Annotated in this window: 96 protein-coding genes and 1 pseudogene (2 of these 97 cut by a window edge); 56 read left to right on the top strand and 41 right to left on the bottom strand. The window is 37.9% G+C overall.

Annotated elements, in window-relative coordinates:
* From rpsF to ppsA, 8 genes are all read right to left on the bottom strand, one after another.
* A protein-coding gene (rpsF, locus tag MKL35_RS11530) for a 30S ribosomal protein S6 (RefSeq protein ID WP_002049107.1) crosses the window boundary here: on the bottom strand, positions 1–340 show its 5' portion. 44 nt of this gene lie to the left of the window's left edge; only the first 340 of its 384 coding nucleotides appear in the window; it begins with the start codon at positions 338–340; the stop codon falls past the left edge of the window.
* Positions 341–521: 181 nt separating this feature from the next.
* Entirely contained in the window at positions 522–1,400 is an 879-nt protein-coding gene (gene cyoE, locus MKL35_RS11525; protein WP_002049287.1) for a heme o synthase, read from the bottom strand.
* A gap of 10 nt (positions 1,401–1,410) precedes the next feature.
* A complete protein-coding gene (locus tag MKL35_RS11520; protein WP_000094534.1) occupies positions 1,411–1,740 on the bottom strand; it encodes a cytochrome o ubiquinol oxidase subunit IV in 330 nt (109 codons plus the stop codon).
* Positions 1,740–2,360 (bottom strand): cytochrome o ubiquinol oxidase subunit III, encoded by a 621-nt coding sequence (gene cyoC, locus MKL35_RS11515; protein WP_002049203.1) that lies wholly within the window; start codon positions 2,358–2,360, stop codon positions 1,740–1,742. The genes MKL35_RS11520 and cyoC overlap by 1 nt, the downstream gene beginning before the upstream one ends.
* Before the next feature lie 4 nt (positions 2,361–2,364).
* Positions 2,365–4,356 (bottom strand): cytochrome o ubiquinol oxidase subunit I, encoded by a 1,992-nt coding sequence (gene cyoB, locus MKL35_RS11510; protein ID WP_270913676.1) that lies wholly within the window; start codon positions 4,354–4,356, stop codon positions 2,365–2,367.
* Positions 4,357–4,359: 3 nt separating this feature from the next.
* Positions 4,360–5,412, bottom strand: coding sequence for a ubiquinol oxidase subunit II (gene cyoA, locus MKL35_RS11505; RefSeq protein WP_002049341.1), 1,053 nt, complete (start codon positions 5,410–5,412; stop codon positions 4,360–4,362).
* 315 nt (positions 5,413–5,727) lie between these two features.
* Positions 5,728–6,483 (bottom strand): RDD family protein, encoded by a 756-nt coding sequence (locus MKL35_RS11500; protein ID WP_032010699.1) that lies wholly within the window; start codon positions 6,481–6,483, stop codon positions 5,728–5,730.
* A 64-nt stretch (positions 6,484–6,547) separates the two neighbouring features.
* A complete protein-coding gene (gene ppsA, locus MKL35_RS11495) occupies positions 6,548–8,935 on the bottom strand; it encodes a phosphoenolpyruvate synthase (protein WP_170318176.1) in 2,388 nt (795 codons plus the stop codon).
* 147 nt (positions 8,936–9,082) lie between these two features.
* Between ppsA and ppsR the strand changes: the two genes are divergently transcribed.
* The 5 genes and pseudogenes from ppsR to pgaD all read left to right on the top strand — a co-directional run bounded on the left by ppsR (position 9,083) and on the right by pgaD (position 16,283).
* The gene (gene ppsR / locus MKL35_RS11490) at positions 9,083–9,919 is read left to right on the top strand and encodes a posphoenolpyruvate synthetase regulatory kinase/phosphorylase PpsR (RefSeq protein ID WP_000004354.1); all 837 of its coding nucleotides are present in this window, start codon (positions 9,083–9,085) and stop codon (positions 9,917–9,919) included.
* A gap of 389 nt (positions 9,920–10,308) precedes the next feature.
* A pseudogene (gene pgaA / locus MKL35_RS11485) lies at positions 10,309–12,746 on the top strand (poly-beta-1,6 N-acetyl-D-glucosamine export porin PgaA).
* The gene (gene pgaB / locus MKL35_RS11480; RefSeq protein ID WP_032010702.1) at positions 12,746–14,575 is read left to right on the top strand and encodes a poly-beta-1,6-N-acetyl-D-glucosamine N-deacetylase PgaB; all 1,830 of its coding nucleotides are present in this window, start codon (positions 12,746–12,748) and stop codon (positions 14,573–14,575) included. The pseudogene pgaA and the gene pgaB overlap by 1 nt, the downstream one beginning before the upstream one ends.
* Positions 14,575–15,822, top strand: coding sequence for a poly-beta-1,6-N-acetyl-D-glucosamine synthase (gene pgaC / locus MKL35_RS11475; RefSeq protein WP_032010704.1), 1,248 nt, complete (start codon positions 14,575–14,577; stop codon positions 15,820–15,822). The genes pgaB and pgaC overlap by 1 nt, the downstream gene beginning before the upstream one ends.
* Positions 15,819–16,283 (top strand): poly-beta-1,6-N-acetyl-D-glucosamine biosynthesis protein PgaD, encoded by a 465-nt coding sequence (gene pgaD, locus MKL35_RS11470; protein WP_032010705.1) that lies wholly within the window; start codon positions 15,819–15,821, stop codon positions 16,281–16,283. Before pgaC ends, pgaD begins: the two co-directional genes overlap by 4 nt.
* 42 nt (positions 16,284–16,325) lie before the next feature.
* Here the strand turns inward: pgaD and MKL35_RS11465 are convergent, their stop codons facing one another.
* The 5 genes from MKL35_RS11465 to MKL35_RS11445 form a co-directional block, all read right to left on the bottom strand.
* Entirely contained in the window at positions 16,326–16,889 is a 564-nt protein-coding gene (locus tag MKL35_RS11465; protein WP_032010707.1) for a hypothetical protein, read from the bottom strand.
* A gap of 149 nt (positions 16,890–17,038) precedes the next feature.
* Positions 17,039–18,043 (bottom strand): LLM class flavin-dependent oxidoreductase, encoded by a 1,005-nt coding sequence (locus tag MKL35_RS11460; protein WP_031983409.1) that lies wholly within the window; start codon positions 18,041–18,043, stop codon positions 17,039–17,041.
* A gap of 134 nt (positions 18,044–18,177) precedes the next feature.
* Positions 18,178–18,675 carry a hypothetical protein gene (locus MKL35_RS11455; protein WP_004708061.1) on the bottom strand — a complete coding sequence of 166 codons (498 nt, stop codon included), beginning with the start codon at positions 18,673–18,675 and terminating at the stop codon, positions 18,178–18,180.
* Between the two features lie 235 nt (positions 18,676–18,910).
* Positions 18,911–19,330, bottom strand: a complete 420-nt coding sequence (locus MKL35_RS11450; protein WP_004708063.1) for a hypothetical protein — start codon at positions 19,328–19,330, stop codon at positions 18,911–18,913.
* Positions 19,331–19,517: 187 nt separating this feature from the next.
* The gene (locus MKL35_RS11445; protein ID WP_016804204.1) at positions 19,518–20,429 is read right to left on the bottom strand and encodes a LysR family transcriptional regulator; all 912 of its coding nucleotides are present in this window, start codon (positions 20,427–20,429) and stop codon (positions 19,518–19,520) included.
* 119 nt (positions 20,430–20,548) lie between these two features.
* On the opposite strand from MKL35_RS11445, the gene MKL35_RS11440 reads away from it, so the two are divergent.
* The 3 genes from MKL35_RS11440 (at position 20,549) to prmC (ending at position 23,577) form a co-directional block, all read left to right on the top strand.
* A complete protein-coding gene (locus MKL35_RS11440; RefSeq protein ID WP_031946895.1) occupies positions 20,549–21,388 on the top strand; it encodes a type 1 glutamine amidotransferase domain-containing protein in 840 nt (279 codons plus the stop codon).
* A gap of 285 nt (positions 21,389–21,673) precedes the next feature.
* Positions 21,674–22,762 (top strand): peptide chain release factor 1, encoded by a 1,089-nt coding sequence (prfA, locus tag MKL35_RS11435; RefSeq protein ID WP_002049300.1) that lies wholly within the window; start codon positions 21,674–21,676, stop codon positions 22,760–22,762.
* Positions 22,762–23,577 carry a peptide chain release factor N(5)-glutamine methyltransferase gene (prmC, locus tag MKL35_RS11430; RefSeq protein ID WP_032010708.1) on the top strand — a complete coding sequence of 272 codons (816 nt, stop codon included), beginning with the start codon at positions 22,762–22,764 and terminating at the stop codon, positions 23,575–23,577. The genes prfA and prmC overlap by 1 nt, the downstream gene beginning before the upstream one ends.
* Before the next feature lie 2 nt (positions 23,578–23,579).
* On the opposite strand, the gene MKL35_RS11425 is transcribed toward prmC, so the two are convergent.
* From MKL35_RS11425 to MKL35_RS11415, 3 genes are all read right to left on the bottom strand, one after another.
* The gene (locus MKL35_RS11425) at positions 23,580–24,419 is read right to left on the bottom strand and encodes an ABC transporter permease (protein WP_016804201.1); all 840 of its coding nucleotides are present in this window, start codon (positions 24,417–24,419) and stop codon (positions 23,580–23,582) included.
* Positions 24,420–24,422: 3 nt separating this feature from the next.
* On the bottom strand, positions 24,423–25,397 hold the full coding sequence (locus MKL35_RS11420; protein WP_016804200.1) for an aliphatic sulfonate ABC transporter substrate-binding protein: 975 nt from the start codon (positions 25,395–25,397) through the stop codon (positions 24,423–24,425).
* Positions 25,398–25,639: 242 nt separating this feature from the next.
* Entirely contained in the window at positions 25,640–26,665 is a 1,026-nt protein-coding gene (locus MKL35_RS11415) for an AraC family transcriptional regulator (RefSeq protein WP_002049325.1), read from the bottom strand.
* A 166-nt stretch (positions 26,666–26,831) separates the two neighbouring features.
* Here MKL35_RS11415 and MKL35_RS11410 point away from each other — a divergent pair, with 166 nt between their 5' ends.
* From MKL35_RS11410 to MKL35_RS11400, 3 genes are all read left to right on the top strand, one after another.
* Complete coding sequence (locus tag MKL35_RS11410; RefSeq protein ID WP_004708075.1) at positions 26,832–27,602, top strand: 3-hydroxyacyl-CoA dehydrogenase; 771 nt, start codon at positions 26,832–26,834, stop codon at positions 27,600–27,602.
* A gap of 18 nt (positions 27,603–27,620) precedes the next feature.
* Positions 27,621–28,757, top strand: a complete 1,137-nt coding sequence (locus MKL35_RS11405) for an acyl-CoA dehydrogenase family protein (RefSeq protein WP_004708077.1) — start codon at positions 27,621–27,623, stop codon at positions 28,755–28,757.
* A 220-nt stretch (positions 28,758–28,977) separates the two neighbouring features.
* Positions 28,978–30,621 (top strand): AMP-binding protein, encoded by a 1,644-nt coding sequence (locus MKL35_RS11400; protein ID WP_032010710.1) that lies wholly within the window; start codon positions 28,978–28,980, stop codon positions 30,619–30,621.
* Positions 30,622–30,666: 45 nt separating this feature from the next.
* Here MKL35_RS11400 and MKL35_RS11395 read toward each other — a convergent pair whose 3' ends face one another.
* A complete protein-coding gene (locus tag MKL35_RS11395) occupies positions 30,667–31,245 on the bottom strand; it encodes a flavin reductase family protein (RefSeq protein WP_032010712.1) in 579 nt (192 codons plus the stop codon).
* A 169-nt stretch (positions 31,246–31,414) separates the two neighbouring features.
* Here MKL35_RS11395 and MKL35_RS11390 point away from each other — a divergent pair, with 169 nt between their 5' ends.
* The 9 genes from MKL35_RS11390 to MKL35_RS11350 all read left to right on the top strand — a co-directional run bounded on the left by MKL35_RS11390 (position 31,415) and on the right by MKL35_RS11350 (position 42,394).
* Positions 31,415–32,191, top strand: coding sequence for a HesA/MoeB/ThiF family protein (locus MKL35_RS11390; RefSeq protein WP_032010714.1), 777 nt, complete (start codon positions 31,415–31,417; stop codon positions 32,189–32,191).
* A 58-nt stretch (positions 32,192–32,249) separates the two neighbouring features.
* Positions 32,250–33,548: an ABC1 kinase family protein gene (locus MKL35_RS11385; RefSeq protein ID WP_016804195.1), complete on the top strand. Its 1,299-nt coding sequence runs from the start codon at positions 32,250–32,252 to the stop codon at positions 33,546–33,548.
* A gap of 15 nt (positions 33,549–33,563) precedes the next feature.
* On the top strand, positions 33,564–33,944 hold the full coding sequence (gene folB / locus MKL35_RS11380; RefSeq protein WP_000338781.1) for a dihydroneopterin aldolase: 381 nt from the start codon (positions 33,564–33,566) through the stop codon (positions 33,942–33,944).
* A complete protein-coding gene (locus MKL35_RS11375; protein WP_032010717.1) occupies positions 33,901–34,338 on the top strand; it encodes a 2-amino-4-hydroxy-6-hydroxymethyldihydropteridine diphosphokinase in 438 nt (145 codons plus the stop codon). Before folB ends, MKL35_RS11375 begins: the two co-directional genes overlap by 44 nt.
* 258 nt (positions 34,339–34,596) lie before the next feature.
* Complete coding sequence (gene kdpA / locus MKL35_RS11370; protein WP_106479509.1) at positions 34,597–36,306, top strand: potassium-transporting ATPase subunit KdpA; 1,710 nt, start codon at positions 34,597–34,599, stop codon at positions 36,304–36,306.
* Between the two features lie 8 nt (positions 36,307–36,314).
* Positions 36,315–38,354 carry a potassium-transporting ATPase subunit KdpB gene (kdpB, locus tag MKL35_RS11365; protein WP_081404416.1) on the top strand — a complete coding sequence of 680 codons (2,040 nt, stop codon included), beginning with the start codon at positions 36,315–36,317 and terminating at the stop codon, positions 38,352–38,354.
* Between the two features lie 13 nt (positions 38,355–38,367).
* The gene (gene kdpC, locus MKL35_RS11360) at positions 38,368–38,973 is read left to right on the top strand and encodes a potassium-transporting ATPase subunit KdpC (RefSeq protein WP_032010723.1); all 606 of its coding nucleotides are present in this window, start codon (positions 38,368–38,370) and stop codon (positions 38,971–38,973) included.
* 38 nt (positions 38,974–39,011) lie between these two features.
* Complete coding sequence (locus tag MKL35_RS11355) at positions 39,012–41,666, top strand: sensor histidine kinase (protein ID WP_032010725.1); 2,655 nt, start codon at positions 39,012–39,014, stop codon at positions 41,664–41,666.
* Between the two features lie 11 nt (positions 41,667–41,677).
* Complete coding sequence (locus MKL35_RS11350; protein WP_000625753.1) at positions 41,678–42,394, top strand: response regulator; 717 nt, start codon at positions 41,678–41,680, stop codon at positions 42,392–42,394.
* 77 nt (positions 42,395–42,471) lie between these two features.
* On the opposite strand, the gene MKL35_RS11345 is transcribed toward MKL35_RS11350, so the two are convergent.
* The gene (locus MKL35_RS11345) at positions 42,472–43,896 is read right to left on the bottom strand and encodes a glutamine synthetase family protein (protein ID WP_270913665.1); all 1,425 of its coding nucleotides are present in this window, start codon (positions 43,894–43,896) and stop codon (positions 42,472–42,474) included.
* A gap of 398 nt (positions 43,897–44,294) precedes the next feature.
* On the opposite strand from MKL35_RS11345, the gene MKL35_RS11340 reads away from it, so the two are divergent.
* Positions 44,295–44,843: a DUF2799 domain-containing protein gene (locus MKL35_RS11340; protein WP_032010729.1), complete on the top strand. Its 549-nt coding sequence runs from the start codon at positions 44,295–44,297 to the stop codon at positions 44,841–44,843.
* A 44-nt stretch (positions 44,844–44,887) separates the two neighbouring features.
* Here MKL35_RS11340 and coq7 read toward each other — a convergent pair whose 3' ends face one another.
* Positions 44,888–45,523 (bottom strand): 2-polyprenyl-3-methyl-6-methoxy-1,4-benzoquinone monooxygenase, encoded by a 636-nt coding sequence (gene coq7 / locus MKL35_RS11335; protein ID WP_004708107.1) that lies wholly within the window; start codon positions 45,521–45,523, stop codon positions 44,888–44,890.
* Positions 45,524–45,526: 3 nt separating this feature from the next.
* Complete coding sequence (locus tag MKL35_RS11330) at positions 45,527–46,849, bottom strand: MFS transporter (protein ID WP_081404417.1); 1,323 nt, start codon at positions 46,847–46,849, stop codon at positions 45,527–45,529.
* A gap of 165 nt (positions 46,850–47,014) precedes the next feature.
* Here MKL35_RS11330 and MKL35_RS11325 point away from each other — a divergent pair, with 165 nt between their 5' ends.
* From MKL35_RS11325 to MKL35_RS11295, 7 genes are all read left to right on the top strand, one after another.
* Entirely contained in the window at positions 47,015–49,741 is a 2,727-nt protein-coding gene (locus MKL35_RS11325; protein ID WP_270913660.1) for an autotransporter assembly complex protein TamA, read from the top strand.
* A 26-nt stretch (positions 49,742–49,767) separates the two neighbouring features.
* On the top strand, positions 49,768–54,273 hold the full coding sequence (locus tag MKL35_RS11320; protein ID WP_032010731.1) for a translocation/assembly module TamB domain-containing protein: 4,506 nt from the start codon (positions 49,768–49,770) through the stop codon (positions 54,271–54,273).
* A gap of 256 nt (positions 54,274–54,529) precedes the next feature.
* Positions 54,530–55,765: a lactonase family protein gene (locus tag MKL35_RS11315; RefSeq protein WP_032010732.1), complete on the top strand. Its 1,236-nt coding sequence runs from the start codon at positions 54,530–54,532 to the stop codon at positions 55,763–55,765.
* A gap of 133 nt (positions 55,766–55,898) precedes the next feature.
* Complete coding sequence (locus tag MKL35_RS11310) at positions 55,899–56,261, top strand: hypothetical protein (protein WP_002048992.1); 363 nt, start codon at positions 55,899–55,901, stop codon at positions 56,259–56,261.
* 257 nt (positions 56,262–56,518) lie between these two features.
* Entirely contained in the window at positions 56,519–59,158 is a 2,640-nt protein-coding gene (locus tag MKL35_RS11305) for a bifunctional aconitate hydratase 2/2-methylisocitrate dehydratase (RefSeq protein ID WP_002049011.1), read from the top strand.
* 228 nt (positions 59,159–59,386) lie between these two features.
* Positions 59,387–59,821, top strand: coding sequence for a hypothetical protein (locus MKL35_RS11300; protein WP_002049000.1), 435 nt, complete (start codon positions 59,387–59,389; stop codon positions 59,819–59,821).
* 138 nt (positions 59,822–59,959) lie between these two features.
* On the top strand, positions 59,960–60,943 hold the full coding sequence (locus tag MKL35_RS11295; protein ID WP_004886542.1) for an ion transporter: 984 nt from the start codon (positions 59,960–59,962) through the stop codon (positions 60,941–60,943).
* 28 nt (positions 60,944–60,971) lie between these two features.
* Here MKL35_RS11295 and MKL35_RS11290 read toward each other — a convergent pair whose 3' ends face one another.
* Complete coding sequence (locus MKL35_RS11290; protein ID WP_106479510.1) at positions 60,972–62,171, bottom strand: MFS transporter; 1,200 nt, start codon at positions 62,169–62,171, stop codon at positions 60,972–60,974.
* A gap of 229 nt (positions 62,172–62,400) precedes the next feature.
* Between MKL35_RS11290 and MKL35_RS11285 the strand changes: the two genes are divergently transcribed.
* Positions 62,401–62,829, top strand: coding sequence for a hypothetical protein (locus MKL35_RS11285; RefSeq protein ID WP_004708124.1), 429 nt, complete (start codon positions 62,401–62,403; stop codon positions 62,827–62,829).
* A gap of 271 nt (positions 62,830–63,100) precedes the next feature.
* Positions 63,101–64,021, top strand: coding sequence for a LysR family transcriptional regulator (locus MKL35_RS11280; protein WP_002048985.1), 921 nt, complete (start codon positions 63,101–63,103; stop codon positions 64,019–64,021).
* A gap of 62 nt (positions 64,022–64,083) precedes the next feature.
* On the opposite strand, the gene MKL35_RS11275 is transcribed toward MKL35_RS11280, so the two are convergent.
* A complete protein-coding gene (locus MKL35_RS11275; protein ID WP_002049035.1) occupies positions 64,084–64,536 on the bottom strand; it encodes a DUF441 domain-containing protein in 453 nt (150 codons plus the stop codon).
* A gap of 256 nt (positions 64,537–64,792) precedes the next feature.
* Between MKL35_RS11275 and MKL35_RS11270 the strand changes: the two genes are divergently transcribed.
* Together MKL35_RS11270 and MKL35_RS11265 are read left to right on the top strand one after the other, a co-directional pair.
* Complete coding sequence (locus MKL35_RS11270; protein WP_002049030.1) at positions 64,793–65,011, top strand: hypothetical protein; 219 nt, start codon at positions 64,793–64,795, stop codon at positions 65,009–65,011.
* A gap of 102 nt (positions 65,012–65,113) precedes the next feature.
* Entirely contained in the window at positions 65,114–65,818 is a 705-nt protein-coding gene (locus MKL35_RS11265; protein WP_031952777.1) for a pseudouridine synthase, read from the top strand.
* On the opposite strand, the gene MKL35_RS11260 is transcribed toward MKL35_RS11265, so the two are convergent.
* The 3 genes from MKL35_RS11260 to MKL35_RS11250 form a co-directional block, all read right to left on the bottom strand.
* Positions 65,811–66,254 carry a GNAT family N-acetyltransferase gene (locus tag MKL35_RS11260; protein ID WP_270913650.1) on the bottom strand — a complete coding sequence of 148 codons (444 nt, stop codon included), beginning with the start codon at positions 66,252–66,254 and terminating at the stop codon, positions 65,811–65,813. The genes MKL35_RS11265 and MKL35_RS11260 overlap by 8 nt on opposite strands.
* 97 nt (positions 66,255–66,351) lie before the next feature.
* Positions 66,352–66,660 carry a type II toxin-antitoxin system RelB/DinJ family antitoxin gene (locus MKL35_RS11255; protein WP_002049033.1) on the bottom strand — a complete coding sequence of 103 codons (309 nt, stop codon included), beginning with the start codon at positions 66,658–66,660 and terminating at the stop codon, positions 66,352–66,354.
* A 111-nt stretch (positions 66,661–66,771) separates the two neighbouring features.
* The gene (locus tag MKL35_RS11250; protein ID WP_032010738.1) at positions 66,772–67,680 is read right to left on the bottom strand and encodes a pseudouridine synthase; all 909 of its coding nucleotides are present in this window, start codon (positions 67,678–67,680) and stop codon (positions 66,772–66,774) included.
* A gap of 119 nt (positions 67,681–67,799) precedes the next feature.
* Between MKL35_RS11250 and tsaE the strand changes: the two genes are divergently transcribed.
* From tsaE to MKL35_RS11225, 5 genes are all read left to right on the top strand, one after another.
* The gene (gene tsaE / locus MKL35_RS11245; RefSeq protein WP_032010741.1) at positions 67,800–68,273 is read left to right on the top strand and encodes a tRNA (adenosine(37)-N6)-threonylcarbamoyltransferase complex ATPase subunit type 1 TsaE; all 474 of its coding nucleotides are present in this window, start codon (positions 67,800–67,802) and stop codon (positions 68,271–68,273) included.
* Positions 68,266–70,221 (top strand): DNA mismatch repair endonuclease MutL, encoded by a 1,956-nt coding sequence (gene mutL, locus MKL35_RS11240; protein ID WP_032010742.1) that lies wholly within the window; start codon positions 68,266–68,268, stop codon positions 70,219–70,221. Before tsaE ends, mutL begins: the two co-directional genes overlap by 8 nt.
* Before the next feature lie 6 nt (positions 70,222–70,227).
* On the top strand, positions 70,228–71,172 hold the full coding sequence (gene miaA, locus MKL35_RS11235; protein ID WP_032010744.1) for a tRNA (adenosine(37)-N6)-dimethylallyltransferase MiaA: 945 nt from the start codon (positions 70,228–70,230) through the stop codon (positions 71,170–71,172).
* Positions 71,173–71,266: 94 nt separating this feature from the next.
* The gene (gene hfq, locus MKL35_RS11230) at positions 71,267–71,773 is read left to right on the top strand and encodes an RNA chaperone Hfq (protein ID WP_000033651.1); all 507 of its coding nucleotides are present in this window, start codon (positions 71,267–71,269) and stop codon (positions 71,771–71,773) included.
* A 129-nt stretch (positions 71,774–71,902) separates the two neighbouring features.
* On the top strand, positions 71,903–72,760 hold the full coding sequence (locus MKL35_RS11225; protein WP_032010747.1) for a DMT family transporter: 858 nt from the start codon (positions 71,903–71,905) through the stop codon (positions 72,758–72,760).
* Between the two features lie 36 nt (positions 72,761–72,796).
* Here the strand turns inward: MKL35_RS11225 and nfsB are convergent, their stop codons facing one another.
* Positions 72,797–73,450: an oxygen-insensitive NAD(P)H nitroreductase gene (nfsB, locus tag MKL35_RS11220; protein ID WP_032010749.1), complete on the bottom strand. Its 654-nt coding sequence runs from the start codon at positions 73,448–73,450 to the stop codon at positions 72,797–72,799.
* 138 nt (positions 73,451–73,588) lie between these two features.
* Between nfsB and MKL35_RS11215 the strand changes: the two genes are divergently transcribed.
* Positions 73,589–73,807: a hypothetical protein gene (locus MKL35_RS11215; RefSeq protein WP_022575521.1), complete on the top strand. Its 219-nt coding sequence runs from the start codon at positions 73,589–73,591 to the stop codon at positions 73,805–73,807.
* A 3-nt stretch (positions 73,808–73,810) separates the two neighbouring features.
* Here MKL35_RS11215 and MKL35_RS11210 read toward each other — a convergent pair whose 3' ends face one another.
* Both MKL35_RS11210 and MKL35_RS11205 read right to left on the bottom strand, forming a co-directional pair.
* Positions 73,811–74,530 (bottom strand): UDP-2,3-diacylglucosamine diphosphatase, encoded by a 720-nt coding sequence (locus MKL35_RS11210; RefSeq protein ID WP_031982596.1) that lies wholly within the window; start codon positions 74,528–74,530, stop codon positions 73,811–73,813.
* Between the two features lie 15 nt (positions 74,531–74,545).
* Positions 74,546–75,055 (bottom strand): peptidylprolyl isomerase, encoded by a 510-nt coding sequence (locus MKL35_RS11205; protein WP_002049022.1) that lies wholly within the window; start codon positions 75,053–75,055, stop codon positions 74,546–74,548.
* 167 nt (positions 75,056–75,222) lie between these two features.
* On the opposite strand from MKL35_RS11205, the gene MKL35_RS11200 reads away from it, so the two are divergent.
* Positions 75,223–76,950, top strand: coding sequence for a glutamine--tRNA ligase/YqeY domain fusion protein (locus tag MKL35_RS11200; protein ID WP_032010753.1), 1,728 nt, complete (start codon positions 75,223–75,225; stop codon positions 76,948–76,950).
* Positions 76,951–77,496: 546 nt separating this feature from the next.
* Here the strand turns inward: MKL35_RS11200 and MKL35_RS11195 are convergent.
* The 5 genes from MKL35_RS11195 to exaC all read right to left on the bottom strand — a co-directional run bounded on the left by MKL35_RS11195 (position 77,497) and on the right by exaC (position 83,777).
* Positions 77,497–78,219 (bottom strand): glutamine amidotransferase, encoded by a 723-nt coding sequence (locus tag MKL35_RS11195; RefSeq protein WP_002048996.1) that lies wholly within the window; start codon positions 78,217–78,219, stop codon positions 77,497–77,499.
* A 164-nt stretch (positions 78,220–78,383) separates the two neighbouring features.
* On the bottom strand, positions 78,384–79,199 hold the full coding sequence (gene eutC / locus MKL35_RS11190) for an ethanolamine ammonia-lyase subunit EutC (protein ID WP_032010755.1): 816 nt from the start codon (positions 79,197–79,199) through the stop codon (positions 78,384–78,386).
* A 9-nt stretch (positions 79,200–79,208) separates the two neighbouring features.
* Positions 79,209–80,594, bottom strand: coding sequence for an ethanolamine ammonia-lyase subunit EutB (locus MKL35_RS11185; protein WP_002049003.1), 1,386 nt, complete (start codon positions 80,592–80,594; stop codon positions 79,209–79,211).
* A 14-nt stretch (positions 80,595–80,608) separates the two neighbouring features.
* Positions 80,609–82,045 carry an ethanolamine permease gene (eat, locus tag MKL35_RS11180; protein ID WP_032010757.1) on the bottom strand — a complete coding sequence of 479 codons (1,437 nt, stop codon included), beginning with the start codon at positions 82,043–82,045 and terminating at the stop codon, positions 80,609–80,611.
* A gap of 220 nt (positions 82,046–82,265) precedes the next feature.
* On the bottom strand, positions 82,266–83,777 hold the full coding sequence (gene exaC / locus MKL35_RS11175; RefSeq protein WP_032010759.1) for an acetaldehyde dehydrogenase ExaC: 1,512 nt from the start codon (positions 83,775–83,777) through the stop codon (positions 82,266–82,268).
* Between the two features lie 142 nt (positions 83,778–83,919).
* Between exaC and MKL35_RS11170 the strand changes: the two genes are divergently transcribed.
* Positions 83,920–85,110 (top strand): helix-turn-helix domain-containing protein, encoded by a 1,191-nt coding sequence (locus MKL35_RS11170; protein ID WP_016804419.1) that lies wholly within the window; start codon positions 83,920–83,922, stop codon positions 85,108–85,110.
* Here the strand turns inward: MKL35_RS11170 and MKL35_RS11165 are convergent.
* Positions 85,107–86,075 carry an alpha/beta hydrolase gene (locus MKL35_RS11165; protein WP_002049001.1) on the bottom strand — a complete coding sequence of 323 codons (969 nt, stop codon included), beginning with the start codon at positions 86,073–86,075 and terminating at the stop codon, positions 85,107–85,109. The genes MKL35_RS11170 and MKL35_RS11165 overlap by 4 nt on opposite strands.
* A 193-nt stretch (positions 86,076–86,268) precedes the next feature.
* The gene (mdh, locus tag MKL35_RS11160) at positions 86,269–87,441 is read right to left on the bottom strand and encodes an iron-dependent methanol dehydrogenase (protein ID WP_002049024.1); all 1,173 of its coding nucleotides are present in this window, start codon (positions 87,439–87,441) and stop codon (positions 86,269–86,271) included.
* A gap of 230 nt (positions 87,442–87,671) precedes the next feature.
* Between mdh and MKL35_RS11155 the strand changes: the two genes are divergently transcribed.
* The 3 genes from MKL35_RS11155 to MKL35_RS11145 all read left to right on the top strand — a co-directional run bounded on the left by MKL35_RS11155 (position 87,672) and on the right by MKL35_RS11145 (position 90,720).
* Positions 87,672–89,384 carry an AAA family ATPase gene (locus MKL35_RS11155; RefSeq protein WP_032010766.1) on the top strand — a complete coding sequence of 571 codons (1,713 nt, stop codon included), beginning with the start codon at positions 87,672–87,674 and terminating at the stop codon, positions 89,382–89,384.
* Positions 89,385–89,427: 43 nt separating this feature from the next.
* Positions 89,428–89,787, top strand: coding sequence for a 5-carboxymethyl-2-hydroxymuconate Delta-isomerase (locus MKL35_RS11150; protein WP_032010768.1), 360 nt, complete (start codon positions 89,428–89,430; stop codon positions 89,785–89,787).
* 81 nt (positions 89,788–89,868) lie between these two features.
* The gene (locus MKL35_RS11145) at positions 89,869–90,720 is read left to right on the top strand and encodes an AraC family transcriptional regulator (RefSeq protein WP_032010771.1); all 852 of its coding nucleotides are present in this window, start codon (positions 89,869–89,871) and stop codon (positions 90,718–90,720) included.
* 28 nt (positions 90,721–90,748) lie between these two features.
* Here the strand turns inward: MKL35_RS11145 and thiM are convergent, their stop codons facing one another.
* From thiM to MKL35_RS11130, 3 genes are all read right to left on the bottom strand, one after another.
* Entirely contained in the window at positions 90,749–91,576 is an 828-nt protein-coding gene (gene thiM, locus MKL35_RS11140) for a hydroxyethylthiazole kinase (RefSeq protein ID WP_032010772.1), read from the bottom strand.
* Between the two features lie 33 nt (positions 91,577–91,609).
* Complete coding sequence (locus MKL35_RS11135) at positions 91,610–92,767, bottom strand: hypothetical protein (protein WP_031952753.1); 1,158 nt, start codon at positions 92,765–92,767, stop codon at positions 91,610–91,612.
* 151 nt (positions 92,768–92,918) lie between these two features.
* Complete coding sequence (locus MKL35_RS11130) at positions 92,919–93,176, bottom strand: hypothetical protein (protein WP_002049016.1); 258 nt, start codon at positions 93,174–93,176, stop codon at positions 92,919–92,921.
* Between the two features lie 319 nt (positions 93,177–93,495).
* Between MKL35_RS11130 and pepN the strand changes: the two genes are divergently transcribed.
* From pepN to MKL35_RS11080, 10 genes are all read left to right on the top strand, one after another.
* Positions 93,496–96,102 (top strand): aminopeptidase N, encoded by a 2,607-nt coding sequence (gene pepN, locus MKL35_RS11125; RefSeq protein ID WP_106479512.1) that lies wholly within the window; start codon positions 93,496–93,498, stop codon positions 96,100–96,102.
* Between the two features lie 506 nt (positions 96,103–96,608).
* Entirely contained in the window at positions 96,609–97,139 is a 531-nt protein-coding gene (locus MKL35_RS11120; RefSeq protein ID WP_004700976.1) for a Csu type fimbrial protein, read from the top strand.
* A 91-nt stretch (positions 97,140–97,230) separates the two neighbouring features.
* Positions 97,231–97,935 carry a fimbrial biogenesis chaperone gene (locus tag MKL35_RS11115; RefSeq protein WP_032010777.1) on the top strand — a complete coding sequence of 235 codons (705 nt, stop codon included), beginning with the start codon at positions 97,231–97,233 and terminating at the stop codon, positions 97,933–97,935.
* 9 nt (positions 97,936–97,944) lie between these two features.
* On the top strand, positions 97,945–100,404 hold the full coding sequence (locus MKL35_RS11110; protein ID WP_106479789.1) for a fimbria/pilus outer membrane usher protein: 2,460 nt from the start codon (positions 97,945–97,947) through the stop codon (positions 100,402–100,404).
* Positions 100,395–101,414: a Csu type fimbrial protein gene (locus MKL35_RS11105; RefSeq protein ID WP_032011809.1), complete on the top strand. Its 1,020-nt coding sequence runs from the start codon at positions 100,395–100,397 to the stop codon at positions 101,412–101,414. Before MKL35_RS11110 ends, MKL35_RS11105 begins: the two co-directional genes overlap by 10 nt.
* Before the next feature lie 161 nt (positions 101,415–101,575).
* Positions 101,576–102,349 carry a DUF4882 family protein gene (locus MKL35_RS11100; RefSeq protein ID WP_032011808.1) on the top strand — a complete coding sequence of 258 codons (774 nt, stop codon included), beginning with the start codon at positions 101,576–101,578 and terminating at the stop codon, positions 102,347–102,349.
* A 249-nt stretch (positions 102,350–102,598) separates the two neighbouring features.
* Positions 102,599–103,285, top strand: coding sequence for a glutathione S-transferase (locus tag MKL35_RS11095; protein WP_106479788.1), 687 nt, complete (start codon positions 102,599–102,601; stop codon positions 103,283–103,285).
* A 7-nt stretch (positions 103,286–103,292) separates the two neighbouring features.
* Positions 103,293–104,054 carry an SDR family NAD(P)-dependent oxidoreductase gene (locus tag MKL35_RS11090; RefSeq protein WP_032011806.1) on the top strand — a complete coding sequence of 254 codons (762 nt, stop codon included), beginning with the start codon at positions 103,293–103,295 and terminating at the stop codon, positions 104,052–104,054.
* A gap of 9 nt (positions 104,055–104,063) precedes the next feature.
* The gene (locus MKL35_RS11085) at positions 104,064–104,747 is read left to right on the top strand and encodes an SDR family NAD(P)-dependent oxidoreductase (RefSeq protein ID WP_032011805.1); all 684 of its coding nucleotides are present in this window, start codon (positions 104,064–104,066) and stop codon (positions 104,745–104,747) included.
* Positions 104,748–104,825: 78 nt separating this feature from the next.
* On the top strand, positions 104,826–105,383 hold the full coding sequence (locus MKL35_RS11080) for a chorismate mutase (protein ID WP_032011804.1): 558 nt from the start codon (positions 104,826–104,828) through the stop codon (positions 105,381–105,383).
* Between the two features lie 28 nt (positions 105,384–105,411).
* Here the strand turns inward: MKL35_RS11080 and MKL35_RS11075 are convergent, their stop codons facing one another.
* Entirely contained in the window at positions 105,412–105,897 is a 486-nt protein-coding gene (locus MKL35_RS11075) for an Lrp/AsnC family transcriptional regulator (protein WP_031944456.1), read from the bottom strand.
* 654 nt (positions 105,898–106,551) lie between these two features.
* Between MKL35_RS11075 and MKL35_RS11070 the strand changes: the two genes are divergently transcribed.
* The 3 genes from MKL35_RS11070 to MKL35_RS11060 all read left to right on the top strand — a co-directional run bounded on the left by MKL35_RS11070 (position 106,552) and on the right by MKL35_RS11060 (position 112,458).
* Positions 106,552–106,890, top strand: coding sequence for a hypothetical protein (locus MKL35_RS11070; protein ID WP_032011802.1), 339 nt, complete (start codon positions 106,552–106,554; stop codon positions 106,888–106,890).
* A 332-nt stretch (positions 106,891–107,222) separates the two neighbouring features.
* On the top strand, positions 107,223–111,281 hold the full coding sequence (locus MKL35_RS11065; RefSeq protein ID WP_032011801.1) for an NACHT domain-containing protein: 4,059 nt from the start codon (positions 107,223–107,225) through the stop codon (positions 111,279–111,281).
* Positions 111,282–111,903: 622 nt separating this feature from the next.
* A complete protein-coding gene (locus MKL35_RS11060) occupies positions 111,904–112,458 on the top strand; it encodes a TetR/AcrR family transcriptional regulator (protein WP_032011800.1) in 555 nt (184 codons plus the stop codon).
* 64 nt (positions 112,459–112,522) lie between these two features.
* On the opposite strand, the gene MKL35_RS11055 is transcribed toward MKL35_RS11060, so the two are convergent.
* Together MKL35_RS11055 and MKL35_RS11050 are read right to left on the bottom strand one after the other, a co-directional pair.
* A complete protein-coding gene (locus MKL35_RS11055) occupies positions 112,523–114,757 on the bottom strand; it encodes a TonB-dependent receptor (RefSeq protein ID WP_032011799.1) in 2,235 nt (744 codons plus the stop codon).
* A 152-nt stretch (positions 114,758–114,909) separates the two neighbouring features.
* Positions 114,910–115,343 carry the 3' portion of an HpcH/HpaI aldolase family protein gene (locus MKL35_RS11050; protein ID WP_032011798.1) on the bottom strand. The gene runs 340 nt beyond the window's last position, so 434 of the gene's 774 nt are visible here — the last part of the coding sequence; its start codon lies off the right edge, out of view; its stop codon occupies positions 114,910–114,912.

Below are 115,343 nucleotides of genomic sequence, written 5' to 3'. Positions count from 1 at the left end.
CTTTACGCGCACGCTTTTCTTCAGCACTCTTAGCAAGCAATGACTCTTCAGTGATTGCGTGTTCACGACGGATGATAAGGTTACGAATGATCGCGTCGTTATAACGGAATAATTCTTCTAACTCATCAAGCGTAGTTTGACCACATTCAACATTCATAAGAATGTAGTGCGCTTTGTGAATTTTGTTAATTGGGTAAGCCAATTGACGACGGCCCCAATCTTCTAAACGGTGAATTTGACCATCAGCTTCTTTGATCTGAGAGATATAGCGTTCAACCATACCTACAACTTGATCGCTTTGGTCTGGATGTACCAAAAGTACGATTTCGTAATGACGCATTGTCAGCTCCTTACGGTTTAAACAGCCCCTAAAAAATTAGAAGCAAGGAGTCATAGCTAAAATATAAATAGCTACGTCGCAAAAAATGCGAAGGCTGAATTATAGGTAAAAATTAGACTAAAAACAAATCTTTTGATAAGAAATATGAAAAGTTGTTTTTGAGGAGGAAATCCTCCCTTAATTAAAAGAGAGGAAGATTTGGAGCAGGGGATTGATAGGTAAAGCTAAAGCTCAAACTTAACAGGGTAATTAATATGACCGAGTAGAGGAAAAAACGTTTAGCCCAAAGTTGATCGTTTTCGGCTTTGAATCCAATAATCGATAAATAGAACCAGTATGCAGTTAAAGCATTGAAGGTAATTAAAAAGAATACATTGGTATAACCAAAACAATATAATCCATTCAAAACAGCTGCAAATAACAGGATATATATTACACATTCAATTTTCGTACGATAAATAGAACGTGCTACAGGCAAAATTGGAATTCCTGCATTTTTGTAATCATCAAAACGATAAATTGCAATTGCCCAAGAGTGAGGCATTTGCCATAAACCGTATGCTAAAAACAAAAGCAAGGCTGCCACATCAAATTGATGAGTTACCGCTGTATAACCAATAACAGGAGGACTCGCTCCGGAGATACTACCAATAACGGTTTGATGGATTGAGGTACGTTTGGTCCACAAGCTATAAAAACCGACATAGACAACAAAACCAATTACTGCAAACAAAAATGCGTAACCATTTACACCAAACCACAAAATGCTAAAACCAATTACCCCAAGTACAAACGCATATATAAGCGCAACAGTAGGAGAGATGGTTTTTTTAACAAGTGCGCGGTTTTGAGTGCGCTGCATCTTTGTATCAATATCTTGATCAATAACATTATTGACGACACAACCTGAGGCAACGACTAACGTTGTTCCAATGAGAGTGAGCAATAATAATAAGATGTCTATAGAGCCTTGGGCGGCTAAGAAGAAGCCGCCCAAAGTGGTAACGAAATTACCGAAGAGAATTCCTGGTTTAGTCAGGAATAAATACTTTTTCAACATGACAATCAGTTTAGATCATCATATTGTAGTGAAGATAATTCATAATCCACACAGAACCGATTAACAGTACAGCGATACATAGGATCGTGTAGATAAATGCAATCATATTCCAGCGTTGTTCAGATGATGTATTCATGTGTAAGAAGTACACAAGTTGTACAAGAACCTGAGCAACGGCAGTAATTGCAATCACTGTAACTAAAAGACCACGGCTGAAACCACCTGCCATCACCATCCCGAATGGGATGATGGTAAGGATAACAGATAGAATAAAACCTACAGTGTATTGCTTAAAGTTACCGTGTGACGCACCAGCAGCATTATGCTCATGACTACTCATTAGAGAACTCCCAGTAAGTAAACGACGCTGAATACACAGATCCAAACGATGTCAAGGAAGTGCCAGAACAAGCTTAAGCAAGCAAGACGACGTGTATTCGGTAAAGTCAAACCTTTAGTTTTGATTTGATACATCAATACCAACATCCACACTAAACCAGAAGTTACGTGGATACCGTGCGTACCAACCAAAGTAAAGAACGATGACAAGAATGCACTATGAGTTGGACCATGACCTTCCTCTACAAGGTGATGGAATTCATAGAGCTCCATACCGATGAAGGTTGCACCAAAAAGGAATGTAATGAATAACCATGTGATTACTTGATTTACATTCTTTTTATAAGAGGCAAGTACAGCAAAACCGAAAGTTACCGATGAAATCAATAAGGCAAATGTTTCAGTTAACACGTAACCTAATGAATTATGGAACAGGTCATATGCACTTGGAGTCCCTGCTGGAACATGACTGCTTAATACAGCGAACGCAATGAAGAGTGATCCGAAAAGAATCAAGTCACTCATCAAGTATGTCCAGAAACCAAAGACCGTTAAATCTGTATCATCATGTTCATGATGACCATCGTGGCCATGGTTGTCGTGATGAAGTACTTCAGCCATTTCCTTAGTCCTTCTTCAAGTGTTTTTCAAGTAAAGCATAGCGTTCGTTTTCAATACGCTCAACTTCAGCAGCTGGAACATAGTAATCAACATTCTTAGTGAATGAGCTTACGATCAAGCTAATAACAGCTGAAACGAATGAAACAACAACGAGCCACCAAATATGCCAGATAAGTGCAAAGCCAAGAAGTGTAATGAACATTGCAATGACAAAACCAGCAGCACGATCAGTCGGCATGTGGATGTCTTCATATTTAGTATTACGTGCGTATGCTACACCGTTTTCTTTGTCAGTCCAGAAACGGTCAATACCGCTAACATCTGGTTCATGCGCAAAGTTGTAGAATGGAGCAGGGGAAGAAGTAGCCCATTCAAGTGTACGAGCATCCCATGGATCGCCTGTGTGGTCCATGTTTTGGTGACGTTGTAAGAAACCAACGATGATTTGCATTAAGAAGCATGCAATACCAATCGCAACAAGAACAGCACCAAATAATGCAATCGCAAGGTATGGATCCCATTCAGGGTTGTCATATGTATTCAAACGACGAGTCATACCCATGAAACCAAGGATATAAAGTGGCATGAATGCAAAATAGAAACCAAAGAACCAGAACCAGAATGCAGCTTTACCCCATGCTTCATTGAGCTTCCAACCAAACATTTTTGGCCAGTAGTAAATGATGCCGGCAAACATACCAAACACCACACCACCAATAATTACGTTATGGAAGTGAGCGATCAAGAATAATGAGTTGTGTACCAAGAAGTCCGCAGGCGGAACAGCCATAAGTACACCAGTTAAACCACCGATACCGAATGTTACAAGGAAGCCGAGCGTCCATAACATTGGAGTAGTAAAGGTGATGCGACCTTTATACATGGTGAATAACCAAGAGAAGATTTTCACACCAGTAGGAATCGCAATAACCATGGTCATGATACCGAAGAACGCGTTAACGTTCGCACCAGCACCCATGGTAAAGAAGTGGTGAAGCCATACAACGAATGCTAATACAGTAATTGCAATTGTTGCATACACCATAGACTTGTAACCGAACAACGCTTTACGAGAGAAGGTTGCAACGATTTCTGAGTATAAACCAAATGCTGGTAATACCAAGATATATACTTCAGGGTGACCCCATGTCCAGATCAAGTTCACATAAAGCATTGGGCTACCGCCAAGCTCATTTGTGAAGAAATGGAAGCCAAAGTAACGGTCTAATGTAAGCATTGCAAGCGTACCTGTTAATACAGGGAATGATGCAATGATTAATACTGCCGTACAAAGTGAAGTCCACGTGAAAATAGGCATGTCCATTAATTTCATGCCAGGTGCACGCATCTTAATGATGGTAACGAAGAAGTTAACACCGGATAAAAGCGTACCTAGGCCAGAAACCTGAAGTGCCCAGATATAGTAGTCAACACCTACACCAGGAGAATATTGAATACCAGACAGAGGAGGGTAAGCCATCCAACCAGTCGCAGCAAATTCACCTAATACAAGTGAAAGCATCATTAAACCAGCAGCACCAGCGAATAACCAGAAGCTTAAAGAGTTCAATAATGGGAAAGCAACGTCACGAGCACCAATCTGTAAAGGAACAGAGATGTTCATCATACCTACAACGAGACCCATTGCTACGAAGAAGATCATGATTACACCGTGTGCGGTGAAGATCTGGTCGTAATGGTCAGGATGTAAATAACCTTCACCACCGCCTTTAGCGAGGAAAAGTTGTAAACGCATCATGATCGCATCGGCGAAACCACGCAAAAGCATGACGACAGATACGATGATATACATGATACCAATTTTTTTATGGTCTACAGTTGTAAACCATTCTTTCCACAAATATCCCCATTTTTTGAAATAGGTGATACCGCCAAGCACAGCAATTGCACCAAGTGCCATAAAGACCATGGTGACAAGTACGATTGGCTCTGTCGGGATAGAGTCCCAACCCAATTTACCAAAAATCATATCCATGTCTTATTCCCCTTGAGCAGCGTGTTCAGCTGCAGCATGAGTTTCTGCTGTTGCATGCCCAGCAGAGTGGTCAGCACCATGATAGTTACTCATATAATGGTTGATAACTGTTTCAAACAGTTTTGGTTCAACTGAAGAGTAATAAGTCACAGGGTGTGGCTTAGTCGGGAACGGTTTCATCGCTTCTGCTTTAGCAAGCGCTTCTTGATCACCAGCAGCTTTAGCACGATTGACTAAATGCTCGATTTGGTGCTTAGAACGATCGCCATCACGTAAGGTTGCCAATTCAGCTTGGTCAAGCGTAGCTTTTTGCACTGCTTCTGGATTAATAGTTGAACCATTACCAGCTTTAACTGCTGCTACCCATTCGTTGAATTGTTGCTCTGTAACGCTATGCGCTTTGAAACGCATTTGAGAGAAACCATAGCCTGAGTAGTTAGAAGAGAAACCACGATATACACCAGTTTCATTTGCTAACAAATGAAGGTGAGTTTGCATACCTGCCATTGCGTAAATCTGGCCACCTAACTGCGGAATGAAGAATGAGTTCATTGTGAAGTTAGACGTGATTTTGAAACTTAACGGAGTTTTTTCTGGGAAACGTACTTCGTTAACAGTCGCAATGTTTTGTTCAGGATAAATAAAAATCCACTTGAACTGTTCAGCAATAACCTGAATAGTTAAAGGTGCTTTATCTGATTCTAAAGGACGGTATGGGTCATACTTGTGGGAACCCCACCAAGTTAACCAAGCTAAAATACCAATAATAATGACAGGGATACCCCATACTACAACTTCAATTGCAGTTGAGTGTGCCCATGTAGGTTTATAGTCTGCATCTTTATTTGACGCACGATATTTCCAACCAAACCATAATGCCATGATGATTGAAGGAATCACCACGAGTAACATTAAATAGATCGCAGTCATCATAAGGTCACTTTGACCTTGACCAACTGGACCTTTAGAGTTTAGAAGTACCATATCACCACCACACCCAGTCAAAAGTGCGGCAAGCGTTGATAAAGACAATACAGCTAAAATCGTTTGTCTCATTTTACAACCTCGGTGAAGAGTCCCATTCCCTAATTAAATATGGGATAGCGATTAAAGTGTCGCATGATTGAGAACGCTAGTCTTAAAATTTAGACTTCTCAATGATGCGACACCGCTACGTTGTAGGGCATTATGCCTCATATCGACAAACTAAGCTACATGTAAAGCAGCTTGAAATAATTGTTTTAAAACCCGATTTTTTTTGTAGGGTATCGAATTATGATGGAGCTTTTATTTAAATATCAACTCTCTATAGAAAAAAGGAGGCGGGGCGCCTCCTTTTTTTTAGACATTAAATGAATCAGTCATTCACTGTCATTTGATCACTTTTGTTCTTGCAATTTTGTCATGTAAAGCCTGTCGCTTTTGTCCTAATGCAAAAGCATAGTCAATAATTGTACTAATTGGCATAAATAGTAAGTTTAATATAATGAAAACGATACTTCTGAGTAAGAAGATACGTGTTAGATTAACTTTACCATTAGTTTCAGCATCGACAATTTTAATTCCGACAATTTTTTTACCAATACTTTGCCCAAACTTGGTCAACAAAAATGCTTGAATAGCGAGCATTATTACTACATAAAGTAACATTGTATGCCACGCTTCCACTGGAATTAGTGTAAAAAGCTGCTGCTGAAGTTCAGCTGCTTTGGTTGATGCAACTTCAGCAGACTGCATCTGTTTTTGTAACTCAAAAAGTTGTTTATATTGAGCTTCGTTAAAGAAAAAAGACGGAATGGCTGCAATAGGTAGCCAAAGTAATAAGTCAATAATTTTTGCAAGCGCACGAGATGAAATTGAAGCAAGTTCATGTGTCTTAGTCTCGACTCGAATTTGCTGGATAGTCTCGTTATAAGGCGTATTTGTATTTGCTGAAAAAGCGGAATAACCCATAGGTTGATATACAAGTTTACCTTGGGTTAATTCTCCTAAAGCTTTCCATTCTGTCATGCCTTCATGCCAAGCTAAATCAGTAAGTAAAACTTGTTGGCTTGCCAACATCTGATTTAGTTGCTCTAAGGTATAAGGCCCAGCTTGTTGATTATTACGTGCCAAGTAAATTTGCATAAGTAAAAATTCTCTATTCTAAAGATGAAAAAAGACCCACGGATGGGTCTTTTTCTATAACAAATTAGATTTGCTTGATTTTTTCTTCAGCAAGGAAGAACCATGTATCTAAAACTGAGTCAGGGTTTAAAGACACTGATTCAATACCTTGTTCCATTAGCCATTTTGCAAGGTCAGGGTGGTCAGATGGTCCTTGACCGCAAATACCGACATATTTACCGGCTTTACGACAAGCATGAATTGCCATAGAAAGAAGAGCTTTTACAGCAGCATCGCGCTCATCGAATAAGTGAGAAACAATACCAGAGTCACGATCAAGACCAAGTGTTAATTGAGTTAAATCGTTAGAGCCGATAGAGAAACCATCGAAGTGTTCAAGAAATTGTTCAGCTAATAATGCGTTAGTTGGTAATTCACACATCATGATGACTTTTAAGCCATTCTCGCCGCGCTTCAAGCCATTTTGAGCCAACAACTCAATCACGCGTTTTGCTTCAGATACTGTACGCACAAATGGAATCATGATTTGGATATTGGTTAAACCCATTTCATCACGAACTTTTTTAAGCGCGCGGCATTCAAGTTCGAAACAATCACGGAAGTTGTCCGAAACATAACGGCTTGCACCGCGGAAACCAAGCATTGGGTTTTCTTCTTCTGGCTCGTATAACTTACCGCCAATAAGATTCGCATATTCGTTTGACTTAAAGTCAGACATACGAACAATGACTGGTTTGTCAGCAAAAGCAGCTGCAAGTGTTGCAATGCCTTCAACTAGTTTTTCAACATAGAATTCTACAGGTGATGCATAGCCAGCTGTACGTGTCATTACAGCAGCACGAGTTTCACGAGGTAAGCTTTCAATGTTAAGAAGGGCTTTAGGATGGACCCCAATCATTCGGTTAATAATGAACTCTAAACGAGCAAGACCAATACCTTCGTTTGGAATTTGAGCAAAGTCAAAGGCACGGTCAGGGTTACCTACGTTCATCATGATTTTGAATGAAAGTTTAGGCATAGATTCAATAGAGTTACGCTGAACTTCAAAATCTAATGCACCTTCATAGATGAAACCAGTGTCACCTTCAGCACAAGAAACAGTAACTTCTTGACCATCAGTTAATACTTCAGTTGCGTTACCACAACCTACAATTGCTGGTACACCAAGTTCACGAGCAATAATTGCAGCATGACACGTACGACCACCACGGTTAGTGATGATAGCCGCAGCACGTTTCATTACAGGTTCCCAATCTGGGTCAGTCATGTCTGATACAAGTACGTCACCGTCTTGTACTTTGTCCATTTCTTTAATTGAGTTAACAATACGGACTTTACCAGAACCGATACGCTGCCCAATTGAACGGCCTTCACAAAGTACAGTACCTTTTTGCTTGAGTAGGTAACGTTCCATTGTGCCAACATTTTGGCGGCTTTTTACGGTTTCAGGACGAGCTTGAACAATATAGATTTGACCATCGTCACCATCTTTTGCCCATTCAATATCCATCGGAGCGCCATAATGTTGCTCAATAATAAGCGCTTGTTTAGCTAACTCTTGTAATTCATGATCATTTAATGCGAACTGTTGACGTTCTTGTTTTTCAACGTCGACAACAACAACAGACTTACCTGCTGAGCCTTCTTCACCATAAATCATTTTCTGGTGCTTTGAGCCAAGATTACGGCGTAATACCGCATGTTTTCCAGCATTTAATAATGGTTTAGAAAGGTAGAATTCATCAGGGTTAACCGCACCTTGCACAACCATTTCACCTAAACCGTAAGATGCAGTAATGAATACGACATCACGGAAACCAGACTCGGTATCTAGGGTAAACATTACACCCGCAGCGCCAGTTTCAGAACGGACCATACGTTGAACACCCGCAGATAATGCGACAACATCATGATCGAAGCCTTGGTGTACACGATAAGAAATAGCACGGTCATTATATAAAGAAGCAAATACTTCTTTGATGGCGATAAGTACGTTATCAATACCGCGAATATTCAAGAAAGTTTCTTGTTGACCCGCGAAAGATGCATCTGGTAAATCTTCAGCAGTTGCAGATGAACGAACGGCAACCGCGATATCAGGGTTGCCGTTAGAAAGTTCTGTAAAAGCGGCGCGAATTTCTTGTTCTAAGGTTGCAGTGAGTGGAGTCTCTACAATCCATTGACGAATTTTAGCGCCTGTTTCTGCAAGTGCATTTACGTCATCAACGTTAAGCTGTGCAAGTTCTGCTTGAATTCGAGCGTTAAGACCGCTTTGGTCTAAGAACTCACGATAGGCCTGTGCAGTTGTTGCAAAACCACCAGGTACCGATACACCAGCATTTGATAAATGGCTGATCATTTCACCCAAAGATGAGTTTTTCCCACCTACGAGTTCGACATCGTGTTTCCCTAATTTTTCTAGACCGATTACGCGCGCTTCCAAAGTTTTCACTCCACTTTTGCAGTATTAATGTCTATCTTGGCATGAAATTAAAAAAATAAAGTGCTTAGTTGAGAATTTTACTAAGCGACAGTCATGTAAGATCAGTTTACTATAAAGATTATATAGCACTAAGACAAATGTTTAAGGAGAATTTTAATGTCAGAAAGTAAACAATTTAAGCGGAGTGTTTTTTTTATTTCTGATGGAACTGCGATTACTGCCGAGACCCTTGGACATTCGTTATTAGCCCAATTTCCTAATGTAGATTTTGATATTCACATCATGCCTTATATTACAACTGAAGAGGCAGCAATGGCAGTTGTGGTTGAGATTAATAAATGTCAAACCAGAGATGGATGTTTACCATTAGTATTTGATACTTTAGTTGATCCGCATGTACGAGAAATTATTAATACGGCTAAAGCAGTTAATCTGGATGTGTTTGAAGGATTAATTAGTAAGCTAGAGCAGGAGCTCGGTACACCACCAACCACACTGGTTGGGCAAACACATGCGGTAACTGACTCTGAATATTATAAAGCCCGTATTGATGCTGTTCACTTTGCACTTGATAACGATGATGGGGCACGCACCCGACACTATGACAAAGCTGATTTAATTTTAATTGGTGTGTCTCGTTCCGGAAAAACTCCGACTTCTATTTATCTATCTTTACAGTTTGGTATTCGTGTTGCTAACTATCCTTTAACCGAAGAAGATTTAGATGATAACCGTTTACCAGCAGTATTAAGAGAACACCGTAGTAAGCTCTTTGGTTTAATGATTGATGCAGAACGTTTAGTGGCGATTCGAAGTGAGCGTAAAGCGAATAGTCGATACGCAAGTTTTAGCCAGTGCCAAATGGAATTAAGAGCGATTGAAGGTATTTATATTTCAGAAGGTATTAAATATTTAAATGTAACTGAAATGTCAATTGAAGAAATTTCTACTCGTATTTTACAAATGACTGGTTTAAAACGACGTATCGGTTAATTAAATCAAATATTTATTTAAACCATTCAATTTGAATAATATTAATATATATTGGAATTGAATGGTTTTTATTTTCAATACATATTGAAAATAAAAGTTTTAAATATAAAACGCTAAGTTAATAAATAGTTTCTGATTAGTTATCAGCGTGTAAATTTTTTATAGGGAGTTTGTGAGATAAAATAAGCTTTTTGAAAAGAAATGTATATAAAACAATAATCTATATTTTAATAAATAGTTGTTTTTAATTATTTTTTAAATAAACAAATACTTTTTTTCTACACATTTTCCATTTGTTAACTCTATCGCTTGTTATTTAGTTATTGTGATGCATTTCACATTTTTAACTATAATTTCCCATCTCGATATGGGACTATCCGATTATCAAAATGCTAAAAAAATGTGTTTTTTCATTGGTATATCTCTTACCAATTCATTTATACGCAGCTCAAGTTGATGTACTGCGTGAGCAAGCTGTTCAAAATTATAGAGCAGGCCAAACTCAACAAGCTGTTTCTCAACTCGATCAATTGTTAAAACATTATCCGTATGATCAAAAATTGCTTGCTGATTATTTAATTGTTATGTCAAGTGAAAAAAAGGATCTGACGAATTTTTCCAATTTTTTAGAAAATATTAATTATGTGAATTTTCCTGAATATGCAAAGTTACCTTTAATTCGAAATTTTCGTGATTTTAAACATTTTAAACAGCAATTGATTGGTCAAATAAACTTAATATTCAAAAATCAGTCGATGGGCGTACCTTACTATCGGTTTTATATGGTGAAGCTCAGGACTCAACGAATGCTAAAACTCAGTTATCAAATATCAACATTAAAGGTTTAAATACTGATCAGTTGGTACAGGTTGCATATGCTTACCGTTTAATAAATTTGCCCGTAGAGGCCTTAGCTACAATTGAACAAGCTTATCAGCAAAATTCTAAGTCTTTAGCTGTTTTGCAAGAGTATGTTTATGACTTGGCTGCTATTGGGGCATATAAAAAAGCTCAGCAATTACTTCAAGTTAACGAAAAAAATCAGCAAACTGAGCAGTTACAGCAAACTTTACAAGTCAGTGAGTTTTCTCAGCATGTCAATAATGCAATTGCCCGCTATAAATATTTAAATCGCCAAGGCTTATCAGATGCAGAAAGCTATGCTGAATTAGATGCTGTGTTAGAACAAGGGCAAAAAATACAACAGCAAATGTCACCAAACAACCCTAACTATTTAAGGTTTCACTACGATTATTTGTATGCGCTAGATTTTAGAGGGCGTTCAAAAGCGGTTATAGAGAATTTCACCCAGTTGAATATTCCACTCGAAAAATTACCGGCATATGTACGTCATGCAATTGCTGATAGTTATTTGGCGGAGCAGAAGCCGAAGCAAGCTGAACTTGCTTATAAGACTCTTCTAAACGAAAAAAATTATCCGGATATGATCCTCTATACCGGATTGTATTATTCCTATATTGAACAGGAAAAATATAAGGAAGCTGAACAGCTTTTGGCAAAAGTTGATCATCTTATTCCGACTTATAAATATAGTCAGGCGAAGGGTGTAGATAAAACAAGCCATCCTGATCGTGATGATTATATTGCTTTAAAAGGGATGCATTTAGCCTACGCTAATCACCTGGATCAAGCTGAACAGCACTTTCAAAAAACAGTCGAGCAAGCACCTGCGAATGAGAGCCTGATTAATAATCTTGCGCGTGTAGAACGGTGGAGAGAAAAACCGCTAGAGGCAAAAAAAACAATTTCCCGGTTAAATGGTATAGATCCGATTGCTAAAGACACTCGCATTAATGAAATGCAGAATGCTCAAGCTTTAGGTGATATTCCGACATGGCGGAAAACCACTCAAAACTTAGTGCAATATTATCCTGATGATAGTGGTGTCATAAAAAGCCGCAAAGAGTTGGATGATCGTAATAGAGCCACAATTTCACACTCAACTACTTGGGGCCAAAGTAAGGCCGACAATAGTGATACTGTAAGTAGGCAGAATGGTTTAAAAGACCGTGAAATGGAAACACGTCTTAATAGCCCTTGGATTAAGGATAATTATCGTTTATTTGCTTGGCATCAAGATCGTTATGGTGAATACAATTTTGGTGACGTGCATAACCAGCGCTATGGTGTCGGGGCCGAATGGCAAGCTAATCGTAAGGCATTGTCTGCGATCTTGTCGCAAAGTACAGATGGCGGACAAGCAGGTGTTCGTCTTGATTGGTCTCAGTGGTTAAACGATCACTGGCAGTATCAATTGCAATATAACAGCCAGGCTGACATCCCTCTGCAGGCAATTGATGCGGGAGAAGATGGCCAATCTTACCGAGCTGCTTTGACATGGCAAAAAGATGAATCACGTCAAATTGGCGCAAGTTACGGTCTGACTGATATCAGTGATGGTAATAAACAACAAGAATTTTCAACTTTTTGGCGTGAAAGACTATTTGCGGCGCCGCATCACATTACTTATGGCACTGTTCGTGGTTTTTACGGCAGTAATAGCCAAGATCAAACTACTTATTTTAGCCCAAGTTCGCATTACAGCGCGGAGTTGAACTTAAGCCATGACTGGGTGACTTGGCGTGAATATGAGCGTTCATTTAAACAGCATTTCGAAGCTGGAGTGGGGCTTTATAAACAAGCCGATTATTCCACTAAGCCAACCTATTCTTTGCAATATCAACATCAATGGCAGCTATCACGTACATGGCAACTCAATTATGGAATTGGTTGGCAATACCATCCTTACGATGGACATGATGAACAGCATACCTATGGTATTTTCGGATTTGAAGGGCGTTTTTAATGAATAATTTATTTTCGAAAATGTTGAGCTGTGCTTTAGCTTCAACATTGTTACCTCTGCAATTTACATATGCCCAAATAGAAAAAGATTTACCAAAAAATCATACAGTTTCTTTAACTTTTCATGATGTCAGAGATGATGTTTTAAAAGAGGGCGATCGGGATATTTATGCAATTCAAACTAAAAATTTAGCGCAATTCTTTGACTGGTTGAGTCAATCTGACTGGAAGCCAATTCGCCTGAAAGATATTGAAGAGGCTCGTAAGCAAGGTAAAGAACTACCTCATAATGCTATTTTGTTAACCTTTGATGATGGTGCTTTAAGTAGCTACAGTCGTATATTTCCATTGCTCAAGCAATATCGGATTCCGGCAGTTTTTGCACTCCCAACCAGTTGGCTTAACGGTAATACAAAAGCTGGCTATGAAGCCTATGGACAAGGGAACTTAGTCAATTGGAAGCAAGTACGAGAAATGCAGGCTTCTGGCTTAGCTGAGTTTGCGAGTCATAGTGATGATTTGCATCATGGTGTGCTTGCTAACCCTCAAGGGAATGAACAACCCGCAGCAACTTCTTATATGTATTTAAAATCACAAGCGCGTTATGAAACGGATGTGGAATATCAGCAACGTATTTTAAAAGATTTAAAAAAATCTCATGATGTTTTAAAAAAGGAATTGGGTGTAGAGCCGAAAGCAATTGTATGGCCGTATGGTGCGGTCAATCAGCAGTTAGAAAAACTAGCTCAACAGGCAAGTTTCACTTTTTCTTTTAGTTTAGGACGTGATGGGGTAAATCAGATTAATGACGTTACCTTTAAACGTAGTCTTATGGTGGATAACTCTACAGCTGAACAATTGTCTGAGACCTTACTCAATATCTTGAACTCGGCAGAGAAAGATTTATATAAGCAGCCAAAACATTTTGTGAGTATGGATTTAAAGCAATTAGCTGCTTCAACCAATACTCAGTCAGATGAAAAATTAGGGGCATTGTTATCCAAACTTTATAGCTTAAAAAACAATACGCTGATATTGAAGCCTTTAGATGATCAAGATGGAGATGGGCAATATGACGTTGCTTATTTCCCAACAACTCAAATGCCGGTTAAACAAGATATCTTAAACCGTACTCTATGGCAGGCACAGACTCGTGCAGGACAAGCGGTCATTTTAGAGTTACCTGTATATCCTCAAAAAAATAAACCGTTTTTGGTGGCAGATTTAGCTAAAGATATAGCACGTTTTAATAGCAATTTAAGTGGTATTCAACTTAATGCCGGAACTGCTTTAAATTGTGCTATGCAAAGTGCAACGATAAAAGAAAGTAACTGTGTTGAACAAGTAAAGCAATTATCACAACTGAGTCAACTGACTCAAAAAGCTGCAAGGCCTTATTTGAATATGAGTAATCAGGCCCAGTTTAGTCTGCTGCTTACGCCTGACTTAGAGCATATCGATCAATTGCCAGCGCTTTTAAAATCACTATTAACCCAACATGATTTAGTGAATCTAAAATTTAATGTTGTGGGTAAGCAGAAACAATTTAAACATGTCTTAGAACTTTTAAATACACTTGATGCGAAATACAAGCAACGAATTATGCTGACATTAACATTGCCAGAAAATGACCAGAGAAATGCTTGGCAAGAAGTACAACAAGGCCTTTTTGATATTCAGCGCATAGGTATTCAGAAATTTGGGGTTGACGGTTATACCTTTGAAAATTCAAAAAATGTTCATGAGTATTTATATAACCCAATGAGCTTGAATTCGAGTTCGGTCATGTATCAACCCTTCGCTGGTTTAGCAACTGAGGGGAAAAAGTAATGAGAGTATTACTCGATATTCTATTTGCTTTTGCCTTTTTATATCCTCTGCTTATGGCGTGGACATGGATGGTAGGTGGCCTCTGGTTTTTCTTTAAAAGAGAATACCATGAACAGCAGTTACCTGAGCCTTCAAATGAAGGGTGCAGCATTATTATTCCTTGTTTTAACGAAGAAGCTCAGGTAAGGCAAACTATTCGTTATGCCTTACAAACAAAATATCCAAATTTTGAAGTGATTGCTGTCAATGATGGTAGCAGTGATAGAACTGCAGAAATTCTTGATGAGTTGGCAGCTCAGGATACTCGATTAAGGGTCGTGCACCTAGCGGAAAACCAAGGTAAGGCAGTGGCTTTAAGATCGGGAGTTTTAGTAAGTAAATACGAATATTTAGTTTGTATTGATGGAGATGCTTTACTACATCCTCATGCTGTACTTTGGCTTATGCAGCCATTTCTAAAATTTCCTCGTATTGGAGCCGTCACTGGAAATCCTAGAATTCTCAACCGTTCAAGTATATTAGGGAAATTACAGGTTGGTGAGTTTTCTTCAATTATTGGATTGATTAAGCGGGCGCAGCGTACGTATGGTCGTATTTTTACAGTATCGGGTGTAATTGTTGCATTTAGAAAAACTGCTTTAGTCCGTGTTGGATTTTGGTCTGATGACAAAATTACTGAAGATATTGATATCTCTTGGAAGCTTCAGATGGACCATTGGGATATTCAATATATTCCTCAAGCACTTTGTTATATCTATATGCCTGAAACTTTTAAAGGCCTTTGGAAGCAGCGTTTACGCTGGGCACAAGGTGGGGTAGAAGTCTTATTGGAATATATTCCAAAAATGTTCAAAATCCGTTTACGCCGTATGTGGCCAGTTATGCTTGAAGCTTTAGTCAGTATTGTCTGGTCGTATGTAATGATATTTATTTTCTTGCTTTTCTTAATCGGATTTTTTATTGATTTACCTCAGCAGTGGCAGATTAATTCACTCATGCCCCAATGGTATGGCGTGATATTGGGTGGAACATGCCTCATCCAATTTTTAGTAAGTTTATGGATAGATCATCGTTATGACCGTGGACGTCTTTTTAGAAATTATTTTTGGGTAATTTGGTATCCATTATTTTTCTGGCTACTGACGTTATTTACTAGTGTAGTTGCAGTCCCTAAAACTATATTTAATACCAAAAAGCGTGCTCGTTGGGTAAGTCCTGATCGAGGCTTTCGAGGAGATAACTCATGAAAAATAAACAAAATAATGACATAGAAGTTTTAGATATCCCAGAATATATTGATCAGCCTAAATATGTGAAAAATAAAACCGCAAACTATACTTTGCAAACAGTAGGTTGGTTTTGTTTAATGTGGCTGTTTTTCCCACTGGTTTCATTATTTTTATGGTTTTATGAAGGGCATCTCATCTATGACTATGTATGGGTAGATCATATTTCTGAGGTCAATACAGTCCTCCATTTACTTCTTTTAATATCCGTAAGTGCTTTGGTCTTGATTTTATGGGCGAGTTATAACTGGCTTAGATTTCATGGTGATGATCGCCGCAGCAAAGCTCCGAATAGTCCTGTTGAGTTATTGGCTTCACAATTTATGGTCAGTACCGAGTCATTATCAGAGTTACAAAAGTCTCAGCGCATCATCTTACATTATGATGATCAGGGGTATTTAACTCGATATGATTTGAAATGAGTAAATAAAGCATGGTCTATCAACCATGCTTTTTTTTTATTTTTAAGGTGTAGTTCTAATAATGATATCTACAGGGCGTTGAGTACCATCCATACTATAAATGGCTGTAGCGGTAACTTTTACAATTGGCCAAGCTTGTAGTTTGCAATTTGGTCTTTGTAGCGCAGCATAGTAGCTATCAGATTTAAAAAATATTTTATTGGCTTTTGCAGTATTAGGTGTCAAAAGACGTTTGAGCCATGTTTCATTGACTTGGGTTTCAAGAAAACGTAGAGCTAAGATACTTTTTACACGATTGTTAAATAACCTCCTATTTTTAGCAATAAGCGGGTGGGTAATGAGACGGTGTATGCCGATTTGACTATGAGGCAAAATAAAATGCGGAGTAATTTGAAATACAGTTACAAATTTTGCTTGTTGGCAGATTTTTTCTAAGTGCGTTACCGTTTCCTGATCTGTTCCAATAATCGCTACATTTAAATTTGAAAAATCATTTTCTTTAATTGTATTTGATAAAAGAATTTGACCAGTAAAGGCGTCAAAATCCTGAACTGCATTTTGAAAAGTAGTTGATTTGGCAACATTATTTTTAAGTTTAATACTCATTTTCCAAAAGTCCTTTTGGTTTTCATTTATGATGATTTTTTATCGTTTTAATATAAATAACCAAGCAAGAGGGCTGGGTAAAGTATTTTCAGATAGGTGGTTATCTCATGCCTGCTATAGACTCAAGCATGAGATATTCAGAGTATGTTCTAGTTGGCTGATTTTAGTTGCATTAATCGAGTAAAGCTCTCTAAACGTTTATTAGTATCATAGACATCACAAGTAAAAATAAACTCATCGACTTCATAAGTAGCTAAAAGCTTTTCTAAGCCTGAGCGTACTGTTTCAGTTGAGCCGATTTGGGCCATCGTATAGAAATTTTCAACAGAAAGCTGTTCTGCTGTGTTCCATAGACCCTGCATCGATGTAACTGGCGGTTTAAGTTTTAAACTTTCACCACGGATTAATCCTAATACACGTTGATAGGCACTTGTTGCCAAGAACTGAGCTTCTTCATCTGTATTGGCAACCACAACAGGTACACCCATGGAAACATAAGGCTTGTCCAAATATTCAGAAGGTTCGAAATTTTCACGATAAAGTTCGATCGCTTGACCAAGCATACGTGGGGCAAAATGAGAGGCAAATGAGTAGGGCAATCCTAGTCTCGCAGCCAACTGGGCACTAAATAAGCTTGAACCTAATAACCAGACTGGTACATGAGTATTTTGTCCAGGAGTTGCAACAATTCTTTGGCCGGGTTGAGGCGCTTTAAAATATTGCAAAATCTCAACAACATCTCTAGGAAATTGATCTTCCGTTTCCTGATGCCCGCGACGTAAGGCACGCATAGTGACTTGATCTGTACCTGGTGCACGACCTAAACCTAACTCAATACGATTTGGATATAAGGTTGCTAACGTACCGAATTGTTCTGCTACTACTAAGGGTGCATGGTTTGGTAGCATGATACCACCTGAACCTAAACGAATGCGCTGGGTATGAGCCGCGATAAAACCAAGTAAAACAGCTGTTGCTGAACTCGCAATTCCATCCATATTATGATGTTCTGCAAGCCAAAAACGGTCATAACCTAATTTTTCTGCATGTTGGGCGAGCTCTAATGCATGACGTAATGAAAACTCGATTGTTTTATCATCACGTATGGGAGCAAGTTCCAAAATTGAAAATTTGGTGTCTTGAAGTGATCGCATGCGATATTCTCAAAAAACGTTATATCGAAATAATACGATATAAATGGGGTGATGTATATCGGTTTTTTTCGATATAAATTTCACTCCCAAATAAAAAAGCACCGCTAGGGTGCTTTTTAATATCTGTGTACCAATTAGTGGTGTTTATACCAACCACGGTGTAAGCCATTATCATGACGATAGTAAGCGCGATCATTGTAATAGCGGCGGTCATCACGATCATAACGACGATCGTATCGACGGTCATAACGTTCATCATAGTTACGATCTTGGCCAACTTTACGACCTAAAGCAGAACCACCAGCTGCACCCACTGCTGCACCGATGTATCCACCATTTGTACCACCCATGTTTTTACCAACGGTATAACCAGCGCCGCCACCTAAAGCACCACCAATTGCCGCTTCTGTACGGTTACGACGGTCACTTGCAGCCGCCGCACCACCAGCACCACCTAAAGCAGCACCAATTGTTGCGCCAGATGTACCACCGATACTTTTACCGATTGCAGTACCTACTACACTACCTAGAGCAGAAGTTGCCGCTACACGGGTACCATTATCTGCATGTGCAACTGACACCATAGAGGTTGTTGCGATTAATGCACTTGCTAACCAAATATTCATTTTCATTTTGGAACTCCATGCTCATTTTGCTAAAGAGCAATCTTTATATCTTGAGCTAAATGTAATTAAAAATTTCGTGAAAATTATGGAGAAGGCTCATGCTGATACAATAGTTTTGTGTCTGCTTTGTATTGTTTCTATTAAGATGTGAATAAATCATGAGCACGACATATGTATTTGACAAAAGGGTAATCATAAAAAAACACCCGAAGGTGTTTTTAAATTAATTACATCACTAAAATTAGTGGTGATGACGGTGTTTTTTCTTCCAGTGTTTAGAAGATCGATCATAATCACGGTCTTTAGCAATTTTATTACCTAAAGCACCACCACCTGCAGCACCTAAAGCAGCACCGATATAACCGCCATTTGTACCACCCATGCTTTTACCAACAGTATAGCCAGCACCACCGCCTAAACCACCGCCAATTGCAGATTCTGTACGGTGACGACGATCACTTGCAACTGCTGCACCACCAGCACCACCTAAAGCAGCACCAATTGTTGCACCAGATGTACCACCCATGCTTTTACCAATAGCAGTACCAGCAACACTACCTAAAGCAGAAGCAGCTGCTACATGAGTTGTATTGTCTGCATGTGCTACAGTCATCATAGAAGTAGCCAAAACAGCACTACATAATAAAGCATTTAATTTCATCATTTACTCCATGTCCCAAGTTACAGGACCTTATATCTTTCGTTACAGCAAATGTAACAAAACACTTCTCTTTAAATGTGGAGAACCATCATCCTATTATTAGAGTTTAGTGTCTTCTTTGTATGTTTTCTATTAAAATAGAATATCTAATATCCACATAGAAAAAAGTGATTCTCATTTCATATTCTTAAGTATATTTACAATGAGTTGAACATAAAAAATCAATAAAAGCTCTTGTGGCAGAAGACATATGTTTATGTTGTGCATACAGTAAAGAAAAGGGACGGGTATGACCTGCGTATGTTTCAAGTAGAGGTTGTAATTTTCCTTGTTGAATTTTTTCATTAACGATAAATTCGTAACTCTGGCATATTCCTAAACCATTTTCAGCAAGAGATACTACTCCTAGAATATCTTCTTTTACTAAAATTCGATTTGTCGGTATCCACTGAATTTCTTGATTTATATCTTTAAAGAACCACGGAGTGACCTTTCCATTACTCGGTAACTCAAAGGCAATGCATTGATGATGATTTAATTCATCCAAATTTTTTGGAATACCCATGCGTTTCAAATAAGAAGGTGAGGCAACAAGTTTTAAAGGTGCGTGCTCTAAAGGCCTAGCAATAAGGGTGCTGTTAGGTAGTTGTCCTTGACGAATAGCTAAATCAAAACCTTCAGCAATTAAATCAACGTTACGATTAGAAATACTGACTTCAATTTGAATATCAGGATATTGCAGAAGAAATTTTTCTAATAAGGGTGGTAGACGATAATGCCCATAAGTGGTAGGAACACTTATTTTAATTTTTCCAGAAATTTGTAGTTGTTCACCTTGAACCACGCGTTCTGCATGGTCAATTAACTGAAAAGCATGTTGCATTTTTTCATAGTAAAGCTGACCAGCTTCAGTCAGGCTTAAATGGCGTGTGGTTCTTCTAAAAAGCTGTATACCGAGTTTTTTCTCGAGTCTTGTAATTGTTCTACTAACCACCGAAGGTGTGGTAGATAAATCAATTGCAGCAGCACTAATTGAAAGCTTCTCAGCCACAATTAAAAAGATTTCGACATCGGCAAGATGATCAAATTGACGAGACATTTTGTCCTCAAACGCAAAAAAGATTTGCAAACTTAGTTGTTTTTCTACCTTTGGGGTAAAAATAGAATATATACATCCTAGTTATAAATCCAGCAAATGCTTGGAATGAAGGTTAAATAATGAAGATGTTGAATCAAATAATGTTTGCAGTGATTACAGCTTCTGCAGCATTAAGTGCAAATGCAGCTCATGTACTCATTGTATTGTCAGATGAAGATCAGCTAGAGCTAAAAAATAATCATGTTTTTAAAACGGGTTTTTATCTTAACGAATTGATGCAGCCTACAAAAATGCTTTTAGATGCGGGGCACACCGTAACGTTTGCCACCCCAAAAGGGAAAGCTCCAACGTTAGATGAATCTTCAAATAGTGCAATGTACTTTAACCAAGATGAAAAAGTATTAAAGAAGTATGCTGGTTTATTACATGATCTAAAGTTAACTTCACCTAAAGACTCTCCAGTTGTAAGTCTGGCGCGTATTGAGCAAATTGGTATAGATCAATTTGATGCCATATATATTCCGGGTGGGCATGCGCCTATGCAAGACCTGTTAAAAGATAAACAGCTTGGTAAAGTTCTTAACGCTTTTCATAATGCAGGAAAGCCTACAGCCTTGGTTTGTCATGGGCCTATTGCTCTGATGTCAACTTTACCTCATGCTGCGGAAGCTATTAAGCAACTTGAACAAGGTAGAACAGTCAAAACTGGAGAATGGATTTATAAAAAGTACCGGATGACGGTAATTAGCAATCAAGAAGAAGAGCAAGCGAAGAGCTTGTTAAAGGGCGGTGAGATGAAGTTCTATCCGCAAACTGCTTTAGAGTCACTTGGAGCAAAATATCAAAGCAATACGAAAGCTTGGTCGCCAAATGTAGTGGTGGATCGTGAGCTTATTACTGGACAAAATCCAGCTTCGGCTGTTCTTGTCGGTAAAACTTTATTAGAAAAATTAAAATAACTATAGAACATAAAGAGGCTTTATAAATAAAGTCTCTTTTATTATATGGATTTAAAAAAGCGAGTTATTTGTTTTCAATAAGAGAAAATCTTAGATTGATGAATAAATCTCATCTGGAATCATTAGATTTATACATCCTTATGGCTTTGGAAAGTTAACGATTTAAAGGATTACATATGTCATTTAATCGGCATAAACTGTAAACTATGCGCTATTTTTATGATTTGGCTTATCTTCTTATATTTATCTAGATAAGTTTTTTGGACTTTTGAGATATTTCCTCTTATGAAAGCGTCACTCCGTTTACGTCTTGATCAACTCTGTGATCGTCATGAAGAACTTACCGCATTGCTTGCAGATGCAGAAGTGATTTCCGATAACAAACGTTTCCGTAAACTGTCTCGTGAACATAGTGATTTAACTGAAATTACCGAAGTTTGGGGCAAATACCGTCAAGCAGAAGAAGATATTGAAACTGCTGAAATGATGAAGTCGGACCCCGACTTTAAAGATATGGCAGAAGAAGAAATTCAAGCAAATAAAGCATTGCTTGAAGAATTAGAAAGCCAGCTCAATATTTTGATGATTCCAAAAGATCCAAATGACTCTAATGCTGCGTATTTAGAAATTCGTGCAGGGACGGGCGGTGATGAAGCTGCAATTTTCTCAGGCGATTTGTTCCGCATGTACAGCAAGTATGCCGAGACACAAGGTTGGCGTATTGAAGTCCTTTCTGAAAATGAAGGTGAGCATGGCGGCTTTAAGGAAGTCATTTGCCGTGTAGATGGTGATGGCGTATATGGACGTTTGAAGTTTGAAAGTGGCGCACATCGTGTACAACGTGTGCCAGCAACTGAATCACAGGGTCGTGTACATACATCGGCTTGTACAGTGGCAATTCTGCCTGAAATTGATGTTGATACTAACGTTGAAATTAACCCAGCAGATTTGCGTATTGATACTTACCGTGCGTCAGGTGCGGGTGGTCAGCACATTAACAAAACCGATTCGGCAGTGCGTATTACTCACATTCCAACGGGTACAGTCGTTGAGTGCCAAGAAGAACGTTCACAGCATAAGAACAAAGCTAAAGCGATGGCATTGTTAGTATCGCGTTTAGAAAATGCAAAACGCGCAGCAGCTGATGCAGCGACTTCTGAAATGCGCCGTGATTTGGTCGGTTCTGGCGACCGTTCTGAACGTATCCGTACTTATAACTACCCACAAGGGCGTATGACGGATCACCGTATTAACCTAACTTTATATAAGTTAGATGCCATTATGGAAGGTGATTTAACTGAATTGCTCGATAGCTTACATCGTGAATATCAGGCAGATCAGCTTGCGATGCTTGCACAGGAAAATGGCGGCTAATGAATATTGCTCAAGCGCTTGCAATTCGTGGTGAGCCTGACAGTTATGAACGACAGGAAAATGCTTGGTTGCTTGAGCATTTTCTAAAAATCAATTCACTCGAATTAAAGTTTCGACTTGAGCAAGAGTTAACACCTCAGCAAGAGCAAGACTACTTGGCTGGTCTTGAGCGTATTCAAAATGGTGAACCTTTAGCCTATGTGACAGGTTCGCAGCCATTTTGGACGCTCGATTTAAAAGTAACGTCAGATACTTTAGTGCCACGACCAGATACTGAGGTTTTGGTTGAAACTGTTTTAAATCTAAATTTGCCAAAGAATGCAAATATTGTGGATTTGGGAACGGGGACAGGTGCAATTGCGCTTGCATTGGCAAGTGAACGTCCGAACTGGCAGGTAACAGCAACAGATATTTATGCGCCTACGTTAGAAGTTGCAAAAGAAAATGCACAAACACATGGCTTGCAACATGTGAAGTTTGCTTGCGGTGCTTGGTTTGAAGCATTAGAGCTACAACAATTTGATTTAATTGTTTCTAATCCGCCCTACATTGACCCGGAAGATGAGCACATGCAAGCTTTGGCAACAGAACCGCGCCGTGCGTTGGTTGCAGACCATCAGGGATTGGCTGATATTGAAATTATTATTGCTCAAGGGAAAAACTGGTTAAAACCTCAAGGGTGGATTGTACTTGAACATGGTTATGATCAGGGGCAAGCTGTTCGAGGCATTTTCACAGAGCATGGTTTTAGTGAGATAAAAACCATTCAAGATTATGGCCAAAATGATCGAGTCACTTTGGCACGCTGGATTTAAAGTTATTTTTGTAGCGTATCACGCCAACGTAATAACCAGTTTTCTGTAAGTTTCATTAAGCTATCGGTTATTTTACCCAATAGTGCCAATAAAATAATTGCAATGATAACAATATCAGGTCGAGACGTTTCTCGGCCATCACTGAGTAAATAGCCAATCCCTTGTGTGGCTGCAATCAGTTCAGCTGCAATCATAAACATCCAAGACAAGCTTAAGCTGTTACGTAAACCCGTTAAAATGCCCGGAGATGCTGCCGGTAAAATAATAGATAAAACACGTTGAAAAGCATTGAGCCGATAAACTTTTCCAACTTCAATGAGCTTTTTATCTACATTATGAATAGCTGCAACTGTATTGGTATAGGTTGGAAAAAAAGCTCCGATTGCAATAAGCGTAATTTTAGAACCTTCATCAATTCCTAACCAAAGCAATAACAGTGGAATCCAAGCAAGACTTGGGATCGATTTAATTGCTGAAAAGGTCGGTTCTAAATATGCTTCTGCCTCTTTACTTAATCCAACCCAAATCGCAAAAATTAAACCTAAACCACTTCCTATGATAAAGCCGAATAGAACACGCCATGTACTAATATAAATATGGGCAAATAGGTCGCTATGAGCTAAATCTAAAAAAGATTGCCATAAACTCGAAGGTGCAGGGAGCAGATAAGCATTGATATAGCCATTTCTGACTAAAAACTCACAACCCACTAAAAAAATGAGTGGAATGAGTAGCGCTTTAAACCACCGTGTAAATTTGTTGTTTAGATGCTTTTTCTGAGATTTTAAAGCCTGCTGAGCTAGGAAATGATTTAGCTCAGCTTTGTTAAGTGAATCACTCATATACTATTTCACGACTTTTTGAGCAAAACGTGGATCTAATAACTGATCAACCACTTGATTGACATTGGTTCCTTTTCTGACTAAGTCTTCTTCAGTCAAAATTTTCCCAGAACGTTTTAGTGCTTGTGCTTGAGTTGCTGATGGGATGCTTTGATCAAAGTTGGTCCGGCTCAGTTGTAGTTTAGCCACAGGTAGAGGGAGTTTGGACTCTTGTGCTAAAAGTGCTGCTACTTTATCTGGATTGGCTTTTGCCCATTTTCTAGCTTGTTCATAGGCTTTAATCACAGCTTCTACCGCTTCAGGGCTTTGCTTTGCAAAGTCTTCTTTAACGCTCAATACACTATAGCTATTAAATCCAACATTACGATAAAGTAATTTCGCGCCCGATTGAATTTGAGCTGAAGCCATTAATGGATCAAGTCCAGCCCAAGCATCTACTTGACCACGCTCTAATGCAGTTTTACCGTCTGGGTGTTGTAAATGAACCAATTGTACATCGCGTTTACTTAAGCCTACGGTTTCTAATGCTTGTAGTGTAAATAAGAAAGGATCTGTTCCTTTAGTAGCTGCAATTTTCTTACCTTTTAAATCTTTTAGGCTTTTAATTGGTGAGTTTTTTGCGACAACAAGGGCGGTCCATTCCGGTTGGCTTTGTACATAAACAGTTTTAATTGGACTACCATTCGCTCGGCTTAATACCGCAGCCAATCCAGCAGTAGAAGCAAAATCGATACTATTACTGTTGAGATATTCTAATGAACGATTACTACCTTGACTAAAAACCCATTTAATTTGGGTATTGGGTAGTGCTTTTTCGAGAAGTTTTTGATCTTTGACCACTAAACTAGTTGGTGCGTAGTAAGCGTAATCAAGTTTAAGTGTAGTCGGAATTGCTGCAAAAGTAGATGAAGCAAATACAAACCCCAATGTTGATGCCAACAAAGTCTTTGGTAGAGAAAATTTTGATTTTAAAGACATGATAAAAATAGAACCGAAATAAAATAATGGATCATCCTTTCACGTGTTGAGTGGTCTATAAACTTAGTTATTTTGATTTGTAAATCAGTTTGAAAGATAAAAGTTTGAATAAAATTATAAATCTCTGTTTTTATGAATATTATTAAGCTTTAAATGATGCATTTATCTGAAATATTGAATTTAAAATACATAAATATCATAAGCTTAAGTCTAGAGTTCAAGCTTCGTTAAGTCCATTTTTATTACTTGTGTGTAGTTAAATTATCTCGATAAGCACCGGGGCTAACACCTGTCCATTTTTTAAATGCACGGTGAAAAGCACTCGGGTCATGGAAATTTAAGTCTTCACTAATGTCTTGTATTGAATCATTGCTTTTGCTTAAACGTTCAATCGCAATATCACAGCGAATTTCATTTTTAATTTGTTGATAACTCACCCCTTCATGTTTGAGGCGACGTTGAACAGTAGCTTCTGAAATATTGAGTTGCTGTGCTACATCTTTGAGTTCGGGCCATTGAGCAGGGTGAAGCTTTAATAAATGACGACGAATAAGAACGCTCAAGGCATTTTCATTTTTAAAGCGAACTAAAAGATTTTGCGGAGTTTGTTCTAAAAAATCATAAAGCGCTTTTTTATCTTTTTTAATTTTAATATCTAAATAGTGGGCATCAAATTCAATCTGATTTGTCTCGGCATTAAATTGTATATCTTCACAAAAGCGTACCAAATAATCTTGAATATCGTTCGGTTTTGGACAACGTACCGTAATACGGTTTAAGCCAATTCGTTGATCTACCAGCCAACACATAAGCCCATGTACTAACATTAAAAAGGTTGCGTAAGTAAACATACGTTTAGGTTGTTCACGATCACGAATGACCAAATAAGCTTTTTCTTGTTCTCGAATTAACTCTCCACGAATATCATCAAGCACAAAATTAAAAAAATTCAAAATATCGTAGAGAGCCTTTTCTAAAGTTTCAGCCGTACTGACGAGTTTTGTAAGTAATTTATAGCTGCCACGGCGCATAGGGTGGCTATCCATACCAAAAAACTCGTCGTTCATGGCATTGGCAAGTTCTATCCATAATTGTGCATACGTTGCTACTGGAACACGCGCTTTGGATGTCATGAGTAATTCAGTAGGAATACCAGCTTTATTCAAAATAATTTGAGTATTTAGCCCTTTGGCATAAGCCGCACTTAATGCTTCATGTACCAGTGCAATCGAAATTGTTCCTTTACTTAAAGAAGATTGGACAACCATGTCAAAGACTCATTTTTTTACGTATTTCAAGTGAAATATTTCATATTCAAAATTTGGATTGATCAAAAGCTGCAAGCATTTTGAGGTTTTTTGAAATTGTATCGGAAAAAAACAACTTTTACTCTCACTACTAAGGTTAAAGAACATTTCTATAGGACGTTACATAATGAAAATTCAAGGAAAACATTTTGTGATTACAGGTGGCGGCTCTGGTTTAGGCGCTGCAACTGCTGAGTATTTGGTAAAGCAAGGTGCCTCAGTCACGTTGGTTGACATGAATGTAGAAGCAGGTGAGCAGCAGGCGAAACAATTAGGACCAGAAGCTGACTTTGTAAAACTTGATGTAACCGATGAAGTTGCTGCTGAACAGTTCTTTAAAGATGTATTGGTTAAACATGGTCATTTGCATGGTTTGGTGAACTGTGCAGGTATTGGCCCTTCTGCAAAAGTAGTTGGTCGTGAGGGTGTTCATGACTTGGGATTATTTGCAAAGACTTTAAATATTAATGTCACAGGTACATTTAACATGCTGCGTTTTGCAGCAGATGCCATGAGCAAAAACACAGTTGGAGAAGGTGAAGAGGACCGTGGTGTCATTGTTAACACTGCTTCTGTTGCGGCATTTGACGGTCAAATTGGACAAGCAGCTTATTCTGCATCAAAAGGCGCTATTGTGGCGATGACTTTGCCGATTGCTCGCGAGCTTGCGCGACATGCCATTCGTATTATGACCATTGCACCGGGAATTATGGAAACTCCAATGCTTAAGGGTATGCCACAAAATGTACAAGATGCTTTGGGGCAAATGGTTCCGTATCCATCTCGTTTAGGAAAACCAGAAGAGTTTGCTCGTTTGGTTGCCCATATTGCCGAAAACTCATATTTAAATGGTGAAGTCATTCGTTTAGATGGTGCAATTCGTATGGCAGCAAAATAATAAAATAAGGATGTTGAAATGATTCTAAATGCTGAACAAAGCATGGTTCAGGAGATGATGCGTAACTATGCGCAAAATCAGTTAAAACCAACTGCTGCACATCGTGATAAGACCCATGAATTTCCGGCTCAGGAATTAAAAGACTTAGGTGCGCTAGGCGCAATGGGGATGACTGTGCCCGATGAATGGGGCGGTGCTGGAATGGATTATGTATCTTTGGTACTCGCAATTGAAGAAATTGCTGCAGGTGATGGTGCTATTTCGACAATCGTAAGTGTTCAAAATTCATTGGTTTGCGGTATTACACTGGCATACGGTTCAGATCAGCAAAAACAAATCTATTTGCCAAAATTTGCCTCTGGTGAATGGCTAGGATGCTTTTGTTTAACTGAGCCACATGTCGGTTCCGATGCAAGCGCGATTTTATGTAAAGCCGAGCGAGATGGCGACCATTGGGTACTCAATGGCGTAAAGCAATTTATTACCAGTGGTAAAAATGCTCAAGTGGCTTTGGTGTTTGCGGTTACAGATAAACAGGCTGGCAAAAAAGGCATTTCGTGTTTTCTTGTACCTACGAATATACAAGGTTACTTGGTCACTCGTATTGAAGACAAAATGGGGCAACATGCTTCGGACACCGCAACCATTACGCTTGAAGACTGCCGGATTCCTTTAGAAAATTTGGTGGGACAAGAAGGTGAAGGTTATAAAATTGCGCTATCTAATTTAGCGGCTGGTCGTATTGGTATTGCGGCTCAATCTGTTGGTATGGCAAGAGCAGCTTTTGATGCTGCTGTGCAATACGCGAATGAGCGTAAGGCCTTCGGTGTAGAGCTGGTTCAGCATCAGGCGGTTGGTTTTCGCTTAGCCGATATGGCAACCCAAATTGAAGCTGCACATCAGCTGGTTTTACATGCGGCAACTTTAAAAGATGCTGGGCTACCTTGTTTAAAAGAAGCCTCAATGGCAAAACTCTTTGCATCAACTATGGCTGAGCGAGTATGTTCGGATGCAATCCAGATCCATGGCGGTTATGGATACGTCAGTGATTTTCCTGTTGAGAGAATTTATCGGGATGTCCGCGTAAGCCAGATTTATGAAGGTGCTTCAGATATTCAACGTTTGGTGATTGCTCGCGAAGTGGCTCAAGTTTAGGTCATAAAGTATTGAGTTTTTAAACTTAAAACTGCAAGAAGCCGCACATCAAGTGCGGTTTCTTGCAATTGAAATGATGCATTTTTGCTATTAGTTTTATTTGAAATAGATGGAAAAGTTGAAGAAATATTCTTCGAGCTTTAGCTAAAACAATAACAGTCAGGACAAATTTTGTGGTCTTACACAAAATCAATCATCCAACGGAATGAAGGTGAGCATCATGAAAACTTTGGCAGAAGCTTATCAGCAATTTGATCTTGCAAAACTCATTGAAGAGCAACTTGTTGGGCATTCCCAAGCAATAAATGCTTATGTTGAGTGCTGTGAGCGTTATGTAGGAAAAAATAAAACAGCGCTTATTTGGGAAGGAAAAAACGGACAGACAGAGCACTATACGTTCGAACAACTTGCTGAGCTTTCTGGAAAACTTGCTAACTTCTTTAAAGCACAAGGAATTCAAGCTGGAGATTGTATTGCAGGACTTCTACCAAGAACGCCTGAGTTATTAATTACAATTTTGGCAACGTGGCGCATAGGCGCTATTTATCAGCCTTTATTTACTGCCTTTGAAGCAAAATCGATTGATCACCGTATTACGACTGCTCAAACTAAATTGATTGTGACCAATGATGAACAGCGCCCTAAACTGAATACCTTGAATGTTCCGGTTATTGTCACTGTTCATCAGACTGGTCCTTTGTCTGAGTATGACTTCGATTTTTGGCAATCTTTACAGCGCTATTCTGAGCAATGTGAGCCAGTAAATCGTAGCTTTGAAGATGACTTTTTAATGATGTTTACCTCAGGCACAACTGGACTTGCTAAGTCTGTACCCGTTCCACTAAAAGCAATTTTGGCATTTAAAGGTTATATGACTCATGCTGTCGATTTGCGTGAAGAGGATATGTTCTGGAATTTGGCAGATCCGGGCTGGGCGTATGGTTTGTATTATGGCATTACAGGCCCTTTAAGCTTGGGGCATAGCATTATTATGGATGAGCGTTCATTTAATGTAGATCAGGCAATAGAGTTAATAAAAAAATATAAAGTAAGTAATTTAACTGGTTCGCCAACAGCATTTCGCATGTTCTTTGGGTTTAAGGAAAAATTTGACCCTTCAATTAAACAATATTTACGCGTAGTGAGTAGTGCAGGTGAGCCATTAACTCCTGAGGTTGTGAACTGGTTTAAGCAGGATTTAGAGGTTAATATTTTTGATCAATATGGCCAAACTGAGCTAGGGATGGTGATTGCAAATCATCATGCGCTTGAGCACCCATTAAAAGTAGGTTCAGCTGGTTTTGCAATTCCTGGGCATCGTTTTGCGGTGTTAGACCAAAATTATCAAGAATTACCAACAGGTGGTGTTGGTATTTTGGCGATGGACTCGGAGCAATCGCCATTAATGTGGTTTAAAGGCTATGGTGGCAATAATCGCAAAGCCTTTGTCGGCAAATATTATTTAACAGGTGACACGGTCACTTTAAATGAACATGGCGGTATTGATTTTGTTGGACGTGCTGACGATGTCATTACAACATCGGGCTATAGAGTTGGACCATTCGATGTTGAAAGTACTTTATTAGAGTGTGAGGCGGTATTAGAGTCAGCAGTAATTGGTAAGCCAGATCCGGAACGAACCGAAATAGTCAAAGCCTTTGTGGTACTTAAGCCTGCTTATCAAGCGTGTGAAACATTAAAAGATAAGTTACAGCAATATGTTCGTAACCGTTTATCTCGTCATGCTTATCCAAAAGAAATTGAGTTTGTGGATAGTTTACCGAAAACCACGAGCGGAAAAATTCAAAGAGGATTGTTGAAGCAGCAAGAAATTGCAAAAATGCAGCAAGCCTACGCGAGCTAAATTGAACAAAGGGAAATATTTAAATATTTCCCTTTATTTTTTATATTAGAGGTCGGCTTTCACTTCTTCACCAATCAAGTAAAACGCTCCACCAGCAATATAGTGCAGGCTACGAAGTTCTTTTGGTGCATCCTGAAAATGCCAGTGTCCATCTCTAAAAACGCGACTATCTGCCCATGCACCTACAACAGAACCAATAAATAAATCATGAGCTGACTGATTATGTGGTTCAGGAATAAGTTTACAAACCAGCCATGCGATACAACCTGATACAAGTGGACTGGTCTGCTCTTCTTGATAAAACAGTTCAACTCCGCAGTGCTCAAGTTTTTGTGGGTCATCCAACTTACTAATAGTACCAAGTTGTTTGGTCATATTGAGCTGTGCATAACAAGGAACTTGTAGTGTGAAATAGCCACTTTGCTCGACAAGCTGTCGGGTTTTGGTGCTTTTATCTAAAACTACAGACACTTTGGCAGGTTTAAACTCTAATGCACATGCCCATGCGGCAGCCATTACATTGCGGTCGTCACCATGTTGTGCAGAAACCAGCACAGTTGGACCATGATTTAATAAACGATAAGCTTTTTCTAACTCTACTGGTGCAATATATGATTGGGACATATTTAGCCTAAGTAATACAGAAAATGGATTGTTCTATTGTTGCAGAAAGCGTGTGAGAAGTAATGTAATGGGGAGTTAACTGAATAAAAAAGTTGTTTCCATTTTATAGCTTTCCTAATGACGAACTTAGTCATAAAATCATTTAGCTTCTAAGTGAAAGGATTAACGTGTGACCGAGCTTCAAGATATCGATTTTGTAGAGTTAAGTGATGAAGAAATGCATCTCTATAGCCGTCAGATTTTACTTGATGGATGGGATATTGAAGCTCAGGAAAAACTCAAACTTGCCAATGTACTGATTGTGGGTGCTGGTGGCATAGGCTGTAGCAGTGCAGAACTACTTGCACGAGCAGGAGTTGGAAAAATTACACTCATTGATGTAGATACCATTGAGGTAAGTAATTTACAACGACAAATTGCGTTTGGTCATGAAGATATTGGTTGTTATAAAGCTGAAGTTCTAGCAAAACGGTTACAGAAAATTAACCCTTATATCTGTGTTGAATACTTTAATGAACGTTTAGACGAACATAACATTGATAGACTTGTTGAACACCAAGACGTCGTTTTAGATGGTTGTGATAACTTTACAACTCGCTATTTAGTGAATAGTGCTTGTAAAAAGCATCAGGTCGCATTAATTAGTGCTTCTGCAATTGGCTTTCAGGCGCAAATGTTTATGGTTGAAGGTGATTCAGCTTGTTATGAATGTTTATTTCCAAAAGAACAGCATGACAATGAAGGCCTTCGCTGTGCAGAGTCAGGAGTGCTTGCAACGACTCCTGTAATGATAGCGTCATTACAAGCACATCACACTTTACTTTATTTAGGGCTTAATCGCACTCCTCTGAAACAGAAACTGTTACTTTGGGACGGATTAAATATGTCACAACGTATTGTTAATTTTGATAAAGATATAAATTGTCCACTTTGTCAGGCAAGCTAATCAGCAAATAAAGCAAAATTTGCTAAACTTGAGACGAATATTCTGGTTCTAAAGAAATATGAAAAAAAATATTTTATTTGATGGATTGCGCTCAGTTGCCCGTATCGGTGAAACCGCAGTAGTTGCGGCTAAAGCTGGTATTAAGTACGCAACTGATAAGCCAAGTAATGCCAAACTCATGCGTGAGACTTTTGAGTCGCTTGGCTCAACATATATTAAGCTTGGTCAGTTTATCGCGAGTACACCATCGCTATTTCCGCGTGAATATGTAGAAGAATTTCAAGGTTGTTTGGATCAGACTCCAACTCTGCCATTTAGCTATATTCAAGGCGTACTTGCCTCTGAATTTGAAGGGCGTGATTTAAGCGAGATTTTTAGTTATATCGATGAAAAACCTTTAGCTTCTGCTTCAATTGCTCAGGTTCACGCAGCTAAACTAACGACAGGTGAAGATGTCGTTATCAAAGTACAAAAACCTGGCGTAGAAACTATTTTATACACTGACTTAAATGTGGTGCATTGGGCTGCAAAGCTGCTTGAACGTGCAGTCCCTAAAATCAAGTTTGCTGCTCTTTCTGACATTGTTGATGAAATTAAAACTCGTATGGTGCGTGAAGTCGATTTCATTGAGGAAGCCCAGAACTTAGATGACTTTGTGGAATATTTAAATATTTCACAAAACCAAGCTGCGACAGCCCCTAAAGTTTATCATCAGTTTTCTACACGCCGTGTTTTGACCATGCAGCGTTTATATGGTGTGTCTTTGACAGATTTTAGTGTCGTGAAACAATATGCTAAAGATCCGTCACAAGTACTCATTACTGCCATGAATACATGGTTTGGTAGTCTTATGCTCTGTAAGAGTTTCCACGCTGACTTACATGCTGGAAATCTAATGCTGCTCGAAGATGGCCGAATTGGTTTTATCGATTTCGGTATTGTGGGTCAGTTAAAACCAGAAGTCTGGACAGCATGTATCGCGTTTATGGATGCTTTGCAAAAGACTGATTATCAGGCTATGGCTGAAAATATGCTCAAAATGGGTATGACCCATAACAAGGTCGATGTTCAGGTTTTAGCTCAAGATTTAGAGCGTTTGTTTAATGGCGTATTAATGGCCGATCCACAGCAGATTCTGTCTACTAATCCTGCCGATTTAAACGACATTATGATGGATATGGTAGGGGTTGGTGAGCGCCATGGGATTAAATTCCCTCGAGATTTTGCCTTATTATTTAAGCAAATGCTTTATTTCGATCGTTTTATGCGCGTACTCGCACCATATACTGATATTTATGCAGACCAACGTTTGAAAATGGTTCAAAATATGGAACCTGCTTCGTTGTTAAAGCACTAAGGTCAGTTTAAATTTATGGATGCCATTATTATTGAAGGCTTGAAGGTTGAGACAGTGATTGGCTGTTTCAACTGGGAAAGACAAATCATTCAACCTTTAATGTTGGATTTAACCATCCATAATGATTTGAGCCGAGCTGCAGCGTCTGACAAGCTTGAGGACACACTCAACTATGCACAGATTTGTGAGTTATCGGCTCAAACCATTCAACAAGCCAAACCTGAATTAATCGAGCACGCAGCTCATCTGGTTTTGCAATGTTTATTTGAAACCTTTCCAACAATTGAAAAAATTACCATAACCATCCGTAAGCCAGCCATCATTGCAGAAGCAAACGCTGTAGGAATTCGTCTTGAACGCACACGAAACAATTTTTGCGCTCGCCCTAGCGAGTAATTTAGACGCAGCACAACACTTTACTTTTGCGTATACGCAATTAGCAACTTTGGGGAAAGTGCAGTTTTCATCTGTTTATCAAATTCCATGCCGAGATGGTATTGGAGATGATTACTGGAATTCAGCATGTCTATTAAAAAGCACTTTATCATCTGAACAAATTGAATCTTTTTTAAAGAAACTTGAGTCAGATTCTGGACGTGTTCGACCATCGCATCATATTTCTTTAGATGTAGATTTGATTGCATGGGGAAATGATCTGGATCATATGCAATTTAATTCTAAAAAATTACCTTTGGCACTCGATGTAAAAATTCCTTTATATGAACTTTGGCATTGTGAAAGACTAAAGGCTGATAGTACGCTTTACCCAGTTGTTAATTTTAAATTTTAAGGTCTTTCAAACTAAATTTTACGCAAAATTTACGCGGCCTTTGAGTTCCTCAATAGAGAATTTACGAGCATTTTACCGATACTGAAATCCACTAAATTAGTGTTACTTCAGGACAATAAAGATGCTTATAAATTCTCAAATGCGCATCTTGCATCAGTCTGGCATAGTCTTATGCGGACTAAAAACAAATGATATTTCCCCATCTCTCCTTATTTCCATTTTGGCAAATCAAGCCAAGGGGTATAGAGGAGAATAGCCATGTTAGAACTTATTCTTGTTTTATTTATTGCTATTTTTCTAGCATGGTGCCTCAGTAAATATCTATCCAAAGTGATGGCAAATCAGCCGATGGTAGGCGATGGATTATTTCGTTGGATTGAAAATCCTGTCTATCGCTTGTTAGGTATATCTCCGCAACAACAAATGAACTGGAAACAATATTCTTTAGCATTTGTTGTTAGCTGTATTTTTTTAGCTGTAGCCGTTTTTGCTATTTTTATGACGCAAGCATGGCTGCCATTAAACCCAAATCATGCACCAAATATGAGCTGGGATTTAGCATTACATACGGTTATTTCATTTTTAACCAACACCAACCAACAGCATTATTCTGGTCAAGCTCAATTATCTTATTTGTCGCAAATGACAGGTATTGTAGGTTTGCAAGTCATCACACCAATGATGGGATTAGCTTTAGTTGTTGCGACCTTAAGAGCTTTCTTTTATCAACGTCCTAGCCATATTGCGGCCGATGTTGCTGAACAGCCAGATCAAATTTTAATTGGTAACTATTGGGCAGATGTAATACGCCCTACAGTCCGTTTTTTGCTTCCTCTCTGTTTTGTTTGGTCATTGTTGCTTAACAGCCAAGGCGTGCCAGCAACTTTTCAGGGTGGACCGGAAGTACAGCTTATTGATAAAGCGAATACAGTACAAACCCAAAAAATTCCATTAGGTCCAGTTGCACCGATGGTTGCTGTTAAGCAATTGGGTAGTAACGGTGGCGGCTGGTATGGTCCAAATAGTTCTGTACCTTTAGAAAATCCAACGCCACTATCTAATTTATTAGAAATGATAGCGATTTTACTCATTCCAATCACAGTCATTTTTATGGTCGGGCATTTTACTCAGCGTAAAAAGTTTGCTTACTTTGTCTTTGGTAGCATGCTTTTCATGTCGATTATTTCAGGTGCAGCGGCTGTCTGGTCTGAGAGTATGTCATCGACAGCATCTCAGCTTGCCGTAATGGAAGGTAAAGAACAACGTTTTGGACCAGCCGCATCAGCAGTTTGGGCAGCGCTTACTACACAGGTAAATAACGGCTCAGTCAATATGATGCATGATTCTTCTGCGCCGCTTACTGGTTTAGTTGAACTCATCAATATGTTGATTAATGCGATTTGGGGTGGTGTGGGCTGTGGTCTGCAACAGTTTATGATTTATCTGTTACTCGCTGTATTCATTGCAGGCTTAATGACAGGTCGTACTCCTGAATTGTTTGGACGTAAGATTGAAGCGGCAGAAATTAAGTTGCTCGCGATTATTATCTTGATTCAACCTTTAGTCATTCTTGCGTTTACTGCATTAAGCCTCAGCATTCCAAGCATATCTGGAATTAGTAATCCAGGACCACACGGTATTAGCCAAGTGTTCTATGAATATGTCTCTGCATTTGCCAACAATGGTTCAGGTTTTGAAGGCCTTGGAGACAACACTATATGGTGGAATGTCACTTGTAGCATTGCACTTATTTTAGGACGCTTCCCGACATTAATTTTGCCATTAATGATTGCGACACGTTTAGCAGCAAAAAGAAAAGCACCCGAAACAGCGGGTAGTCTTCAGGTTGAAACGCCAACCTTTGCTTTAACACTGATTACGATTGTTGTGTTGCTTACCTTATTACAATTTATGCCAGTTCTTGTCCTTGGGCCAATTGCCGATCAACTTTTGTTGGTTAAAGGCTAAGGAGGCGAGTGAAAATGAATACACAAACTCATGTAAATAGCCATAAACAAACCATGGCAGTGCCAAATTTTGAAGTTTGGAAAAATGCATTTGTGAAACTGCTACCACAGCATGCAATTAAAAACCCTGTGATGGCAATTGTATGGCTTGGAACAGTGGTTACTGCGATGAGTACAGTCTTGGGTTACACCACGTTGTTATTTGGTTTCGCGGTTACAGCAATTCTGTTCATTACCATTTTATTTGCTAACTATGCTGAAGCAGTTGCAGAGGCCAGAGGTCGTGGACAGGCATCTTCATTACGTGCAGCAAGAGAAAATTTAACAGCTCGAAGACTCAACTCTTTGACAGACCGTCAAGCGACTCAAGTTGCAGCGACCCAACTTCATTTAAATGATTTTATTGAAGTACATGCAGGTGAGCTTGTTCCAGCCGACGGTGAGATTGTAGAAGGCTTTGCAACTATTAATGAATCGGCTGTTACAGGTGAGTCTGCACCTGTGCTACGTGAAGCTGGAACAGACCGTTCAGGTGTTATTGGTGGAACCAAAGTTCTTACAGATCGTATTGTTGTGCAAGTGACTGCTGAATCTGGGCAAAGTTTCTTAGACCGTATGATTGCTTTGGTCGAAGGCTCAAATCGCCAGAAAACTCCGAATGAGATTGCGCTTGGCTTCTTGTTAATGGTGATGACAATCACATTTTTAATTGTCGTGATTAGCTTGCCATTTATTGCCAAGTATTTGCATATTGAACTTGATCCAGTCGTGCTCGTGGCGTTATTGGTCTGCTTGATTCCTACAACCATTGGTGGCTTGTTACCTGCGATTGGTATTGCGGGCATGAACCGCGCACTTAAAGCCAATGTTTTGGCGAAATCAGGTAAAGCTGTCGAAGTTGCGGGTGACATTGATGTGCTTTTACTCGATAAAACAGGAACCATTACTTATGGTGACCGTCAAGCGACCTCTTTTTATCCTTTAACTTCGGTAACCGAGTCTGAGTTGAGAGCTGCTGCTTGGGTAAGTTCACTTGCCGACCCAACACCAGAAGGGAAATCGATTGTTAAGTTAGCAAAAGAGCAAGGCTTAAAACAGCAAGAACCTGAGCAAGCCGAATTTATCTCTTTTAGTGCTTCGACTCGAATTTCTGGTGTGAATTTACCGAATGGTGACCAAATTCGTAAAGGTGCTTTAGATGCAATCTTGAAATTTGTAGATGAAGATTATTCTCAAGATTTAGAGTTAAAAGCACGTGTTGAGCAAGTTGCCAAAAAGGGTGCGACACCATTGGTTGTCGCAAATCAACATCATGTACTGGGGGTGATTGAACTCTCAGATGTGATTAAACACGGCATTAAAGAACGTTTTGCTCGTTTAAGAGAAATGGGCATCAAAACCGTCATGGTCACAGGCGATAACCCATTAACTGCTGCTGCGATTGCTGCTGAAGCAGGGGTAGATGACTATATTGCCGAAGCAAAACCAGAAGACAAATTGGCTTGTATTCGCACCGAACAACAACAAGGTCGTTTAGTTGCGATGGTCGGTGATGGAACCAATGATGCGCCAGCATTAGCACAAGCTGATATTGGTTTAGCCATGAATTCAGGCACACAAGCTGCAAAAGAAGCTGGCAATATGGTCGATTTAGACTCAGACCCAACCAAATTACTTGCTGTGGTCGAGATTGGGAAACAGCAGTTGATTACCCGTGGTGCTTTAACAACATTTTCATTGGCAAACGACGTCTCTAAATACTTTGCCATCTTGCCTGCATTGTTCGCTGCTGCGATTCCACAAATGCAAGTATTGAATGTAATGCACTTAGCAAGCCCAAACAGCGCGATTTTATCTGCATTAATTTTTAACGCGATTATTATCCCGTTATTAATTCCAATCGCACTACGAGGTGTCAAATTTAAACCTTCAACGGCAACTCAGTTATTACGTCGAAATATGTTGGTTTATGGGGTGGGCGGTGTGGTTCTACCATTCCTTGCCATCAAAGCGATTGATGTAGTGATTGTTCAATTATTTGGTTTGTAATCTGGAGTTTGAAATGAAAACTTATATACAAAATTCAGAAGCAAATTTGGGTCAGACCTTAAGAGCATCTTTCGGACTTCTAATTTTTACCCTTGTGGGTTGCGGTGCTATGTATAGTGCGATCGCTACAGGTGCGGGACAGGTGTTATTCAACAATCAAGCAAATGGTAGTTTGATTGAAATAGACCATAAAGTTCTAGGGTCAAAATTAGTTGCTCAGCCATTTGTTGGAGAGGCTTATTTTCATCCGCGTCCTTCAGCGGTTGCTTATGACCCGATGGCTATGGCAGGTACAAACTTAGCGCGTACTAATCCTGAACTACAGCAACAAATTGATGCTCAGATTCTTGCGGTGAAAAAACAAGATCACACGGACAATACACCTATTCCAAGTGATTTGGTGACTAAATCGGGGAGTGGTATTGATCCGCATATTAGTCCTGAATCTGCTCACTTACAGGTTGCTCGAGTGGCTCAAGCGCGTCATGTCGACCCTAAGGTTGTTGAAGAGCTTTTGCAAAAGTATGTTGAACCGAAGCAGTTTGGTGTATTGGGGCAAGCTCGTGTTAATGTATTAGAGCTAAATATCGCTTTAGATCAATTACAATCTACACATTAACTTGAAAATAAAATTGTTAGTTTACCGGATGATATCAAGTGCAAAGCAATCGCGAAAATCAGGCTGAGGCCTTATTAAATCATGTAAATAGATATCAAGCCGGTCGACTAACAGTCTTTCTCGGTGCAGCGCCTGGTGTCGGCAAAACCTATGCTATGCTTGCCCGCGCTAAAGAGTTATATCAACAGGGCACAGATGTTGTTGTTGGTATTGTTGAAACCCATGGAAGAATAGAAACTCTAAAAATTTTGGAAGGCTTGCCTCAAATTGCTAGAAAGGAAATGCAATATCAGGGGCATACTTTAGAAGAAATGGATTTGGATGCTATTTTACTCAGGCATCCGGAAATTGTTTTAGTTGATGAGTTGGCTCATCGCAATATACCCAATAGTCGCCATGAACGACGGTGGCAAGATGTCAATGAATTGCTAGATGCAGGTATTGATGTATTTACCACCATGAATATTCAGCATTTAGAAAGCTTAAACGATGTGGTGCATCAGATTACGGGCATTCGAGTAAATGAAACTGTGCCAGATCGTGTATTTGATCGTATTCGAGACATTCGTTTAATTGATTTACCTGTTAGTGAACTGATTGAAAGGCTCCATCAAGGAAAAGTCTATGTGCCAGAGCAAGCGAATCTGGCATTACAAGGCTTTTTTAGCATTTCAAATTTAACTGCATTACGTGAACTGGCAATGCAATGCGTTGCTGAGCATGTCGATTTAGATTTAAAACAGAGTTATACCTCTAAAGGTTTGAAGTCTATCTCGCTACAAAATGAATTAATGATTGCGATAGATGGGCAAGGCTCTTCTGAATATTTAGTACGGGCAGGTTGTCGATTAGCTGAACGCAATGGAGCAACATGGACTGTAGTGAATGTTGCTAAAAGTTTGGATTCTGGGCAGAGTTCAGCAAATTCATATAAAAAAGAATATATTGAAATTGACCGTGCATTTGAATTGGCTCGACAACTTGGTGGTCGAACCGAAGTTTTATATGGGCCACGAGTTGCTTCGGTGTTAATGGATGCTGCGCTTGATCGAGGTATTTCCAATCTGGTCATTGGCAAAAGTATTTCACCGTGGTGGTTAAAGTTATTTAAGAAAAATTTAGCTCAGCAATTATTAAATCAAGAAAACTCGATTGCTTTAACGATTTTACACCCAGAACAGGGCACTAAAAAGACAGCTCAACTTGAGAAGCCATCATTTTTATCATTAAAAGAAAGTGTTTTTGTTTTAGCGGTAACATGCGCAAGTATTTTTATAGCTCACTTTGCCGAAGTTCTATTAGGTATTGAAGACTTCTCTGTTATTTTTATTATTTCAGTTTTAATTGTAGCAACTAAAACCCGAATGCTTGCTGCAGTAGTAGCTGCTCTTATTTGTTTCTTAGCCTATAACTTTTTCTTTATAGCACCACGTTTTACATTTCAAATTTCAGCACACCAAGGTGTGGTTACCGTTGTTGCTTTTTTTGCAGCAGCTTTAATTGCTGGGCGGTTGGCTTCTCAGTTACGCCAGCAAGTTTTGTCTTTAAAAGCTGCTAATGCCTACACCACAGTGATGCAAGACTTGGCACGTAAGCTTTCTAGTGCAGTAAACCTTGAAGAAGTCATGCAAACCGGTCGTATGACTTTAGAAACCCAGCTGCAAACTAAAGTGTGGATTTCTATCCAAGATAGAGTTATTTCATCTGATATAGAACTAAATGATAAAGAAAAAGTAGCTGCAGAATGGTGTTTGAAACATCAACAGCCGTGTGGACGTTTTACCGATACCCTTAGTCAATCAAACTGGTGGTTTTTACCACTTTTAGAGCAGAAAAATAGCCTAGGTATAGTGGGAATTTACTTTAAAGATGACGTGGTTTCCTTAAATTTTGAGCAAAAGAAACTGACGGAAAGTGTAATTGAGTATATTGCACAGGCAGCATTTCGAACCCAATTGGTCAATGAACTTGAACAAGCAAAAGTGACCAGTGAAACAGAGCGCTTACGTTCTGCTTTATTATCTTCGGTATCGCATGATTTACGTTCACCACTTGCTTCTATTATTGGAGCCGCAGATACGCTTGCCAATTTTAAAGCTGATATGTCTGAACAAGACCAGCAAGATTTACTTGAAACAATTCATTTAGAAGGTGAGCGTTTAGACCGTTATATTCAAAACTTACTTGATATGACACGCTTAGGCCACGAAGGTTTAACTTTAAAAAGAGACTGGATTGGGGTAGATGAGTTAATTGGTTCAGCAACCCGCCGTTTAAAACGTTATAAACCAGATACGCAAGTGGTCGTTCACTTACCTGAGCAACAAATTAGTTTATATGTTCACCCAGCGCTGGTTGAGCAAGCTATTTTTAATGTTTTAGAAAATGCCGCAAACTTTTCACCTCCAGATGAACCAGTCATGATTCGAGCTCAACTTTCATCAGAAGATAAAGTAAAAATTGAAATTGAAGATAGAGGTGCGGGAATTCCTGAAGATGAAAGACATCGCATTTTTGATATGTTTTACACGATGGAAAGAGGAGACCGTGGAAAATTTGGTACTGGTTTAGGGCTTACAATCGTAAAAGCGATTATTGGTGCTCATATGGGTACAATAGAAGCATTTTCAGGGCGCCAAAATAAAGGTACTTTAATTCAAATCAGATTACCCATTCACCCAGTAAAAGAATAAGTTGTAAATTCATGATAAGTTCCGAAACATCACCTGTAGAAACACGTATTGTGATTATTGATGATGAGCCTCAAATTCGTAAATTTTTAGATATTGCTTTAAGAACTCAAAAATATAAAACCACGCTCTGCGAAACGGGTTACAAAGGCCTAGAAACTTTAGCAACACAAGGGGCTGATTTGGTTATTCTAGATCTGGGCTTACCCGATTTAGACGGAAAAGAAGTGCTTCAAGAATTACGTAGCTGGTCGAATGTGCCGGTTATTGTGCTATCTGTACGGGCTGACGAATACGAAAAAGTTGCTTTGCTAGATGCTGGCGCAAACGATTACATGACCAAGCCTTTTAGTGTGCAAGAGCTTTTGGCGCGCATACGTGTCATTTTAAGAAACCAACCGATTCAGCAAGAAGCGCATGTCTATGACGATGGTTATCTTAAAGTTGATGTTACGCAACGTTTGGTTTGGGTCGAGCAACAACCAATTACTTTAACTCGAAAAGAATTTCAACTTTTGACATTGTTAATGCGCTATCAAGGACAGCTTTTAACCCAGCCACAGCTCTTAAAAGAACTATGGGGTCCAACCCATCAGGAAGATACGCACTATTTACGTATTTTAGTGGGCAAGTTACGCAGTAAACTGGGGGATAACGCAATTCAGCCACGCTATATTGCAACTGAACCTGGTGTTGGATTGCGTTTTTTAGCTAAACAGAAAAATCATTAATTAGATATAAAAAAAACCTTAGGGTATTTCTCCCTAAGGGTTTGCAAAGTGGTTTATAGTTTTTTTGCTTTTTTTATTTATATATCCCAATGTTGTTCTGCTTCAGTCATTTGACTATAAATGTTTTGATATTCAGCCTGCTTAACCGTGTACCAATGTTCGACAAAGTCAGCGCCTAAATATCCTTTTAAAATAAGACTTCCTTTAAATATTTTTAAGGCTTCTGGTTGGTTGTTAGCTAATAAAATATGCTCGTCTGGAAATTTTAAAAGATGAGCAGGTTTTGGTAGTGGTAATTTATGAGATAAGCCGTAAGATACACCTGCTAAAATAGTGGCTGAAACGAGATAGGGGTTACAGTCAGCTCCAGCAACACGGTATTCTAAACGTTGATTTTGTATATCTGAACATGGAATGCGGATTGCGACATTACGATTGTTAGTATCCCAATTGGCTTCTAATGGTACATGATGCCCAATTTTAAAGCGTCTATAAGAATTAATATTAGGGGCTAAAATCGCCATAGATGCAGGCATTAGCTCAATAAGTCCGCTAATTGCACTGAGTAATTTGGTAGAAAGCTCATCTTTTTCTTCTTCTGAACTAAATATATTTTCATGGTATTGATTCAGCATACTCATATGAAAATGCATGCCGCTTCCAGCCTTTGCCAAGTTGGGTTTCGCCATGAAACAAGCAGTTAAGTCATGCTTTCTTGCGACTTGTTTTACAATTCTTTTTAAAGCATTAATTTGATCGCATAGCTTCAAAATGTCATGGCTGTGTTGAAGATTTAGTTCATATTGTCCAGGAGATGATTCCGCAACAATCGCGGTAATTTCAATAGATTGTAGTAGAGCAGCTTTTTCAACCTCATCTAGGACTTGTTGATAGTTATTGGGTGCATCTATATCAAAACATTGGTTTTCTATACAGGTTTCAGCCTGATGCTGAGGTGAGAAAAGATAAAATTCTAATTCGGCAGCCATGACAGGAAAGTAATTATGGGCATGTAACTGATTTAATATTTTTTTTAATATATTGCGTGGTTCATAGCGGCAGTCTGTACCATCTTCTTCTTGCATTGATAGGTAAAGCTGAGCATTTAATTCTGGGGATAAGGCACTTGGTTGCAAGCTGCCTAAAATGGGCAGGCAAAGTCTATCTGGTTCACCAATATATTTTCCTAATCCTGTCTCTTCAATTACTTTTCCATCAAGGCTCATGGCGTAAACAGAAAGTGGAAAATAACATCCATGAGAGAGATTTTTGAGGCTTTTAACGTCAATTCGTTTACCACGAATATGCCCGTTTAAGTCATGTAGACAAATATCAATGTGCTGAGTCTGAGGATATAAATTTAAATATTCATCAACTTCTTTTAAAAAAAGCTCTGAGTTGAACGTATGTACGTGCGTTTGTGGAATAAAATCATCTGATATTTTAAATGCCTTAAAGTGAGAATCTTTTAAGTTTAAATTTGGGTAAATAAGCGTACTCATTATAAAAAACCTTGGTGGTTATTTAGCTAAAATCCTACCTTAGCCCTTGAAGTAAATCGCGTAAAAAAAGAGTAAAATGGTTAAAGAGAGTTTTATAAATAATTTTTATTTTTTGTATTCATAATCAGTGGCTTGAGTTTTGTTTTGATAATAAATTTTTAAAGTAAAATTAACGTATAAGAGCCATTTGATAGTTCATGATTTCGCTTTAAAAAATTAAACATAATTAGAATTTATGATCCTTAAATTTGGTGAGATGGTCAAACTGCTTTAAACTTAAACGCTTATCCAGTTAAACATTTATGTATAAGTCTTGAATAAAGCAGGACTTACATAGTGTATGTACTGGAATTTTATTTTTTGCGTTTTTTTAAATTTTATTTTTGAGTTCTCTTAATATGAAAAATATCGGTTTAGCCATTTTAGCAATCAGCCTCTCGGGGTGTGCTGCAATGAGCGTAGAAGAATGTAAGACTGCGAATTGGTCATTAGTGGGTGAGAAAGACGGTTCAAAAGGTTCTTCGCCGCGTTTAGATCAATATTATAAAGCGTGTGGGAAAGCTAATATTGTTCCAGATCAAAAGTCATATGAACGTGGATATAAAGAGGGCTTAGGATATTATTGCCAGCCATCAAATATTTTTTATAACGCCTTAGAAGGGAGCGGGAATATTAATGTCTGTCCAATCGAGCAGCGTAATCGTTTAAGACCTTATTATCGTGCAGCTTCCGATTACTACAATGCAAAAAATGAATACGATCGTTATGACGAGAAGTTTAAGCAATATTCTGATAGCGCTTATAACGAAAAATTAAAGCCAGAAGAGCGTGAACGTTATCGTAAGCTTTTAAGAGAATTACAAATTGATCGTGACCGTATTAACAGAAACTATTGGAACTCAATTCGAGATATCGAACGTTTCAAATATGATCATGGTTTAAAATAATATTTGAAAAAGGATTGATCTGAATGAGATCAATCCTTTGTTTTTCAAAGGTAATAACTCGTTTTAGTCATTAACTTTGAAATAGCGGTCATACTGATTTTTACTGCATAAGGTAATTCAACACCACCTGCTTCAAGCGCAGTATGACGATGATGTAATTCATCTTCATTCATTTGCTCTAAAATTTTACGAGAGCGTTCATCTTGAGCAGGTAACTGGTTTAAGTGATCTTGCAAATGTAGACTAACTTGGCGTTCAGTTTCAGCAACAAAACCTAAGCTATATTTATCACCTGCAATACCGGCAAGAGCACCCATACCATATGAAAGGCCATACCAAATCGGGTTCAATAAACTTGTATGACTATTTAGCTCTTTTAAACGGTCTTCACACCAAGCTAAATGGTCTTGTTCTTCAATTGCTGCCTGTTGCATTTCGCGGCGTACATTTGGCAATTTTGCCGTTAATGCTTGCCCATGATAAAGCGCTTGAGCACATACTTCACCACTATGGTTAACACGCATTAAGCCTGCAACATGGCGAGCATCTTCAACTCCAAGTTTTGTTTCAGCCGTTTCAGCCGGATTTTGTCGCTGTGCTGCTGTTGCACCTGGAACAAGACTACGTAATGCCTGATCAAAGGAGTTAATAAGTTGATCAATTCCCGTATAGTGGCGCATAAATTAGTCCTCCAAAGAAAGATGTGCTGTGGCAAGCATTGGTTTTAGTCGAGCAAGAAGCCAGATACTAAAGATTGCACTAAGTACAGCTGTAATAATAAATAGTATTTTAATATCAATTTTTAAAACACTTAAGATTAAGATTGAGAAAATTGCTGAAGAAACCATGAATACAGCATTTAAAATGTTATTTGCTGCAACCACTCGGGCACGATGTGAGCGCGGTGAGTAAGCCTGCATCATGGCATACAAAGGAACAATATAAAAACCACCACTAATACCCAATAAAGTCACGGCAATCATGACATGGTAGTAAACCCAACCTTGAGTGAAAATATCTTTTAATGTTAGTAATGCTCCAGTTTTCTCCGGTACAAAGGCTAGACTCGTTGCAAGGTAAAGCGCAAAAACAGTAAGACCAATTGCACCAATCGGCACCATTTTAATGTTGATTTCCGAACCACCAATTTTACGGCAAAGAAGAGAACCTACCCCAATACCGACTGAGAAGAATGTGAGTAATAGGCTAACCACATTTTCCGATGCATGGAGATTTTGTTGAGTCAACTGCGGAATTTGCGTTAAATAAGTCGCCCCATAAAACCAGTACCACGAATTACCTAATAAAATGGTGAACACTAACGGTAAACTTTTGGCATATGTAATAGTTTGGAAGCTTGTACGAATAAAGTTCCAATCAATATCTAAATCAGGTGCAGCAACTTTTTGGGGTAAAATGAAACGGCTAAATAAATAACCTATGCAAGCAATAGCGACTACAGTCAAACTAATCCATAGTAAATTACCTTCTGATGATGCAATTACGGCACCACCTAAGATCATGCCGAATAAAATTGCCATCGATGTACCGGATTGAAATAAGGCATTGCCCGACATGAGTTCGTTTGGTTTTAAAATTTCAGGCAAAATTGCATATTTAATAGGTCCGAAAAATGTGGAATGTGTTCCCATTAAGAATAAAGCCAGAAGAAGTAGCCATAAATGCCCCAATAAGAAACCGGCAGACCCAATAAGCATAATTATGATTTCTAATATTTTTATACCACGCACAAGTTGTGAGCGCTCATATTTGTCAGCAATTTGTCCTGCTGTTGCTGAAAAAAAGAAATATGGCAAAATAAACAATAATGCTGCTAAATTATTGAGTGTACTTACAGGGGCAGATTGTTGTTGAATCCAACCATATGTAATGACTAACAATAAAGCTTGCTTAAAAACATTGTCATTTAATGCGCCAAAAAACTGTGTAAAAAACATCGGTACAAACCGACGTGATGTCATCAGGGATTCATCTTGTTTCATCATATACAAGCTTCATTGAGTTTTATTAAAAAATGTGACGGAGTGTTAATTTGCATCGAAAACCATGTATGATATTTTTAACGCTTGATTAAATGAAAAATCAATGGTTTCGAGTGAGTTTTATCCTCATATTGGTGCGTTTATTAAAAAATAAGTTTAGAGTTTTCCATGCCTTCTAAAATTAAGTTTAAACAGTCAACTCTTTCTCACTCTATGCATTTAATCCTAAAAATGCAGAGTATACCTAAACTTATTTGTAGCAGCCTATTGTTAAGTTTATGTGTTAATCCTTGTTATGCTCAAAGTTCAGCTGAGACCGTAACGCCGGTAGCAAACCAGTCAGTAACTGATCCATCATTGCAACAAACAAATACAAATAACCAAAATGATGTTCCGATTACTGATGTCGCTACTCTGGTAACTCAAGCACAGCAGCAACAAGATAGCTTGGCTATATTGCAACAACAAGAACAATTTCCAAATCAGATTGAAGAATTTAAGCCAATTACGCTCGATAACCTCGAAGATTTACCCGTGATGCCTGTTGACCAGAATATGGCAAATGAGATTTATCGGGTAGCAGAAGAGGCAAAAACTGAAGCTCAGAACTTCCAAAATGGCACACAAAAACATCCAGAAATGGTAGTGAATGATGCATCACAAGCAGAATTACATGAAATTAATCAGGCGCCTGTAAATATTGACCAACTCATGCATGAGATTCAATCTGACAGTAAGATTGTAGTCGAAGCTAATGAAACTGGAAAAACTTTACCTGAGCTTACAGCTGCTACTGAAGAACCGCCGGAAGAAAAAGGTTTCTTTAAACGGATATTTAATAAAATTCGTCCACCGCGTGTGATTCCGATGGAGCAAATACCTCGTATTACTGCTGAGGTTACGGGTGCTCCAGACGATTTGGCTAAAAATATTAAAGGTAAATTATCTACATTTACTCAAGAATCATTTGAAGATTTTAATTCAGCATTGCCTCAACTTAGGAGCCTAAGCAATCAGGCCGCTCAAGCTGTAGGTTATTACAATGCTGAGTTTCGTTTTGAAAAATTAAGTGCAAGCCGTGTTCGAGTTAAAGTTACTCCAAATGAGCCGGTACGAATTAATGAACAAAATATTGAATTCAGTGGAGCTGGTGCAAAACAACCACAGTTTCAAGTTATTCGTTTAGTTCCAGACCAAGATGTGGGTGATATCTTTAATCATGGTCTGTATGAAACAACTAAAAGTCGAATTGTCGATGCCGCAACAAATAATGGATATTTTGATGCCTACTGGCGTTTACACGATGTGAAAGTAAGCCAACCTGAAAACAAAGCAGATATTAACCTCAAATATGAAACGGGTGAGCGATATAAGCTAGGTAAGGTTGAGTTTCGTATGAGTGATCCTTCAAAACCCTTACCAATCAAATTAAATATTCTTGAGAGTATGGCACCTTGGAAAGAGGGCGATGACTACACATTCTGGCGTGTAAATGCTTTAGCCAACAACCTGACGAACTCTCGCTATTTTAACTACACTTTGGTTGATTCAATTAAACCTGATCCAATTGAGAAGCCGCTTGAGTTACCCCCAGATTTACAAGCATTAGTCGATCAGCAAAATGTCACCATTGATGAATCAAAATTGCTTTCTCCAGAACAACAACAGCTTGCTAAAGCACGACATTTAGCCTCATCTAGTAAAGAGGTTAGTCAAAATGTGGTAGACGAAAAACAATTTGCCGGAACTGAAAATGTACAATTAGCTGCAGCTCCAGCTTCTTTGAAAACCGCAGCAGCAGATCATGCAGAGCAAGAGTCGGAACAAGACCGTTTACAAGCCCAAGCGCGTGAAGAAAAACGGATTCCGGTTATTGTGACTTTAAATGCGGATAAATTGAATAGTTTGGAAACTGGTGTGGGTTATGGTACTGATACGGGAGCTCGTTTACGTAGTCAATATCGTCGTTCGATTGTGAACGAATATGGGCACTCCTTTGATGCCAACTTTGAACTTTCACAAATTCGTCAGTCTATAGATGGCCGTTATAGTATTCCTTATAAGCATCCATTAAATGATTACTTTAACATTGTAGGTGGTTATGAGCGCGAGACTAGAGATAATATCGGTCCTGATGTGAGTTTATTAACTGAATCTGCCGTATTGGGTGGTGAGCGAGTTATTAAAAAACCTTTAGGCAATTGGCAACACACTATTGGGGTCCGTTACCGTCTGGACCGACTGACTCAAAAAGGAAATGTCGATATTTCTGAATTGCCAGATGCATTTAAAACAGCTGCATCAGAGCAAGAAGCGTTATTATTTGGTTATGAAACCTCTAAAACCTCAAGTAATACAAGGTTAAATCCAACGAAAGCATTTAAACAAAGCTATAAGTTAGAACTGGGAAGTAGCAGTTTACTTTCCGATGCCAATATGGCGATTGCTACAGCGGGTTGGAGATTTATTTATTCTCTAGGTGAAAATGATAACCATCAGTTTGTGGGACGATCTGATCTTAGTTATATTTTTACCGATGAATTTGATAAAGTTCCCTATAATTTAAGATTCTTTACTGGTGGTGACCAGACAATTCGCGGTTTTGATTATAAAAGTCTTTCACCCGAAGAAAATGGATATAAGATTGGTGGACAGGCTCTAGCAGTAGGCTCTTTAGAATATAACTATCAATTCAAAGAGGGTTGGCGAGCAGCTGTTTTTTCTGATTTTGGTAATGCTTACGATAAGAATTTTAGTAACCCGACTGCCTACAGTGTTGGTGTCGGTATTCGTTGGAAGTCCCCAATTGGACCAATTCGTTTAGATGTGGCTTCAGGTATTTCTGATGATAATCATCCGATTCGTTTGCATTTCTTTATTGGTCCACAACTTTAAAAATAAAATTTTATTAGGTTTATTTTATGGCGGAAGTAGAACAGCAGCCCACTTCGGCACCTAGCTCTCCTAAGAAGCGACGCATTTTGCGTAGCTTTTTGCTGACAATATTAATCATACTTTTATTACTTGTTGCTTCCATCATTATTATGATGTCGACTGACCGTGGAAGCCGTTTTTTATTAGACCGTGTTTTACAAGCTCAGCAAGTCATTAAATATGAATATGAAGGGGGTAATTTACTTCGGGGAATTATTCTTAAAAATATTATTGTTCAGTTAAAAGAAGTTGACGTTACTTTAGATAGAGCTGATGTACGGTTAGGGTGGCGTTCTTTAATATTAGAAAAAGAAGTGCATTTGAGCAATGCAGATGTCCGTAACCTAGTTATTATTAACAAAGCTCCGCCATCGGATAAGCCATTTGAGTTTAAACCCATTAAATTACCATTTGTGCTTCGTGTAGATGTGGGAGATGTTGATCATTTAGAAATTAAAAATTCAGGTTCTGTCGTAAATTTCCATGATGTTCATTTAAATGATGCTTTGTGGTCAGAGACAAAACTGAAATTTGAAAATTCAAGTATGGATATGGGGTATCTTTCTGTTCATAACGCAACAGGAAATATGGACTTTAGTGGCAAATATCCACTGAATGCGACAGCAGATTTAAGAATTCCTTCTTTAAAAAGTTTAAACATCCAAAATATTAAAGTGGCAGCTCGAGGAAGTTTAGATACATTGCAAGCTGGTGTAGCAACGACAACACCAGATTTATTAACAGGTTGGGTCGTTTTACATCCTGTTCGCCATGAAGTACCAATGAAAGGTGCATTGTTACTTAAAAATTATCACTTGCCTTTACTGGTTGAACAAAAATTATTTGCTAAAAATGGTGTGATCAAGTTTCAGGGGGATGTTAAGCAACTTAACTTAGCGCTTGAGACAGATTTAAAAGGGGAAAATTTACCAGAAGGCCAATACAACGCCTTAATGAATACTGATTTGGTTCATCAGCTGAATATTACAGACTTTAATGGTCAGGTCATGAAAGGTGCAGTTAACCTTAAAGGCTTGGTGAACTGGAAAGATCATGTCACTTGGGATATAAAAGGTCGTTTAGATCATGTTAATCCTAAAGATAAAGCTATCCCTCAAGTCGTTCAGGACTTCTTACCGCCAAGTTTAGATGCTGCAGTTGCTTCAACTGGCTCTTTAGAAAAAGGCACGGAAGTATTTGCTAATGTCGACTTTGACCGCTATGAGTCTTGGAAACTTAAATTAAATCAAGCACCTGAAAAGAGTAAAAAACCACAGCCAATGTTTATGAATGTGGCTTGGTCCAAAATAGATCGTGCTATGCCATATATAGGTTGGTTAAGCAGTGATAGTGGTCAAGTAGATTTGACTTTACGGGATGGTCAGCAAGATATTAAAGTGGCAACTAAAGTATATCAGCATGAACAAACCTTATTGCCAGCTGGACAATATTTAGCAACATTGAATGTTAAAGATAATATTCTTAATGTTCCTAGTTTTAATTTTGCGGCTCAAAAAGGGAGTCTCACAGGTCAGGCTAAAGTTTTATTACCTACCGAAAAACGTCAGTTGGCATGGAATGCGTTATTAAATGCAAAAGACTTTAATCCACAAAGTATTCATGCAGCTGCACCGGTAAACTTACTTAATGGATCAATCAAAGCAAGTGGTTTTGCCAAGCCAAATCAACAAATCATTCAACTTGAAAAAATTGATTTAAAAGGCCAGTTGGCTCAAGCAAACCAAGAAACGGTTGCGTTAGCTGGGAAAAGTACGGCAGCTTTATTATTTAATGATGTTAAAGCCGGTGGTGGTTTTAAAGGTTTTGCAGTGAATTATGATGGATCTTTAAAAGCACTTAATCAGGCTAATGGGTTATTAAAGTTCTCTCTTGCTGGTACTCCAGAGTTTATTCGAATTAGTCAGTTACAACATGATGGTGTGGCTGGAAAAATCTACGCGACTGGATCATTAAACTTAAAAGATCGTATTGCTTGGGACATCAATAGTTCGCTTGTGCGTTTTAAACCTCAATATTTTGTTTCTAGTGTAAAAGGCGAAATTTCAGGAAATGTAAAAACGCAAGGTGTTTGGTCTGATAAGTTAAAGCGTATTGATATTCAGCAATTGAACCTTGCAGGATTTTTGAATAATAAGCCAGTGAGAGGTAAAGGTAACTTATCTGTACTTATGGATTCGAATCAAAAGGGCTTTTTACCTCAGCAATTTGAAGCGAATAATCTATTTTTAGTGTATGCACAAAACCAGTTACAGGCGACTGGTAATGCGCAGAATTTAAAAATCAAGCTCAATGCGCCTGCACTTTATGAGTTGTATCCGGGTCTAAGTGGTCGTGCTTATGGAGATTTAAGTGTTCAATCTCAGCCGCGTTTGAAGGCTACAGCTAATATTGCAGTTGATAACTTTGCTTTCAATAATTTAGTGAGCGTTAAAAAACTGCGTGTACAGGGTGAACTACCAACTTCCGAAACAACTCCAACTCAGCTCACAGCAAAGCTTGATAATTTACGTAGTGGTAGCCGTCTAATCCAGTCTGCTGAAGTCAATTTAACTGGAACACGAAAAGCACACTTATTAAAAGTTCAGGCAAATAATAATATTTCTAAATTTTATGTGCAGTTAGCAGGCGGTTTTAACCAAAATAATGATTGGTTGGGCCAAATTCAAAAAGGTAGTTTTGATTCGCGTCGAATTCGTTTAGCGCAAAATCAAAATGCGCCTGTTGTGTTTTCATCAGCACGTTCTGAGCTATATGTTGGACAGCATTGTTGGCAAAGTAGAAATAGTCAGTTATGCCTTGACCAACCTGTACGTGTGAGTAAAGCACAAGGCAATATTTCATTTATTACCCAAAATCTGGATTTAGGAGATTTTGCCGCATTTATGCCGGAAGGTTTGGCTATGACGGGTCAACTCAATGGTTATGCTAAAGCGTCTTGGGTAAATGGTGGACATCCTAAACTTGATGCACGCTTAGTGACCAGAAAAGGTGAACTAGGTTTAGCAGCAGAAGACCCTCAAGATCCGCCAACCACGTTGACTTATGATGAGCTAAGTGTAATTGCGAAAAGCATTTCAGATGGTCTATTGTTCCGTGTTGATGTAAAAACACCAGATATTGGTACTGGATACGCGAATGTCATTATTAATCCATACCAACCATCTATGCCAATGCATGGTGAGGTAGCCTTTAATGATGTACAGTTAAAAGTTTTAAAACCATTTATTCAAGATGTACGTTCAATGAGTGGTACTTTAGCCTTGGCAGGTAAAGTGAATGGTACATTAACCCAACCGCAGTTTACGGGTGAGATGCGTTTGAAAAATGGGGCAATCAGTATGATTTCCCTGCCAGTGAACTTAACCAATGTACAAGTGTATTCATCTATTCGTCAGGATATGGCAACAATTGATGGTGCATTTAACAGTGGACAAGGGGTAGGTTTACTTAAAGGTAGTTTCGATTGGAAAGATTCTCCACGTCTACAGTTGAACTTAAAAGGTGATAACTTACTCGTACGTCAAGCCCCATTAATTACAGCTATTGCAAATCCGAATTTGACACTCGATATGTATCCTTTCGACAAACGTTTAAGTTTGAAAGGGTCGGTAGATGTTCCTCGTGCACGTATTTCAATGCCTGAAACAACAGCACCTGTCATTAATACATCTTCAGATGTTCGTATTGTCCGGCAAGGCCAAGACCCACTTGCAATTTTACGTGCAGCAAAACCTTGGGATATCCGTGCCGATATTTCGGTAAATATTGGTAATCAAGTTATCTTCCAAGGCTTTAACAGTAATATTCCTTTAGTAGGTCGTTTGAACTTAACTCAGCGTGGTTATGAAACGGCAATGCGCGCGATGGGTGCTATTGGTGTAAGTCAAAAGGTGAAAATTGAAGCTTATGGTCAAAGCTTAGATTTAAACCGTGCTATTGCCCGTTTCAATGGCCCATTGGCAAACCCAACTTTAGATATAGATGCAAATAAAAATGTTCAGGGTAGTATGGTTGGCGTTCGTGTTACAGGTACTGCATCATCACCAAACATTCAAGTTTATAACGATGCGGGCTTATCTGAACAAGAAGCATTAAATGCATTAGTGACAGGTCGTATTAATGAAGGCTCAAGCGGTTTAAGTAATGCGGAAGGTTTTAAATCTGATGTAAACAATACAATCGCTGCTGCTGGTATTAGTATGGGCTTGGGCGGTACACGCGCTTTCACGAATCAAATTGGACGTACTTTCGGCTTAAGTGGTCTTGCATTAGATGCACAAGGTACGGGTGATGATACTCAGGTAAGCTTAACTGGATATATTACGCCTGATTTGTTTATTCGTTATGGTGTCGGGGTATTTACGCCAGTCAATAAACTTACGCTGCGTTATCAAATGAATCGCCGTCTATATTTAGAAGCAAGTCAGTCTTTAGAGCGAGCGATCGATTTATTCTACAATTGGCGTTTCTAGATGCATAAATTAAGAGCTCACTTTAAGTGGGCTCTTATTTTATTAACGCTATACTATTTTAAAAAATTAAATATTAATCATGTAGATCATCAATTCTTTTGGCAGGAATCCCACTTTAAAAAGGATTTTGATTAAAGAAAATTCACTTGAAAATTGCGGTTTTATAAATTAATTTTCAGAATCATTAAATGAAATTAGATTGATAATGCCTTGTTGTTAATTGCAAATAAGGTAAATTTTTCAAGGAAAAATGCCAGTGGAAAAAGATACTTGTGTTGAAATTAGAGATAGCAAGGTTAACGATACAAATATTAAATATCGTGAACTCATTCAGAAATTAACAGCAACATTATCATTGTCCTTTTTGTCACTTGGGTGGGGCTCCACAGTGAATGCAGCAGAACAACAAATCGCTTTAGTCGGAACTTGGACATCGATTCCTGATGCACCACTTGTTCAAAAACCGGAAAAGGCCAGTGAAGGTTTATATCAATTGCAAGTTAATGCTGACGGGACTCTAACTCCAGTTAAAGTGTTAAAAATGAAAAGTCCATCTTGGATTGTGAAATCTAAAGATGGTCGTTTTGCATATACAACAAATGAAGAAAATTTAGGAGAAGTCACTGCACTATCGGTTCAAAACGGAAAGGTAGAGGTTTTGAACACAGTGAATAGTCATGGTGGACATCCAACTCATGCCTCAATTAGTTTAGATGGTAAATTCCTGTTTGTGTCGAATTATTCGGCATTTGATAAAGGTCGTGGTGGTGTGGCTGTTTTTCCAATTTTGCCGAATGGGCATTTGGGTGAAATGGTACAAAATATTGTTTTTTCGGAAGGTTCTGGTCATGTTAAGGGGCGTCAAGAGAGTGGACATGCTCATTCGACAACTTTTAGTCCGGATGGTAAGTATTTATATGCAAGTGATCTTGGAAATGACAAAGTCTATGTCTTTCGTTATAACCCAAACAAAACGCAACCACTCGAAGCGGATAACAGTCGGGATGTGACGTTTAACCATGGCTCTGGTCCGCGTCATATGGTCTTTTCATCAGATGGTAAGCATGCATATGTTACCGCCGAAATGCGAAGTGAAATTGTGACCTTTAATGTGCAAGATGGCTATTTGAAGAAAACTGCTGAGTTAAAGCTAGTTCATGAAGACAAAACGCCCGAATTTAAGAGTGCAAGCGGAATTATTCTTAGTCCAGATGGCAAATATGTGATCGCTGCTAATCGTGGCTCAGACAACAAACTCCTCGTATTTAAAATTCAAGAGGATGGATTGCTGGCTCAACCGACTGTTTATAAAGCTAATGGTATTGAACCACGTGCTTTCTCATTCGATGCAACTGGTAAATATCTGTATGTAACAAATGTTTTTACTAATAATATTAGTTTGTTCCGCTTTGATGCCAAAAACGGTACCTTAAAATCAGTTGGAGATGCTGCAAAAATATCAACACCTACTGATATTAAGTTTTTTAATTAATTTAAATTAAGAAATGTGTATTTCTCACACTACATATAAAGGACCGAGAGTTTATATCTCGGTTTTTTTATAGCAGTTTTTGCAAACTCTGTCAGATTCAGTATGATGTTGGCAGCATAGTCTGTGTAGAGTAATGATGAAAAAAGTTTTATTTGTTTTGATGGGAATGTTGTTAGTCGGCTGTACAGAGAAAAAACCTTTAACACCTGAAGAACAATGGCATGGCTTCTGTACCAGTGTTGGGAATGCAGCTAGAAGTATTGTATTTGACCGTCAGCAAGCAATTGAAAAGTCTCAAGCGATTGAACATGCAAATAAAATCGAAGATGAGATCACCAAAAAATTCATCTTGAATATTATTGAAAAAGTTTATGCTATTCCACAAGATGAATTAAAAACTAATCCAGAAGCCCTGCAAGAAAAAATTAGAAAACAAATGGCAGATGAGTGCTTGGTTACACCACACGACAAAATGCCAAACTATAAAAAGTTCTAAGTGTTTAATACATCGTCAACACTCCACTAAGGTGGAGTGTTCTTTAAATTCAAAATACCGCATCATAAACCAGTCATTAAGATCATTATTTATACAGGGGTATTTAGTTACAAAATAATGGGCATCACGGAGAAACACCCCGCGCTCATTAACTTTTGGCTTGAACTCTAGTAAAATTTTGTAGTCCATATTACTTGTGAAGCTTTGTGAAAGCTGGAATTTACAAGTAATTTTTTAAAAAAAGAGGAATGAACACCGTGCTAGAAGCTTACCGCCAACACGTTGCTGAACGTGCCGCACTCGGAGTCCCACCGAAGCCACTTGATGATGCTCAAACTGCTCAACTTGTTGAGTTATTAAAAAACCCACCGGCAGGTGAAGAAGCATTCTTGGTTGATTTGCTTGAAAACCGTGTTCCTGCAGGTGTTGACCAAGCAGCTTACGTAAAAGCAGCTTTCTTGGCAGCGATTGCAAAAGGCGAAGCGACATCTCCGCTAGTTTCTAAAGAACGTGCAGTTTATTTACTAGGTACGATGCTTGGTGGCTATAACGTAGCGCCTTTAGTTGAGCTTCTAGATGATGCTGAATTAGCAAGCTTAGCTGCTGAAGCATTGAAAAAAACATTACTTGTATTTGATGCGTTCCATGACGTAGCTGATAAAGCTAAAGCTGGCAATGCTAATGCAAAAGCTGTTTTACAGTCTTGGGCTGATGCTGAATGGTTCACTAGTCGTAAAGATGTACCAGAAGAAATCAAAATCACTGTGTTCAAAGTAACAGGTGAAACAAACACTGATGACTTGTCTCCAGCTCAAGACGCATGGAGCCGTCCAGACATTCCATTACACGCAAACGCAATGTTGAAAAACGAGCGTGATGGTATTAACCCTGAAAAACCAGGTGAAGTTGGTCCATTAAGCCAAATTAAAGAACTCATTGCTAAAGGCAACCAAGTTGCTTACGTAGGTGACGTTGTTGGTACAGGTTCATCTCGTAAATCTGCAACAAACTCTGTTCTTTGGTTCTTTGGTGATGAAATCGCTCACATTCCAAACAAAAAAGACGGTGGTGTGTGTTTAGGCGGTAAAATTGCTCCGATCTTCTTTAACACAATGGAAGATGCTGGTGCATTACCAGTAGAGATCGATGTTTCTAACATGAACATGGGTGACGAAGTTACTCTTAAAATCGATCATGCTGCTGCAAAAGTTACTGCGTTCAAAAATGGCGAACAAATCGCTGAGTCTGAACTTAAAACTCCAGTACTTTTAGACGAAGTACGTGCTGGTGGTCGTATTAACTTGATCATTGGTCGTGGCTTAACTGCTAAAGCACGTGAAGCTTTAGGTTTAGCCCCATCTACATTATTCCGTACTCCAGTACAACCAGCTGACACTGGCAAAGGTTTCACTTTAGCTCAGAAGATGGTTGGTCGCGCATGTGGTCTCCCAGAAGGTCAAGGTATCCGTCCAGGTACTTACTGTGAACCTAAGATGACTACAGTTGGTTCTCAAGATACAACTGGTCCTATGACTCGTGACGAGTTAAAAGACTTAGCTTGCTTGGGCTTCTCTGCTGACTTGGTAATGCAATCTTTCTGTCACACTGCTGCTTATCCAAAGCCAGTTGACGTACAAATGCAACATACACTTCCAGACTTCATCATGAACCGCGGTGGTGTATCTTTACGTCCAGGTGACGGTATTATCCACTCTTGGTTAAACCGTATGCTTCTTCCAGATACAGTAGGTACTGGTGGTGACTCGCATACTCGTTTCCCAATTGGTATTTCGTTCCCAGCAGGTTCTGGTCTTGTAGCTTTCGCTGCTGCAACTGGTGTAATGCCACTTGATATGCCTGAATCAGTTCTTGTTAAGTTCAAAGGTAAAATGCAGCCTGGTATCACTTTACGTGACCTTGTACATGCGATTCCTTACTATGCAATCAAAGAAGGCGATCTTACTGTTGAGAAAAAAGGTAAGAAGAACATCTTCTCTGGTCGTATCTTAGAAATCGACTTAACAGAAATGGAAACTGACTTAACAGTTGAGCAAGCATTCGAACTTTCTGATGCTTCTGCTGAACGTTCAGCTGCTGGTTGTGCAATCACACTTTCTGAAGAGAAAGTTGCTGAGTACTTACGTTCTAACATCACAATGCTTAAGTGGATGATTTCACAAGGCTATGGTGATGCACGTACGATGGCTCGCCGTGTTGAAAACATGGAAAAATGGTTAGCAAACCCAAGCTTACTTAAAGCTGATGCTGATGCTGAATACACTAAAGTGTATGAAATTGATTTGTCAGAAATCAAAGAACCTATCCTTTGCTGCCCGAACGATCCAGATGATGCAAAACTTCTTTCTGACGTTCAAGGCGACAAAATTGATGAAGTATTCATTGGTTCTTGTATGACTAACATTGGTCACTTCCGTGCTGCTGGTCAGTTACTTGAGAAAGTACCAAGCGGTTCATTAACAACTCGTTTATGGTTGGCTCCACCAACACGTATGGACGAACATCAGTTAATGGAAGAAGGCTTCTATAACACTTATGGCCGTGCTGGTGCGCGTACAGAAATGCCTGGTTGTTCATTATGTATGGGTAACCAAGCACGTGTTGCGCCGAACACAACTGTTGTTTCGACTTCTACACGTAACTTCCCTAACCGTTTAGGTCAAGGTTCTAACGTTTACTTAGCATCTGCTGAGCTTGCATCTGTTGCTGCTGTACTTGGTAAATTACCAACTCCAGAAGAATACCAACAATATGCAGCTCAAATTGACAGTATGTCTGCTGACATCTACAAATATTTGAATTTCGACCAAATGGGCGAATATACAAATGCTGCTGATAAAGTAGATACTAAGAAAATTGCTGCTGCTCAATTGACTTAATAGGTCGATTTAGTACAAAAAAGGAGCTGATTATTCAGCTCTTTTTTATTTTATTGAGAATTAGTGCATATTTTAATTATTAAAGTAATGAATTAATCAAGTTTTATTCCTATAAAATGTAAAAATAAATATAACGCTAGATATTAAAGAAGATTTTGCTTTAAAATAATTGAATGAACTTAAAAATAATTAAAAAGAACATGGGTATTTTATATATGGAACTTAAAAATGCTAAAGACAATTGTTGAATTTAAATTTGATGATTATCAGCTATATGATCAAAATTTATCAGCAGAAGACGGAAATACGTTAGTACAGAAAACGGAAGATATTGCACAGTATATTTATAGTATATTGAAAAATAGATATCACTTAAGTATTGAATTAAATGCTGAACGCTGGGGGTGGGAAATAGAAGTACCATTACCTGAGATCACGATGTATATCGGTATTAGTGTTTATGAAGAATATAGTAATGGCTTTGCGATATTCATTTCACCGAATACGCCAATTTTGAGAAGATTTCTTTTTAGAAAATTAGATATTACTCACCATATTATGCTGCTTCAAAATTATATTAACGTCATTTTGAAGTCACATGCGGGTATTTATGATGTGCAATGGTGGGAAGAAAATGAGTTTAGATATGTTGCTGCTCATTAAAATATAATTAGAAAATATGAAATATTATTTATGATTGTTTAGTTAATACAATTAATAAAATATTTTATTGGTCCTTATAGTGGTGAATTTAAGTATGTGAGCTTAATATATGTTCAATATCATGTGGCTCAGATCTGTATGCGAATTTTAGCTTGGAAGAGATTACGTAAATTCTTCTATAACAACCTTCATGATCATGATTACGAAACAACAGTGAGTAGGTGTATTAACTACTTCTTGGTTTTCTTAATTATTGGGAATGTCATTGCGGTATTGCTAGAAACAGTAAATGATCTGTATTACAGCTATCGTATATGGTTTGACTACTTTGAAAATATTTCAATTGCAATTTTTAGTGCCGAATACCTCTTACGCCTCTGGAGTGTAGTAGAGCGTGATCCGACACAAGCTGCATGGAAGCAGCGTTTAGCATGGATGAAAAGCGGAGAGGCACTGATTGACCTCATGGCAATTTTGCCTGCGTATCTAAATTTCTTTGTACGAATAGACCTTCGTATGCTTAGAATTTTACGATTACTTCGACTATTAAAATTAACTCGCTATTTTATTTCTTTGCAAATATTGCTATGTGTTATTAAGCGAGAAAAAGGTTCTTTTCAGGCAGTGATTTTTATTTTAATCATTATGATTATTATGACTGCCTCTGGTATTTATGTGGTTGAGAATAAAGCGCAACCAGAAGCGTTTAGCTCTATTCCTAAAGCAATGTGGTGGGCGGTCGTTACCTTAACCACAGTTGGATACGGCGATGTCACACCTGTGACCAGCTTAGGAAAACTACTAGGAGCTTTAATTACAATTTTAGGGGTAGGGATTGCTGCTTTACCAGCTGGTATTTTAGCTTCCGGTTTAGCTAATGAACTTAACCAACGTAATCAGCGCCTTGAACAAGAGTTTCGTGAGTTACTTCAAGTGCGTGGTATTGACATCATGCATGATGAAGCTGAAATAGAACGTATTCGACAAAAAGTGGGACTACCGAAAGAACAAGCGCATAATCTGATTATCCAAATCATGCGCGAAAAGGTATTAGAAGAAAAAGAATCTGTGAGAGAGAAGAAATGCTATTGTCCACACTGTGGTGAAAAGTTAACAGATTAGTATTTTTATTAAAAAAGCCTAATGAGAATTAGGCTTTTTGAGTTGCTTTTTCTACAGCAAATGCAATGAGTAAGATAATAAGGCCACCAAGGCTTAGTACGAAACCTACCCAGATCGGTGCAATCCAGCCCATCTGATGGCTCAGTACCCAACCACCTAAAAATGCTCCTAATGCATTGGCCATATTAAAGGCGGAGTGGTTAAGTGAAGCTGCTAGGGTTTGGGCATCGCCTGCAACGTCCATGAGGCGTGTTTGTAAAGCTCCACCTAAACCCATCACGGTAAGTCCGATTAGGAATAAAGAAGCAATAGCACTATATATATTACTCATCAGAAAGCTTGCAACTACGAATGCAATCGCTGAGCTAATAAGTACGCCCACAATAGTTTTATTGAGATTTTTATCTGCAAGCCAGCCCGCGGCTAACCCACCAATCACCATCCCGATGCCCCACAGCGCTAATGCAATAGGAACAATCTGGATATTAACTTTAGTGTATTCAGTGAGAATAGGTGAGACATAGCTATATACCGAGAACATGCCCCCAAAGCCAATTGCGCCGACTGCAAGGGTTAACCACATATTTATATTTTTAAGCCCAGCTAATTCTGTTTTTATGCTGGCAGTAGCTTGAACTGGAATATTCGGTACAAAGCAGGCTACAGTAATTAAAGTAAAAAATGCAATTGTTGCTGAAAATTCAAAACCTGCTCTCCAACCAAAATGTTGGCCTAACCATGTAGCTAAAGGTACGCCAATAACAGTAGCAACTGTTAAACCCATCATCATTTGTGCAACTGCTGAAGCTCTTCGTGAAGGGCCTGCGAGTTCAGCAGCTACAAGGGCACCGACTCCAAAATATGCACCATGAGGTAATCCCGCAATAAAACGAGAAATTAAAACTGTTTCTGGCGTATGTGCTAAAGCTGTACAGGCATTAGCAATCCCATAAAACAGCATGAGACAAAGCAATAGAGTCTTTCTAGGAACTTTAGCGCCCAAAATAGCAATAATCGGGGCGCCAATCACAACACCTAATGCATAAGCGCTAATAAAATGCCCGGCTTCAGGTACAGTGATCTTTAAATTGTGTGCAATTTCTTGAATAAGGCCCATTGCGACAAATTCTGTAGTGCCGATACAGAAACCTCCTACTGCGAGTGAAAAAATTGCCAAGAAGAGCGAATAGTTTTGAGGAGAAGATGAAGGGGATTGGGGTGACGCCATAATAAATTAATAAAAGGAAACTCAAAAAAGAAAGTATAAGGGAAAAAATAGATCAAAATAATAAAAACTAGAATATCGAGAGGAAGTTTGCATATTTAAACTAATAACATTTTATCTTTATATTGAATAATTTATCGAAAATTTTTATTAAATTATATATGATAAGCACGTAATACTTTAGGCATTACAATAAGTTGTATAAATATTTAAGAAATAGAGAATCTAAATCGTGAGAAAATTAAGTATTGCCTGCCTTATGGGCTTGGTTATGTTATCTATGTCTGGTTGCTCAGTCTTTATGGCGGGTAATCAACCAAGTAAAAAAAATTTAAATGTTTTAAATCCGGGTAGTTCTCGCAATTATGTTATTGCCGAGTTTGGAGCACCTGTACTTTCCGAATATCGTGATGGTACAAGAGTCGAAATTTATACTTTCCAGCAAGGTTATCCAAAATGGGCTAAAGTAAGCCGAGCATTTGGCCATGGCATAGCAGATGTTGCCTCATTTGGGTTATGGGAAGTATTTGGAACACCAACTGAAGCATATTTTAGTGGGAAAGAAACCTCTTATGAAGTAACGTATGGGCAAGATGACTTGGTAAAAAGCTTTAAGCTCATCGATTTTGAGCAGGCATTTCCTAAAGCAAAAGCACAATGATGAAATGAAAAGGGCCATAAGGCCTTTTTCTTTGTCTATATAAAAGGTTCACTAATTTCTATTTAATAAAAATATTTACCTTTATATTTATGAAAATTCATTTCTTATAAAAAGAATTAAGTAAAGTTCAAGTTGAGACAAATTAATTAATATTGTGATAAGATGAATACTGTTCATTAATAGTGATTTAGCTAAACTGACTCTAATTGCTGTCAAACAACAGATAAGTTGAAAAATGTTTAGATAAATCTATTTGTTCAGGCTTTTGCCCATGTTAGAAATTCGTCATCTTAAAACTTTGGTTGCCTTACGTGAACATGGTTCACTTGTTGCGGCTGCTAATGATCTGTGTTTAACACCGTCTGCTATTTCTCACCAATTAAAAGAATTAGATCATTGGTATGGTGTAGAAGTGGTGAATCGTCGAAGTAGACCTGTTAGTTTTTCAAATGTTGGACAGCGTTTACTCAAATTGGCTGATGATGTATTACCACAAATTCAGATCACACAAAGCGACATTACGCGAATTGTTCATGGGCAAACAGGCAGAATTATTTTTTCCTCAGAATGTCATAGCTGTTTTGACTGGTTAATGCCTTTATTAAATCAATATCGACAGCAGTATCCAGACGTAGACTTAGACTTTGCTTCGGGCTTTGAAGCAAATCCACATGAGCTTTTACAAAATGGTGAGTTTGATTTACTTATTACAGCCGATCCGATCGCATTAAAAGGAATCGAGTATTTTCCAATTTTTGAATATGAGTCGCGTTTGGTTTTATCAAATACTCATCGATTGGTTCGTGCTGAACATATTACAGTTCAAGACTTAGCTGAAGAGGTTCTTATTACTTATCCGGTAGATAAGCACCGTTTAGATATTATGTCGAAACTATTTATACCGGCAAATATTCAACCAAAACAGATTCGAACTACAGATTTAACGCAAATGTTGATTCAACTTGTAGCGAGTGGTCGAGGCATTGCTGCTTTACCAGACTGGGTCGTGAATGAATATGAACAAAAGGGTTGGGTAACTAGCCGCCGTTTAGACTGTGTTTCTGCAACGGGTTTAAGACGTACATTATATGCAGGCTACCGAACTGAAGAAAAAGAGAAGAGCTATTTTGAAGGATTTTTAAAACAGTTAGAAAAGTTCTCTTTAAAACGTAATGCCTATTATTCTGGATAAAAAATTAATTGAGCTTAAGTGTTAAAAAGGTGCGATTAAGCACCTTTTTAATATCTATAATTTTATTTACCAATGAATAAGGACAGCAAGCCTGCAGCAATCAGGGGACCAACAGGGACGCCTCGGAGTAAAGCAACGCCCGCAACTGTACCAATAAGTAAACCTGCCACAACATCAGGTTGGCTTGACATAAGTTTCACACCACGTCCACCTAGCCAAGCCACAAGTAGACCAATAGCAATAGCAAGTAAAGATTTAAAACTTATAAAGGATTTTAAAATACTCTCTCCGCTAAGCTTACCACTGGCAATTGGAGTCAGTACGCCAATGGTTAAAATGAGAATTCCTAGGTTAAGACCATGAGCTTGAATATAAGGAAAAAATTGATTTAATGGTGTGATTTTAATGACGATTAAGATTCCTGCGGCAATCGTTACAGCTGCATTTTGACTTAGTAAACCGCAGATAAGTAGAACTAATAAGACAACTAAATTAACATCAAATTGGGCGAGCATGAGAAGCGGCAAGAAAAGCAAATAATTTGAATTGTATAATAATTAAGAGCCAAAATGTGAGGGCTTTTTAAAGGTGGAATAGTGTAAAGGAAGCGTTTTCAAGAAAAAAAATAATGTATATGACTCAATGATAAGGAGTTTTATTTTTAGTTACGCTTGGTCACAATGTTATATAAATTAACAACTTAAAAGACCATTCGTTTGAGAGATTATGATATAAAAAATAATCAATACTTATAACTACAGGGTCAGCCATATGGATATTATAGATATCAAGATTAAAGATCAGTTCGACAAAATTTATGATGCGAAAGCACAATTGAAGAAAAATTTAGTTGAACATGAAAATGAGCCTTTAAAGTTAAGTCAGCGTATCGAACATATTATTGTGGATAATGAGATCATTTTGCCTACAACAGAATTATTATTTGAAAGTGAGCAAAACGAAAAAATTTATCGAGTCATTGAAGAATAATTTGAAGATGATGGAAGTTAAGAGCAAAGTTGATAAAGCAAAAACGTAATAAAGCTCTGAAACTGAGTTAAAATAATGGTTTAGTTCTAAAGAGAAAGCTTTATGCTGCTGGAAAAAATTTTACAATCACAAGGGTTTGGTTCACGTAAATATTGTCAGCAGTTAATAAAAAATGGTTCAGTAAGTATTGATGGGGAGGTTGTGAGTGATCTCAAAAAGCAGTTCTCCCCAGAAAACTTTGAGTTTTCCGTTTTTGGTCAAAATTATCAATATAGAGAAAAAATTTATATTGCTCTAAGAAAACCTCAAGGTTTCGAGTGTTCTCATCATCCTCAGCATCATCAAAGTGTTTTTAGTCTACTACCTGAGACCATGATTCATCGTGGTGTGCAGGCGGTTGGACGCTTGGATCAAGACACAACGGGTCTGCTTTTACTTACTGATGATGGTAAATATCTACAAGCTTTAACTCATCCTCGTAAACATGTACCAAAGGTTTATCACGTTACAACTTACGACCCCGTAACCCCTGAGCAAATTGAAATGCTTACTCAAGGGGTTAATTTACACCAAGAAAAGGGGGTATTTGCTGCCACAGATGTAGCACTACTAGGAACTCATCAATTAACGATGACTATTCATCAAGGCGTTTATCATCAAGTAAAAAGAATGATTGCAGCCGTAGGCAATAAAGTCGAGAAATTACATCGACATCAAATTGGTCAATTGGTTTTACCTGAAATTGAGGAAGGGGATTGGGTATATTTGTCGGAGGAGGAAAAGCAACTCGCTCAAAATATTATTTAAGAAAGCAATGGAATGTCTGAAATTCACTGTCTCGAATAAATCCCATTTTTTCATAGAGACGGTGAGATTCATGATTATTCGTTTGAGTCTCTACACTAATACGTAAAGCATTTTCTTGTTTTGCAAATAAAATAGCTGTATCAATGAGCTGTTTTGCTGAACCCTGACGTCGGAACATAGGGGTAACATAGACATCATCTAAGATATAGTAAGTAGAGCAAGCAACTGAAGAAAAACCTAAATAAAGCAAAACGAAACCTGTGATTTTTTCATCCTTAATGTGGATGAAAAACACACTTTCTTTATTCTCAAAACGTTGTTTTAAAAAATGATGTGATTCATCAAGATTAGAAGATGCACCATAAAATTGACGGTATTCATCAAATAGAACAGCAAGTTGACTTAGATCTTCATAGGTCGCTCGTCTTACAATCATTAGGCGCTCCTTGTATTTATGTTTATATTTTTACAAAGAGAGCATAACTAAAAAAGACGCCAATAGACGTTAAAAGTTGTTTAAAAATGCAACACCGTTAAGTTTTGTCACTTTCACCTAATAGTGCATTTAGCTCTTCAAATAAATCTTCATGGTCATCATCTTCATTTAAATTTGAAGGGTTCTGATTTAATGAAGTTGCTTTTGCTTTTCTCAGTTTTAATAATTGTTCCATATTAATGTTCTGATTTTCGATAGCAAAAGGAATAGATTTAGTTAAGACGACTTGTTTAAAGAACAGTCGTACCGCTTGGGCAGGGGTAATTCCCAATTGTTTAAAAACAGCAAAAGCTTGTTTTTTCTCTTGGGAGTCAAGTCGAACCTGATAAACTTCTGTTTTTCGCATGAATAACAAAACCAAATGATTTTTAATTTTTAGGGATTTATTTTAAACCATCGGAATGTAATTTCAATGTCTTTCAGCATAAAAAATAATCTTTTTGTCATTACGATGAGATTACAGTGTCAATTCAAAGTGTGAATTGAAAACCATTTCCTGTTTTGTTAGCGGGTCTATAAAAGAAATTTGCTTAGCTAAAAGCTGTAAGGGCTGAGAAAAATCATTATCAGCTTTGTGTTGAACCACTGGATAAAACGGATCATTTTTAATCGGAATTCCTAAATGATTTAAATGAACGCGGAGTTGATGTTGTTTCCCGGTAGTTGGTGTTAAACAATATTTAGCCCACAAGTGATTATGTTCAATCAGTTCAATTTTAGTTTCGGTATTGGTTTTAGTATGGGGAATAACGCGCATTGTATAAAAGGGTGTACCTTTATCTAAATACAATTTTAAATTCTGAGGAAATTTTAATTCAGCTTTATATGCAGCGATTGCATGGTAAATCTTATGAACTTCTCGATCTGCAAATAACTGTTGATAAATTCCACGTGACTGTGGTCGTTTGCAAAATAAAACGACACCGGCAGTTTCACGGTCTAATCGATGGATTGGGGTTAGAAACTCATTGCCAGTTTGCTTTTTTAATCGGACTAATAATGTTTCTTGTACATATTGCCCTGTTGGACTAATCGTTAAAAAATGGGGTTTATCTACAACAAGCAAGTCATCATTTTCAAATAAAATCTGATGCTCAAAGGGAACATGTACTTCGTTAGCAAGGAATCGGTAATAAAAAATATGCGTGTTTGCTATATAAGGGCTGTCTAATGTTAATTTTTCACCATTTGCCGCGTAAATAAGTCCATCTTGGAAACGTTGCTGCCACTCTATTGCTTTTATATGAGGAAAGTTTCCACAAAGAAATTGATAGATGGTTTGTGCTGTCGTTTGTGGAGGAAGATAGACTTGGCTTGCGCTTACGCCATCAATCATAGGTGGGAAAAATTCAATCGGGCTAGACATAAAAGTGTGTCAATATTTAATAAATGTGATGTAAAAAAAGCCAACTTTAAGCACTTAAGTAGGCTTTAAAGCAGGGCAATGGTATCATATCGATTATTTTGAATCATGTTATGTGTGTTATGTCGTATTCATTGAAAATGGTCTTAAATCATGAAGAAGATACCCAGCGTTTAGCTCAGGCATTGGCGCAGCATGTTCAAGCTGGCGTGATTTATCTGATTGGAGATTTGGGCGCCGGTAAAACGACATTAACCCGTTATCTTTTGCAAGCTCTGGGGCATAAAGGCTCGGTTAAAAGTCCGACATATACGTTGGTTGAACCATATAAAATCAATAATAAAGAAATTTTTCATTTTGACTTATATCGTCTCAATGATCCGTACGAACTTGAATTAATGGGAATCCGTGATTATTTAGATATTCAGGATGCACTATTTTTATTTGAGTGGCCATCAAAAGGTGGAGACGAAATCCCTGAGGCAGATATCGTTATTGATATTCAAAAATCAGATGATGAACTCAATCGTTTCGTCACTTTAACTTTACCAACAGAGCATTTGTACCAGACTTTGCAGGAACAGCTTCATGACTGATGAAAAGCTAACACAACGTCGTATTCATACATTAGACGCCGCGTTAGCCAACCAGATTGCTGCTGGTGAGGTGATTGAACGTCCCTCATCGGTCGTAAAAGAATTATTAGAGAACTCAATTGATGCAGGTGCAACTGAGTTAATTGTGCGGATTGCACAAGGCGGCTCAACATTAATCGAAATTATTGACAATGGACATGGAATTCATCCTGATGATTTACCATTAGCAGTGATGCGCCATGCAACCAGTAAAATTAAAACAGCAGAAGATTTACACGCGATTGTTAGCTTAGGTTTCCGTGGTGAAGCACTTGCTTCTATTGCTGCGGTTTCACGATTGACTTTAACCAGTAGCCAAGATGAAAGCGGAATTGGTCATCAGGTCGAGGTGAATGGTACAGCCTTTGATCATCAACAAGTCCAAGCTGTTGCTGCACAAAAGGGCACCCATATTCGAGTTCAGGACTTATTTTTTAATGTACCTGCTCGTCGTAAATTTTTAAAAAAGCCAACCACTGAATTTGGGCATATTGAAGAAATTGTACGTCGTTTGGCGCTAACACATTTTGATATACGTTTTGTACTTGAGCACAATGACAATATTCGAATTAATTTACCAATAGCAGATAGCGGTGAATTAAGATTTCAGCGTGTACAGCAATTATTGGGTCAACAGTTTGTTCAAAATGCTTACTGGATCGACGCCGAAAGTATTAACATGCGTTTGTCAGGTTGGCTAGGGCATCCTTCTGATGCACGTGCTCAAGCAGACTTACAATATGTATATGTAAATGGCCGAATTGTGAAAGATAAAACTATTTCACATGCTTTAAGAATGGCATACGACGGTATTTTACATGGTCATCAGCATTCATCTTATTTGCTTTTCTTAGAAGTCGACCCTGAAAATATTGATGTTAACGTTCATCCGACGAAACATGAGATTCGTTTTCTAAATCAACGAGAAGTACATGAGTTTGTAAGACATTATGCTAAAGAAACGCTAGCACAATTTCAGACAGCTAGTGCTGATTTAGCACAAGCCATGAAAGTGGAAGATACACAAAATCTTTCGGTACAACCTCAGCCTAAATACCAAGAACAATTTATATTGCACCGTACAGCGCAAGCCGCTGATACAACTCTAGATAAGCCGAATAGTTCTCAACCTTCGACTGAGCTTTTAACTGATTTTAATAATAGTCGTCCCCAAGCTGTTCACTATGCAGAACAAACTCCAAAATATAATGGTTCTGCGCAGTTAAATAACGCATTAAAGACTTATTTGGCGCCATTACGTGACCACCCTGCTACCAATTTTACAGTTGATGAAAATGTTGAACCAGTTGCTAAAGTAGATGAATTTCCATTAGGTATCGCAATTGCTCAGCTGCATGGGATTTATATTTTGGCGCAAAATACTGAAGGTTTGATTATTGTTGATATGCATGCAGCGCATGAACGTATTTTGCTGCAACAAATGAAAAATGCTTGGGATAAACCTGAGTTTTGGACATCTCAACAGTTGCTTATTCCTAAAGTGATCTCAATTAGTCGTATGCAAGCTGTTCGTGTTGAGGATTTAAAACCTCAGCTTGAACGCTTAGGGCTAGAGATTGATTTATATGGCGATGAGCAAGTCATTGTGCGTGGTGTGCCGGCTATTTTGCAAAAAGCAGATTTTGAAAATCTTATTCCCGAACTTCTCAATGACTTAGATCCAAATGATGAAGCACAAGGTTTATTGCAAAAGCGTGATGAACTGTTAGCTGGTATGGCGTGTCATGGTGCAGTACGTGCCCATCGACAACTTAGTCTCTCAGAAATGAATGCTTTACTTCGCCAAATGGAACAAACCGAATTTGCGAGCCAATGTAACCATGGTCGCCCAACTTGGCGTGCATTTCCATTATCTCAACTAGATAAATTATTTGCTCGAGGAGAGTAGTTTTACATGTCAAACCAACTGCCCGTCATCAATTTAATGGGACCGACTGCAAGCGGAAAAACCGCTTTGGCATGTGAACTCTATGAACGTGGAGATTTTGAGTTAATTTCGGTTGATTCTGCACTTGTATATAAAGATATGGATATTGGTACGGCTAAACCAACACGTGAAGAGCAGGAGCTATATCCACATCATTTAATAGATATTATTACTCCACTTGAGGTCTATTCGGCTGCCCAGTTTGTTGAAGATGCTTGTGTTTTAATTGACGAGATGCATTCACGCGGCAAAACTCCTATTTTGGTAGGAGGAACCATGCTGTATTTCAAGGCGCTCCTAGAAGGATTATCAAGTAACTTGCCAAGCGCAGATGCAAATGTTCGTGCAGCAATTGAAGAAAAAGCAGTGAATGAAGGGTGGCAAGCTGTTTATGATGAACTGGTGGCAGTAGATCCGGCAGCTGGTGTGAAATTCATGGTTTCTGATAAACAAAGAATTATTCGGGCGTTAGAAGTTTATCGTATTACAGGTCAACCAATTACCAAATTACAGGCAGAACAACCAAAAAACGTACCATATCGATACATATTTCATAACTATGCTTTGCTTCCAGATCGGTTAGAATTACATCAACGCATTGAGCAAAGATTAAGCAAAATGTGGGATATCGGTTTTTTGAGTGAAGTTGAATCTCTAATTGAAAAATACGATTTAGATGAAAATTTACCCTCTATGCGTTCTGTTGGTTATCGACAAGCTCTAGAATTTCTATTAAAAAGTGATATGAGTCTCAAAAAAAAGCAAGAAATGGAGGATAAAGCCTTATTTGCAACACGACAACTTGCCAAACGTCAATATACGTGGTTACGTTCTTTGCAAGAAATACACGATTTTAAAACTTACTTGACGATAAAGCAGGCGAAAGAAGACTTGCGAAACTCTTATGGATAAAGCAAAATTTGCACACTGTCTTTTTATAATTTTTAGTTGAAAAATAAAGATAGTTTTTTTGCGCTGATTTAAAAATTTTTTTTTGGAGTTAAAAATGTCTAAAGGTCAAACTTTACAAGATCCGTTCTTAAATTCTCTCCGTAAAGAACGTATCCCAGTTTCTATTTTCCTTGTTAACGGTATTAAATTACAAGGTCATATTGAATCTTTTGACCAATATGTTGTTTTATTAAAAAATACTGTAAGTCAAATGGTTTACAAACACGCAATTTCTACAGTTGTTCCAGCTCGTAACCCACGTCCAGCAGGTGCACAAGGTGCAGGTTTCCCAGCTCAGGGTGGTAGTCAAGGTGGCTTCGGTGGTCAAGGCGCTGGCTTTGGTGGTGCTCAAGGCGCTGGCTTCGGTGGTCAAGGTGGCTTCGGTGGTCAAGGTGGCTTCGGTGGTCAAGGCGGCTTCGGCGGTCAAGGCGGCTTCGGTGGTCAAGGTGGCTTCGGTGGTCAAGGCGGCTTCGGTGGTCAAGGCGGCTTCGGTGGTCATCAAGGCGGTTTCGACAACGATTCTAAATTTGAAGATGGTCAAGACGACGAAAATAATCGTTAATTGATTAGCTTAGAAAAACCAGTCAGTGATGGCTGGTTTTTTTATGGCTTTAAAAATATAAAAAGTATATTCAGTTATTTGTAGTGCATCTCGCTTTCTTGAAAATTCAGTTTAATAGGTTATTCGCAAATGATATTAATATTTGCTGCGGCGCTGTGCAGTGTTCTGGTGTCTGTATTACTAAAAAATTTAAAGAAAAAGGGCTATCAACCCATGCAAATGATTGCATGGAATTATGCAAGTGCCAGCTTGTTATGTTATTGGTGGTTTAAGCCAGATATTCAGCATATTTCTATACAACACATGCCTTGGTGGCTAATCGTTGCTTTAGGCATCATTTTACCGAGTATTTTTTTATGTCTTGCGAAATCCTTAGAGCATGCCGGTATCGTCAAAACAGAAATTGCTCAGCGATTGTCAGTGGTACTTTCTTTATTAGCAGCTTATTTCTTTTTTCAAGAACGGTTTAATTCTCTTAAATTATTAGGTATTGGTTTAGGAATTTTTGCTGTTATTTTAATCGTATTTGGGCAGATAAATGGCACTTCAGGCCATCAATCGAAAAAGGCAATTCTTGCTTTAATGAGTGTCTGGTTTGGTTATGCTGCTGTAGATGTCTTGTTAAAATACACGAGTAGTTTGGGGCTACAATTTACGTTAACTTTGAATCTGATTTTTATTACAGCCTTTGTATTATCAATAATTTATTTATTATTCCAAAAAAAGTCAGCATGGAATTTTAAAAATACTGTGGCTGGATTAATACTAGGTGTACTTAATTTTTCAAACATTGCCTTGTATGTTAAAGCACATATTTTACTTAAAGATTCACCAGCGATTGTCTTTGCAAGCATGAATATTTTAGTGGTATTACTTGGGATAGTTTGTGGTGTAGTTTTATATAAAGAAAAATTAAAACTCCCAACGATTTTAGGAACGATTTTGGGAATAAGTGGATTGGTTTGTCTAGCCTTAGCTATGAAATAGGAGTTCAAAAGACTGTTCTTTTGAACTCTACTAATCTTATAAATGTGTAAAAATAACTTCATCTGGCAGACGAGATTTTGGCAACTTCGCATTGAAATCATTTTCACTTCTATAGCCAAGTGAGACAATGACAGAGCTACGCAAGCCTTTTTCTTTTAAGCCAAATTCTTCATTTAAAACATCTTCGTTGAAGCCACCCATTGGGGTTGCATCTATGCCTTCAAGACCAGCTGCAAAAAGTAGTTGTCCTAAAGCAATAAAAGTTTGGTTTTCCATCCAGCCAAATAAATTTTTTTGTTCATTGCGATAAAACTCAACGTAGCCATGACGTGTATCTTTTTGACCAAGTTTTGCTTTTTCATCTTTAAATCGACCGCTTAAATCATCTTGTTCAAGTAATTGATTTAAATATTCGGGTGAAATATCTGTTCTTGTACAAAATACAAGCGTATGTGATGACTCAAGAACTTTAGGAGCATTATAGGCATATCGCCCTGTTAAGGCTTTAGCAATGCGTTCTTTAGCAGCAAGATTGTCAGCCACCAAGAAATGCCAAGGTTGAATATTCACTGAAGAAGGGGTGAAGCGTAAAATTTCTAATAATTTATTGAATTTTTCTTGGGGAATTTTTTTCTCAGGATCATACGCTTTTGTGGTGTAGCGACTTTTAACCGTATTTAGTAAATCCATACTTACTCCATATCTATCTTATTACAATCGAAGTGTTCTCATCTTTGGCATGATACGCGATTTTATAAGAAAACATCTGCATTTTAATGTGATAAAGAAATATAATACTTATATAAATTTTTTATTAATTTATTGAAAATGTTTGATTTAATGCCCAAAGATGCAAAGAGTAAGCTGCGAGAAATTAGAGTTGTTAAAGCCTTTCTGTTTTTTGCATTTGTATTGTGTCTTTTAATTTTATACATCGAATATCAAAAATATGGACATATAAGCTGGAAATTTGTATTCCTTACCTGTCTATGTATGATCTGGGATTTTGATTTAAATAAACAAGCTAAGCATGTGAAAAATAACTGACAATTAATAATACCAATCAGTTAGTTTGATTTGCTGCAGATGTGAAGAGGGATCAATTTCTAAAATTTGTGCGTGATCTTCTTTCCAGTCACCGAGTACAATTCGTTGTTTGTTCTGTACTTTATGAATAGCTGGACGATGAGTGTGCCCATGAATAAGTATGTCTATATCTTTTAGGGCGGAGAGCACGGCTTGTTCATTCACATCCATAATCTCATAACTTTTTTGCTGTTTGTCCGAATGGCTTCTTTTACGGAAACCATTGACCAGCTTCGCACGGAAGCTCAGTGGCGTACGGCGTAAAAAGGCAACTAAAAGGGGATTTCGAATAATTTTTTTAAATCTTTGATAAGAAATATCATCCGTACATAACGCATCGCCATGTTCTAGACGGTATTGGTGGCCTGCAATATTAAGATAATAAATATCGGGGAGTAATACACCATTAAACTTATTGAGGAAAACCTGATTTAGAGCAAAGTCGCGGTTACCGACTTGAAAGTAAACACGATTACCTTTTTCATTAAAAACTTTTAAAGCTTCGACAATTTCGTCGAGCCAAGGAGCTGAATAATCGTCACCAATCCAAGCATTAAACCAGTCACCTAAAATATAAAGCTGTGTTTGTTTATTTTGATAATGTACCAACAAATCTAAAAACCCTCGAACGAGTCGAGGGTGTTCAGGTGACAAATGTAAATCTGAAATAAACAGATAGGTCACAGCTTTATCCTAAAATTATTCAGAAATAATTTTAGCAGATTCGATAACAACGTTTTCTAAAGGAACGTCAGCGTGATAACCACGGTTACCTGTACGTACACTTTTGATCGCGTCTACAACGTCCATACCTTCAACAACTTTACCGAATACAGCATAACCCCAACCTTGTGCAGTTTTTGAAGTATGGTTCAAGAAAGAGTTGTTTTTTACATTGATGAAGAATTGTGCAGAAGCAGAGTGTGGCGCTTGAGTACGTGCCATAGCAATTGTACCAACATCGTTACTTAAACCATTGTCAGCTTCGTTTTCAATTGCATCACGAGTTGCTTTTTCTTTGAAGTTTTCATCCATCCCGCCGCCTTGGATCATGAAACCATCAATGACACGGTGGAAAATAACGCCGTCATAAAAACCGTCACGTACGTATTCTAAAAAGTTTGCTACTGTTTTTGGTGCTTTTTCAGTATTTAGTTCAAGAACAATACGACCTTTATTGGTGTTTAATTCGACTTGAGGAAAACTCATTACATTAATCTCCTAAACATGGGCTTATGACCATGGGTTTTTGGTTGAGAGAAGCATAAGCAAACTGTAAACTACAAGGCAAGTAAAAAACGTTAAAATCTTTGTGAAAAATGAAGATAGCGTTTATTTTTTCGAAATTTTATCTACAAAGAAGTGATTGATACACTATGAAGCCTAATGATGTTGTCTCGAACCTGCCAAACAACCCGACACCGAATACTCATGCCTCTGTCGATTCTGCGCAGCAAGAACAACAGGCTGGATTAGATTTTGTTCGCCAAGTCATTACTGATGATTTAGCTGCCGGACGTACCAAACAAATCGTAACTCGTTTTCCGCCAGAACCAAATGGTTATTTACATATTGGTCACGTAAAAGCAATCTGTCTAAACTTTGGTGTTGCAGAAGAGTTTGATGGACTCTGTAATTTGCGTTTTGACGATACGAATCCGGATGCAGAAGAACAAGAATATGTTGATGGTATCGCTAATGATGTGAAATGGCTTGGTTTTAACTGGAATGGTGAGCCTCGTTATGCTTCTGGTTATTTTGATCAGCTTTATGCATGGGCAATTCAATTGATTGAGCAAGGTGATGCATATGTTGATTTGCAGTCTCCAGAAGAAATTAAATTAAACCGTGGTAGTTTTGTTGAACCAGGGAAAAACTCGCCATATCGTGATGCATCTGTTGAAGAGAACCTTGCTCGCTTTGAACAAATGCGTAGTGGTGAACTAAAAGAAGGTGAAGCTGTTTTACGCGCTAAAATTGATATGACAAGCCCGAACGTGCATATGCGTGATCCAATTTTGTATCGTGTTTTGCATTCAGAGCATCATCAAACTGGCGACAAATGGAAAATCTACCCAATGTATGACTATGCTCATCCATTGTCTGATGCAATTGAAGGAATCACGCATTCACTTTGTACATTGGAGTTCCAAGATCACCGTCCATTCTATGACTGGATTGTTGAAAAGGTTAAGTCTAAAGCTGTTCCGCACCAATACGAATCATCTCGTTTGAACGTAGATTACACCATTACTTCTAAACGTAAATTACGTAAGTTGGTTGAAGGTGGTTATGTAAATGGTTGGGATGACCCTCGTATGCCAACAGTTGTTGGTATGCGCCGTCGTGGTTTTACACCAGAAGGCTTACGTGATTTCTGTAAACGTGTAGGTGTGTCTAAAACTGACGGTATTGTTGATGTTGCAATGCTTGAGTTCTGTATTCGTCAATCTTTGGAGAATACAGCAGCGCGTGGTATGGCTGTGTTAGATCCTTTAAAAGTGACACTTACAAACTTACCGGAAGATTTAGACCTTACACATGCGCGTCATCCAAATGTCGATATGGGTGAGCGTGTCATTCCATTAACTAAAGAAATCTATATTGACCGTAAAGATTTTGAAGAAGTACCGCCAAAAGGCTTTAAGCGTTTAATTCCGGATGGTGAAGTTCGTTTACGCCATGCATATGTAATTAAGTGTGATGAAGTCATCAAAGATGCAAATGGTGAAGTTGTTGAGCTGAAATGTTCAATCGATCCAGACACTTTAGGCAAGAATCCTGAAGGGCGTAAAGTAAAAGGCGTGATTCACTGGGTATCTGCAAGCAAGGGTATTCCTGCTGAAGTACGTATTTATGATCGTTTATTTACAGAGGCTGACCCTGAAACTGGTGATGATTTCTTAGCGAATTTAAATCCAGATTCTTTGAAAGTCGTTCAGGCTGTGATTGAACCTGCTTTAGCTCAAGCGAAACCAGAAGACCGTTTCCAATTTGAACGTGAAGGTTATTTCGTTGCGGACCAACATGATCATACTCCTGAAAAACCTGTCTTCAACCGCGTTCTTGATTTGAAAGACAGCTTCAAACCTGAGAAAAAGTAAGAGATTGCTTATCTCTTACTTTTTCGCAAGACGAACAACATGTTGTGAGTAGATAGTCGAGATTGCTTATCTCTTACTTTTTCGCAAGGCGAACAACATGTTGTGAGTAGATAGTTGAGATTGCTTATCTCTTACTTTTTCGCAAGACGAACAACATATTGTGAGTCAACAACAGATATTAAAAAAGCCCAACTGTAAGGTTGGGCTTTTTTCGGAGGTCTTCTCATCATAATATTCTTTTTCTTTATGATTTCGCTTCCTTGGCAAAAGAGCTTAGGTAGGATTAATCACATAAAAGTAAAGAACTAATAGTATGAGAAGCATTGTTGAAAGCATTAAGTAAGTATTGACCGTATTAAAGCTTTTAAGAAACTTCCAGATATCCATAGTAAATCAGCGTATATTTTATGTTACAAATTAATAATACACTGAAACTTTTCTGAAATGTTTCTAAAAATAAAATATAAAGTTTCTTTGTTTAAAAAATAGTCATAAAATACCAAGTGGTAAAAAATAATATTCATTAAACATTAGAAATTACTTCACTTATGCACTATAACCAATTCTTTTCAAGAATTTTTGAATTAATTCAAATGCAGCGTGTTCAAGTGCAGGGGCATATTCGATATTTTGCTCACGCAATTTAGGAATGGAAATTCCAGCATTACGAAGTTCACATGTGTGACCAATAAGCCATTTTTCAAAGTTTTCTTGAGTCGTCTCAATGTGGAACTGTAAAGCAAGAATATTATTACCCACTTCAAAGGCTTGGTTAGTATAAATATCTGAACTCGCCAAAAGGGCTGCATTTTCAGGAAGGTCGAAAGTATCACCATGCCAATGTAAAACATGGATATTATTAAGCAAAGGCGACAATACCTGATTAGGGCGTAAACTTAAGCTTAAAGCTCCCCAGCCAATTTCTTTTTGATGGCCTGCATATACTTTGGCACCAAGTGCATGAGCTATAAGCTGTGCACCTAAGCAAATGCCAAGTGTTGGTTTATCTGCTGCCAAACGTTGTTTGAGTAAAGCGATTTCATCTTTTAAAAATGGATAATCTTCAGTTTCATAAACTCCAATTGGACCACCTAAAATAATAGTTAAACCGTCATGGGCGAAAGCAGGAGTTAAATCATCTACACCAGCTTCAAAATAACGGACGCGAAAACCAAGTTGATAAAAGACATCTTCTAATGAACCTAAGTCTTCGAAAGCAAGATGCTGAATGGCATAAATAGTTTTAGGAAAGGCGTTTGTAGTACTCATACAAATGATTCATAGAAGATCAATAGGTGGAGTATAGCGATAAATATAAAGAAGAAAATATCCATATAAATCGTCAATACCTGAAAATTGCTATTTTTCGTTAAGATAATCTTGTTACGCAGAAATATTTTGTAGGTAAGAAATATCTATGCGTAACCTACTATTTAAAATAAAAGCTTTGAGTTTTCATTATGGTCGATATTTGAAAGTTGATGTTCATCTTTTAAATTTACTCCTGAAAAGCCAAGCTGCTTCGATTTTTTCATGAGTGCCATTAAACGTTGTACCGCAACTGGAATACTTAAGCCTGCTGAACGGACGTTGGAAATACAGTTGCGTTTGGAGTCAAGGCAACCTGAATATGCATTCCATGTGTAGTAAACTCCCATACTGTCAGGAGAACTTAAACCTGGGCGCTCTCCAATAAGCATAACCAGCATGGAGGCTTTAAAAATTTCTGCAACTTCATCGCCTAAAGCAACTCGGCTTCCTGTTGCAAATATAATTGGCGCAAGGCTCCAGTTTTCTTGTTGAATATGTTCGCTTAGCACTGCAATAAATGCGATAGCATTTGCTTCAATCGCTCTTGCAGAGAGACCGTCACCTACCACAATACAAACATCATACTGCTGTGGGTTTTTTGTATACTCTTTAATTAAGGTTTCTTTTGATGGGTTTGAAAGTTGGCGTCCCAAATCTGGGCGTTTAAGATAAATTTCCTTATTAGCAGCATTACTTTGAATATGAAGAGTTTGAAGTTGTTTGTGCTGTAATTGTTCAGACAAGTAGGGAACATCCATATGTTGATAAACAGCATCTTTTGCTTGCGCATGAGACAACTGGAACTCAAGTAAGGCCCGTGTTGGGATACTGCAACCAGCACGACCTAAAGCAATACGGGCATCAGTAAACTCTTTAAGTTTTTCCCACTGATCTTGATGAGTAGAAGATGGATATTGAATATCACGGTTCAGTTTCATGGTGTTCCCCTAGTTCATCAGCAGACGAGAGAATTGGTCAGGCATGTGGTCTGCCCAACAAATTTGAGAGTTTTGCTGTTTAAAAATACCTTGCTGTTCAAGCCAAGCGGAGAACTCAGGAGCGGGTTTTAAACCGAGGAGTTGTCTTAAATAGAGGGCATCATGGAAGGAAGTCGTTTGATAGTTGAGCATGACATCGTCCGAACCTGGAATTCCCATAATGAAGTTAATGCCTGCGGCGCCAAATAAAGTAAGAAGTACATCCATATCATTTTGGTCGGCATCGGCATGGTTGGTATAACAAATGTCGCAGCCCATTGGCACGCCAAGCAATTTACCGCAGAAGTGATCTTCTAAACCTGCACGTATAATTTGTTTACCGTTAAATAGGTACTCGGGGCCAATAAAGCCGACGACTGTATTTACCAAAAGTGGGTTATATTTACGAGCCACTGCGTAGGCCCGAGTTTCTAAGGTTTGCTGGTCAACGCCGTGATGTGCATTGCTTGATAGGGCACTCCCTTGACCCGTTTCAAAGTACATAACGTTGTGTCCAATGGTTCCGCGCTTGAGTGCGAGGGTGGCTTCATATCCTTCTTGTAATAAATCGAGCGAGATACCAAAACCTTCGTTAGCAAGTTGGGTGCCGGCAATTGATTGAAACATTAAATCAATCGGTACATTTTTTTCAGCCAGTTGAATGCCTGAGCTGATATGCGTAAGTACACAAGATTGCGTTGGAATTTGATATTCCTGAATGACATGATCAAGCAATTTCAGTAGCTCTGACAAATTATGCAGGTTATCCGTGGCAGGGTTAATGCCAATTACGGCATCACCATTGCCATACATCAAACCATCTAAAATACTGGCTGAAATACCGAGTACATCATCGGTAGGGTGATTAGGTTGTAAACGGGTAGAAAGATGACCTTTTAAACCAATGGTGTTACGAAACTGGGTAATGACTTCACATTTGCTGGCGACATAAATCAAATCTTGATTGCGCATAATTTTGCTGACAGCAGCCACCATTTCTGGAGTTAAACCTGATGCTAAAGCTTTTAAGCTTTGGGCAGTTGCATCTTCTCCAAGTAACCAATTTCGAAAATCACCTACTGTAAAGTGTGAAATAGGGGCAAAGGCTGTTAAGTCATGTTCATCAATAATCAGACGCGTAATTTCATCAGATTCATAATCGACTACAACTTCATTTAAAAAGTTTTTCAGTGGCACATCGGCCAAAGTCATTTGTGCCGCAACATGTTCGGTTGCATCTCTGGCAGCTATACCTGCTAGCTCATCGCCTGAACGTAACGGTGTAGCTTTGGCCATCAAAGTTTTTAGATCCGCAAAATGATACTGTTGATTGGCGACAATATTGCGATAACTCATAGTTGCATCCCTTTTTATAGTTCTTGTTCGGCAGCTTTAATATTTGCAAACTCTTCTTCTGGTGTACCTTTCACTAAATGATAGCGGCTGTAGAATAAGAAGTAAGCAATAAATACGACATAGATGCCGGCAGCAATAAACCAAACTTTTGGATTAACAACAAAACCTGCGACCACAGCAGTGACTGCTAAAATGAGTGCAATACTTGAGGTCACAATGCCACCTGGAGTTTTATAAGGACGAGGCATGTCGGGTTTAGATAGACGTAATTTTATGTGGGATAAAAGAATCAACACATACGAAATAGTTGCGCCAAAAACCGCGATTAAAATCAGTGAATCGCCTTCTTTGGTAAGTGAAAGCAGGAACCCGATAATGCCTGGAATAATAATTGCGAGATAAGGGGCTTTGTTTTTATTAGTTAACGAGAGTGACGTCGGTAAGTAACCAGCACGTGACAGCGCAAAGATTTGACGCGAATAGGCATAGATAATTGAGAAGAAACTTGCGATTAAACCAGCTAAACCCACAAAGTTTACGAATGTCGCAAGCCAAGAGTTGGTGCCATAAACTTTGACTAAAGCATCTACAAGGGGAGCGCTTGAGCTTTGTAAAGTACTTGCACCTGCCGCACCTGCACCCAAGAACAAAATGAGCATAGCAAACGCGGTTAAGATGAGCATGGCACCGATTAAACCGCGTGGCAGAGATTTGGCTGGATCTTTTGCTTCTTCTGCTGCTAACGGAACACCTTCTACTGCAAGAAAAAACCAGATTGCAAAAGGAACTGCGGCCCAGATGCCCAAATAGCCATGAGGTAGAAAACGACTTGCACCAGTTGCTGTGCTAACGGGAATATCTAAAAGGTTTTGTGCAATAAAATGTGGGGCCATTGCTGTAATAAACACAACAAGAGCAACAGCAGCGACTAGCGTAATGGCAAACATGATTTTTAAAGCTTCGCCGGCACCTTTGAGATGTATACCCATAAAAATGGCATAACAGGCGAGGTAAATCATCCAGCCATTAATACCAAATAGAGATTCGCAATAACCACCAATAAATACGGCAATAGCAGCAGGCGCAATTGCGTATTCAATTAAAATCGCCGTACCTGTTAAGTAGCCTCCGAAAGGACCAAAGGCAGCACGTGCAAAACTATAACCGCCACCTGCTGTCGGCATCATGGTGGACATTTCTGACATAGAAAGACATAGACATAAGTACATAAGCGCAGCAAGAGCAGTGGCAATAAACATACCACCCCAACCACCTTGGGCAATACCAAAGTTCCAGCCGGCAAAATCACCTGATATCACATACGCTACGCCTAAACCAATCAGGAGTAACCAACCCACGGTACCTTGTTTAAGTTGACGCTGAGCAAAATATTCTGCTGATGAGACTTCTGTGCTTGAAGAAATGACGGAAGCTGTTTCTGGTTGATTCATACAATACTCCTGCGAGTGGGTTTGTATGAATCAATGCAAAAGCAATGCCTAAATGAAGCACTTCAGAGAGTAGATGAAGCTTTTTTATTCTGCATGATAAAAATTCAAGCTTAACAATCGTAAATAAAGAAGCCAGCAATCTAAATTACTGGCTTCTTATATAATTAGTCATCTTACTTCTTTCTAGTGTTGGTAGTTTGGTATCAACTTGGTGCGAAATTTAGAAGAAGCCCATTGGTTTAGTTGAATAACTCACCAACAAGTTTTTAGTTTGTTGATAATGATCTAGCATCATTTTATGGTTTTCACGGCCAATACCAGACTTCTTGTAACCACCAAATGCAGCATGTGCAGGGTAGATGTTATAGCAGTTTGTCCAAACACGGCCAGCTTCAATAGCACGACCAGCTCGATAAGAAATGTGAGCTGAACGTGACCATACACCTGCACCTAAACCATACATGGTGTCATTGGCAATTTTGATTGCATCGTCAAAGTCTTTAAATGTTGTCACAGCAAGTACAGGTCCAAAAATTTCTTCTTGGAAAACTTGCATGCTGTTGTGGCCTTTAAAGATAGTCGGATCAACATAGAAACCGTCACCTACTTCTTTACGGCCACTACCACCTAGTAAGAGTTCTGCACCTTCTTCGCGGCCCGTATTAATACAACGTAAGATTTTCTCTTGTTGTTGTAACGATGCTTGAGCACCAATCATGGTTTCAGTATCGAGAGGATGACCAGTTTTAATGCGTTTTACACGTTCGACGGCCAACTCTAAGAATTGATCAGCAATACTTTCTTGTACTAAAGCACGAGAAGGACAAGTACATACTTCACCTTGGTTTAAGGCGAACATGGCAAAACCTTCAAGTGTTTTTTCTAAGAAGTCATCCTGTTTATCCATGATGTCTTCAAAGAAAAGGTTCGGTGACTTACCACCAAGCTCTAACGTAACTGGAATAATATTTTCGGTCGCATACTGCATGACCATTTGGCCAGTTTGTGTTGACCCTGTGAAAGCAATTTTGGCAATACGTGGGCTTGTCGCTAATGGGCGGCCAACTTCTGCACCGAAACCATTCACAATATTGAGTACGCCCGGCGGTAAGATATCTTGGATAAGTTCGGCAACTAACAAAATACCTACCGGAGTTTGCTCAGCTGGTTTAATCACCACACAGTTACCAGCCGCCAAAGCAGGAGCGAGCTTCCATGCAGCCATTAAAATCGGGAAGTTCCATGGAATGATTTGTCCGACCACACCTAGCGGTTCATGGAAATGGTAGGCAATGGTATCTTCATCAATTTCAGAGATGCCGCCTTCTTGAGCACGAATACATCCTGCGAAATAACGGAAATGGTCGATTGCAAGTGGAAGGTCAGCTGCCAAAGTTTCACGAACTGCTTTACCGTTATCCCAAGTTTCTGCAACCGCAAGCATTTCAAGATTTGCTTCTAAACGATCGGCAATTTTTAAAAGTATATTTGAGCGTACCGTTGGAGATGCTTTATTCCATGTTGCTTTAGCTTTGTGCGCTGCATCTAGCGCGAGTTCAATGTCTTCGGCACTAGAGCGTGGAATACGTGTAAAGGCTTTTCCGTCAACGGGAGATACATTGTCAAAATACGCACCCTTTACAGGTGCGACCCATTCACCGCCAATAAAATTTTCATATTGTGATTTGAATTGAACTTTTGAGCCTGGTTGATTTGGATCGATATAGCGCATATAAATATTCCTTTGCTTTTTAGGACTAAAGACTAACAAGAACCCTGTCAGTAGGTACTTTCGTACTTTGTATAATTAGGATATAAAGAAGAAGGTTGGAGAAAGGTTGGAATAGAAATGTGGATATATAAGGAATTTACAAATGTTCACAAAAAAGGATTTATTGCAGCAACGGATGTTGATTGATCAACTGCGCACGCAAAATAGTCTCTCTCCTCAAAACGCTGCCAAACTCGGCCAAAGTATTGCAAGCTCATGGGAGCGATCAGCTTCTGCTGCGATTCCTAAAGAACGCTTTGCGGCTCCATTAGTCGAAAAAAAATCTGCTTCACAAAATGCTTTAGATATGGCTTTAAGTCAGTGTGGTGACGACTTACGTCATATTGCAGAGCAATCTTCAATGGTGATTGCTGTCGGTGATATAGGCAGTACCATTATTTGGACTGCACCCAGTGCCCAAATGCAAAGTGCTGCTGAACGCGTGCATTTTGTACAAGGCGGGCAGTGGCGTGAAGAATTTGTCGGTACAAATGCCTTAGCTTTATCTTTAAAAACTCAACAATCAAGCTGTGTTTTTTCAAATGAACATTACATGGAGTCGATTCATGATTGGGTATGTTATGCCGCACCAATTATCGATCCATATTCAAAACAAACACTAGGTGTGGTTGATTTATCAACTACATGGAAGAATCATAATAGTTTAGGAATATTGGCTGCCGAACGTTGTGCATCCATTATTCAATCTGCTTTGCTAGAGCAACAACGCCAACAATTACATATTCGGGCATTTTCGACGCCACAAGTTAAATTTAATGGTAAAAGTTTATTATTAACACCACGGCAAATTGAAATTTTAACCATATTGGCACTATGTCCACACGGCTTAACTTTAGAACATCTTTATCAGGCACTCTATGGTGAGCGCAAAGTCAGCATGGGTACGCTTAAGGCTGAAATGTCTCAACTACGAGATATTTTAGGCGGTTTGCTTGGTTCACGCCCATATCGGCTACTTGTTCATGTTGAAGCCGATTTCTTACAAGCTGAACAAGCACTCGATGCAGGATATGCGGCTTCTGCTTTACAGCTTTATACCGGTGTTTTTCTGGCAAAAACCGAAAGTCCGTTTCTGTGTGCATGGCGCGACTGCCTTGAGTCACGCTTGAGCGATGCAATTTTTAAAACCCAAGAAACGGATTTATTACTTAAGCATTTAGCTCATTTTCCCGAAGCAATCGATGCGGTAGAACGTCTTATGGAATTATTACCGAGTGAACATCCTGCGCATCAATTGCTTGTGAAATATATTGACTCACCTAAGCTAAGTTAGGTGATTTTTTGATCCAGCCACTGGAATAGTTGTTGATAGACTTGATTCCGCACTGGCTGGGCCGAAAGGACTAAATCGTGTAAGCCATTGTGAATAGAGACAACCGAAACATCGCCCTTTATTTTTTTACCGAATTTCGCAATGTCTTTAACATCTAAAATAACGTCACTTTGGGTTGCATCTGGTCCCCATTTACGTGGGTTTTTAGTTTGGTGCGAATGCATAATCAGTGCAGGGACGTTTAGCTTAACGCCGTGGTGAATTTCTTTTTGTGCTGTATGAATCGCATGTAGAAAGCTAAGTTGAACTGTAGGGGCAGAGGTCGGTTTCCAATCCAGGTTGAAGTCCCATTCACCCTTAAGTTGTTTGTGAAGGCTGGTGGTGTACCATTTGTTAAGTTTGCTTGGAAATTTAACTTTAGGCAGATATTTTCCTACTCGACTGAGCATTGGAATACCAAATTTCTTTTCAACTAAACTTAAATTGAAGTCGTAAAACGGACTATTGGCCCATAGTGCTTTAATAAGTGGATGATCTGGATGATGAGTAGCATAAAGCGTTGCTGTCAAACCGCCAGTCGAATGACCTGCAAGTAATACTTGTGTATGTTTTTCTTGGCCAATGATCTCTAATGCTTGAGTAATTTCGGCATCATATTCATTTAAATCAAGCACATTATAGAAAATTTGATGAGGCAGCTTTGAGCGTCCATATTTTCTTAAATCGAGTGCATAGAAGTCATAGCCATGCGCATTGAATTGCTCGGCCATTTCAGTTTGAAAGAAATAATCTAAAAAACCATGAATATAAAGTACGGCCTTTTGAGTTGGCTGAGTGGCCTTTTTACGAACTAAGGTGGCTATAACTTTACCTTCATAATCATCTGGAAAGTTGAGTGTTAGCTGTTCGTAGCCGGCACCTAAAATATCTGGGGCATAATTGTGTTTAGCTGTAGATGTATTCATTTTTATCGAGCTATTGTCATTAAGTCATGTTGAGTATCCTTCAATGAAATGGGCAAATTGTCAATCAGGTTTAGAGAAGGTTGGAATATAGGTTTTAAAAAAAGGGAATACCGCTGGAGCTAAGTATTCCCAAAAAGTAAGTCAACGGTCGGAGGGATTTGACTTACTACAGGAACATACCGTTACATCAGTATTAAAGAGCGGCTTTGAAAATCTCCACAACTTGTGCATGGTTTGCTTTACGAGGGTTGGTCAGCATACATGCATCTTTTTGAGCGTTATCGGCCATAACCGCGAGGTCTTCGGTTTTTACGCCCAATTCTGTTAAGCCAGATGGGATACCAATTGAAGAAGACAGTTTACGGATGGCATCAATTGCAGCATACGCAGCTTCTGTTACGGTGAGACCTTGCGTATTTACACCCATTAACTCTGCGATTTTTGCATAACGATCTGGACAAGCAATTAAGTTAAATTCACAAACATGTGGTAGCAAGATTGCGTTACATACACCGTGAGGTAGGTTATAGAACCCGCCTAACTGGTGAGCCATTGCATGGACATAACCTAAAGATGCATTGTTAAATGCCATACCTGCCAAATACTGTGCATAACTCATTGCATCACGTGCTTCAATGTTTTCACCATTTGCGACAGCAGGCTGTAACCATTGACTAATCATGGTGATTGCTTTTTCAGCACACGCATCGGTAATTGGGTTTGCCGCCGTAGACACATATGCTTCAACCGCATGGGTTAACGCATCCATACCAGTTGCTGCTGTTAAACCCGCTGGTTTTGCAATCATGAGTTTCGGGTCATCTATAGCAATAAGTGGGGTACAACGCCAGTCAACAATTGCCATTTTTACGTGAGTGTCTGTATTGGTAATAATACAAAAGCGAGTCATTTCAGATGCAGTACCTGCCGTTGTATTCACTGCAATTAATGGTGTCATTGGTACTTTACTTTTATCGATGCCTTCGTAGTCACGAATATGACCACCACCTGCAGTGACCAAACCAATTCCTTTCGCACAGTCATGAGATGAACCACCGCCTAGCGAAACAATAAAGTCACACCCATTGTCGTTATAGGCTTTCACGCCATTGTGAACATTAATATCGGTTGGGTTAGGTTCCGCGCCCGGGAAAATATGGCTCGCTACGCCTGCTTCGGTTAAATAGCTTGCAATAAGATCTGCAACGCCAAATTTAAATAGCCCTTCATCGGTCACAATTAATGCTTTTTTTGCGCCGAGATTTTGTGCTTTTGTACCAATTTCTTTGGCACATCCTGGACCAAAGAGTGATACGCAAGGAATATAAAAACCGTTTGTTTGATCTGCAATATTTTTAAAAGCCATGGAGTGATTCCTTTTTCCATAAATCCATTGTTTGTTATTACAGGTGAGCCTCACCATGGGCTTAGTATTGTGATGTGTAGATTATTTTCCTACCTACCAAAAACCTACCAAATACAAACTTGATGTTAGTAGTTGATTTATATTGTTTTTATAGAAAGTTTGGTTCATTCATTTAAATTTTTCGGGAAAATCGTTAAGCTATGGGCTGTTGAAAATGTACATATGAGATTATGAAACAGGAAACTGCACTTAAACTGCTCAAAGCAGGTGAAAATGTTTTTTTAACCGGTTCGGCTGGTGCAGGGAAAACCTATACACTCAATCAGTACATCCAATATCTAAAAGCACGTAAAGTGCCTGTAGCGATTACAGCATCGACAGGTATTGCTGCAACGCATATGAACGGTATGACCATTCATACGTGGGCGGGCATCGGCATTAAAGATCAGTTAACTGACGACGATCTAAAACGTATGAAAGAGCGTAAATATCTCAAGGAACACCTTGAAAATGCGCAAGTTCTCGTCATTGATGAAATCTCGATGCTCCATGCGAAGCAGCTTAATCTGGTCAATCAGGTTTTAAAATATTTTAAAGAAAGTGATGAAGCTTTTGGCGGCATTCAAGTGATTGTGGCTGGAGACTTTTTTCAGTTGCCACCTGTAGGCCGTAATGGTGAAGCTAATCGCGATAAGTTCTGTTTTATGTCAGATGCATGGGTCGAAGCTAAATTCCGCGTATGCTATTTAACAGAACAGCACCGTCAAGACGATGAAATTTTAAATCAGATTTTAAATGCCATCCGTGCGCAAAGTATTCAAGCTGAACATTTGCAAGCTTTACATCAATCACGTACACATGACATTGGTGAGACATTTACTCGTCTTTATACGCACAATATGGATGTCGACAATATCAATTATCAACACTTAAATGAAATTGATAATGAAGGACATCAATTCAATGCAGTTTTAGATGGTAATGAAAAACTATTAGAAACTTTAAAATCATCAGTTCGTGCACCAGAAGAACTTACTTTGAAAAAGCATGCCAAAGTCATGTTTGTAAAAAACAACTTTGATATGGGTTATATCAACGGAAGTCTAGGTGAAGTGATCGGCTTTGAGGAAGATGACGAAAACGGGTTACTACCAAAGGTAAAATTAACCGATGGTACAACTTTGTTGGTAGCGCCTGAAACATGGTCAATTGAAAATGAAGCAGGAAAAGTCATTGCAAGTTTCCAGCAAGTTCCACTTCGTTTGGCATGGGCGATTACCATTCATAAAAGCCAAGGTATGACTTTGGAAGCTGCTGAAATTAACCTGATGCATACCTTTGAAAAAGGGCAAGGTTATGTTGCGCTCTCACGTTTGAAATCTTTAACAGGATTAAAATTATTAGGATTTAATGAGCAGGCCTTAGAGCTAGATAGTCTTGCTGTAAAAGCTGATCGCCGTTTTCAGGAATTATCGGCTGAAGCCGAAGATAATTTTGCTGATGTCGATTTAACTGCCCAGCACAAAGCCTTTATCCGTCACTGTGGCGGCACCTTAAATGAAACCGAGATTTCTCGTAATGAGAAGAAACTCGCAAAAGGTGGTAAGCAAAATTATGCTACGGCAACGTTAGACGAGACACGTGTCTTGTTTGAAGAAGGTTACGAAATTGAAGATATCGCGCATGAACGTGGTCTAACACCAGCAACTATTATTAATCACTTGGCTCGACTGCATAAAGAGCAAAAACTAGATATTTCGGTTGCTCACCCAGGTGAAGAAGTGGTCGAAGAAGTCCGTAAAATTTATAAGAAGTTGAAAAAGCGTCAAAATCCAGATCATTTTTCTGATGATGGTTCGATCAAACTAAGACCAATTGTTGAAGCAACTAGCCCTCGAATGGGATATGATCAAGTTCGATTAGCTTTATTATTTATTGAATAAAGTTCAATGGGCTTAATGACTTATTATATAAATTGAGGTGGCTATGCCGCACGTTGTAGTTGATTATTCAGATAACTTAACTGGACTAAATGCAAAACAATTACTTGAAGAAATTAATACCACATTGATTGAAACAGAGTTGTTTAGTCCAGAAGACATCAAAAGCCGTGCACGTAAAGATGAAGTTTTTCTGATTGGCTTAGGGATTGATCAAGCCTATATCCATGTAAAAGCCTATATTTTGTCGGGAAGAACTGCTGAACAAAAACAGCTTGTGGGTGAGCAGTTATTAGCGGCGCTCAGCAACAAAAAATATCTACCACAAGAGTTTAATAAAGAAATTCAATTGTGTGTTGAGCTTATCGACATGCCAAGAGACGATTATTTTAAGCAAGTTGTATAATTCTAAAAAACGCAATTTCGATCAAGAATAGCGATGAGCACTATGTAAAAGTAGTGCTATCGAATGAACAGACATGAATGTATGGCTGTATATACACAAAAGCTGCAACTGGTTTGCGATTATATTCAAAGACATCTAGATGAAGACCTAGATGTTGATCGATTGAGCCAGATCGCAGCTTTATCTAAGTTCCATTTTCATCGCATTTTTGCCATTCATATTGGTTTAAATGTGATGAAGTTTATTCAACTTTCTCGTTTAAAGCGGGCCTCATTTCAATTGGCTTTTGAACCTGATCTTAAGATTATTGAGATTGCATTACAAGCAGGGTTTGATAGTCCAGAGGCATTTACTCGTGCATTTAAGCGTTCATTTGATCAAACTCCTCGAGCTTTTAGAGATAAACCGGACTGGGAATCTTGGCATCAGAAGTTTGTTTTTACGATTCCGAAAAGTGAGTTAAAAATGAATGTAAATATTGTTGAGCGACCTGCTGAAAAGATTGCGTATTTATCGCATTTAGGAAGCCCTGATAAAGTCTTTGAAACGGCTGCACGTTTTATTGCTTGGCGCAAAGAAACAGGTTTGTCACCAGTGACCAAGTCTAGAACTTATGGTATTCCTTTTGCTGACCCTGAACAGACTCCATCTGATGAGTTTCGATTTGATATTGCCGGTTCAATTGAAAAGGCTGTACCTGAAAATACTTACGGTGTACAGACAGGTGAAATTCCTGTGGGGCGTTATGCAACCGTAAGACATTTGGGTAGCCATGACCAGATTAAAGATAGCGTCTATTACATCTTTAGAAACTGGTTACCTGAGCAACCAGAAGAGGCAGGGGATTATCCGGTTTTCTTTCACTATCATAACTTTGTGCATGATGTGAATGAATGTGACCTTGTGACAGATATCTACTTACTTTTAAAGTGAGTCTAGTGTCATTCAGGCATAACTTAGGTTATGCCTGTTTATTTAAAAGTTTGATATCTGCATATTGCTCAATCAGATTGTCATCTAGCATATGGATATAATCCATAAATATGCTACTAAAACTACCCATCGTTTGTGCTTGATTTGCAGCAAGTTTACCTGCAATTGCAAAATGAATATGAGCTGAAAGAGCTGCAATAGTTGGTGTCGTCACAGCGCTATAGGCTGCAATTAATGCACCCAAAGCGCAGCCAGTTGCGGTAATTTTGGGTTGTAACGGGCTTCCACCATTTACTTGAATCACAGCATCTATTTCGTTAGATAAAATGTAATCTGATTCACCTGAAATAGCGATACAGCTTGCATGTGTTAACAGTGAAAAAGCTTGTTGATAAGCTTGGTCACTGCTTAAAGTGCTGTCTACACCTTTTGATTGAACCTGATTGCCTGCAAGCGTGCTAATTTCTGAGGCATTACCACGTATAACGTTTGGTTTGAACTGCAAAAGCTCGTCTGTCATTTGACTGCGCCAAGCTAAAATTGGTCCGTAGCCCACCGGATCGAGTACCCACGGTACTTCATTAAGCTGTGCAGTCTTAGCAGAGATTTGCATGGCTTGCATTTGCTCTAAAGTCGGTGTACCTAAATTAATGCTTAAAGCCGATGAAATTTTGGTAAAACTTTCTGCTTCATAAGGATTATCAATCATGGCAGGTGAAGCACCGGAAGCGAGTAACACATTGGCTGTATAGTTGGCAGCAACGCTATTGGTAATACATTGCACAAGAGGCGTTTTTGCCTGCATGTTTTGCCAAGCTTCAATCACCTGTTCAATGAGGTTGGATGTCGAAGTCATCTGATAATCCTTATTAAGCCAGAGATAAGAAATTTAACGAGTAAAATAGTGATCTTGATGTTTACAGTTTTGGCAAATCAACGACACATAATCTGCTGCATCATAGTCAACACTTAGATCATTTGAACCACAGTACATACATCGTTTAACCGAATAAAAGTTTAACCGAGGTTCAATTTTTCGCCATGCTTTCCATACAGGTTGTACAAAAATCTGTTCGTCATAACCTAAAAAGCGGTTAAACAATATGTGGCTCATTTTACTGTAAGGAATATTGTAAGGGCGTGGCAACATTGAAGTTTCCCACTTTTCAGCCAAAGCCCGTTCCCGATATTGCTCTAAAGTTTTCTTTAATAGATTGGTGTTAATAAACTTTTCATTTCGTGGCTGTAGTGCCTTTTGTTTATAAAGGTATTCAAGTGCAGTCTGAATTAAATAATAAATTTGTCCAATTGCCAATGAGTCCATTAAACGGTAGCAAAAAGTTTGAAAATTAGAGCTTCCTGCAATTTGGATACCCCAAGTTCGGCAGTAGAACTGAGTGAACTGAATAATTTCTTGGTAGAGCACCTGAAACAGCACATCTTTCACTTCATCGGCACTACGAAATGGAATACCAAGACTTAGGTTTTCATAGAACCAGTGGCGTAGTTGCTGAGCTACACTAAATAAACTTGGGTCGCTATAACCATCTAGACGAATATTTAAATAAAAGCACTGTGGTTCATCGGTTTGATCTTGTGCATTTAAAATCCCATCTTTATGAAGCTGTTTAATCAGATGGCTTTGGAACATCCAGTTGGGAGTAATCGGCTGATATTTTATCTGGTCCCAGTGAATGTATTCGTCATGAGCAACATCGTCTCGTGCGTAGTCATCAAGTAGGCTTAGTAAAAAAAGTTTATGTAAAAAACTCAGTTGTTCCAAACTGCGTTGTGGCTGGTCTTTTGACTTAAACTGGCGTTGTTCTTGTAGGCGGGTTTGCTGTAAAAGTTTCTTTCTTTGTTTTGTGCATTGGTCACAGTGGCACGTCATTTTTGTGTCTTTAAATACACGATGTTGGCAATGGCTACATTCATGAAATTGAACATCTTGCTCAAATTGTTCGGCATCTACCCAATACATCGACGCTTGGCAGAGAGGACAATGGCTACTTTCATCTAGCTGTTTTTGTAGAATTTGTAAGGCCATTTTGCTCCGAGCGTTTAAATCAATCACGACTGACCTATTATACACAGCCGCATTGCCGATAGCTGAGATTGTCTTTTTGTTTGGTGCAAAAATAGAAAACCTAAAGTCTTTGCTTTGACTTTAGGTTTTCATAAGCGGTTAAAAGTTAAGATTAAACAGGGCACGGCAAGGTCTCATCATTTTGTCCAAGTTTTTTGGCATTGATAAGTGCCTGCACTTTTTTACTTGGTAATTTCACTTTACCTAAGGCGTCATAAGTATTAACGATAGTAGTTACCTCCTGAGCAGTCATTGAAATACCTTCGGCAGACAAGAACACGGCAATCACATGATGGTCGAGTCCTGCTGCATCTAGATCATGAATCGCTTTAATATTTTCTAATCGATGTAAATAAGTTTTTAATTCCATAGTGAGTTCCTTTTGTTCTGATTGAAATACTTATACTGGTATATTGGATAAGGCAAGAACCATGCCCAAAATGTAAGCAGCTCCTCAAAAATGTTAAAAGCGAAAGGAGTTTTATTTTTATTGTATAGATTGATTATATAAGCAGCGATTATCGTAATTTTGGTCTAATCTGTGCTAATAAAAGACGATTCTAATTTGAAATGTATAAATGAAGTCCCATTAATTTTATAAAGGTAAACAAACATAGTATGTATGAATGTGTATGATCAAATTCATAAAATTCGTACTACGGTTTCCGAAAAGTATATAAGGAATAAAGATGAATATTGCGGCGCAGCCTCCAGTTCAGGCAGATCAAACAGTTTATTTAAAAGATTATCAAAAACCTGCGTTCTTGGTTGAATCAATTAATCTTGATATTCAAGTCTATGACGATAAAACAATTGTTGATTCAACATTGGTCATGAAGCGTCAAACTGCTGGAGACTTGGTGCTATTGGGCCGTGATCTTGAGTTGCAATCTATTCAGCTCAATGGACAAGATCTTACTCCTGCACAATATTCACTCGATAGTGAACAACTGGTGATCACTGATGCACCAGATGAAGTCATTTTACAAACTCAAGTTATTATTCACCCTGAAACCAACACTCAGCTTGAAGGTTTATATAAAGCTGGTGACTTGTTTGTAACGCAAAATGAGCCTGAAGGTTTCCGTAAAATTACGTTCTATCCAGACCGTCCAGACGTACTTTCAGTTTTTACTACACGTGTAGAAGCAGACAAAAAATATCCGGTATTACTTGCGAATGGTAACTTGCTTGAAACCGGTGAAGTTGGTGAAAACCGTCACTTTGCGATCTGGCAAGACCCGACTAAAAAGCCAAGCTATTTGTTTGCTTGTGTGATTGGTGATTTGGCTGTATTGAAAGATCGCTATACGACTTCAGAAGGGCGTGATGTCGCTTTAGAAATCTATGCGATTGAGAAAGATATTCCAAAATGCCATATCGCGATGGAAGCATTAAAGCATTCTATGCGTTGGGATGAAGAACACTACGGCCGTGCTTATGATCTCGACAACTATATGATTGTGGCGGTGAGCCAGTTCAACATGGGTGCAATGGAAAATAAAGGTTTAAATATCTTTAATACCTCATGTGTACTTGCCGATGAAGAATATACAACTGACGCAGCGATTATGCGTGTACAGTCTGTGATTGCCCATGAATATTTCCATAACTGGACAGGGAACCGTATTACTTGCCGTGACTGGTTCCAGTTGTGCTTAAAAGAAGGTTTAACCGTATTCCGTGATCAGTCTTTCTCGGAAGATCTGCAATCTGCTGCGGTTCAACGTATTGACGATGTCGCTGTACTTAAATCGCATCAATTCCCGGAAGATGCAGGTCCTTTGTCGCATCCACCACGCCCAGACCACTTTGTAGAAATTAATAACTTCTATACAGCGACTGTTTATGAAAAAGGTGCGGAAATTAACCGCATGATGTCGACATTACTGGGTAAAGAAAAATTCCGTCAGGGAACGGATGAATATTTCCGCCGTCATGATGGACAAGCCGTAACTGTAGAAGATTGGGTTGCAGCATTGTCAGCAGGTTCAGGTGTCGATTTATCTGCATTCTTAACTTGGTATAACCAACCAGGTACACCAAAGCTTGAAGCGAAAGGTGAATATGATGCAGCAGCACAAACTTATCGTTTAAGCTTTAAACAAAGCCTAAAAGTGCATCCGAAATATCCAAACTTAAAAGCTGTTCCGATTCCTGTAGCGTTGGCGCTATTTAATGCTAAAACAGGTGAGCAATATACACTTCATAGCGACAGCCTATTTGTAAATGGTGTTAAAGATGGCGTGTATTTGTTTGACCAAGATGAAGCTACTATTGAGTTTACAGGAGTGACTGAGCAACCAGTTGCGTCGCTATTACGTAACTTCTCTGCACCTGTAAATCTGATATTCGATTACAGTGATGAAGAATTAGCATTCTTGATTCAGCATGAAACAAATGGTTTTAACCAATGGCAAGCAACACAAACCTTGCTTGAACGTATTTTGTTAGAAGATCACTCTGCGGATATTTATATTCAAGCTATTCAAAGTACATTGCCTGATTTAGTTGGTCGTGATCCACTTTTAGCATCTCGTTTATTTGATGTACCAACTGAAGGTTATTTGGGTAGTCGTATTGATCAAAACTATGCACCAGCCGATATTCATGTAAAACGTGAAGCCTTGCTGAATCGTTTAGCACAAGATTTGGGTTCATTCTGGAAAGAGACTTACCTTACCCTGGACCCAGACTTGCAAAAAGAATTTTCTTTAGCGATGGGTGTACGTGCATTAAAGAACATTATGCTTATGATGATGGCACGTCAGGGCGACCAAAGTGCATTTGAATTGGCTTACGAGCAATATCAAAGCACAGGCAATATGTCTGAACGTTTAGGTGCGCTACGTGTATTAGTTTGGCAAAATGCGCCTCAAGCACAAGAAGCCCTTGCTGATTTCTATAACCGCTTTAAAGATGAAGCATTGTCTTTAGACCAATGGTTTATGATTCAGGCAGCCAATCCAAATGCGACAGCAGAAACAATCGAGTATTTAATTCAACATCCTGATTATGACCTAACGACGCCAAACCGTATTCGTGCTGTAAGTGGTGGCTTGTCAAATAACCCTGAAAATACTTGGGGCTTTGGTGTAGCGCACTTTATTAATCTTGCGCAATATCTTGACGAGAAAAATCCAATTTTAGGTTCACGTTTATTACAGGTATTGTCACGCTGGTATACGCTTGCAGAGCCTCAACGTACGCAAGTGCAACAAGCTTTGCAGGCATTACAGCCTAAAGTGAAATCTAAAAACGTTTCTGAAACTTTAAATAGTATGTTAAGCGTTTAATTATTTAACAATACTTAATAAAGGTCTCGTATGAGGCCTTTATTTTGACCATTATTTTGTATTTTTAAACTATAAAGTTTTTTAATTAATATTAAATGTATTATTTAAATATATTAAAAAATAAAATACTTTAATTTTAAGTGAATTATTTGGTTAAAAAATTGATTTGTGTGACCAAGTTCAATAAAAATATAGATTGAAATATTTGGTTAAATTTTTACAGGTAAATATTGTTGAATCTCTTTTAAATTAATATAAATCAATTATTTGTAATTTTGTTATGTCTTTTTTTATAATTGGAAATTAAGTTTTATTAACAGTATTTTGTTAGTTGGAAATTAAAATAATAACAAACTCATGCATTTTAATTATTTTTATGTATGATATTTAAAAATAGGAATAAAAAATAAGCTTTAAAAGAGCAGTCAAATAAAAATGATTGTAAGGATAAGAGTTAATTTTTTTATATCTATTAATTCGACAATTTCATTCAAAAGGTTTTGACCATGAAAAAGACTTTTTTTTATTTATCAGCACTTGCTATAGCATTAATTTCTGTTAATGCAGCAAATGCCGCTACAGCAACGGGGACATTAACTGTTAAGGCGACAGTAACAAATAGTTGTGTCCTTAATACCTCTGCAACAGGTACCACAACAAATGCGGTTTTGGACTTTGGTACTTTAAGTTCTCTGACTAGTAATGTTGATGCAGATACCACAACGACAGGCGGTACAGCAATTAAAGTCCTTTGTAACAACACTGTGCCATGGACTTTGTCATTTGATGGTGGTCAAAATGTTTTATCCACTCAACGACGAATGATCGGTGGGGCAACAAGTAACGAATATATCCCTTATAACTTGTATTCAGATACAGGCCGCGGTACCGCGATTGGAATTGCTACAACAGCTTATAGTGGAACTGGTAGTGGTGCAGTACAAACAGTGAACGTGTATGGCCGTCTTCCTGCTGGTTCAGCTTTGCCAAGCGCTGGTAGCTATGTTGACACAGTAACTGTGACTGTGACTTATTAATTTTTTAAATAAGTTCTGTTCATTGTTGTCGCTAGCTCTTTTGTAAGAGCTAGCTCTAGCTTAATTTGAGAAAAGTAATTCTGGGCAAGTTATGAAAAAAAATATCTTTGTTGCTACAATTTTATTGTTATTTTTGCCTAGTGTGTTAAATGCTGCCTCAATACGTCTTTCTCCTGTGAATGTTGAAATATTGAGTGATCAATCTGCGTCCTCAATTAGTTTATATAATCAGTCGAACGAAAGTGCTGACTTACAAATACGTATATTTGAATGGACTCAGAATGCTGGACAAGATCAATTAATTCCAACAGATGATATTGCAATTAGTCCACCTTTCTTAAAATTAAAACCGAATGATTCTTATAATTTGCGTGTAGTCCGTATTAAGCCAGAACCAATTTCTGGTGAAAAAACTTATCGTATTATTCTTGATGAATTACCAAAACCTATCGATAGTCGTAAAGCATCTCAAGGTGTAAATGTATTACTTCGCTCATCATTACCTGTATTTGTAGTAAATAAAGATGCGATTACCCAACTGAACTGGAAAATTGATGCGAAGCAAAATGATACTTCCTTGAATATTAGTAATATTGGTAACAGACATGCACTTTTAAATGACTTAATTCTTGTAGATAACACAGAGAATAAAAGTTATCCGATTAAAGTAAATACCGTAAATGGTTATATTCTTTCCGGAAAATCAAAAAATTACTCAATTAATAATTTTACATATCAGCCAAATCACAAATACAGTATTTCTCTAACAGTTAATGGTAAAAAAACCACACTTTAAGAGGCTTATATGAAATATATTATAGGTGTCTTATGTGTCGCATATTTTCCAGCACATTTATTTGCTGAACAACTTTTAGATCATACAAACACTGCGGTTCCCAGTGTTCCTAAGTCTATAAGTAACGATAATAAATATATGCACGAAAAGACGGATGGACAAGAGCAAGAACATACTTTTACTCAGCTATTTTTAAATATTTCTATTAATTCAAATACCTCTGAAGACTTATTTTCTGTAAAACAATCTAAAGATGGAAAACTATATATTCGTTCTAGTGACCTAAAAGCCTTAAGACTGAAAATGGATGAACATATCCCTGACACCCAATGGGTATGTATTAATGAACTGAAAGGAATCCAGTTTAAGTATCTGGAAAATGAGCAGTCTCTAAACTTACAGGTTCCTGCGAGTATGCTGAGTGACTATTCTGTTGACTTAACTGGTCAACCGACTACAAACACCAACTTACTAAAAATGAAACCTTTAAATGCTGCAATTCTGAATTACAGCATGTATCACACCATTACTAATGATGAGAGTATTTTCTCAGGTTCGGCAGAAGGGATTTTTAACAGCGCGCTTGGTAATTTTTCATCAGGCGTTTTATACAACGGTAGTAATGAAAATAGTTATAGCCATGAGAAGTGGGTGCGCTTAGAGAGCAAGTGGCAATATGTAGATCCTGAAAAAGTCAGGATATATACCCTAGGGGATTTTATTTCTAATAGTTCTGACTGGGGCAGTAGTGTGCGTCTTGCTGGTTTGCAGTGGTCGAGTGCCTATACCCAACGTGGTGATATTGTCACCTCGGCATTACCACAGTTTTCCGGTTCAGCGGCGCTGCCTTCTACACTGGACTTATACGTTAACCAGCAAAAGATTTATTCAGGCCTTGTTCCTTCAGGTCCATTTGATGTTAAGCAGCTCCCGTTTATTTCAGGAAATGAAGTCACACTGGTCACCACCGATGCAACAGGTCAGCAAACCATTACTAAAAAACCTTACTACTTTTCATCGAAGATTCTGGCAAAAGGTATAAATGAGTTTTCAGTCGATGTTGGGGTTCCGCGTTATAACTACGGACTGTACTCAAACGATTATGATGATGCCACCTTTGCCTCTGGTGCAATTCGTTATGGTTATAGCAACTCACTGACTTTAAGTGGTGGTGCAGAAGCTTCCACAGATGGTCTTTCCAACTTGGGAACGGGCTTTGCCAAGAACCTGTTTGGTGTTGGGGTGATTAATGCCGATATTGCTGCAAGTCAGTATAAAGATGAAAATGGCTATTCGGCTCTGGTTGGTTTAGAAGGGCGAATTAGCAAGAACATTTCATTTAACACCAGCTACCGCAAAGTATTTGATAACTATTTTGACTTGGCACGGGTGTCTCAAATTCGATATTTAAAAGATAACCAGATTACTTCTGAGCCACAAAATTATTTGAACTACAGCGCGCTGGCAGACGAGATTATTAGGGCAGGGATTAATTATAACTTCTATCCGGGCTATAGCATTTATGTCGGTTATAACCAGATCAAATACAGTGATAACTCGTATAAGTTACTGTCTGCCAACTTAAGTGGAAGTTTGAACAAGAACTGGGGCTTTTATAGTTCAGCTTATAAAGACTATGAAAACCATAAGGACTATGGCATTTACTTTGCACTTCGCTATACACCATCTACCAGAGTCAATGCAATTTCTAGCTTATCTAGTGATAGTGGCAGATTGACTTATCGGCAAGAAGTATTTGTTTTATCGGAACCGCAAGTTGGTTCATTTGGATGGGGTGGTTATGTTGAACGGGATCAAGATGCACATGCTAACAATGCATCGGTCTATGGCTCTTATCGAGCACGAGCTGCGTACCTGACAGGTCGCTATAACAGAATTGGAGATAATGACCAAGTTGCACTTTCAGCGACAGGATCTTTAGTTGCAGCAGCAGGCCGTATATTTGCGGCGAATGAAATTGGAGATGGTTATGCTGTTGTCACCAATGCTGGACCGCAAAGCCAAATTTTAAATGGTGGGATAAATCTAGGAACAACGGACAAGTCTGGAAGGTTTCTTATACCAAGCCTTATGCCGTATAGAGAGAACCATATTTATTTAGATCCATCATATCTGCCTTTAAATTGGAATGTTAAATCTACAGATCAAAAAACAGTAGTAGGCTATCGCCAAGGGACTTTAGTCGACTTTGGTGCTCATCAGGTTATTTCAGGTTTGGTGAGAGTGGTTGATAAAAACAACTCACCATTATTACCGGGTTATAGCGTTCGAATTAATGGGCAACAAGATGCTGTAGTGGGCTATGACGGTGAAGTATTTGTTCCCAACCTATTACAACAAAACAAACTTGAAGTAGATCTTCTCGATCATGGTTCATGCCAAGTTAACTTCACTTATAACAGTAATCAGTACTCAACTAAGAAATTGGGACCTTATATATGTCATTAAATATTATGAATAAGGCTCAAATAGAGAGCTATAAAAAAATTTTCTTATATTTAAAATACTTTATAGGTATTTGCTTATTTTATCTCGTTTATGCATTTTTCAGTCCAACGCATGCTGCCTGTACGGTAGCTGGAACGACAAATAATACGTTTATTTACACAGCAGCAAATATTAATAGTGATGCAACTGTAAACTTTTCGGGAACAATTACTTGCACGAATGGAGGAATAATTCAGATCTCTCCATTTATGTGTATGAAGACAGTATTTACAGGAACAACCAGTGCGAATAATAGCGTATCGTTACCGTATACAGTCACTGCAACTGTAGGTGGAGCCGGTTCCTCTACCACTAACCAAACTTCCAATGTTTGGTATGGTCCAGTGGTAACCGTCGCTTCAAATAATATTCTTAGTTACTCGGTAAATGTGAAAGTACCAGCGCGAACAGGGTCGCTCATTGCATATCCTCAAGGAACCTATACAACTACGGTTCAACTGTTTTGGGATATGGATATTCTAGCGGCGTTATGTTTAGGGGATGTCATTAGTTGGAGTTCTGGAAATGTAACGTTAACAGCGAACTTTGTGGTACCGACGCTTTGCCAATTAAACTCAACCTCAAATGTCGATTTCGGCAATATTAATGATATTGGTATTACTAAGCGTGACTACACGACTCAAGGTGCTGTAAATACGACATGTAACTCTGGAACGCCATATTCGATTTATTTAGGGGATGGCAATAACCGTATAAGCGGAGGGTTCAGGCGTATGGCCAATAGTAATAATGAGTTTATTCCCTATCAGTTATACAAAGATGCTGCTTATAGTTCGGTGTGGGATGCTACAGGTGGAGTGAATAGCGTTGGGGGAACGGGAGGAGTATCTGGCACTGGAACAGGTAATGCTCAAACCACTACAGTTTATGGAAAAATTCCGCAAGGTACTACCATTGCAAGTAGACCCGGTAGCTACTCTGATAGTGTTGTTGTTACAGTGACTTATTAATTATTTCAGGCACTATTTCTTTAAAAGAGATAGTGCTTTATTAATTATAAGATTTAGTTTTTTAATTATTAGGAAGTAATAAATATGCCATTTATCTGATTTAGTTAAATTATTTATGTATTTATATATACTAAACGTTCAAATATAAAAAGGATAATGACGTGAAAAAGATAATTTTAGCAACAATAGTAGGTGTTTTGGGTATGAGTAACTCTTTTGCTGAATGTACCTATAACTTTGATGCAACATCTACACAGATACAGTCTTTGGGAAATAGTTCTGCACAGAAGTTTCCGACAATAAATGGAACTAAGTTTTCTTATAAAACATCTCAGCAAAATCAAATTTATATGGCATATAGCCAAGAATACTTATCTAGATTTATTGCAGCAAATGACTCGTCTGCCATGCTATATACTCGTGGTGACAAAGCAATACCTACCAGTGGAATACTGGCTTTTGAATATAAATTTAAAGTTCCAGAAATAAGTAATACGGGCTATCTAAATATTTTCCCAGCACTCGCAGCTGGTATTATGCAAAATGGTAAAGCTTTAAATATTATAGTTGCTTATCAACATGGACCTACGACTAATAATTTTTATATTCAGACAACTTCAAATGATAATACTTTAGTTTCTAATGGTTTTAGTTTACCTCTTGAAGCTACCACTGATGGTTATCAAAAAATTGGTATATATATAAATCAAAACTCTAATCAAGTTGGTTTAGTCTTTAATGGCATGAATAAAGGTTATTTTGCGACATTCCCATCTAAGTTAGATAATTTATATTATTCTTTAACCTCAAATCACATGGATTTAGCTGCGGTTGATATCAACAAAGATGTATCGATTGAGTTTTTAATTGATCATTCCAAAATGACTCAAACTTACCCAACAGGGACTAAAGATATTTGTGGTGTTGCTTTATAAGAAAAATATCAAGGCTATGTATCTTAGTTTTTTAGGGTACATAGCTTTGCAAAAGTCTATAAATTAAAAGGTAACGTAAATACTTAAAGCTGTTTTTTAATCATAATAAAAATCAAATAATTCTTAGTTTTCGGAACTTGGCCGTCATCAAAAATGGTTTGACTTAAAAAGCTATTCTGTATATTTATTTTTTAGTTCCAAAAAAGAACTAGTCAGTAAAACAGACAATTAAAAAATAAAGGTGAATAAATGTCGGATATTATTTTGCACCAGTGGGAAATTTCTCCATTTTGTCAAAAAATTTCAAGGGCTTTGAAATTTAAGGGAATTTCATTTAATACAGTGAACTATAACGGTATTCTTGGTGCTAAAGTTCCTTTGCTGAGTAAAGTGGGTAAAGTCCCCGTTATTGATGATAAAGGACAACGTATACAAGACAGTACCCGTATTGCTCGTTATTTAGATGAAGCCTATCCAGATACACCGCGACTTTATCCTGAAGATCCAAATCAGAAGGCACTTGCCGAACTGTGGGAAGACTGGGCAGATGAGTCTCTTTATTTTTATGAAGTGTATTTAAGGGTAAATGACTCGGAAGCTTTAGAAGAAGCCATCCGTATTAGTAGCATTGGGCGCCCAGCGTATGAAAAGCCAATGGTAAAAGCTTTTATTTTAGCCGAATTAAAAACACAGCTTTTCTTTCAAGGTTTGGGCCGAATGAAAGCTGAAAATGTTGAAGCAGAGTTTATTAAACACTTAGATCGTATTGAGCAGGTGTTATCTCAAAGTGAATGGTTGGTTGGAGATAACCAAACGATTGCAGACATTGCTGTGGTTGCTCAACTTGGTGAAGTCGTTCGAACAAGTAAAAAGTTTAGTAAAGAAATTTTGAATCGTCCGTTTATTGCTTTATGGTATAAAAAACAAACAGGGTGAAACGACTATGTCATTAGAACCACCGAGTAAAACACGAGATTGTGCAGTTGTTATTGGTGTCGGGGCTTCACAGGGGATCGGAGCAGCCGTTTGTCATCGTTTTGCAAAAGAAGGATTAAAAGTTTACGTTGCTGGGCGAACTTTCCAGAAAATTGAAGCAGTCGCTGCCGAAATTCATACAAAAGGCGGTGAGGCAACCGCATTTCGTTTAGATGCTGAAGATATACATCAAGTACAAGCCTTATTTGACACCATTACTAGTCAAAACGAACGTATTACTGCTGTTATTCATAATGTGGGAGGAAATATTCCCTCAATTTTTTTACGTAGTCCACTCTCATTTTTCAATCAAATGTGGCAATCCACATTTTTATCGGCTTATTTGGTTTCTCAAAGTAGTCTCAGAATTTTTAAAGAACAAAAACACGGTACGCTTATTTTTACTGGGGCGAGTGCTTCATTACGTGGAAAGCCCTTTTTCGCTGCTTTTACGATGGGCAAATCTGCCTTACGAGCTTATGCATTAAATTTAGCTCAACTATATAAAACTCAAGGTATTCATATTGCGCATGTCATTATTGATGGAATGGTTGATGGGGATAGAGTGAATAAGGCTTTATTTGGTCTAGGTCGTTTAGCGCGTCTTACACGTGGGACGGGCGGGCTTAATCTTAATGCAATAGCAGAAAACTATTGGATGCTTTACCTACAAAGTCCTGAACTCTGGACACATGAGTTAGATTTACGCCCATACCAAGAAAAATTTTGAGAGACTTATATGCTAAAAACAATATTTCAGAAGTTTCAAAAAAAGCAGGGCTGTGCAGTGGTTGCAGGCCATGATTTAGAACTACCTGATCAAAGTTTTGTAATTTTAGATAAACACAGCCAATCTCCATTACACGTTTATCAAGTCGTACATGATGCAATTGTTCAGAACATACAAGTTAGCTCTGTAAATGATGGCATAACAAGTGTTCGCTTAAACTTGGTAAATACTAAGCATTTAAAAAGTCTGCTGAAATATATAACAGAGCATCGCCATACCATTGAGTTATGCGTCTTTCAGCCAAATTTTTCATCTGCGCCAAATATTGAATCTTTATCTTTAGAAGAAATTGAGCACAGTTGGCAGACTACAGGTTTAAGTGCAGTGAGCGTGTCGCAATTAGTGCTGAAACCCATGCTCAAGCAGCAGCGGGGTACAGTTATTTTTCTTGGAGCACCATCTCATAGTTCACCTCACCACGATATATTAAGCCAAAGTATGTTTGCGGGTATTCGTGCGTTATCGCAGTCATTGGCAAGAGAGTTTCAGCCCAAAGGCATACATGTGACGTATTGCATGGTAGAAAAATGGGATGGACAAAACCCGCACTTTATTTCATCTGTAAAACAAGTGTGCCAGCACATCTATCACCAACCTGACTCTGCATGGAGCCAAGAACTTAGCATATCATGAGATTTTACTTTCGAGGGTTCTTAAAATAGAGTACTGCTTTGGAATGACAGCACAACAATAATTTCGATAGGTACTTAAATGTTAAATATTAAGAACGCTCAACAAACGGTTAAAGTAGCGACTACAGTTGCAGCTTTGATGTGCTTTTCTTCATTGGCGCAAGCATATCAATATGATCAAACCGCGCGTTTAGTTAACGAGCGTTTATCTTATATGAAAGATGTCGCAGGCTATAAAGCAGAGCAGCATTTACCGATTGAAGATTTAGCTCAAGAAAAGAAAGTACTTGACCAATCACTTTCTGAGGCCGAATCTTTTGGACTGAATAGCGAAATGGTAAAGCCGTTTATAGTGACACAAATGAATGTAGCCAAAGCTATTCAGTACCGATATAGAGCAGATTGGTTGTCTAGCCCTGAAACCAACTGGAAGCCTCAGGACTTAAGCGAAGTGCGTTTAAAAATTAGTTCTTTAAACACCGAACTTTTAAAAAATATTGCCTATGAACTTAAGAAAAATAATAACAAGGCACCGCATGGCTGTAGCTATATGTGGCCAGTTCAGCACCCTCAGCTAAAAGAAGCCGACAAGAAGGCTTTATGTGCAACATTGAATAAAATCAAATTAAAACAATGAAGCACCTAAAGTGGCTTATATAAGTCAATTATTCAATCAACATTAAGTCGGCAGTATTAGCAGATTTAAGTGGTCGTAAAGCAAAGGTTGAACGCGTGTGCCGAATACCTTTAATCGAATAGAGCTTTTTACGTAAAAAGCGTTCGTAATGTTCGGCATCTTTTACGGCCACTTTCACCAAGTAATCATAGTCACCCGTAACTAAATGCGCCTCGACCACTTCAGGAATATCTGCCAAAGCTTCACTAAAGTTTTCTAGCATTTCGTCGTCGTGGCGTTCTAGCGTAATTTCAATAAAGAATAACTCGTGAATGCCAATCGCTTTTGGGTTTACGTTTACCGTATAGCCTTCAATAATTTTTAGAGTTTCTAAACGTTTGAGTCGAGTCCAGCAGGGCGAAGATGAAAGCCCAACTTCTTCGGCGAGCTGTGCAACTGTTAAGCGGCCATTTCCACGAAGGGCAGATAATATTTTCCGATCTATGCGATCTAGTGTGTATTCTGTGCTGTTCAAAATATAAACCAAAGAAGATTCTTCTGTTAATTTTTAATATACGTGATTTTTATGCTGAGATCATTTAAAAAAACTGAAAATACAGTCAACATTTTAAGTGAGACAGCCATACACTATTTCTATGCATCGGACTCTACTGGATAGGAGTTGTGATGGAGCAAAGAGCACTGTTTCAGTAAGGGTGACTAAACAGTGCTCTTTGCGGATCTTATAAAAATTTAAATATGCGTATTTTTTGCTTCGAAAATTGCTTTAAAAAAAACTTTCACATATATCTTAGTTTTATTTAAAAAATCTATTTGCATGTCTATCGCATACTCTTTCAAAAGACTAAATGAACTGATTTAATGAAGTTAATTCTCATTTTATTTTATAGCTATTCTTATATAGCTTTATAATCTCTTTTATTAAGCTTAATAGAATGCCTAGCTAACTAGAATAAAGATTTAATTTAACTAATAAAGATAATTATAAAAACTTATATCAATTATCCATTAAAAATTAATCCCACATTTTTATTAAGGTGATGAAATATTCAAAAGATAAGAGGATTTATCTAACTTTCTTATTATTAATAGACACTTATAAACAATTATTATTTAATACACCTGCAACATTGCCACTTATACTTTTAATAATTTTATCGGGGAAATAATGCGTAATTTTTTAGTAACAGCTTTCACTTTATTGGTAGGTACATCAGTTTATGCTGCTCAAGAGCCTAAAACTTATATACAGCGAACGACTTGCGAGAGAACAGTACAACTACATGGTTTTTTAAGCCGTGCTCAACTTGATTGTAATTATCACTATACTTCACAAGAATTAGTTCATGAATCTGACAAATGTACCAAACATGAACTAGGTGAAAAGTATGGTAAAGAAGTTATGAGATTAGGTATGGACCAATTTGAAGCACGCAAACGTGAAGATATGAAAGGTCAATTATGTAGCACGGTTTTAAAAGAGTTTCCAAACTATATTAGAAAATAAAATGGAATCTTAAAAAGCCTCTGTAGGCAAGCCGATAAAATGGATTTTATTATTCATTTTATCGGTGTATCACAATATATAACTAACAGTTAAATTAGAGAATATACATCAAGGAGCTGCCCAATTGTATGCATTGGACTTTACTGAATAGGAGTTATGATGAATCCGAGTTCACTGTTTCAGTAAGAGTGACCAGATAGCGTTCTTAGTGAGTCTTAAAAGTAGTTATAGAAAAATAATTACTTATAAAACTGTCAACTTAGAAATTTTTGTAATAGACACGTAACTAATTTCATTGTAAAACAATATCGTTAAATTATATTTTTTTTGAAATGGCTTTAAATTTTTACTTACCAAGAAAACTTCATAATGATGAGAAGGAATTTACTGAAGCAGAAGTTATAGCTTCTTTTAAAATAATAATCATTTTAGCTGAGCCTGGGGCAGGCAAGACATCTTTGCTAGAAAGTTTTTCTGAGCAGTTAAATGCTAAAAAAAATACCGCAAATGTATTCTTAAAAAAGAGTATATTAGAAAAAAAATCGGCTTTAATTATAGATGCATTAGATGAGTTAGTTAGAGTTGATCAATCAGCAATTTATGAATTATTAGGAAAAGCGGCAGATATAGCACCTTCTACTTTAATTTTATCAAGTAGATCTAGTGAGTGGGAACAAGCTTATAGTTATCAAATAAAAGAATTTTTTGAATTTGAACCAGAAATTTTCCGTTTATATCCTTTCAGTGAGTCAGAGCAGCAAGAAATTTTTGAAAATTATAAACCCGATGAAGATTTTGAAAAGTTTCAACAGGAAATTAATAAATATAATCTAAATCCATTGTTACCCAATCCTCAATTTTTAAAACTTCTTGCAGATGCATATATTCAAAGTAACTATTCTTTTCCTGACAGAAAGTCTATATTTAGTCAAGCATTTAAAGGCTTAGCGCAGGAAAAAAATATAGCATTTAGCTTTAGAAATGATTTAAATCAAAAAGCAAAAATAGAACTAGCTGAAGAAATATTTGCAAAAATTATTTTATCTGGTGCAGAAGGTATAAGCACAAATGATAGTGGATTAGATCATCTTTATCCACGTATTGATTCATTGCTAAAATTAGATTCAGATCAATACTTATCATTGATATCCACTAGGCTTTTCAAACTATCCGATAATGAAAACCAGCATATACCTATACATAAAATTGTTATGGAATATGGGGCGGCTAACTATCTAATTAATAAGATAAATTCCTATAGGAATAATATTTCACTTCGTCAATGCCTATCAATTATTGCTCCTAACGGGATTGTAAGAGACGAACTGAGAGGTTTAGTTGGCTGGATGGCTGCATTAGGTGATAAATATATTCAAGAGAGTCTAATAGATATAGATCCATATGCTGTTATAGCAAATGGTGATCCATCTCAATTGTTATCCTCATCGAAGAAGTATTTATTACAAAAGTTAATGGTCTTAGTTGAAGAAGATCCTTTCTTCAGACGTAATGATATGTGGAGGAGTTTTAGTATAGTTAATTTTTTTGATGATAAATCGATATTTATCATACAAAAAATTTTATCGGTAGATGAAGAAAAAAATCATTTAAGAGGTTTAATACTTGAACTGTTGGAAAAATCAATAATACTTAAATCAATATGTGCTGATTTAGAAAAAATAGTATTAAATGAAAATATTGATAAATATATAAGAGATTTAGCCTGTGCAAGACTAACAGAAATAGAAAATTATGATGCTTCTATAGTTTTAGAGAGCCTTATAAAAATAAGAAATAATTCTTCTTTAAATATTGCATCACATATTATGGAAAAAATAGGTATAAGTGAAGTTTCTTATAATTTAGTTTTAGATTTTTTTATGGCATGTACCTCTTTATATCCAAAAGATAATAATCCTGATAGAAAACTTATAATTGGTGAAAGATATTTTATTAGGCAGGTTGTTTCTAATATTAATTATGAACTAATTGTTGATATAATTAACGATTTAACTGTAAAAATTCAATGTGATTGCAAGAAAGAGTTTATTGAATGTTATTGTAGAGAGGGAGTAAGTAAAGTAGTAGGGATACTTTTGGATCGATATTTTGAATTAGAACAGAAGAATCATGATCCAGAAATAATTTGGAAGTGGTTGAAAAATCTTAATTTTCATAATAGTAAGAATGAGAAAGATAGTGTTGCTGTAAAGGTATTACAAGAAAAAGATGAATTGAGGCAAGGTATTTTTAAGGCTGCTTTTACACAGAATAATGGCCAAGATAAAAATCATGAAATTACTAGATTTAATTTAATTTCTTTTAGACATGCTGGACTTAGATTTAAATTAGATGATTATTATTTTATATTGGACTTAGCATTTGAAGAAAATAATTGTTATTTATGGGGCTATTTTGCTCCTACTCATCAGTTTTATAACTCTTATGAAAGTAAAATGAATTATAAAATTAGACAGTATGCAAAAAAACAAGCTCATAAAAATAATGATTTTCTAAGAGTTTGGACTCAGAAAAATATACAATCAATTAAGCAATATAAAAGTAATAAAAAACTTATAAATGGAAGACGTATAAAAAATGGAAAACTAAAACAACAAATATTAAGAAATAATAAGATTCAATATATTGAAAATAATCAGGAACTAATTGAAAGAGTAGGGAATTTTTCATGCTTGTATGACTTAGCAAGATATACCTTATATTGGCCTGATAGAATTGAAGCAGAATTTGGAAATTGTCAAATTATCAAAACGATACTTAAAAATTGTATAAGTTATATTGAACCATATATTATTGATTTGAAAAGAGATAAAAAAATAAATTTTGGTTCGCCTGCTTATAATTGTGAGGTCGTTTTATATGCTTCATGTCTAGAAATCTTTAGGGAAACTGGTAATCTAAAAGAAATTAATCATGAATTATTGGAAATATTACGCCTTAATTTTGATGAAAAGCACCCTATAATAGATAGAGATGAAATTAAATTTTTTAAAAATGAAGTAGATAGACTATTATTTACTGATATAGCAAAAAAAGATAAATTCATAAAAGACTATATTGAGCCTCAATTTTATTTTAGTTCAACTCAAAAAATGAAATTAAATTGGTTAAAGTACGATGACCAGTTTAAATCTTTCCGAGAGGTGTTACCTTTAGACTGGATGCATACATATCCTCAAATGAATATAGAAAACTTGGAGGCAGTTTTCAGCTTATGCGTTAAATTCTGTGATCAAGAAAAAATTAGGGAACTTGTTTTGCAGAAATGTTTTCAAATAAAATCAGAATTATCAAAAGAATGTGAAAATTATAATTTCTTAAATGATAAAGCAAATTTTTGGTTTATTAGAGCTTTCTTTTTTCTTGATGAAGCTGAGATAGAGTTTTATTGGAAATATTTAAAAGAGCAAGAAGATACTATCTTTCAGCTAAATAATAGAATAGATAGCTTTTACAATAGCAATGATTCTTTATGGCCTGTATTAACACCTTTAAAAATTTGGATGATTTTAGATCACTTTGTTGAAATTTGGCCAAAAGTAGAATTATCAGATACTTTTGGAACAATTAATACTTCAAGTGAGACTGCCTATAGATTTTTAAAAAGTTTAATATGGAAGCTTTCACAAAAAAAATCAAAAGATGCTTTATTAATTGTAAATAAGTTAATTTTGGATAAAAGATTTGTGGATATGTGGGCTGAGTTAAAAAGTATTCGTTCTACATTGATTCGTGCAATTAATTTATTAAATTTTGAAGCACCTGCACCTGAATTAATTGTAAATTTTCTCGATAATGATGAGTTAGCTACAGTAGAAAGTATGAGGTCTTTGATTATTGAAGAGCTTGAAAGATTTCAAAATGATCTAAAGGGCAGTGAAACTACTTCAAAAGATATCTTTTATAACAAACAATATATTAATAATAAATTTTCAGAGAAAAGAAGATTGAATGAGATTGAAGCTACATTACGTGTTGCAGATAGATTAAGATTACGCCTTGAAAATAAAGGAATAACCGTAAATGTTGAACATCAACTCAAAGATTCTAATCGTTGTGATATAACATTTACTAAAATAATTGATAATAAAAGAAAACTTTTAGTATTAGAATCCAAAGGTCAATGGCATGAAGATTTATATAATGCTGCTTCAACTCAACTTTTCCAAAAATATTCGATTCATCCTGATGCAGAACAACAAGGTATTTACTTTGTATTATGGTTTGGTGCAAATGAGAAAATTGCAAATAAAGTAAATCATAATATTGAAACAGCATCTCATCTTAGGGAAGTACTTGAAACGAAATTACCTGTTGAGTTAAAGGGTATGATCGATATATTTGTACTGGATGTTTCTTTAATAAACTAATGAGAAAGTATTAAGAATTTTATTAGCAGAATTATAATCTAATGAAAAACAAAAAATTATTTATCCATTTTCTAGCCAATATCACATTGACACCCCAAATCTCTCCGATTATCCTTTGCCTGCTGGCCTACATTGCCAGTCGACTTTGACAGGTCGCCATCATCTAGAACATCAAGAAAGTAATTTTTTGGTGTTGAACTCGTTCGTCTCCCTTCGTAGCGGTAGGACGGAGGAGGGACGCCTTCGGGCGTGCCAGTTCCTAGATGACTGGTCTGTCAACCCGCCTTCGTTCTACCACCATAATCATTTGACAGTGATTGGGTAGAACTTCTATTTCATCTAGGAGTTCGCTATGCGTACTATTTCTTCTCATTTATTGGCCTTTGCCAAAATCTCTTTATTCATACCATTTCAACATCCTATAAATCGGTTTAATCGACTCTAGGTTTTCTACACCTTAAGAATCGTTACGACTCAAAAATCATAGCAACAATAAACCTGAGATAGGCGAGCACACCTTTGTTGTGCCGCTTTTGCATGCTTTTTTTACCGCTCAATTTAAGAGTGACGGCATTTCTATCTCTTTTAGATACAACAAAAAATTATTTTAAACGGTACAAATATGTCACCTTTAGTGCTTTCTACACGTGCTTTAAAAGTTGTGAATCAGGCAATTCATTTATTCCATCAACACGGATTTCACCTTGTTGGTGTCGACAGAATAGTGAAAGAGTCTGAAATTACAAAAATGACGTTTTATCATTACTTTCAGTCCAAAGCGCGGTTTATTGAAATCTGCCTACTTATGCAAAAACAACGTCTTCAAGACAAAGTTGTTGCAACGGTGGAATATGACCAAGACTCAAACGTGAGAGACAAACTCAAAACACTGTATGACTTACATACAGACTTAGAAGGGCCGTATTACCTGTTATTGAAAACTATTTTTGAAACTAAAAATAATTATCCAAACGCTTATCAAACTGCGGTGAGATATAGAATGTGGCTCACCAATGAAATCTATAGTCAGCTAAGAATGCTTAAAGCGTATACTTCTTATGATGAGGCTAAACTATTTCTACAGATGATTGAAGGTGCTATTATTCAAAGGCAGAGTCATAACGATGTAGATGAAAGAGATAAGCAATTCCAATATTTTATAGCGATGTTTTTATAAAATACTCTAAAAGTAAAAGCCCCGAGGTCGGGGCTTTTACTGTATTAGGAACTAAGCAAAGTTCTTACCATTTATGACTATAAGTCACTTTAAGCGTTATACCATTTGCTAATAAGTGGCTGGTGTTATCGCTCGTTCTTAGTAATTGGCTATAAAGCGGGTAGTACTTGCGGTTAAACATATTTTCTAAACCAATGGTCATGGTGTCTTTCTTGTTCAGCGCAAAGCTGCTGATCAAATCTGCTGTGGTATAAGATTTTACATCGTAGCGACCAAAACTATTTACACCATTTAGACGGTAATCTTCTGAACCGAAGTAAGTTGCTTGTAATCGGTTCGTCCAAGTTTCAGTTGGACTATAAGAAACATAAGCTGTGAGTTTTAATGGTGGAATACGGAAGCCTGTCATGTCTTGTTCAGAACCGTTTTGAGGTTTTTCACGGCCTTTCATCCACGTAACACTACCGCCAGTTCCCCACACATTTGCATCATCAAGATAATCAAGTGTTGCTTCAACCCCAGTAACTTTCTCTTTGGTTCGGGCGAGGACTAAACCATTGTTGAATGATTGCACAGCACCTAAGTCAGAAGTAGAGTGGAATACCGCTAAGCTTGACGAGAAGTTATTAAAGTTACCTTTCCAGCCAAGCTCGTAGTTATCTACTTTTACAGGCTCTAAGAATGATGATCCAAGGTTAAAACCTTCACCAGCATTACGAATAATTAAACCAACATCAGGTAACTGAAAACCTTGGTTAAACGATGCATAGATCGAGTGCTCGTCGTTTGGTGAGAAAGTCACATTAGCATTGTACAACCATGCATCAGCTTTTACTTTTCCGCCTGGAACCGTGTAAGGATTGGTTTTGCCTAATTGTGATAATGGAACAAAGCTATCAATTTGCGCATAGCTGTCTTCATAGCGTGTACCAGCTTCTGCTGACCATTGGTCATTAAAGCGGTGTTTTAACTGCACAAAACCACCGACACTTTGCGTGGTCAGTTCAGGTAAATAAATCAGTTTTCCGATTTTTACAAACTCTAAACCGCCAGATTGATCATAAATATTAGGGTCGAAAATATCTAAAGGCATTTCGCTTTTTTCACGGCTAAAGTCACCACCCCAAACCAATGATGTATCACCTAAAAACTCAAGGGGAGTGGTCACTGTTAAGCGGCTACCGAGTACGTTATTTTCTTGATAAATCTGGTCGACTTGTTTTCCGCGGTTCGCGTTTGCACGGGCATCAAATGGTGAAAAACGGGTAAAGAAGTCACGGTAATAAATTTGAGCATCAACCTTATTACCTAATAAGTCTTTATTGGTATAGGTTAAATTGTAGATCTGGTTTTCGTTTTTATTTTGGTCTTTGAGCTTTAAGCCTTTAATAGCTTTGGCTGGTACGGTTCCAGCTGGAGCTTTTTTTACACTTGGGTCAGATGCATAGTCTGAGTCTTGTTCGGCATTATAATAGTTCGCAGCAAACTGTAGATATTGGTTGTCATCAATGTGATAACCCAGCTTACCGCCGATGCTATAACCATTTGAGTCGTAAAGGTCACCCTGACTTGGTTCAGGTGCAACACGGTCACCACTTGCATCGTATGGGCTACCAATACGTTGATAACCAAAGTCAAGTGCATAGTCAAAAGCGTTAAAACTGCCCGTAAAATACTGGTGAATATCGCCACTTAAAGCATTAGAACGCAGATTTGTAAGTGGTGTTTGTAGGCCAACGACGGTTTTAGCCGTAGGCTCACCACCCGCAGCTTTTGTAGTAATTGAAATAATACCGCCCGCTGCGCCGCCACCGTAAATTGCGTTACTACCACGAATTACTTCAATGTTGGCAATACTTTCAGGGTCAATGGCTGAAAGTCCTCTCGCTGTATCACGTGTAAGGTTCATAGGAACGCCATCGACCAAAATAAGCGCATTACGGCCACGTAAAGTTTGACCATAATCGGTAATGGTTCGGCTTGAGTCCGATAGGCCCGGTACGGCTTTCGCTAAAACTGTCGCAATGTTTCCAGACGATCCATTTTTCAAAAGTTCAATTTGTTTTTCATCGAGCTTAGTGACTTGCTTGGCAGAGGTAGAAAGTTCATCTGCACGTGTAGCGGTAATGGTAATGGTAGGAAGAGCTTCAGGCTTTTTTTCTGTTTCTGTGGTGTCAGAAGTTGAAGCTGCAAATGCTGTGTTTGAAAGAATAATGGCTCCACCAAGTGAAAGAAGTGGAATGATATTTTTAACTTCAGATTTCCTCGTTAAAAGCTTATTACTTTTCTTATTTCCCATTGTCTCGCCCTGAGAGTGATTTTAAATTGACCGAATTATAAATGAGAATCATTGTAATTAACAATATTATTAATTGCTTTTAAATAATATATTTGAAATTTATTCAATGAATTAGGGGAATAGGCATTTATTCCCCTAAAAGATTTGAACAGTTATAAAATGTCTTTAAAGGCATTTAGATGGTTTTGATGGGCACGGCGAATAATGCTGCGGTCATCGCCGAGTACAAAAAGCTGAACTGATTGTTGTTTCCAAGCTGCAATATCTTCAGGTTGTCGAGGAATAGCACAGAAATGCTTTTGACTATTTTTAGTCTTTAAATACATCTCTTGAACTTTTTCTTTCACTTTTGGATGGCCAGTTTGCCACGGCATTCCCATCGATTGAGAAAGGTCGGCAGCACCTTCCAAAATAATATCGATACCTTCAACTTTTAAAATTTCATCTAGTTGTTCTAGTCCTTCTAAGCTTTCAATCATGGCAATGACAACCGTTTCGTTTGCTGCGTGTTGAACAAAACTCGCTAAATCGTCAATGCCATATCGATTTAACCTTGTTGAGTTGAGTCCTCTTTGCCCAAGCGGCA

The organism is Acinetobacter sp. AOR41_HL (genome assembly GCF_027854645.1).
Lineage (GTDB): Bacteria > Pseudomonadota > Gammaproteobacteria > Pseudomonadales > Moraxellaceae > Acinetobacter > Acinetobacter nosocomialis.
Note: the sequence above shows the minus strand (reverse complement) of the source record. Positions and strands in the feature narration are given on the sequence as shown.

Bases quoted from the DNA above. Each gene is read 5' to 3' on its own strand.
- folB (WP_000338781.1), top strand. From the start codon at position 33,564: ATGGATGCCATTATTATTGAAGGCTTGAAGGTTGAGACAGTGATTGGC.
- nfsB (WP_032010749.1), bottom strand. From the start codon at position 73,450: ATGGATTTACTAAATACGGTTAAAAGTCGCTACACCACAAAAGCGTAT.
- mdh (WP_002049024.1), bottom strand. From the start codon at position 87,441: ATGGCTTTTAAAAATATTGCAGATCAAACAAACGGTTTTTATATTCCT.
- MKL35_RS11320 (WP_032010731.1), top strand. From the start codon at position 49,768: ATGGCGGAAGTAGAACAGCAGCCCACTTCGGCACCTAGCTCTCCTAAG.
- MKL35_RS11165 (WP_002049001.1), bottom strand. From the start codon at position 86,075: ATGAATACATCTACAGCTAAACACAATTATGCCCCAGATATTTTAGGT.
- MKL35_RS11450 (WP_004708063.1), bottom strand. From the start codon at position 19,330: ATGAAATTAAATGCTTTATTATGTAGTGCTGTTTTGGCTACTTCTATG.
- MKL35_RS11205 (WP_002049022.1), bottom strand. From the start codon at position 75,055: ATGAGTTTTCCTCAAGTCGAATTAAACACCAATAAAGGTCGTATTGTT.
- MKL35_RS11460 (WP_031983409.1), bottom strand. From the start codon at position 18,043: ATGCGATCACTTCAAGACACCAAATTTTCAATTTTGGAACTTGCTCCC.
- MKL35_RS11250 (WP_032010738.1), bottom strand. From the start codon at position 67,680: ATGTCTAGCCCGATTGAATTTTTCCCACCTATGATTGATGGCGTAAGC.
- MKL35_RS11270 (WP_002049030.1), top strand. From the start codon at position 64,793: ATGGATATTATAGATATCAAGATTAAAGATCAGTTCGACAAAATTTAT.
- pgaB (WP_032010702.1), top strand. From the start codon at position 12,746: ATGAATAATTTATTTTCGAAAATGTTGAGCTGTGCTTTAGCTTCAACA.
- kdpC (WP_032010723.1), top strand. From the start codon at position 38,368: ATGAAAACTTATATACAAAATTCAGAAGCAAATTTGGGTCAGACCTTA.
- MKL35_RS11145 (WP_032010771.1), top strand. From the start codon at position 89,869: ATGGCTGTATATACACAAAAGCTGCAACTGGTTTGCGATTATATTCAA.
- MKL35_RS11055 (WP_032011799.1), bottom strand. From the start codon at position 114,757: ATGGGAAATAAGAAAAGTAATAAGCTTTTAACGAGGAAATCTGAAGTT.
- MKL35_RS11405 (WP_004708077.1), top strand. From the start codon at position 27,621: ATGATTCTAAATGCTGAACAAAGCATGGTTCAGGAGATGATGCGTAAC.
- MKL35_RS11455 (WP_004708061.1), bottom strand. From the start codon at position 18,675: ATGAAAATGAATATTTGGTTAGCAAGTGCATTAATCGCAACAACCTCT.
- ppsR (WP_000004354.1), top strand. From the start codon at position 9,083: ATGTCAGAAAGTAAACAATTTAAGCGGAGTGTTTTTTTTATTTCTGAT.
- mutL (WP_032010742.1), top strand. From the start codon at position 68,266: ATGACTGATGAAAAGCTAACACAACGTCGTATTCATACATTAGACGCC.
- MKL35_RS11195 (WP_002048996.1), bottom strand. From the start codon at position 78,219: ATGAGTACTACAAACGCCTTTCCTAAAACTATTTATGCCATTCAGCAT.
- exaC (WP_032010759.1), bottom strand. From the start codon at position 83,777: ATGCGCTATATCGATCCAAATCAACCAGGCTCAAAAGTTCAATTCAAA.
- MKL35_RS11265 (WP_031952777.1), top strand. From the start codon at position 65,114: ATGCTGCTGGAAAAAATTTTACAATCACAAGGGTTTGGTTCACGTAAA.
- kdpA (WP_106479509.1), top strand. From the start codon at position 34,597: ATGTTAGAACTTATTCTTGTTTTATTTATTGCTATTTTTCTAGCATGG.
- pgaC (WP_032010704.1), top strand. From the start codon at position 14,575: ATGAGAGTATTACTCGATATTCTATTTGCTTTTGCCTTTTTATATCCT.
- MKL35_RS11120 (WP_004700976.1), top strand. From the start codon at position 96,609: ATGAAAAAGACTTTTTTTTATTTATCAGCACTTGCTATAGCATTAATT.
- MKL35_RS11090 (WP_032011806.1), top strand. From the start codon at position 103,293: ATGTCATTAGAACCACCGAGTAAAACACGAGATTGTGCAGTTGTTATT.
- MKL35_RS11415 (WP_002049325.1), bottom strand. From the start codon at position 26,665: ATGGTTGTCCAATCTTCTTTAAGTAAAGGAACAATTTCGATTGCACTG.
- MKL35_RS11095 (WP_106479788.1), top strand. From the start codon at position 102,599: ATGTCGGATATTATTTTGCACCAGTGGGAAATTTCTCCATTTTGTCAA.
- MKL35_RS11105 (WP_032011809.1), top strand. From the start codon at position 100,395: ATGTCATTAAATATTATGAATAAGGCTCAAATAGAGAGCTATAAAAAA.
- MKL35_RS11260 (WP_270913650.1), bottom strand. From the start codon at position 66,254: ATGATTGTAAGACGAGCGACCTATGAAGATCTAAGTCAACTTGCTGTT.
- MKL35_RS11425 (WP_016804201.1), bottom strand. From the start codon at position 24,419: ATGAGTGATTCACTTAACAAAGCTGAGCTAAATCATTTCCTAGCTCAG.
- MKL35_RS11155 (WP_032010766.1), top strand. From the start codon at position 87,672: ATGAAACAGGAAACTGCACTTAAACTGCTCAAAGCAGGTGAAAATGTT.
- thiM (WP_032010772.1), bottom strand. From the start codon at position 91,576: ATGACTTCGACATCCAACCTCATTGAACAGGTGATTGAAGCTTGGCAA.
- MKL35_RS11345 (WP_270913665.1), bottom strand. From the start codon at position 43,896: ATGAGTACGCTTATTTACCCAAATTTAAACTTAAAAGATTCTCACTTT.
- MKL35_RS11350 (WP_000625753.1), top strand. From the start codon at position 41,678: ATGATAAGTTCCGAAACATCACCTGTAGAAACACGTATTGTGATTATT.
- MKL35_RS11065 (WP_032011801.1), top strand. From the start codon at position 107,223: ATGGCTTTAAATTTTTACTTACCAAGAAAACTTCATAATGATGAGAAG.
- MKL35_RS11295 (WP_004886542.1), top strand. From the start codon at position 59,960: ATGCGAATTTTAGCTTGGAAGAGATTACGTAAATTCTTCTATAACAAC.
- miaA (WP_032010744.1), top strand. From the start codon at position 70,228: ATGTCAAACCAACTGCCCGTCATCAATTTAATGGGACCGACTGCAAGC.
- MKL35_RS11400 (WP_032010710.1), top strand. From the start codon at position 28,978: ATGAAAACTTTGGCAGAAGCTTATCAGCAATTTGATCTTGCAAAACTC.
- MKL35_RS11290 (WP_106479510.1), bottom strand. From the start codon at position 62,171: ATGGCGTCACCCCAATCCCCTTCATCTTCTCCTCAAAACTATTCGCTC.
- cyoB (WP_270913676.1), bottom strand. From the start codon at position 4,356: ATGGATATGATTTTTGGTAAATTGGGTTGGGACTCTATCCCGACAGAG.
- MKL35_RS11150 (WP_032010768.1), top strand. From the start codon at position 89,428: ATGCCGCACGTTGTAGTTGATTATTCAGATAACTTAACTGGACTAAAT.
- MKL35_RS11060 (WP_032011800.1), top strand. From the start codon at position 111,904: ATGTCACCTTTAGTGCTTTCTACACGTGCTTTAAAAGTTGTGAATCAG.
- MKL35_RS11445 (WP_016804204.1), bottom strand. From the start codon at position 20,429: ATGTCTCGTCAATTTGATCATCTTGCCGATGTCGAAATCTTTTTAATT.
- pepN (WP_106479512.1), top strand. From the start codon at position 93,496: ATGAATATTGCGGCGCAGCCTCCAGTTCAGGCAGATCAAACAGTTTAT.
- coq7 (WP_004708107.1), bottom strand. From the start codon at position 45,523: ATGCGCCACTATACGGGAATTGATCAACTTATTAACTCCTTTGATCAG.
- MKL35_RS11085 (WP_032011805.1), top strand. From the start codon at position 104,064: ATGCTAAAAACAATATTTCAGAAGTTTCAAAAAAAGCAGGGCTGTGCA.
- MKL35_RS11520 (WP_000094534.1), bottom strand. From the start codon at position 1,740: ATGAGTAGTCATGAGCATAATGCTGCTGGTGCGTCACACGGTAACTTT.
- MKL35_RS11070 (WP_032011802.1), top strand. From the start codon at position 106,552: ATGCGTAATTTTTTAGTAACAGCTTTCACTTTATTGGTAGGTACATCA.
- MKL35_RS11080 (WP_032011804.1), top strand. From the start codon at position 104,826: ATGTTAAATATTAAGAACGCTCAACAAACGGTTAAAGTAGCGACTACA.
- MKL35_RS11255 (WP_002049033.1), bottom strand. From the start codon at position 66,660: ATGCGAAAAACAGAAGTTTATCAGGTTCGACTTGACTCCCAAGAGAAA.
- MKL35_RS11185 (WP_002049003.1), bottom strand. From the start codon at position 80,594: ATGAGTTATCGCAATATTGTCGCCAATCAACAGTATCATTTTGCGGAT.
- MKL35_RS11500 (WP_032010699.1), bottom strand. From the start codon at position 6,483: ATGCAAATTTACTTGGCACGTAATAATCAACAAGCTGGGCCTTATACC.
- tsaE (WP_032010741.1), top strand. From the start codon at position 67,800: ATGTCGTATTCATTGAAAATGGTCTTAAATCATGAAGAAGATACCCAG.
- MKL35_RS11200 (WP_032010753.1), top strand. From the start codon at position 75,223: ATGAAGCCTAATGATGTTGTCTCGAACCTGCCAAACAACCCGACACCG.
- MKL35_RS11420 (WP_016804200.1), bottom strand. From the start codon at position 25,397: ATGTCTTTAAAATCAAAATTTTCTCTACCAAAGACTTTGTTGGCATCA.
- MKL35_RS11115 (WP_032010777.1), top strand. From the start codon at position 97,231: ATGAAAAAAAATATCTTTGTTGCTACAATTTTATTGTTATTTTTGCCT.
- MKL35_RS11280 (WP_002048985.1), top strand. From the start codon at position 63,101: ATGTTAGAAATTCGTCATCTTAAAACTTTGGTTGCCTTACGTGAACAT.
- pgaD (WP_032010705.1), top strand. From the start codon at position 15,819: ATGAAAAATAAACAAAATAATGACATAGAAGTTTTAGATATCCCAGAA.
- MKL35_RS11385 (WP_016804195.1), top strand. From the start codon at position 32,250: ATGAAAAAAAATATTTTATTTGATGGATTGCGCTCAGTTGCCCGTATC.
- MKL35_RS11465 (WP_032010707.1), bottom strand. From the start codon at position 16,889: ATGAGTATTAAACTTAAAAATAATGTTGCCAAATCAACTACTTTTCAA.
- MKL35_RS11300 (WP_002049000.1), top strand. From the start codon at position 59,387: ATGCTAAAGACAATTGTTGAATTTAAATTTGATGATTATCAGCTATAT.
- cyoC (WP_002049203.1), bottom strand. From the start codon at position 2,360: ATGGCTGAAGTACTTCATCACGACAACCATGGCCACGATGGTCATCAT.
- MKL35_RS11225 (WP_032010747.1), top strand. From the start codon at position 71,903: ATGATATTAATATTTGCTGCGGCGCTGTGCAGTGTTCTGGTGTCTGTA.
- MKL35_RS11170 (WP_016804419.1), top strand. From the start codon at position 83,920: ATGTTCACAAAAAAGGATTTATTGCAGCAACGGATGTTGATTGATCAA.
- prfA (WP_002049300.1), top strand. From the start codon at position 21,674: ATGAAAGCGTCACTCCGTTTACGTCTTGATCAACTCTGTGATCGTCAT.
- cyoE (WP_002049287.1), bottom strand. From the start codon at position 1,400: ATGTTGAAAAAGTATTTATTCCTGACTAAACCAGGAATTCTCTTCGGT.
- MKL35_RS11110 (WP_106479789.1), top strand. From the start codon at position 97,945: ATGAAATATATTATAGGTGTCTTATGTGTCGCATATTTTCCAGCACAT.
- eutC (WP_032010755.1), bottom strand. From the start codon at position 79,199: ATGAAACTGAACCGTGATATTCAATATCCATCTTCTACTCATCAAGAT.
- MKL35_RS11215 (WP_022575521.1), top strand. From the start codon at position 73,589: ATGTTTGATTTAATGCCCAAAGATGCAAAGAGTAAGCTGCGAGAAATT.
- cyoA (WP_002049341.1), bottom strand. From the start codon at position 5,412: ATGAGACAAACGATTTTAGCTGTATTGTCTTTATCAACGCTTGCCGCA.
- MKL35_RS11275 (WP_002049035.1), bottom strand. From the start codon at position 64,536: ATGCTCGCCCAATTTGATGTTAATTTAGTTGTCTTATTAGTTCTACTT.
- MKL35_RS11340 (WP_032010729.1), top strand. From the start codon at position 44,295: ATGAAAAATATCGGTTTAGCCATTTTAGCAATCAGCCTCTCGGGGTGT.
- MKL35_RS11410 (WP_004708075.1), top strand. From the start codon at position 26,832: ATGAAAATTCAAGGAAAACATTTTGTGATTACAGGTGGCGGCTCTGGT.
- MKL35_RS11130 (WP_002049016.1), bottom strand. From the start codon at position 93,176: ATGGAATTAAAAACTTATTTACATCGATTAGAAAATATTAAAGCGATT.
- MKL35_RS11440 (WP_031946895.1), top strand. From the start codon at position 20,549: ATGAAGATGTTGAATCAAATAATGTTTGCAGTGATTACAGCTTCTGCA.
- hfq (WP_000033651.1), top strand. From the start codon at position 71,267: ATGTCTAAAGGTCAAACTTTACAAGATCCGTTCTTAAATTCTCTCCGT.
- MKL35_RS11325 (WP_270913660.1), top strand. From the start codon at position 47,015: ATGCCTTCTAAAATTAAGTTTAAACAGTCAACTCTTTCTCACTCTATG.
- MKL35_RS11395 (WP_032010712.1), bottom strand. From the start codon at position 31,245: ATGTCCCAATCATATATTGCACCAGTAGAGTTAGAAAAAGCTTATCGT.
- prmC (WP_032010708.1), top strand. From the start codon at position 22,762: ATGAATATTGCTCAAGCGCTTGCAATTCGTGGTGAGCCTGACAGTTAT.
- MKL35_RS11310 (WP_002048992.1), top strand. From the start codon at position 55,899: ATGATGAAAAAAGTTTTATTTGTTTTGATGGGAATGTTGTTAGTCGGC.
- MKL35_RS11330 (WP_081404417.1), bottom strand. From the start codon at position 46,849: ATGATGAAACAAGATGAATCCCTGATGACATCACGTCGGTTTGTACCG.
- MKL35_RS11135 (WP_031952753.1), bottom strand. From the start codon at position 92,767: ATGGCCTTACAAATTCTACAAAAACAGCTAGATGAAAGTAGCCATTGT.
- eat (WP_032010757.1), bottom strand. From the start codon at position 82,045: ATGAATCAACCAGAAACAGCTTCCGTCATTTCTTCAAGCACAGAAGTC.